109 protein-coding genes and 1 riboswitch (1 of these 110 cut by a window edge) are annotated in these 115,343 nt (G+C 50.4%); of the genes, 76 read left to right on the forward strand and 33 right to left on the reverse strand.

Annotated elements, in window-relative coordinates:
- The first annotated feature begins 11 nt into the window (after positions 1-11).
- A complete protein-coding gene (locus tag P9J64_01040) occupies positions 12-1,067 on the forward strand; it encodes a DUF4382 domain-containing protein (protein ID MDG5466901.1) in 1,056 nt (351 codons plus the stop codon).
- Positions 1,068-1,341: 274 nt separating this feature from the next.
- Here the strand turns inward: P9J64_01040 and P9J64_01045 are convergent, their stop codons facing one another.
- The 3 genes from P9J64_01045 to P9J64_01055 all read right to left on the reverse strand — a co-directional run bounded on the left by P9J64_01045 (position 1,342) and on the right by P9J64_01055 (position 4,636).
- Positions 1,342-2,130: a general secretion pathway protein GspB gene (locus tag P9J64_01045; GenBank protein MDG5466902.1), complete on the reverse strand. Its 789-nt coding sequence runs from the start codon at positions 2,128-2,130 to the stop codon at positions 1,342-1,344.
- Positions 2,130-3,824, reverse strand: coding sequence for an AAA family ATPase (locus P9J64_01050; protein MDG5466903.1), 1,695 nt, complete (start codon positions 3,822-3,824; stop codon positions 2,130-2,132). Before P9J64_01050 ends, P9J64_01045 begins: the two co-directional genes overlap by 1 nt.
- A gap of 209 nt (positions 3,825-4,033) precedes the next feature.
- Entirely contained in the window at positions 4,034-4,636 is a 603-nt protein-coding gene (locus tag P9J64_01055) for a Slp family lipoprotein (protein MDG5466904.1), read from the reverse strand.
- Between the two features lie 156 nt (positions 4,637-4,792).
- Here P9J64_01055 and P9J64_01060 point away from each other — a divergent pair, with 156 nt between their 5' ends.
- The 21 genes from P9J64_01060 to P9J64_01160 all read left to right on the forward strand — a co-directional run bounded on the left by P9J64_01060 (position 4,793) and on the right by P9J64_01160 (position 23,123).
- Positions 4,793-5,209 carry a DNA polymerase III subunit chi gene (locus P9J64_01060; protein MDG5466905.1) on the forward strand — a complete coding sequence of 139 codons (417 nt, stop codon included), beginning with the start codon at positions 4,793-4,795 and terminating at the stop codon, positions 5,207-5,209.
- Positions 5,190-5,957: a 16S rRNA (uracil(1498)-N(3))-methyltransferase gene (locus P9J64_01065; GenBank protein MDG5466906.1), complete on the forward strand. Its 768-nt coding sequence runs from the start codon at positions 5,190-5,192 to the stop codon at positions 5,955-5,957. The genes P9J64_01060 and P9J64_01065 overlap by 20 nt, the downstream gene beginning before the upstream one ends.
- 341 nt (positions 5,958-6,298) lie before the next feature.
- The gene (locus P9J64_01070) at positions 6,299-7,057 is read left to right on the forward strand and encodes an RNA methyltransferase (GenBank protein ID MDG5466907.1); all 759 of its coding nucleotides are present in this window, start codon (positions 6,299-6,301) and stop codon (positions 7,055-7,057) included.
- The gene (locus tag P9J64_01075; protein MDG5466908.1) at positions 7,044-7,421 is read left to right on the forward strand and encodes a hypothetical protein; all 378 of its coding nucleotides are present in this window, start codon (positions 7,044-7,046) and stop codon (positions 7,419-7,421) included. The genes P9J64_01070 and P9J64_01075 overlap by 14 nt, the downstream gene beginning before the upstream one ends.
- On the forward strand, positions 7,414-8,712 hold the full coding sequence (rlmD, locus tag P9J64_01080) for a 23S rRNA (uracil(1939)-C(5))-methyltransferase RlmD (GenBank protein ID MDG5466909.1): 1,299 nt from the start codon (positions 7,414-7,416) through the stop codon (positions 8,710-8,712). Before P9J64_01075 ends, rlmD begins: the two co-directional genes overlap by 8 nt.
- Before the next feature lie 140 nt (positions 8,713-8,852).
- The gene (rimP, locus tag P9J64_01085) at positions 8,853-9,338 is read left to right on the forward strand and encodes a ribosome maturation factor RimP (protein ID MDG5466910.1); all 486 of its coding nucleotides are present in this window, start codon (positions 8,853-8,855) and stop codon (positions 9,336-9,338) included.
- A gap of 72 nt (positions 9,339-9,410) precedes the next feature.
- Positions 9,411-10,736, forward strand: a complete 1,326-nt coding sequence (nusA, locus tag P9J64_01090; GenBank protein MDG5466911.1) for a transcription termination factor NusA — start codon at positions 9,411-9,413, stop codon at positions 10,734-10,736.
- 2 nt (positions 10,737-10,738) lie between these two features.
- A complete protein-coding gene (locus tag P9J64_01095; GenBank protein MDG5466912.1) occupies positions 10,739-11,335 on the forward strand; it encodes a DUF448 domain-containing protein in 597 nt (198 codons plus the stop codon).
- Positions 11,335-14,034, forward strand: a complete 2,700-nt coding sequence (gene infB / locus P9J64_01100; GenBank protein ID MDG5466913.1) for a translation initiation factor IF-2 — start codon at positions 11,335-11,337, stop codon at positions 14,032-14,034. The genes P9J64_01095 and infB overlap by 1 nt, the downstream gene beginning before the upstream one ends.
- Before the next feature lie 39 nt (positions 14,035-14,073).
- Positions 14,074-14,361: a DUF503 domain-containing protein gene (locus tag P9J64_01105; GenBank protein MDG5466914.1), complete on the forward strand. Its 288-nt coding sequence runs from the start codon at positions 14,074-14,076 to the stop codon at positions 14,359-14,361.
- A gap of 18 nt (positions 14,362-14,379) precedes the next feature.
- Positions 14,380-14,739, forward strand: coding sequence for a 30S ribosome-binding factor RbfA (rbfA, locus tag P9J64_01110; GenBank protein ID MDG5466915.1), 360 nt, complete (start codon positions 14,380-14,382; stop codon positions 14,737-14,739).
- The gene (locus P9J64_01115) at positions 14,732-15,691 is read left to right on the forward strand and encodes a bifunctional oligoribonuclease/PAP phosphatase NrnA (GenBank protein ID MDG5466916.1); all 960 of its coding nucleotides are present in this window, start codon (positions 14,732-14,734) and stop codon (positions 15,689-15,691) included. Before rbfA ends, P9J64_01115 begins: the two co-directional genes overlap by 8 nt.
- Entirely contained in the window at positions 15,688-16,608 is a 921-nt protein-coding gene (gene truB, locus P9J64_01120; protein ID MDG5466917.1) for a tRNA pseudouridine(55) synthase TruB, read from the forward strand. The genes P9J64_01115 and truB overlap by 4 nt, the downstream gene beginning before the upstream one ends.
- A gap of 103 nt (positions 16,609-16,711) precedes the next feature.
- Positions 16,712-16,978: a 30S ribosomal protein S15 gene (rpsO, locus tag P9J64_01125; protein MDG5466918.1), complete on the forward strand. Its 267-nt coding sequence runs from the start codon at positions 16,712-16,714 to the stop codon at positions 16,976-16,978.
- Positions 16,979-17,168: 190 nt separating this feature from the next.
- Positions 17,169-19,268: a polyribonucleotide nucleotidyltransferase gene (pnp, locus tag P9J64_01130; GenBank protein MDG5466919.1), complete on the forward strand. Its 2,100-nt coding sequence runs from the start codon at positions 17,169-17,171 to the stop codon at positions 19,266-19,268.
- A gap of 11 nt (positions 19,269-19,279) precedes the next feature.
- The gene (locus P9J64_01135) at positions 19,280-20,542 is read left to right on the forward strand and encodes a pitrilysin family protein (protein MDG5466920.1); all 1,263 of its coding nucleotides are present in this window, start codon (positions 19,280-19,282) and stop codon (positions 20,540-20,542) included.
- A 400-nt stretch (positions 20,543-20,942) separates the two neighbouring features.
- Complete coding sequence (dut, locus tag P9J64_01140) at positions 20,943-21,392, forward strand: dUTP diphosphatase (protein MDG5466921.1); 450 nt, start codon at positions 20,943-20,945, stop codon at positions 21,390-21,392.
- Positions 21,389-21,667: a DUF493 domain-containing protein gene (locus tag P9J64_01145; GenBank protein MDG5466922.1), complete on the forward strand. Its 279-nt coding sequence runs from the start codon at positions 21,389-21,391 to the stop codon at positions 21,665-21,667. Before dut ends, P9J64_01145 begins: the two co-directional genes overlap by 4 nt.
- Positions 21,668-21,706: 39 nt before the next feature.
- The gene (locus tag P9J64_01150; GenBank protein MDG5466923.1) at positions 21,707-22,321 is read left to right on the forward strand and encodes an L-threonylcarbamoyladenylate synthase; all 615 of its coding nucleotides are present in this window, start codon (positions 21,707-21,709) and stop codon (positions 22,319-22,321) included.
- Positions 22,318-22,725 (forward strand): PDZ domain-containing protein, encoded by a 408-nt coding sequence (locus P9J64_01155; protein MDG5466924.1) that lies wholly within the window; start codon positions 22,318-22,320, stop codon positions 22,723-22,725. Before P9J64_01150 ends, P9J64_01155 begins: the two co-directional genes overlap by 4 nt.
- A gap of 2 nt (positions 22,726-22,727) precedes the next feature.
- Entirely contained in the window at positions 22,728-23,123 is a 396-nt protein-coding gene (locus P9J64_01160) for a hypothetical protein (GenBank protein MDG5466925.1), read from the forward strand.
- A 129-nt stretch (positions 23,124-23,252) separates the two neighbouring features.
- Here P9J64_01160 and P9J64_01165 read toward each other — a convergent pair whose 3' ends face one another.
- The 3 genes from P9J64_01165 to P9J64_01175 all read right to left on the reverse strand — a co-directional run bounded on the left by P9J64_01165 (position 23,253) and on the right by P9J64_01175 (position 26,284).
- On the reverse strand, positions 23,253-24,794 hold the full coding sequence (locus tag P9J64_01165) for a tripartite tricarboxylate transporter permease (GenBank protein MDG5466926.1): 1,542 nt from the start codon (positions 24,792-24,794) through the stop codon (positions 23,253-23,255).
- Complete coding sequence (locus P9J64_01170; protein ID MDG5466927.1) at positions 24,794-25,273, reverse strand: tripartite tricarboxylate transporter TctB family protein; 480 nt, start codon at positions 25,271-25,273, stop codon at positions 24,794-24,796. Before P9J64_01170 ends, P9J64_01165 begins: the two co-directional genes overlap by 1 nt.
- Before the next feature lie 78 nt (positions 25,274-25,351).
- Positions 25,352-26,284, reverse strand: a complete 933-nt coding sequence (locus tag P9J64_01175; protein MDG5466928.1) for a tripartite tricarboxylate transporter substrate-binding protein — start codon at positions 26,282-26,284, stop codon at positions 25,352-25,354.
- Between the two features lie 283 nt (positions 26,285-26,567).
- Between P9J64_01175 and P9J64_01180 the strand changes: the two genes are divergently transcribed.
- Both P9J64_01180 and P9J64_01185 read left to right on the forward strand, forming a co-directional pair.
- Complete coding sequence (locus tag P9J64_01180) at positions 26,568-28,190, forward strand: sensor histidine kinase (GenBank protein ID MDG5466929.1); 1,623 nt, start codon at positions 26,568-26,570, stop codon at positions 28,188-28,190.
- 1 nt (position 28,191) lies between these two features.
- Positions 28,192-28,881 carry a response regulator gene (locus P9J64_01185; GenBank protein MDG5466930.1) on the forward strand — a complete coding sequence of 230 codons (690 nt, stop codon included), beginning with the start codon at positions 28,192-28,194 and terminating at the stop codon, positions 28,879-28,881.
- Between the two features lie 106 nt (positions 28,882-28,987).
- Here the strand turns inward: P9J64_01185 and P9J64_01190 are convergent, their stop codons facing one another.
- The gene (locus P9J64_01190) at positions 28,988-29,299 is read right to left on the reverse strand and encodes a cytochrome C (GenBank protein ID MDG5466931.1); all 312 of its coding nucleotides are present in this window, start codon (positions 29,297-29,299) and stop codon (positions 28,988-28,990) included.
- A gap of 126 nt (positions 29,300-29,425) precedes the next feature.
- On the opposite strand from P9J64_01190, the gene P9J64_01195 reads away from it, so the two are divergent.
- From P9J64_01195 to P9J64_01230, 8 genes are all read left to right on the forward strand, one after another.
- Positions 29,426-29,734, forward strand: coding sequence for a LapA family protein (locus P9J64_01195; protein MDG5466932.1), 309 nt, complete (start codon positions 29,426-29,428; stop codon positions 29,732-29,734).
- Complete coding sequence (locus P9J64_01200) at positions 29,718-30,146, forward strand: hypothetical protein (GenBank protein ID MDG5466933.1); 429 nt, start codon at positions 29,718-29,720, stop codon at positions 30,144-30,146. Before P9J64_01195 ends, P9J64_01200 begins: the two co-directional genes overlap by 17 nt.
- Before the next feature lie 426 nt (positions 30,147-30,572).
- Complete coding sequence (locus P9J64_01205; protein MDG5466934.1) at positions 30,573-31,076, forward strand: PaaI family thioesterase; 504 nt, start codon at positions 30,573-30,575, stop codon at positions 31,074-31,076.
- Positions 31,077-31,607: 531 nt separating this feature from the next.
- A riboswitch (cyclic di-GMP riboswitch) is annotated at positions 31,608-31,694 on the forward strand.
- On the forward strand, positions 31,694-32,593 hold the full coding sequence (locus P9J64_01210; GenBank protein ID MDG5466935.1) for a hypothetical protein: 900 nt from the start codon (positions 31,694-31,696) through the stop codon (positions 32,591-32,593). It overlaps the preceding riboswitch by 1 nt.
- 273 nt (positions 32,594-32,866) lie before the next feature.
- Positions 32,867-33,313 carry a peptidoglycan-binding domain-containing protein gene (locus P9J64_01215; protein ID MDG5466936.1) on the forward strand — a complete coding sequence of 149 codons (447 nt, stop codon included), beginning with the start codon at positions 32,867-32,869 and terminating at the stop codon, positions 33,311-33,313.
- Between the two features lie 244 nt (positions 33,314-33,557).
- Positions 33,558-33,965 (forward strand): PA2779 family protein, encoded by a 408-nt coding sequence (locus tag P9J64_01220; GenBank protein ID MDG5466937.1) that lies wholly within the window; start codon positions 33,558-33,560, stop codon positions 33,963-33,965.
- 145 nt (positions 33,966-34,110) lie between these two features.
- A complete protein-coding gene (locus P9J64_01225) occupies positions 34,111-34,941 on the forward strand; it encodes a PA2778 family cysteine peptidase (protein ID MDG5466938.1) in 831 nt (276 codons plus the stop codon).
- 162 nt (positions 34,942-35,103) lie between these two features.
- Positions 35,104-36,090, forward strand: coding sequence for a glucosaminidase domain-containing protein (locus tag P9J64_01230; GenBank protein MDG5466939.1), 987 nt, complete (start codon positions 35,104-35,106; stop codon positions 36,088-36,090).
- Positions 36,091-36,367: 277 nt separating this feature from the next.
- Here the strand turns inward: P9J64_01230 and P9J64_01235 are convergent, their stop codons facing one another.
- Positions 36,368-36,670 (reverse strand): PilZ domain-containing protein, encoded by a 303-nt coding sequence (locus P9J64_01235; GenBank protein ID MDG5466940.1) that lies wholly within the window; start codon positions 36,668-36,670, stop codon positions 36,368-36,370.
- A 456-nt stretch (positions 36,671-37,126) separates the two neighbouring features.
- On the reverse strand, positions 37,127-37,489 hold the full coding sequence (locus P9J64_01240; GenBank protein ID MDG5466941.1) for a response regulator: 363 nt from the start codon (positions 37,487-37,489) through the stop codon (positions 37,127-37,129).
- Positions 37,490-38,400: 911 nt separating this feature from the next.
- Between P9J64_01240 and P9J64_01245 the strand changes: the two genes are divergently transcribed.
- Positions 38,401-38,730, forward strand: a complete 330-nt coding sequence (locus tag P9J64_01245) for a cytochrome c (protein ID MDG5466942.1) — start codon at positions 38,401-38,403, stop codon at positions 38,728-38,730.
- A 228-nt stretch (positions 38,731-38,958) separates the two neighbouring features.
- Here the strand turns inward: P9J64_01245 and P9J64_01250 are convergent, their stop codons facing one another.
- Positions 38,959-39,612 (reverse strand): hypothetical protein, encoded by a 654-nt coding sequence (locus tag P9J64_01250; GenBank protein ID MDG5466943.1) that lies wholly within the window; start codon positions 39,610-39,612, stop codon positions 38,959-38,961.
- A gap of 180 nt (positions 39,613-39,792) precedes the next feature.
- Between P9J64_01250 and P9J64_01255 the strand changes: the two genes are divergently transcribed.
- The 5 genes from P9J64_01255 to P9J64_01275 all read left to right on the forward strand — a co-directional run bounded on the left by P9J64_01255 (position 39,793) and on the right by P9J64_01275 (position 48,105).
- Positions 39,793-41,607 (forward strand): autotransporter assembly complex protein TamA, encoded by a 1,815-nt coding sequence (locus P9J64_01255; protein MDG5466944.1) that lies wholly within the window; start codon positions 39,793-39,795, stop codon positions 41,605-41,607.
- Positions 41,604-45,521 carry a translocation/assembly module TamB domain-containing protein gene (locus tag P9J64_01260; GenBank protein MDG5466945.1) on the forward strand — a complete coding sequence of 1,306 codons (3,918 nt, stop codon included), beginning with the start codon at positions 41,604-41,606 and terminating at the stop codon, positions 45,519-45,521. Before P9J64_01255 ends, P9J64_01260 begins: the two co-directional genes overlap by 4 nt.
- A gap of 56 nt (positions 45,522-45,577) precedes the next feature.
- Positions 45,578-47,116 carry a M48 family metalloprotease gene (locus tag P9J64_01265; GenBank protein MDG5466946.1) on the forward strand — a complete coding sequence of 513 codons (1,539 nt, stop codon included), beginning with the start codon at positions 45,578-45,580 and terminating at the stop codon, positions 47,114-47,116.
- A 111-nt stretch (positions 47,117-47,227) separates the two neighbouring features.
- Complete coding sequence (locus P9J64_01270; protein ID MDG5466947.1) at positions 47,228-47,734, forward strand: DUF5706 domain-containing protein; 507 nt, start codon at positions 47,228-47,230, stop codon at positions 47,732-47,734.
- Between the two features lie 128 nt (positions 47,735-47,862).
- The gene (locus tag P9J64_01275; protein ID MDG5466948.1) at positions 47,863-48,105 is read left to right on the forward strand and encodes a hypothetical protein; all 243 of its coding nucleotides are present in this window, start codon (positions 47,863-47,865) and stop codon (positions 48,103-48,105) included.
- 130 nt (positions 48,106-48,235) lie between these two features.
- Here P9J64_01275 and P9J64_01280 read toward each other — a convergent pair whose 3' ends face one another.
- Positions 48,236-48,661, reverse strand: coding sequence for a hypothetical protein (locus P9J64_01280; GenBank protein MDG5466949.1), 426 nt, complete (start codon positions 48,659-48,661; stop codon positions 48,236-48,238).
- Positions 48,662-48,827: 166 nt separating this feature from the next.
- On the opposite strand from P9J64_01280, the gene P9J64_01285 reads away from it, so the two are divergent.
- The 19 genes from P9J64_01285 to P9J64_01375 all read left to right on the forward strand — a co-directional run bounded on the left by P9J64_01285 (position 48,828) and on the right by P9J64_01375 (position 71,149).
- Complete coding sequence (locus P9J64_01285) at positions 48,828-48,971, forward strand: hypothetical protein (GenBank protein MDG5466950.1); 144 nt, start codon at positions 48,828-48,830, stop codon at positions 48,969-48,971.
- Positions 48,972-49,237: 266 nt separating this feature from the next.
- Positions 49,238-49,504: an antitoxin gene (locus tag P9J64_01290; GenBank protein ID MDG5466951.1), complete on the forward strand. Its 267-nt coding sequence runs from the start codon at positions 49,238-49,240 to the stop codon at positions 49,502-49,504.
- 65 nt (positions 49,505-49,569) lie between these two features.
- Complete coding sequence (locus P9J64_01295; protein ID MDG5466952.1) at positions 49,570-50,274, forward strand: response regulator; 705 nt, start codon at positions 49,570-49,572, stop codon at positions 50,272-50,274.
- A gap of 2 nt (positions 50,275-50,276) precedes the next feature.
- Complete coding sequence (locus P9J64_01300; protein MDG5466953.1) at positions 50,277-50,819, forward strand: nitroreductase family protein; 543 nt, start codon at positions 50,277-50,279, stop codon at positions 50,817-50,819.
- Between the two features lie 150 nt (positions 50,820-50,969).
- A complete protein-coding gene (locus P9J64_01305) occupies positions 50,970-51,188 on the forward strand; it encodes a dodecin family protein (GenBank protein MDG5466954.1) in 219 nt (72 codons plus the stop codon).
- Between the two features lie 312 nt (positions 51,189-51,500).
- Positions 51,501-52,082 (forward strand): DUF882 domain-containing protein, encoded by a 582-nt coding sequence (locus tag P9J64_01310; protein MDG5466955.1) that lies wholly within the window; start codon positions 51,501-51,503, stop codon positions 52,080-52,082.
- Positions 52,083-52,377: 295 nt separating this feature from the next.
- Positions 52,378-53,055, forward strand: a complete 678-nt coding sequence (locus P9J64_01315) for a TetR/AcrR family transcriptional regulator (GenBank protein MDG5466956.1) — start codon at positions 52,378-52,380, stop codon at positions 53,053-53,055.
- Positions 53,056-53,108: 53 nt separating this feature from the next.
- Entirely contained in the window at positions 53,109-54,644 is a 1,536-nt protein-coding gene (locus tag P9J64_01320; GenBank protein ID MDG5466957.1) for a DUF1254 domain-containing protein, read from the forward strand.
- A gap of 53 nt (positions 54,645-54,697) precedes the next feature.
- Positions 54,698-55,735: a DUF1214 domain-containing protein gene (locus P9J64_01325; GenBank protein ID MDG5466958.1), complete on the forward strand. Its 1,038-nt coding sequence runs from the start codon at positions 54,698-54,700 to the stop codon at positions 55,733-55,735.
- A gap of 110 nt (positions 55,736-55,845) precedes the next feature.
- Positions 55,846-56,613: a hypothetical protein gene (locus P9J64_01330; GenBank protein ID MDG5466959.1), complete on the forward strand. Its 768-nt coding sequence runs from the start codon at positions 55,846-55,848 to the stop codon at positions 56,611-56,613.
- Positions 56,614-56,665: 52 nt separating this feature from the next.
- Positions 56,666-57,667, forward strand: a complete 1,002-nt coding sequence (locus P9J64_01335; GenBank protein ID MDG5466960.1) for a TIGR00341 family protein — start codon at positions 56,666-56,668, stop codon at positions 57,665-57,667.
- Between the two features lie 577 nt (positions 57,668-58,244).
- Entirely contained in the window at positions 58,245-60,332 is a 2,088-nt protein-coding gene (locus P9J64_01340; protein ID MDG5466961.1) for an alkyl sulfatase dimerization domain-containing protein, read from the forward strand.
- Positions 60,333-60,697: 365 nt separating this feature from the next.
- Complete coding sequence (locus P9J64_01345; GenBank protein MDG5466962.1) at positions 60,698-62,230, forward strand: arylsulfatase; 1,533 nt, start codon at positions 60,698-60,700, stop codon at positions 62,228-62,230.
- Between the two features lie 147 nt (positions 62,231-62,377).
- Complete coding sequence (locus P9J64_01350; protein MDG5466963.1) at positions 62,378-64,036, forward strand: alkaline phosphatase family protein; 1,659 nt, start codon at positions 62,378-62,380, stop codon at positions 64,034-64,036.
- 198 nt (positions 64,037-64,234) lie between these two features.
- Positions 64,235-65,509, forward strand: coding sequence for a cytochrome b N-terminal domain-containing protein (locus P9J64_01355; protein MDG5466964.1), 1,275 nt, complete (start codon positions 64,235-64,237; stop codon positions 65,507-65,509).
- A 180-nt stretch (positions 65,510-65,689) separates the two neighbouring features.
- Positions 65,690-66,115, forward strand: a complete 426-nt coding sequence (locus tag P9J64_01360; GenBank protein ID MDG5466965.1) for a Rieske (2Fe-2S) protein — start codon at positions 65,690-65,692, stop codon at positions 66,113-66,115.
- Positions 66,116-66,185: 70 nt separating this feature from the next.
- Entirely contained in the window at positions 66,186-68,462 is a 2,277-nt protein-coding gene (locus P9J64_01365; protein ID MDG5466966.1) for a tetratricopeptide repeat protein, read from the forward strand.
- A gap of 148 nt (positions 68,463-68,610) precedes the next feature.
- Positions 68,611-69,885, forward strand: coding sequence for an outer membrane protein transport protein (locus tag P9J64_01370; GenBank protein ID MDG5466967.1), 1,275 nt, complete (start codon positions 68,611-68,613; stop codon positions 69,883-69,885).
- Positions 69,886-70,255: 370 nt separating this feature from the next.
- Positions 70,256-71,149: a transporter gene (locus P9J64_01375; GenBank protein ID MDG5466968.1), complete on the forward strand. Its 894-nt coding sequence runs from the start codon at positions 70,256-70,258 to the stop codon at positions 71,147-71,149.
- Positions 71,150-71,962: 813 nt separating this feature from the next.
- Here P9J64_01375 and katG read toward each other — a convergent pair.
- Positions 71,963-74,158, reverse strand: a complete 2,196-nt coding sequence (gene katG, locus P9J64_01380; GenBank protein ID MDG5466969.1) for a catalase/peroxidase HPI — start codon at positions 74,156-74,158, stop codon at positions 71,963-71,965.
- Positions 74,159-74,454: 296 nt separating this feature from the next.
- On the opposite strand from katG, the gene P9J64_01385 reads away from it, so the two are divergent.
- From P9J64_01385 to P9J64_01395, 3 genes are all read left to right on the forward strand, one after another.
- Entirely contained in the window at positions 74,455-74,721 is a 267-nt protein-coding gene (locus tag P9J64_01385) for a hypothetical protein (GenBank protein MDG5466970.1), read from the forward strand.
- 128 nt (positions 74,722-74,849) lie between these two features.
- On the forward strand, positions 74,850-75,095 hold the full coding sequence (locus P9J64_01390) for a CDGSH iron-sulfur domain-containing protein (GenBank protein ID MDG5466971.1): 246 nt from the start codon (positions 74,850-74,852) through the stop codon (positions 75,093-75,095).
- A gap of 202 nt (positions 75,096-75,297) precedes the next feature.
- A complete protein-coding gene (locus tag P9J64_01395) occupies positions 75,298-75,966 on the forward strand; it encodes a metallophosphoesterase family protein (GenBank protein ID MDG5466972.1) in 669 nt (222 codons plus the stop codon).
- Positions 75,967-76,113: 147 nt separating this feature from the next.
- Here the strand turns inward: P9J64_01395 and P9J64_01400 are convergent, their stop codons facing one another.
- The 3 genes from P9J64_01400 to P9J64_01410 all read right to left on the reverse strand — a co-directional run bounded on the left by P9J64_01400 (position 76,114) and on the right by P9J64_01410 (position 79,350).
- Positions 76,114-76,797, reverse strand: a complete 684-nt coding sequence (locus tag P9J64_01400; GenBank protein ID MDG5466973.1) for a dimethylsulfonioproprionate lyase family protein — start codon at positions 76,795-76,797, stop codon at positions 76,114-76,116.
- Between the two features lie 266 nt (positions 76,798-77,063).
- On the reverse strand, positions 77,064-77,567 hold the full coding sequence (locus P9J64_01405) for a hypothetical protein (protein MDG5466974.1): 504 nt from the start codon (positions 77,565-77,567) through the stop codon (positions 77,064-77,066).
- A 928-nt stretch (positions 77,568-78,495) separates the two neighbouring features.
- The gene (locus tag P9J64_01410) at positions 78,496-79,350 is read right to left on the reverse strand and encodes a hypothetical protein (protein MDG5466975.1); all 855 of its coding nucleotides are present in this window, start codon (positions 79,348-79,350) and stop codon (positions 78,496-78,498) included.
- An 821-nt stretch (positions 79,351-80,171) separates the two neighbouring features.
- Between P9J64_01410 and P9J64_01415 the strand changes: the two genes are divergently transcribed.
- Entirely contained in the window at positions 80,172-80,981 is an 810-nt protein-coding gene (locus P9J64_01415) for a class I SAM-dependent methyltransferase (GenBank protein ID MDG5466976.1), read from the forward strand.
- 346 nt (positions 80,982-81,327) lie between these two features.
- Here the strand turns inward: P9J64_01415 and P9J64_01420 are convergent, their stop codons facing one another.
- The 7 genes from P9J64_01420 to hrpB form a co-directional block, all read right to left on the reverse strand.
- Positions 81,328-81,567: a hypothetical protein gene (locus P9J64_01420; GenBank protein MDG5466977.1), complete on the reverse strand. Its 240-nt coding sequence runs from the start codon at positions 81,565-81,567 to the stop codon at positions 81,328-81,330.
- An 845-nt stretch (positions 81,568-82,412) separates the two neighbouring features.
- The gene (locus tag P9J64_01425) at positions 82,413-83,165 is read right to left on the reverse strand and encodes an FRG domain-containing protein (protein ID MDG5466978.1); all 753 of its coding nucleotides are present in this window, start codon (positions 83,163-83,165) and stop codon (positions 82,413-82,415) included.
- An 827-nt stretch (positions 83,166-83,992) separates the two neighbouring features.
- On the reverse strand, positions 83,993-84,331 hold the full coding sequence (locus tag P9J64_01430; protein MDG5466979.1) for an RNA-binding protein: 339 nt from the start codon (positions 84,329-84,331) through the stop codon (positions 83,993-83,995).
- Positions 84,332-84,447: 116 nt separating this feature from the next.
- On the reverse strand, positions 84,448-84,807 hold the full coding sequence (locus P9J64_01435) for a YkgJ family cysteine cluster protein (GenBank protein MDG5466980.1): 360 nt from the start codon (positions 84,805-84,807) through the stop codon (positions 84,448-84,450).
- Positions 84,808-84,889: 82 nt separating this feature from the next.
- Positions 84,890-85,435, reverse strand: a complete 546-nt coding sequence (locus P9J64_01440) for a YaeQ family protein (protein ID MDG5466981.1) — start codon at positions 85,433-85,435, stop codon at positions 84,890-84,892.
- Positions 85,436-85,781: 346 nt separating this feature from the next.
- Complete coding sequence (locus P9J64_01445) at positions 85,782-87,416, reverse strand: ATP-binding cassette domain-containing protein (GenBank protein ID MDG5466982.1); 1,635 nt, start codon at positions 87,414-87,416, stop codon at positions 85,782-85,784.
- A 261-nt stretch (positions 87,417-87,677) separates the two neighbouring features.
- Positions 87,678-90,164, reverse strand: a complete 2,487-nt coding sequence (hrpB, locus tag P9J64_01450) for an ATP-dependent helicase HrpB (protein MDG5466983.1) — start codon at positions 90,162-90,164, stop codon at positions 87,678-87,680.
- A 342-nt stretch (positions 90,165-90,506) separates the two neighbouring features.
- Between hrpB and P9J64_01455 the strand changes: the two genes are divergently transcribed.
- The 10 genes from P9J64_01455 (at position 90,507) to rocF (ending at position 98,940) form a co-directional block, all read left to right on the forward strand.
- Positions 90,507-91,577, forward strand: a complete 1,071-nt coding sequence (locus P9J64_01455; protein ID MDG5466984.1) for an NADH-dependent flavin oxidoreductase — start codon at positions 90,507-90,509, stop codon at positions 91,575-91,577.
- A gap of 115 nt (positions 91,578-91,692) precedes the next feature.
- Entirely contained in the window at positions 91,693-92,148 is a 456-nt protein-coding gene (locus tag P9J64_01460) for a hypothetical protein (protein MDG5466985.1), read from the forward strand.
- Between the two features lie 76 nt (positions 92,149-92,224).
- The gene (locus P9J64_01465; protein ID MDG5466986.1) at positions 92,225-92,896 is read left to right on the forward strand and encodes a 3'-5' exonuclease; all 672 of its coding nucleotides are present in this window, start codon (positions 92,225-92,227) and stop codon (positions 92,894-92,896) included.
- A 486-nt stretch (positions 92,897-93,382) separates the two neighbouring features.
- Positions 93,383-93,838: a DUF4019 domain-containing protein gene (locus P9J64_01470; protein MDG5466987.1), complete on the forward strand. Its 456-nt coding sequence runs from the start codon at positions 93,383-93,385 to the stop codon at positions 93,836-93,838.
- Between the two features lie 157 nt (positions 93,839-93,995).
- Positions 93,996-94,622, forward strand: a complete 627-nt coding sequence (locus P9J64_01475; GenBank protein ID MDG5466988.1) for a 3'-5' exonuclease — start codon at positions 93,996-93,998, stop codon at positions 94,620-94,622.
- Between the two features lie 27 nt (positions 94,623-94,649).
- Positions 94,650-95,453, forward strand: a complete 804-nt coding sequence (locus P9J64_01480; GenBank protein ID MDG5466989.1) for a DUF1460 domain-containing protein — start codon at positions 94,650-94,652, stop codon at positions 95,451-95,453.
- Positions 95,450-96,352, forward strand: coding sequence for a DMT family transporter (locus tag P9J64_01485; GenBank protein MDG5466990.1), 903 nt, complete (start codon positions 95,450-95,452; stop codon positions 96,350-96,352). The genes P9J64_01480 and P9J64_01485 overlap by 4 nt, the downstream gene beginning before the upstream one ends.
- A 105-nt stretch (positions 96,353-96,457) precedes the next feature.
- Complete coding sequence (locus P9J64_01490; GenBank protein ID MDG5466991.1) at positions 96,458-96,829, forward strand: hypothetical protein; 372 nt, start codon at positions 96,458-96,460, stop codon at positions 96,827-96,829.
- Positions 96,830-96,939: 110 nt separating this feature from the next.
- The gene (locus P9J64_01495) at positions 96,940-98,031 is read left to right on the forward strand and encodes a hypothetical protein (GenBank protein MDG5466992.1); all 1,092 of its coding nucleotides are present in this window, start codon (positions 96,940-96,942) and stop codon (positions 98,029-98,031) included.
- Positions 98,032-98,049: 18 nt separating this feature from the next.
- Positions 98,050-98,940, forward strand: a complete 891-nt coding sequence (gene rocF / locus P9J64_01500; GenBank protein MDG5466993.1) for an arginase — start codon at positions 98,050-98,052, stop codon at positions 98,938-98,940.
- A 7-nt stretch (positions 98,941-98,947) separates the two neighbouring features.
- On the opposite strand, the gene P9J64_01505 is transcribed toward rocF, so the two are convergent.
- Positions 98,948-99,604 (reverse strand): hemolysin III family protein, encoded by a 657-nt coding sequence (locus P9J64_01505; GenBank protein ID MDG5466994.1) that lies wholly within the window; start codon positions 99,602-99,604, stop codon positions 98,948-98,950.
- A 276-nt stretch (positions 99,605-99,880) separates the two neighbouring features.
- Between P9J64_01505 and P9J64_01510 the strand changes: the two genes are divergently transcribed.
- Positions 99,881-100,837, forward strand: coding sequence for a DUF808 domain-containing protein (locus P9J64_01510; GenBank protein MDG5466995.1), 957 nt, complete (start codon positions 99,881-99,883; stop codon positions 100,835-100,837).
- 79 nt (positions 100,838-100,916) lie between these two features.
- On the opposite strand, the gene P9J64_01515 is transcribed toward P9J64_01510, so the two are convergent.
- From P9J64_01515 to P9J64_01525, 3 genes are all read right to left on the reverse strand, one after another.
- The gene (locus P9J64_01515) at positions 100,917-101,300 is read right to left on the reverse strand and encodes an acyl-CoA thioesterase (protein MDG5466996.1); all 384 of its coding nucleotides are present in this window, start codon (positions 101,298-101,300) and stop codon (positions 100,917-100,919) included.
- Positions 101,301-101,323: 23 nt separating this feature from the next.
- Complete coding sequence (locus P9J64_01520) at positions 101,324-101,737, reverse strand: response regulator (GenBank protein ID MDG5466997.1); 414 nt, start codon at positions 101,735-101,737, stop codon at positions 101,324-101,326.
- 78 nt (positions 101,738-101,815) lie between these two features.
- Positions 101,816-102,739 (reverse strand): LysR family transcriptional regulator, encoded by a 924-nt coding sequence (locus P9J64_01525; protein ID MDG5466998.1) that lies wholly within the window; start codon positions 102,737-102,739, stop codon positions 101,816-101,818.
- 101 nt (positions 102,740-102,840) lie between these two features.
- On the opposite strand from P9J64_01525, the gene P9J64_01530 reads away from it, so the two are divergent.
- The gene (locus P9J64_01530) at positions 102,841-104,292 is read left to right on the forward strand and encodes an MFS transporter (protein MDG5466999.1); all 1,452 of its coding nucleotides are present in this window, start codon (positions 102,841-102,843) and stop codon (positions 104,290-104,292) included.
- 17 nt (positions 104,293-104,309) lie between these two features.
- Here P9J64_01530 and P9J64_01535 read toward each other — a convergent pair whose 3' ends face one another.
- On the reverse strand, positions 104,310-104,705 hold the full coding sequence (locus P9J64_01535; protein ID MDG5467000.1) for a DUF393 domain-containing protein: 396 nt from the start codon (positions 104,703-104,705) through the stop codon (positions 104,310-104,312).
- Between the two features lie 179 nt (positions 104,706-104,884).
- Here P9J64_01535 and P9J64_01540 point away from each other — a divergent pair, with 179 nt between their 5' ends.
- Genes P9J64_01540 through P9J64_01550 form a run of 3 tightly spaced genes read left to right on the forward strand, consistent with a single transcriptional unit; the run spans position 104,885 to position 106,169 of the window.
- Positions 104,885-105,166 carry a hypothetical protein gene (locus P9J64_01540; protein MDG5467001.1) on the forward strand — a complete coding sequence of 94 codons (282 nt, stop codon included), beginning with the start codon at positions 104,885-104,887 and terminating at the stop codon, positions 105,164-105,166.
- A gap of 2 nt (positions 105,167-105,168) precedes the next feature.
- Positions 105,169-105,390 carry an Rdx family protein gene (locus P9J64_01545; GenBank protein ID MDG5467002.1) on the forward strand — a complete coding sequence of 74 codons (222 nt, stop codon included), beginning with the start codon at positions 105,169-105,171 and terminating at the stop codon, positions 105,388-105,390.
- Positions 105,391-105,404: 14 nt separating this feature from the next.
- Positions 105,405-106,169 carry an SDR family oxidoreductase gene (locus P9J64_01550; protein MDG5467003.1) on the forward strand — a complete coding sequence of 255 codons (765 nt, stop codon included), beginning with the start codon at positions 105,405-105,407 and terminating at the stop codon, positions 106,167-106,169.
- Between the two features lie 432 nt (positions 106,170-106,601).
- Here the strand turns inward: P9J64_01550 and P9J64_01555 are convergent, their stop codons facing one another.
- The 6 genes from P9J64_01555 to P9J64_01580 all read right to left on the reverse strand — a co-directional run.
- On the reverse strand, positions 106,602-107,402 hold the full coding sequence (locus tag P9J64_01555) for a transglutaminase family protein (GenBank protein MDG5467004.1): 801 nt from the start codon (positions 107,400-107,402) through the stop codon (positions 106,602-106,604).
- Between the two features lie 43 nt (positions 107,403-107,445).
- Positions 107,446-108,423 carry an alpha-E domain-containing protein gene (locus P9J64_01560; protein ID MDG5467005.1) on the reverse strand — a complete coding sequence of 326 codons (978 nt, stop codon included), beginning with the start codon at positions 108,421-108,423 and terminating at the stop codon, positions 107,446-107,448.
- A complete protein-coding gene (locus P9J64_01565; GenBank protein MDG5467006.1) occupies positions 108,423-109,907 on the reverse strand; it encodes a circularly permuted type 2 ATP-grasp protein in 1,485 nt (494 codons plus the stop codon). The genes P9J64_01560 and P9J64_01565 overlap by 1 nt, the downstream gene beginning before the upstream one ends.
- A 66-nt stretch (positions 109,908-109,973) precedes the next feature.
- Positions 109,974-110,897 (reverse strand): transglutaminase family protein, encoded by a 924-nt coding sequence (locus P9J64_01570; protein MDG5467007.1) that lies wholly within the window; start codon positions 110,895-110,897, stop codon positions 109,974-109,976.
- Complete coding sequence (locus P9J64_01575) at positions 110,894-113,461, reverse strand: circularly permuted type 2 ATP-grasp protein (GenBank protein ID MDG5467008.1); 2,568 nt, start codon at positions 113,459-113,461, stop codon at positions 110,894-110,896. Before P9J64_01575 ends, P9J64_01570 begins: the two co-directional genes overlap by 4 nt.
- Before the next feature lie 51 nt (positions 113,462-113,512).
- A protein-coding gene (locus P9J64_01580) for a transglutaminase family protein (GenBank protein ID MDG5467009.1) crosses the window boundary here: on the reverse strand, positions 113,513-115,343 show its 3' portion. The gene runs 1,496 nt beyond the window's last position; 1,831 of the gene's 3,327 nt are visible here — the last part of the coding sequence; its start codon lies off the right edge, out of view; it ends in the stop codon at positions 113,513-113,515.

Here is a 115,343-nt window from a genome sequence, read left to right on the forward strand (position 1 = left end):
GGGAGGTGGACATGAAGACCATTCATTTCAGATTGTTGTGTGGATTACTAGTCGCCGGGGTGCCTTTTCTGCTGCTGGCTGCATGTGGTGGCGGTGGTAGCGACGGCAGCAGCAGTTCCTCATCCGTAACCTCAACTTCAGGGACCGTAAGCATCGGACTTACAGACAACCAGGTCGGCTACAATGCCGTTGTGCTGACAATCAAGGAGGTCGGAATCGTCTCCAGTAACAATGCGAAAACCTATTACAACTCCACAGATTACAACTCCACGGTCCTGGGCGATCTTCCAGCAACAGTCAATGTCCTGGATTACCCGGGAGAGCAAACCTTTCACCTCGCTGATATCGAGGTTGACCTGCCTGAGAACGGCGACCAGGTCTGCTTCAAACAGATTCGTTTGGTCCTGGCGGCAGAAGGAGATCCGGACTGCAAAGAAGAGTTCTGTAACTACGTGGTTCTAATAGATGACCCGACCAAGCATGAGTTAAAAACACCGAGTGGACAACAATCAGGGGTCAAGATCCTGACGCCTAATGATTTTTGCATCGAAGAGGGCAACGACACGGCGAAGGTCACGATCGACTTTGATCCGGCCAAAGCCATCGTCGACAACCCCAACAAGTATATTCTTAAACCAACTGGCATCCGCATCATCGAGGGCAGCTGGAGCACAGCGCCTGTGAGTTTTATTGACGGTTTGGTCGCTGTTCCGACTTATAACTCAGCAGCAAGTTGCGACGAGCTTGAGACTGTGCCAGAAGTCACAGTGACCGCTTATGACCAGGGGACTACTGAACCAGCGAGTCAGACTGCGGCGCTGACAGAGGGGCCTGTGACCGGCGCAGACATATGTACCGAGTGGTGTGCGGAAGACCTCGATCCAGACAGCTGTGAGACCGCTTGTACTGGCGATCTGTTGTCGGAATGCTACTACAGCGGCAGCTTTAAACTGCTTCTGTCAGACATGGCGACATATGATCTGGAAGCAACCTGGGAAAACTTTAGTGCGGCATTGCCTACGGTAGAATATAACTCTACTGTATTTCTTGAGCTAACAGAGGATTAGTCGCTCATATTCGTGATGCTTAAAAAAACAGACGTTCTGCGGGTTTCTCGCCGCCAGCTGAGGGTCCAGTCCCCATAGCCACAAATCACAAAAACAAGCCCCGCTCATTTCAGGCGGGGCTTGTCAGTTCTTCAGGGCGTCAACAAATGCTCCAGCTCTTTTGTTTTGCTGGTGTGAATCACAGGATTCGATCCTGTCTTGTTCTGGATAGGCCCGAGGCAGCCGAATTGTTGCGTTCAGTTTGTCGACTTAATATTGTCGCCGCCAATCTTATCTATCGAGCACTGTGCAACTCGAAGATCTTCCCATTAAAACCAAGGATTACACCGGCTGGCGTGATTTCGACAAGCTCCAGTTCCCTGCTCACCCAATCCCCTTCACGCAGCAGGCGGTCGTTAATTCTCACAAGACTGCGGTCAGGGTCCTTGTTGTAAAAGTGCATACTCATATTGACCGGGGCTATTCGGTTACGCAATTCGTTGGACAAGTCGGAGTAGAGGGGTAAACGTGTTGAATCTGGATTAAATGATTCATTGTTGAGCTCTTGCGGTTCCGGTTGCGCTATCACAACGGTTTCAACAGGGGCTTCTATGGTCTGAATCTTTCTGTCCGCAGTAGAAAAAATCCTTCCTGAGAGAGGGGCTGATTGTGTGGTTGTCGGCGATCCAAGTGACCGTGGAACAGGGGCCGGTTCAACTGATATGGCTGGTTGAGGGACAGCACTTGTTGTTTCGGGGGCTGTCTTCGCGATCTCTGGTTGCAGGATTTCTGGCCTAGGGGGATTTATTGCCGTATCGGACGTCGCGACCTTCTGTGTATGGGCTGAGTTCGTCGACTGGATGACTTCCGAGGGTGACGTCTGCGATGTGTCTGTCTGAATATAATACCACCAGCCACTAAACATTATGAGAGACAGCAACCCGGACACCAGCCAGGGGAAAAGGCGGCTGCCATAAGGGCTTGCTTGCAGGGAGAGAATGCGTTTTTGCACTTTTTTTGATGGTGAGTTCTGCTGCTGTCGCTGCTGCTCAGATTTCTTAAGGGCTTCAAGGATAAAGGACATCAACTCTCTCCTTGCTGTGATAGTCGGGGCCCGGGGAGTTTGCTCGCGGTATTGAGATGAATCATCGACATCGGGCCGAGAACACCATCCGGAGTCAGTCCATTGCTGAATTGGAAGCGCTTGAAGGACCCGAGGAGTGTCCCTTCGAGGCGAACTTCATGGCCGGTGGCCTCATAGACCTCAAGTTGCTGAAGCGTCTCCGCCAACCAACTGACCGAGGCGCCTCTTTCGCCCGGCTGCAAAAGCTTTCGCTTAAACGGGGGTTGCTGCCAGAGCAAAAGATATTCTCCAAACCAGCGTGACGTGATTGCTGAAAGGGCCAGCTCGTGCTGAGTGTTGCCGGCAATGAAAAGTGCGCTGTCCTCATTCAACCCTGATATGACGACATGGAAAGGAGCACCCTCATCATTATAGAGCGTCAGAACCGCGGGGCGATTCATGTTACGTAAAGTCTCCAGGCTGTCCTTGCGTGCCAGGCAACCAAGATCATGTTCATTGGCATAGCTACAGTAATCGTGACGCTCAGCAGCTAAAGAGAGGCCCCACAAGCCTGCTAAGTCAGTAATCGCTTGTTCCTTGCTCTGGTCCGTGGCGAAATCCATTGGCCAGGTCATGGGGAGAGTCTCAACAGGACTGTCGATTGAATCCGAAGACGGCTCCGGAGAGCTTTCTGCGATAACTGCTGGCTGTGCTTGCAGCGGAGGGCTCGTCACGGGCGTAGCTGCAGGAGTGTCGGTGGCAGAGATTGGAGCGACTAATGTGGCAGAGGGCAGGTCGGTCTTGGCGAAAAGGGACCCCTTCAACGACCAGAAACCGAAGATGACCAGGACCAGCACAAAGGTGGCTAAACCCATGACCGGAGCCGTTATCCGATGTCTGCTTGGCTGAAGATCGCCGAGTACTTCACCGGCAGCCTGATTGAGAATCTTGCTGTCGACCTGTTGACATTCCAGCGCATAAGCCCCGAGCAGAGAACGGTCGCAGACCAGGTTGATCAGGCGCGGAATGCCGCCTGTGAGCTGCCAAATGGTTTTATTGAGGGTGTCGGGAAAGAGTGGTCGATTGCAGCCGGCAATATTCAGGCGATGTCGAATATAGGAACCGATCTCGCCGGCATCGAGCGGGCCCAGATGGCAGCGGGCGGTGACCCGCTGCGAGAGCTGACGCATTTCCTGGCGATTGAGGATCTGCAGCAGCTCAGGTTGGCCGAGCAGTACGATCTGCAGTAACTTGTAGCGGTTTGTCTCAAGGTTGGTCAGTAGTCGCAGTTGTTCGAGAACGTCGATGGAGAGGTTCTGAGCCTCGTCGATAATCAGGACGGTTTTGCGGCCGTGTGCATTGGCTTCGAGCAGGTAGCTGTTAAGCCGATCGACCAGCTGTTTGATGCTGCCCTGTTCCGGCCGGGTTATATGGAGTTCGTCACAGATGGTTTCAAGCAGTTCGATGACGCTGACTTTGGGATTGAGGACGTAGGCAATCACGACGTTCTCAGGCAGCTGCTCAAGGAGGCTTCGGCAGAGGGTCGTTTTGCCGGCCCCGACCTCTCCAGTCAGAAGGACGAAACCACCGTCACTCTTGACCCCGTATTTCAGGTGTGCAAAAGCCTCTCGATGATGCTCACTCATGTAAAGATAGAGTGGATCGGGCGCGATCGAGAAAGGGTTTTCATTGAGGCCAAAATATGACGTATACATAGGATCCCAGGCAAGGGTGACTATACATTCAAGTGTTTGACATTATAAAGCAATATGGACAAGTGTGCCAGCATTCGTTGGTCAGAAAAAAAACTAAATAACAGGCTCCGTAAAGCCAGTGCGGAGCTATGACAAATACCGTATTTGCAAAGGCTGGGGTTTTACTTTAACAGTCGACATCTTTCTGGAACGCTTCAGACAACGCCGTCTTATTTCCGAGATTGGTAGACGGAAGGGCTGTACCAGTACTGCGTATATGGATAGATGCTGTAACTCGAATCATAAGGGTTACGGTTCGAGTCCCCACGTCGGCCTACGTAATAAGGGTAGTCCGGACCATAAACACGGTGAATCCCGTAGCGGAACGGGCTCTCCCAGGGATAAATTTCATTGAGCTCCAAGACAGGGTAGGTATAATCGTGTTCATCTAAGAGGCGGGTTTCCTGACCGAGGACAACACCGGCCAGTGTGACCAGGACTCCGGGCTCGTAAATTGCCGGGTCAAGCGACTGTTTTGATTTAACCAGGAAACGACGGACGTCATCTCCAAGATAGGCAGGTTCCCCCCAGCGATTCAGCCGCCATTCGATAATTTCCAGTACGGTTCCCTCATCAATGTTTTCAGATGCAACGATGACCCCACCAAGCAGAAGCTGCTGGTCGAGGAAAGCTGATGGGTTCTCGCTGACCATTGCGAAGGTGGTTTGCGGAACAACCTGCTTTCGGGCTTCTTCTGAAATCGGGTGCATGCACGCCGTCAGCAACACGATTACGAAAAGTGTCTGAACTTTTAAATGTCGTGTGAGGGTCATTAAGTGTCCTCCGCGATTACAGTGCCTCTGCTAATTATTTTACCAGAAAAATTTGCTGATTGTAATGCGCACTGATCAATGACAGTTGTTGACCTTGAAAATAGGGATTTGCTAGAGTGCATCTCCATTTGCAAATGATTGCTCGGGAGCCTCAACTTGACCACCATCGAATTCATCAAACTGAACCGCCCTGAACGCGCCGCTGTCCTCTGTGAACTTGCAGAAGAGTTCTATCTTTCTGGGCAACGTGTGCTCGTTATGGTTAAGGACGATAACCAGGGGGTAACCCTGGATCGCTTTATGTGGACCTGGAAACAGGGAGCCTTCGTTCCGCATGTCTACGATAATGGCTCTGTTGACTGTCACGATGAAGCCGTGGTGATCGTTGCCGGGGAGGAGAACCCCAACGGCGCCGAGGTGCTTTTGATGGGGGCCAGCTGCAGCAATGAGTTCATTCGACTCTTCCGACACGCTATCGATTTCGCCGAAGCCTTTGATGAAGATAGACTTGAAATGTCGCGTGAACGTTTTAAAGGTTACCGGGAGAATGGTTTTGCCCCAGTCATGCGTTAATAATGGCGGCCAGGCTAGCCTGATCAGGCTGGACCATGTTCCGCAACTTGATCAAGAGGCGCCTCTTTCAGAAAAAGCGCTGCGAGCTCTGGGTCTCTGGCAGGCAAGTGCAGGTGAGGTTGTGACCGTCATCGATGAACAGATGACGTCATACCTTGCTCGCTTGACCAGCCTTGAGGGAGGCTCTGCCTCCTGCGTCCCTTTCCAGCGATTGCGCACACCGGTTGAAAGCCCTATCCAGATCGAAGTCTACCTGTCTTTGCCTGACGAAGAGGGTTTTGAGCAGCTCTTGCAAAGGCTGACCGAACTCGGTGTTAACCGGATCGTGTCAATTCAGTCTGAGTGCTCAGCGGCTCAGGAAGAGCGTGCCTCAAGGCAGGAGAAGTCACATGGCTGGGCGGAGGTGATCCGTAAGGCTTCTCGCCAATGCAGGCGAGCCATGCTCCCTGAGCTCCTTGAAGTTCATTCTTTTACCGAGGCGCTCAGTTGTGCCGCTACTAAAGAATTGAAGCTGATGCTCCATGAAGGTGACACCACCTGGTCTTTGACGGAAGGCTTCGGCTCCTTTAAACCGCAAAGTGTTGCTCTGCTGGTTGGCCCCGAAGGGGGCTTTTCTGCTGATGAGGTTGAGCAGGCCCAAGCTGAAGGGGTTTTACCGGTCAGCCTTGGCCCGCGGATCCTGCGCACCAAAACGGCAGCTGTTGTTGCTGCTGCGTTGGTGCAGAGTTACCTGGGTGACCTCAATTGAAGTCTGTATGTAAGCTTTGTTTAGAATTAAGTGGTCTCAAAAGCCAAACAAATGAAAAACATTTTAATGCATTAAAAACGGGCCTATAACCCAAACTAAGGGAATACGTCTTTTCACCAAAGCAGTAAGAGCTGAAATCAAAAGATCAACGCAAAGACGCTAAGAAAAGCCAAGAAAGACGCAAAGGATGACTATGTTTTTTTTGAAGAGGTTTTCTTTGCGGGCTTTCTCTGCCTCTTCGCGCGTTTGCGTTAAATGGTTTTAGGTGTTGGTACTGAGAATTACAATAATAGTGACACATACAACGGCCCAGTTTTCAATACTGGCAGCTAAGGCTTAAAATGAATTTAGATAATCTCAGTGTTGTCCTCGTGGAGTCACGCGGGGAACGAAATATAGGCTCTGTTGCGCGTGCCATGGCTAACTTTGGTGTCAGCGATCTGCGCCTGGTGGCGCCGGTGGTTGATCATCTTCATGACGAAGCCCGCAAAATGGCGGTTAAAGCGACGCCTCTGCTGGAACAGGCCACCGTTTATCCTGACCTGAAGTCGGCGCTTGACGACTGTCATTACGCTTATGCTACGACCCGGCGTTTTGGCAAGTACAGGGTTGACTTTCATCATCCCGATAGCGCAGCAAAAGAGTTGCTACCTTTGCTTGACGGAGGTCGGGTGGCTCTGGTTTTCGGTCGTGAAGATAAGGGCTTGAAGACGGAAGAGCTGGATCTCTGCCAGCGTCTGATTACGATTCCCACCTGCGGTACCATCGCATCGATGAACCTAGCCCAGTCTGTTGTGATCTGTCTCTATGAGCTGGGCAAACAGTATGGAGAAGCCTTGGGCAATGTCCAGGGTGAGAGGAAGCTTGCCAACATCGAGCAACTGGAAGTCCTCTTTGACCATATGCGCGAGACCTTGCTCAGAATCAAGTACCTGAATCCCCAGAACCCGGAGCATATCATGCGCTCTTACCGGCAGATGTTTGGCCGTGCTGCCCTCGATGAGCGCGAAGTCAGGATCCTGCGCGGGCTTATGAGTGAGATAGACATTGTCGAAGATGAACGGCAAGCGTTGCTCGGGAGCGTTGATGATAACGATTAGAGAGGAAAGGCTGGATAATGGCCTGAAGATTCTCTTTGATGATGAGAGCAATCGGTATTTTGGCGATTACCATCGCGTCTGTATTCAGATCACTCTCGTGTGCGCTCTTGACGTATTACCTGTGGCTAATAGCGATGACGAAGCTTTCCGCGATAGTGCCATCGCTAATTTGGGCAAGGAGTTGAAAGTCATTAAGCGTCTTGAGCGTATGGGCGTGCCTACCGCAGCTGTCGAAGGGGTGCGTCAATCGATGATTGAGGCTTTCATGGAAAACGCATCTCCCTATCTTAATCGTCCTGAATATCCACGTTCTCTTGTTGCTGCTGAGCTGAACAAGCGGCGCACCCATTCATTCTATGGCTGAAATTATCAGGAACCTTGAAATAACCTCTCTTGTCCATGGCGGACGGGGGATTGGTCGTCATGAGGGTAAGGCTGTGTTTGTTCCGCTCGTGGCCCCTGGTGATCGGATTGATTGCCGGGTCGTGAAATCCAAAAAACGCTTTGCCGAAGCCGAACTCATCGAAATTATTGTTCCGTCACCCTTCAGGCGTGAGCCACCCTGTGCTTTTTTCGGTGCTTGCGGCGGTTGTCAGTGGCAACACCTCCCTTATTCTGAACAGCTACGCTGGAAGGGGCAGAACTTTTCCGACCAGCTGGTTCGCAGCAAGATGGTTCAGGCGGATCGTATTAAACCGATTGTGGCTGCGCCGGACGAATGGTGTTACCGTAACCGGGTTCAGCTTAAGACCCACTTTTCTGCTGATGGTCTTGCCCTCGGTTTTTACCGCCATGGCTCGCATAGCGTCGTTGATATCGATCATTGTCGTCTGGTTTCTCCACCCCTGCAGAAAGTTTTGTCTCTTTTGCGCGAGAACTTGCAAGGGATGGACAACGCCGAGTCTGTGGAGCAGGTCGATCTCGCTTGCGGTGACGATGGCAACGTTCGTCTTCTCCTGTACGTCCGCCCACAAGGATATGAGTCCCTTCGTGGGCAGTTGCAGAGCTTTGCTGCGCGTTACTCTTTGAATGCCTGCATCAAAACCGTAGAACAGGGCTCAGTAGAGATCGTCCACGGTGAAGGAGAGTTGACAGTCACCATAGATCAGCCTGCTCTTGCACTCCGTTATGGGCCCGGCGGGTTTGTTCAGGTTAACTCGAGCCAGAATCGCGCTATGATCAGCAACATGCTTGAGCTTCTCGACCTCAAAGGCAACGAAAAGGTTTTTGACCTTTTCTGTGGTATGGGTAACTTCAGTCTGCCGCTTGCCCGCAGGGCTGGACATGTGGTCGGTATCGAAGATTATGCCCCTTCTATTGATATGGCGAGGCTTAACGCTGAGGCCAACCAGGTCAGGAACGTCGAGTTTTTTGCTGCTGATGCCTTGGCTATTATAGATCGCTTCAAAGGTGAGAATCTCGATCTGGTTGTTCTCGACCCCCCACGCACCGGTAACTACGAGGTGGTCAACCAGCTTTTGCAGCTTAAACCTGAAAGGGTCCTGTATGTGTCCTGCGACCCGGCGACTCTCGCTCGTGATCTGGTGCCGATGGTCAGCGGCGATTACGAGGTGATCTCCAGCCAGCCTTTCGACCTCTTTCCGCAAACCTGGCATATCGAAAGCATGACCTTGCTGCAGAAAGTGTCGCATTGAGTTTCTCGAAAGCCGTTTTGACAGCCAATGAATGACTTTTCCCTTGCATTGCCGGGGGAACTTTGATAGTAAACTCTCTATTAACTTTTCATACGAAAAGTGAGCTTCGCGGCTCGCTTTTTTTGTTTTGGTAAATAGCGATGCGAGAAGATAACCTGACACAAATTGAAACACTGGTCCTGCCGATTCTTGATGACCTCGGTTATGAACTGGTTGATCTTCAGTTACAACAAGATGGCAAACAGTTGGCTTTGCGGATCTTTGTTGACAAACCTGCTGGGATCACACTTGACGACTGTGTCGAAGTGAGCCGTGAGGTGAGTGCTATACTCGAAGTCGAAGACCCGATCAGGTCCGCTTATCGCCTTGAGGTGTCTTCACCTGGTCTGGATAGGCCTTTGAAAAAGGCTACCGATTTTAAACGTTTCGTGGGCAAGAAAGCCAGGCTGAAGAGCAAGAACCTGATTGACCCGGACCAGCGGGGTACAACCCGTAAGACTTTCGTCGGCACCTTGTTAGGTTTTGAAGATGACAATGTGCGACTCGAACTGACTGACAAGCTGGGCGGCGTGATTGCGATACCGCTGGCCGATCTTGATAAGGCAAATCTGGAAGAAGAGTTTTAGTAAAACGTATTACAAATACAGACTTCAACAGCAGCCACCACCGTGAAAGAGTGGGGTATGCAGGGGGAAGGGATGAATATCAACCTGAATCACATTATCGACCAGGTGGTCAAAGACAAAGGGATCGACCGCGCTGTGTTGGTTGAGGCTCTTGAGGCTGCCGTGCTTTCGGCAGCGAACAAGAAATATCGCAATACCCGCGATCTCGAGGCTCACTTTAACGATGAAATCGGTGAAGTCGAAGTCTTCGAGTTTGTCACTGTTGTTGAAGAAGTGGAAAACTCTTACCAGGAAATTGATCTTGGTGAGGCGCAAGAAATTGACCCTGATGTAGAAGTTGGTGACTCCCTCGGTATGAAGATGGATGCCAGCAGCTTTAGTCGTATTGCTGCACAGACTGCCAAACAAGTGATTATTCAGAAGGTTCGTGAAGCCGAGCGTGAAGGCGTCTTCAATGAATTCAAGGATCGTCTCGGCGAGTTGGTCAACGGTATCGTGCGTCGTTACGAGCGTGGTGACCTGATTATTGACCTTGGCCGTACCGAGGCCTTGTTGCCTCATCGTGAGCAGGTTCCTCGTGAGAATTATCGCCAGGGCGACCGTGTTCGCGCTTACATCTCTGATGTCCGCATGGCAACCAAGGGCCCGCAGATTATTCTTTCTCGGACCCATCCAGCCCTTTTGATTGAACTTTTCAAAATGGAGGTTCCGGAAGTTTCTGAAGGTATCGTTGAGATCAAGGCAGTTTCCCGAGAGCCGGGTAGCCGCGCCAAGATCGCCGTGCTTTCCAATGACCCGGACGTCGACCCGATCGGAGCTTGTGTTGGTATGCGTGGCGCGCGTGTCCAGAATGTCGTTTCCGAGTTACGCGGTGAAAAGATTGATATCATCAACTGGACGCCAGATATTGCACGTTTTGCCTGCGCTGCTCTCTCACCGGCAGAAGTGACCCGTGTTTACGTCGATAACGACGAAGAGTCGTTGGAGATGATTGTTCCTGATGATCAGCTCTCTCTGGCCATCGGCAAGAAAGGGCAGAATGTTCGTCTTGCCGCCAAGTTGACCGGCTGGAAAATTGATATCATGAGCGAAACCCGTGCAGCCGAAGCTGAGCTCGACGAGTTGACCGGTGGCGGCGGCAATAATGACGCCGCAGAGGAAGCAGAGGCTGCTGAACTTCTCAGTGCAATGACCGCCAAGGACGCCATTGCGTTCATTCAGACGGCAGAGTCAGCTGAGCAGTTGACCACCATGGCTGAAGGTGAAACACGCGTCACTGTGACCCGTGCTCTTGAGGCCAGAGTTGAAGAGCTGACTGCTGACGAGAACGCTGCTGACGAGAACGCTGCTGACGAGAACGCTGCTGACGAGAACGCTGCTGACGAGAAAGCGGAGTAAGAGTGACACAAGGCCGACGGCAACCGCAGCGAACATGTTTGGGCTGTCGCCAGGTTAAAGACCAGGCAGAGCTGATACGCTTCGTCTGCTCGCCGGAGGGTGAGGTGCTGGCGGACTTGAAAAGTCGCTTGCCGGGACGCGGCGCTTACCTTTGCAATTGCCGAAGCTGTATTGAGACGGCTGTGCAGAGAAAACAGTTTGACCGGGCTTTTCGCAAGAGTTGTCAGCCCATTGCCAGTGATAGCCTTATTGAGGCCGTCAGGCAGGAGCTCCTTGCTCATCTTGCCAGTCTCTTAGGCATGGCGAGAAAATCGGCGAAATTTGTAGCTGGCAGTAATGCCGTGCTAGACGCGTTGGGCCGCAGGAAACTATTGGCTGTTGTCATTCTGGCCAAAGACATCTCACCCCAAATTGGTGAGAAGGTCAGGCGCAAAGCTGAGCACCAAGATATAGTAACGACGAAATTATTCGACAAAGTAGAGCTTGGCCGCATACTCGGGCGTGCGGAAAGAAGTGTCGTGGGTTTGCCCGATGGAAAGTTGGCGGAAGCATTTCTTCATGATCTGTACCGTTATCAGGATATCTCAGGGGAAAGTTGATGGCTAAAATTCGTGTTTATGAATTGGCGACTAAATTGGGTCTGGACAACAAAGAGATTGTTGACAAACTTAATCAGGCCGGCATTGAGGTCAAGAACCATATGAGTGCACTGGAAGAAGAGGTGGCACTCAAGTTCGAGTCGTCTCAATCGCACCAGGCTGACGCAGCAACGGTAGACGAGACTGTCGAAGTCAAGGTTAAGGAAGAGCGTCTCGGCTCAGGTCTGATCCGTCGCCGTCGAAAGACTGTCGTCAAAGAAGAGCCGGTCGCTGAAGAGCCTGTGGTTGCAGCTGAAGTGCCTACTCCTGCTGTCGCATCTGAGCCAGAGGCTGAAGAGCCAGCTCCCTCTACAGAGGAAGTGGTCGCGCAGGAGGCTGATGCTCCTGTCGAAAAGGCCAAGGATGCCGATGAGTCTGCAGCGGTTGTTGAGGCTGCGGCTGAGGTCTCTGACGAGGCCCCCGTTGCAACAGAAGTTGTTGCAGCTGAAGCTGAAGAGAAGCCTGAGAAGGCAGCGGTCGCAAAGAAGAAGACCAAGAAAGATTCGAATTCCACTGCCAAGATCCTTGGCCGTGTTGAGCTACCGAAGCCTGCAGAAAGACCTCGCCGTCAGCCTGCTGCTGCCGATAAAGGCAAGAGACCTGCTCCGGGTTCTCGCCCGGATCGTCCGGCACGCCCGGCTCGGCCAGCGGCGCCAAGAGCCGCTGGTGCTCCTGGAGCTCCGATGGTCCCTGACGTCCCTTCAGAAAAAGAGGGCCGTTCGAAAAAGAAAAAGAAGGGCGGCCGTGAGGCTGCTGGTGCTCGTCCTGAGGCGGGCGGTCCACGTCGCAAGAGCAAAAGAGAGGTTTACGAGCCCGATCGCAACGAACGCTACCGTAAGGGCCGTAAAGCTAACCGACCTGCCAAAAAGACCGAAATCACGCAGTCGAAAGCGATCAAGCGTAAAATCAGGATTACCGACGTTATTACCATCGGTGAGCTGGCCAAGCGCATGGGTGTCAAAGCCAACGACCTGATCAAAGAGTTGATGCGTCAGGGTCAGATGGTGACCATCAACCATCCTCTCGATTTCGAGTCTGCTGCTATTCTGGCTTCGGAATTCGGCTACGAAGTCGAAAACGTCGCTTTCGATGAGGATACCATCCTCGCGCATTCGAGCCTCGATGAGACAGTCGATGACGATGAGAACCAGGAGCCTCGTCCTCCGGTCATTACCATCATGGGTCACGTCGACCACGGTAAAACGAGCCTGCTTGATGCTATTCGCGAAGCCAAGGTGACCGAAGGTGAGGCCGGCGGCATCACCCAGCATATCGGTGCCTACGATGTTGATCTTGATGGTCGCAAAATGACATTTCTTGATACTCCTGGTCACGAAGCGTTTACTTCGATGCGCGCCCGTGGCGCAGAAATCACTGATATCGTGGTTCTCGTTGTTGCTGCTGATGATGGTGCCATGCCGCAGACCAAGGAGGCGATCAACCACTCCAAGGCTGCCGGAGTACCCATCATTGTTGCTGTCAATAAAATTGACAAGCCGGGAGCCAACCCTGACAAGGTCATGCAGGAACTTTCCGAGCTCGAGCTTCTTCCCGAAGATTGGGGCGGTGAGACGATCTATGTCAATGTCTCTGCCAAGGAGCACACCAATATCGATAAACTTCTGGAGATGATCTTGCTCCAGGCTGAAGTTCTTGAATTGAAAGCCAATCCGAACAAACGTGCCCAAGGCGCTGTTGTTGAGGCCCGCCTTGATAAAGGCCGCGGACCTGTCACTACGGTTCTGGTTCAAAAGGGGACCTTAAAGGTTGGCGACCCAATCGTTGCCGGTCTGCATTATGGTCGTGTCAGGTCAATGACCAACGACCGTGGCATGGCTGTTGAAGCTGCTGGCCCGTCGTTCCCGGTCGAGGTGACTGGTCTGACCGGAGTGCCGGAAGCTGGTGAATCCTTCCATGCGGTTGAAGACGAAAAAACGGCCAAAGATGTTGCCCAGCATCGTCATCATAAAATTCGTGAGGCCGAACTTGCCAGAAGCAGCAAGGTCTCTCTGGAAGAACTCTATGCCCGGATCCAGGAAGGCGACGTCAAAGAGCTCAAGGTTATTGTTAAGGCCGACGTTCAGGGCTCTGCCGAGGCTGTCTCAGGCACCTTGACGAAGCTTTCTACCGATGCCTGCCGCCTGATCGTTATTCACTCCGGTGTTGGTGGTATTACGGAAACAGACATCAGCCTGGCTTCAGCTTCAGATGCGATCGTTCTTGGCTTTAATGTTCGTCCGGCGCCTAAGGCAAGTGCCCTGGCCGAGCTTGAAGGTGTTGATATCCGTCTCTACAACGTTATCTACGACGCAGTTAATGACATCAAGGACGCCATGGAAGGTCTGCTCGCGCCGACCCTCAAGGAAGTTGATCTCGGTCGTGCAGAAGTCCGCGAGGCTTTCAATGTCACCAAGGTTGGTACCGTTGCCGGTTGCTATGTTGTCTCCGGCAAGATCTTGCGAAACGCCCACGCCCGCCTGTTGCGCGACGATGTCGTGATCTGGACCGGCAAGCTTTCTTCGCTGCGGCGCTTCAAGGATGATGTCAAGGAAGTCAATAACAACTACGAATGTGGTATCGGCCTCGAGAATTACAATGACGTCAAGCCCGGCGATATCATCGAAGCTTACGAGATCAAGGAGTTCAAAACAGCCCTCTAAAGGTCGTTGCAGCCTGTTGGCTGGGCCATGTGAGTTTATATGGTGATCGGTGTTCTGCAGTTGGACCTGCGCCTGCATGGACCGCAGAGTCTTAAACAGAAGCGTGGTGTGATCCAGAAAGTCCTGGCTCGTTGTCGTAATCGATTTCCGGCAAGTTGCGCAGAAGTAGGGCACCAGGAGCTGTGGCAAAGGGCTTTGTTAGGTTTTGCGGTTGTCAGTTCTTCAGAGCATGTTGTCGCGCCGATCTTAACGCGTATAGAATGTGAAGTGCTTGCATCGGGTGAACTGGACTTGGTCAACGCTGAAACAGAATTCATCCACTATTGATAAACGTAAGGTAAAAACGTGTCATCACAACGTGCACAACGGGTGGCTGAGACCATCCATAAAGAGATATCAAGCATGCTGATCAAGGGTCTCAAGGATCCTCGCATCGGCTTCGTAACGATTACTTCTGTAGATGTAACCTCTGATCTACGTCAGGCCCGAGTTTACTACACCCTGATGGGCAGTCAGGACGATCGCGCTGAAACTCATGCCGGTCTCGTTAGTTGTTCTTCATATATCCGCCAGCAACTAGGTCGCCTGTTGCGCCTGCGTTTCGTTCCTGAGATCCACTTCGAATATGATGCCTCCTTTGATTACGGCCAGAAAATCGAAAAACTCTTAAGTGATATCAAGACAGACGAACCACAAGATGATTGAACCGCTTCTGCAACTCATTGAACGTAGCCAGACTTTTTTTGTCGCCGCCCATGAGGGCCCGGATGGAGATGCGATCGGTTCAACTCTGGCTCTTACCAATGCTTTGCGTGAAATGGGCAAGGATGTCGTTGCCTATAATCGTGATCGTGCGCCCCTTGAGTTTGAATTTCTGCCAGGTTATGAAACCGTTGTAAACCAGATTGACGATTCTCAGATATTCGACGTCGGCTTTGTCCTCGATTCCGGTGACCTGGAACGAGCCGGAGGCTGGATTCGCGAACGTTGTCAAAAGCTGGTTAATATCGATCATCATCCCTATTCGGAAAATTTTGGCGACATCTACTACGTCGATACGCAAGCCTGCGCGACCGGTGTTTTAATCTATCGTCTTCTGCAAGCCGCAGGTCATCCGATCTCTAAGGATGTCGCGACCTGTATTTATACGTCAATCCTCTCCGATTCAGGCTCCTTTCGCTACTCCAATGCAAATCCTGAAGCTTTTCAGGTTGCCGGAGAGATGGTCGGTCTCGGCGTAGATCCATGGTCGATTGCCTCAGGTCTATACGAAAGCCAGGAGTTTGTTCGCCTGCGCCTGCTGGCTCTCGCTTTGCCGACACTGCGTGTTTCTGAGTGCGGCCTCTACGCGTCGATAGCCGTCTCTCTTGAGATGTATGAGCAGGCCGACGCTAATTCAGAAGCAACCGATCGCTTTATTAATTACCCTCGCTCAATCAGAGGGGTTGAAGTCGCCATCTTCTTCCGTCAAACCAACGCTCACAGCTTCAAGGTCGGTTTCCGCTCCAAGGGGAATGTCGATGTTGGCGCCCTGGCCAGAGCCATGAACGGAGGAGGGCATCACAATGCCGCTGGTGCAACCGTCGACGGTACTCTCGATAGCGTCCAGGGCTGGGTTTTTGATCGTGTCTCCGAGTTGCTCGCCGAACTGCCATGAATGGTATCCTCATCATTGATAAACCACAGGACGTGACCTCTTTCGATATGGTTCGCCAGGCTCGACGTTGGTGCAAGACTCGCCGGGTCGGTCACGCCGGGACATTGGATCCCCTGGCTACCGGTGTCCTGCCGATCGCTGTTGGTTGGGCCACGCGCCTTGTCGAATATATGATGGCTGGCGAGAAGACCTATCAGGCGACCATGAAACTTGGTGCTACGACTGACACTCAGGATTCGGAAGGCCAGTCCCTCGAAACGAAAGAGTGGCAACATGTGGATCGCGAGGCTTTCGATGCTGCCCTTAGCGGTTTTGTCGGCCCGATCCAACAGTTGCCGCCGATGTTTTCAGCGCTCAAGAAGGATGGCCAACCTCTTTACAAGTTGGCCCGTCAGGGGATCGAAGTAGAACGCCAGCCGCGCTCGATAACCATTGAAAGCCTTGTGGTAGACGAATTTGCCCCTCCTTATGTCACCTTTACTGTCCGTTGCAGTAAAGGCACTTACGTCAGAACACTCTGTCACGATATCGGCCAGAAATTAAATTGCGGTGCTCATATGACAGCCTTGCGTCGCCTTGCTTGCGGCCAGTTTGATGTGAAGGTCAGCTACACTCCTGACGAAATCCAGGAACTGGTAGAGCAGGGGAAGCCACTGCCGCTATTATCGCCTGCCGATGCCCTGGCTGACTGGCCCACACTTTCCGTCACCGGGCCATTGCTCGACAGGTTGCAGGATGGTGTGGCTCCGAGTATGGCGGATTTCAATGTGTCCGGACTTAACGCCGGAGACAGGGTTCGTTTTCTGTCTGATGGCAGATTGGTTGCTATCGCTAATTTTGCTCCTGGTGGTCATGGTAAAAGACCAGGAGATTTTGAGCTTTCCAAGGTTTTCCCCTTGCCTGTTGCTAGCGGATAAATGCTTTACACGGCATGGCTTTTGTGGTAGATAATGCTTCTTTAAGGTAGCTAACTGCCGATAATGACAATAACTCATAGACAAAGATCAAGGAGGTGGCGCCGTGCTGGCCACAGAACGTAAACAAGAAATCATTGAGAAATTCAAGACCCATGAGGGTGACACCGGTTCTCCAGAAGTTCAGATTGCACTGCTTTCGGAGCGTATCACCTATTTAACGGATCATTTCCGTACCCACAAAAAGGATCACCACTCTCGTCGTGGTCTGCTCAAAATCGTCGGCCAGCGTCGTCGTTTGCTCGATTATCTGAAAAGCAAGAGCGTTGAGCGTTACAGCACGGTAATTAAAGAGTTGGGTATTCGTCGCTAAAATCGGGCAGCAAGATTCTGTTTTTATAGAGTCTGCTGCCTTTAGTTTGTAAGTGTCATGGCCGGGAGGTTGTCCGGAGAGAGGTTCTGAGCAAGTGTGCTTCAGGAGCTGTCTCAGGCCATCCTCCTCTGCCATTTTAGGAAGCAGTAATTATTGGTGACCGGAAGGCCGGTCAGAAAGAGGTAAAAAAATGGCTTATCAAAAAGTCGAAATTGAGTTCAACGGTCAACCGTTGACAATGGAAACGGGCAAGATGGCCCGTCAGGCTGACGGCGCTGTCGTCATTACTTATGGCGAGACCAAGGTGCTTTGTACCGTCGTCTCGGCAAGAAAAATGCGTGCAGGGCAGGATTTCTTCCCCCTGACCGTAAACTACCAGGAAAAGTTCTATGCCGGCGGGAAAATCCCCGGATCCTTCTTCCGTCGTGAGCGTGGCACCACCGAGCGCGAGACCTTGATCTGTCGTCTGATCGACCGTCCGATGCGTCCGCTATTCCCTAAAGGTTACATGTTTGAAACCCAACTCATGCCCACCGTCATTTCAGCGGACATGGTCAACGATCCTGACACGATCGCCATGGTTGCAGCTTCAGCAGCCGTTGCTATTTCGGACATTCCTTTCGAAGGGCCGATCGCAGCCGTTCGTGTTGGCCGGGTTGACGGCAAGCTGATTGCCAACCCGACACTCGAGCAGATGGCACAGAGCGATGTCGAAATCGTTGTCTCCGGTTCGAAAGACGCCGTGATGATGGTTGAAGGCGAGTCGGACTTCCTCTCTGAATCAGAAATGCTTGATGCAATCTTCTTCGGCCATGAGTCGTTGCAGCCCCTGATCGATGCGCAAACCGAGCTGGCCAAACTGGTTGGTCTCGAGAAGCGTGAGTTCATCGTTGCTGAAACCGACGCGGCCCTTGAAGCCAAGGTTGTTGAGTTGGCTGAAGCCAACATCAAGGTTGCTGCCAAGATTCAAACCAAGCAAGAGCGTTATGCTGCTCTTGGCGACAATCGTACCGCAGTCAAGGAAGCCCTTGCTGAAGAGTTTGAAGGTCGTGAAGAAGAGATCAGCGCCATCCTCGGCTCAGTTGAGAAGCGTGTTGTCCGTCAAATGGTTGCTAAAGATCGCGTCCGCATCGACGGTCGTGACATGAGCACCATTCGCCCCATCTCCTGCGAGACAGGCGTTCTGCCACGTTCCCACGGTAGCGCACTCTTCACCCGCGGTGAGACTCAGGCCCTGGTTGCTGCGACTCTCGGCACCAAGGTTGACGAGCAACGTATGGACAATGTCCAGGGCATGGAGTTCAAGAAGTTTATGCTGCACTACAACTTCCCTCCATTCTGTGTTGGCGAAACCAGCATGCGTCTCTTCCCCGGCCGTCGTGAGATTGGCCACGGTATGCTTGCAGAGCGCAGCGCTGCTCAGATCCTGCCCAAGCATGAAGACTTCCCTTACACGATTCGTATCGTCTCTGACGTTCTCGAGTCGAACGGTTCTTCTTCCATGGCTTCTGTCTGTGGTGCCTCCCTGGCGTTGATGGACGCCGGCGTGCCGGTTAAGGAAGCTATCGCCGGTATCGCTATGGGCCTGATCAAGGAAGGCGACGACGTTGCGATCCTTTCCGACATCCTCGGTGACGAAGATCACCTCGGCGACATGGACTTCAAGGTTACCGGTTCCGCTGCAGGCATTACAGCTTTGCAGATGGACATCAAGATCTCCGGCGTCACCAAGGAGATCATGACCCAGGCGCTGGATCAAGCTAAAGAAGGTCGTATTCACATCCTTGGCGAAATGGCTAAAGCGATCGACGCTCCTCGCGACGATCTCTCCAAGTACGCGCCGCGTATTACCAGCATCCGCGTCAAGACCGACCAGGTCCGTACCGTTATCGGTGCTGGCGGCAAGAATGTCCGCGGTGTTATCGAAGCCACAGGCTGCGCGATCGATATCCAGGACGACGGCACCATCCATATCGCTTCTTCGGACGGCGAGGCCGCCAAGTTGGCGATCAAGATGATCCGTGACCTGATCCAGGAAGCTGAAGTCGGTAAGCTCTACGAGGGCACCGTCCGCAAGATCATGGAATTCGGCGCCTTTGTGGAAATCTTCCCGGGAACCGATGGTCTCGTTCACATCTCTGAGCTTGATAAAGAGCGTGTCCGTGCGGTCACCGATGTCCTGAGCGAAGGGGACAAGGTCCTGGTTAAGTGCATTGGTATTGACAAGCAGGGCAAGATCAAGCTGTCCCGCAAAGAAGCTCTCGGTCAGAAAATGCCTGAAGGCGAGTAAATGCTAAATATATGATTCAACGTACCACCCTCAATAATGGCATCCGGGTGCTTTCCGAGAAAGTGCCCGGGTGCCATTCTGTTTCACTCGGTGTCTGGGTGAACAATGGCTCACGCCATGAACCCGCCGAAATCAGCGGCATCTCCCACTTTATAGAACATATGCTTTTCAAGGGCACAGACCGGCGCAGTGCGCAGGCTATCGCCCGAGAAGTCGATTCAGTCGGCGGACTCCTCAACGGCTTTACCAGTCGTGAATTCAGCTGTTATTTCGTTAAAATCCTCGCTGAGAAGATGCCGATGGCGGTTGATCTGCTCGGTGACCTGATCTGCAATTCCAAATTCGATCTCGACGATATTGAAAAAGAACGTCGCGTTATTCTTCAGGAAATCGCCATGATTGACGACAGCCCTGAAGAATCGATCCACGACCAGTTCACCAGCAACTTCTGGTCTGGCCACTCTCTGGGCCGGCCCGTGATAGGCACGCCAGAGATTGTTGGTGACATTGACCGCCAGCAGATGCTCGACTTTATGGGGCAAAGATATGTCGGTAAGAATATCTGTGTCGTGGCTGCCGGAAACCTCGATCACGAAGAACTTGTTGCCCTTGTTGAACACTCTCTCAAAAATGTCCCTGAAAAAGGTGTTCAACAGAAATCTGCTGTCCCGGTTGTTAGCCGCCGGATAGAGGTTGTGAACCGTGACCTTGAGCAGACCCACATTTGTCTGGGAGTTGAAGGCCTGCCACAAAATCATGAGGACCGGTACGGAACCTACCTGCTCAACACCATCCTAGGCGGCAATATGAGCTCACGGCTATTTCAAAAGGTTCGTGAAGAGCTTGGTCTTGCCTATTCGGTTTACAGTTATCATCACAATCATTCCGATAGCGGCGCATTTATCGTCTATGCCGGGACCTCAGCAGAGGGCGCTCCACAGGTGACACGTACCATCCTCGATGAACTGACGCGTCTGCGCCATGAGGCGGTCGGATATGATGAATTGCAAAGTGCCAAAGATTATCTGAAGGGCGGCATGCTGCTCTCTATGGAGAGCATGGACAATCGCATGACCCGCTTAGCCAAGAATGAGCTTTTTTTGCGTAATGTCGGCATCAGCATTGAGGAAAGTGAAGCGATGATTGATGCTGTCACTGTTGACCTGGTCCAGTATTTGGCCGAAACTCTTTTTGTAAACGACACGCTTAACCTGCAGGTAACCGGAAGGGTTAAGCGTTCTGATTTCCCTGATATCGACCTACAGATAGGGTAGGGCAGCTTTAAGGGTGTAAGATGTAAGCTGTAAGCTGAGAACTGAGAACTGAGAGCTGAGAGCTGAGAGCTGAGAGTTGAGAGTTGAGAGCTATTGGGCCTTATCCTTTTTTTATGTGGTTATCTACTTCACTCAACTAACTTATCGAGGTTAGCAGGCAACCATTTTATCCTTACAAATCAAGAGGTTTTAAGATCAAAAGAAATATTAATAACAGGGATAGGCAGGATAAAAAGGATAAAGTCAAAATCTTCGGAGTGTGGAGAAACCACTAATGTTTGTTTCTTATGGTTTTATCCTATACATCCTGTATATCCCTGTTCAAAAAAAGTTTAAGACCCTATGGCTATTTGTGGAGCGAAGTAGATAACCAGATTTTTTAAATGCATTTGAGGGGCTTATGATTCAAGTCAAAGTCAAAAAACTACATCCAGCCGCAATAATCCCAGGCTACATGACCGAGCATGCCGCAGGTATGGACCTGTGCACTGTGATTGAGTCTCCGTTATCCCTTGCCCCCGGTGAGCGCACTCTTTTGCCAACCGGGCTGGCTATGGAGATCCCTCCCGGCTTTGAAGGCCAGGTTCGTCCACGATCCGGATTGGCCCTGAAAAAGGGTATTGCTCTCGTTAATTCGCCCGGCACCATCGACGCGGATTACCGCGGTGAAATTGGTATTATTATCATCAACCATGGCTCAGAACCGGTTGAGTTTCAACCCGGTGACCGTGTCGCACAGTTGATTATCGCTCCGGTTACCCAGGCGGCCCTCGTTGAAGCCTCTGAGTTGAATGATTCAACGCGTAACTCAGGCGGGTTCGGACATACGGGAGTCAACGGCAAGTCATGATTCCCTCTGATTCTTCACAGGAGCTGATTAAGTTCCCCTGTCACTTTGAGTTCAAGGCGTTTGGCCCCGGTGGAGAGGGCAGCTCTTTCTTTAGCCAGGTAGAATCTGCTGTCGCCAAGGTTGTTCAGGTCTCCCGACAGGCCATGAAGACACGTCCAAGCTCTGCAGGTAAGTACCAATGCGTCAGCGTCCTGGTGACCTTGCAGAATCGCACACAGATGGAAGAAGTTTACGCTCAACTGCGGAAAATTGATGGTTTGAAATATTTGTTGTAGTCTGTTTCCGTTGTACTGCCACTCAATGAGGAGAGGGTTATGCTACTTCATGTCAATCCCGACAATCCCCAGGGACGCCTTATCGATCGTATTGTTGAAACCCTGAAGCAGGGTGGGCTGATTGCTTACCCAACAGATACGACCTACGGTATCGGCTGCAATATCTTCAATAGCCGCGGTATCAAGAACATTTACAAGATCAAGCAGCGAGAATCTCGCAAACCATTCTCATTTATCTGCGCTGACCTCTCAGACGCAGCCAATTATGCTCACGTCAGTAATTTTGCTTTCAAGATTATGAAGCGTCACCTGCCGGGTCCCTATACTTTCGTACTGGAGGCAACCCGCATCGTCCCCGATAGTCTGACGACCCGTCAGAAGACCGTCGGTATCCGTATTCCTGACGATGAGATCGCGATGGCGATCGTGCGCGAGCTCGGTCACCCCCTGGTTACGACCAGCGCGAACCTTACCGGAGAAACACCCTTGCACGACCCGCAAGAGATCGATACGATCATGGGTAAACAGCTGGATATCGTTATTGACGGTGGCATACGATATGGCGACCCTTCAACTGTTATCAGCTTGATTGGCGACCGTATCGAAGTCTTACGCGAAGGCTGCGGTGATATCTCCTGGATAGACCAACTATGAACCCTTTTGTTGCCTTCTTGCTGCTGGGATTGTTTCTCCTGGTGCCAGTCACGAGTGTCTCTGCGGAAGAGCAGAGGTTTGGTGGCGTCGGCCTGCAAGTTGTCCCGACTATCACAGGTGAGCTTGTGGTGCTGAATGTTCTTGAGGAGACGCCTGCGTCAGAAAAAGGTGTCTTGCCAGGTGACCTGATATTTCAGGTTGATGATTTTCCTTTGCAGGGAAGTGACTTTGGTGTGGTTGTTTCGGAGCACCTTTGGGGGCCGGTCGACAGCCAGGTTGAAATCTTCTATCGCCGTCCTGGTATCGCCGGTGTCAGCCGGGTCGTACTCAAACGTTCTTCCCTTGATCCACGTCTAACCGTTACGCCGGCCGCGCAAAACGGTTCAATGAAAAGCGCAGAATAATCATGACAATGCAGAAAGAGATCACAGTTGTGCTTTACGGTTGTCATCTTACCAACAATGAGTGGTCACCAGACGTTGATTTTGGCGCAATTGATGGGTTTGTTGAGAAACTTAGTACTGACCTATCAACCCTCGGAATTACAGTCAGTTACCGTGAAGAACTTGACACTCTACTTGAAGTTAAGGGCTACGGTGACATGTTGAATCTTATCCGCCTGCGTTCCCCCAAAGACAGCATCGGCAACCTTTGCCTCGGACACATTATCGGCCAGAGTAATGATTGTGATTTCTTCGAAGATATCCGTCGTGGTGTCTCCCGAATTGCCTTTGCCCCCGAGATGATTGAACCGGAAGGAAGCAACAAGGTGGTTTGCCACAACTGCGGGTGTGGATGTTGATTTAAATGGCAAGTAGGACAGACGAGGTTCAATCGGAGAGCAAGCTCCGGCTGAAACTTTTTTAGTGGTGCAACTATGGCCGCCTTTCACAAGGCGGCCATTTTTATAGTCTTTTCTATGTAATTTCAGCTAGCTTTCTGAAAGGGTCTTATTCGTGTTGTTGCGCCTGGAGGCGATAAACGAACGTAGCATCGGGAAAAACAGAATAAACAGGGTGGCCAGGTTGATTCCGAGAGTCAGTGGCCGTTCCCACATAAAACTGATCGACTCATCGTAGATTAACAGTGCACGGCGCAGGTTGTCTTCCATCAATCCGCCGAGGATAAAGCCGAGTAACAGCGGAGCCATCGGGAAATTCATCAGGCGCAAAGCCATGGCAGCAACGCAGAAGAGAACCATCATCAGAATGTCAAAATCGTTGAAGGTGACCAGGTAGACTCCCATCAGAGAGAAGAACAGGATCATCGGTACCATCAGGTTGCGCGGGATGGCCAGGAGCCTTGCAAAGTAGGGGATCAGCGGCAGGTTGAGAATCAACAGAAAGATGTTGCCCAGGTACATCGACATGATGACACCCCAGAAAACCTCGGGGCTTTCGGTAAACATGCGCGGGCCCGGCTCAATGCCGTAGGCGATCAGCGCGCCGAGCATGACCGCGGTGGTTCCTGAACCGGGAATGCCGAGGCAGAGCAGTGGGACAAAGGATCCGGAGCTGGCGGCATTATTGCCTGCTTCAGGTGCTGCCAGACCGATCAAGCTGCCCTTCCCGAAGTTCTCCCGGTCCGCCGGCTTTGCGATGTTTCGCTCCATGCCGTAGGCCATGAAGGAGCCCAGTGTTGCTCCTGCGCCGGGCAGAACACCAATGATAAAGCCGAGTAGTGAGGAGCGGCCAATGGTCGGTGCGATTTGTTTGAACTCCTTTTTGGTTACTTTCAGACTCTTGAAACCGATCATTTTCGGCTTGAGACTGTCCGACGACTCATCTCGTTTGAGGACAATCGATAGTGCTTCGGTCAGAGCAAAGGTCGCCATCGCCAGCAACAGGAATTCGATACCGTCAAGCAGCTCCAGTGAACCGAAAGTGAAACGCTGCACCCCTGAAGTCTGGTCGGTGCCGACCGTAGCCAGCATCAGGCCCAGGACAACCATTAAGAGCGCTTTTAAGACACCTCCTCGACCTGCAAACGCCGATACCGCTGTAAGGCCAAGAATCATCAGCGCAAAGTAGTCCGCCGATTGGAAGCTAGTCGCTACGCTGGCCAGCATCGGCGCAAAAAACATCAGCATGATGACCGAGATGGTTCCTCCGGAGAAAGATGCATAAGCAGCTATCGCCAATGCCTTGCCCGGGTAGCCCTGGCGCGCCAAAGGGTAGCCGTCGAGCGCTGTGGCTACTGTCGCAGCCTCACCTGGAGCATTGATCAGGATTGACGAGGTCGAACCACCAAAAATGGCTCCATAGTAGACACCGGCCAACAGTACCATCCCGGTAGAGGGCTCTAATCCGTAGGTCACGGGAATCATCAGTGCGACCGCAGTGATGGGTCCCAAACCCGGCAACATGCCAATCAGGCTGCCCATAAAGCAACCAAACAGGACCATGCCAATATTCATCGGGATCATCGTGGTGCTGATCCCGGTAAGCATGCCGTTAATCATTCCATCCCACATTATAAAACCCCCAAGGTGTAGAAGAGTTCACCCGGTGCAATGTAAACACCGAGCAGGGACGACATGACGAACCAGAGCAGGATGACCAGTGGTATTGAGGCCAGCAGCATTCTTTTGATCCGACGTTCGCCAAGAATGTAGAAACCGCACAATAAAAAGAGTATCGAGGAGATGATAAACCCGAGCCACTTCATAAGCATTCCGTAGAAGATCATTCCAATGACCAGCAGAATTGCTGTTTTCCAATCCATGCCACGGGTCTCCTCTTTGAGGGAGCGCTTGCCAGCAGGGTCAGCTGTCGGCATCACCAGAATCAGCAACGCAATAATCATCCCCAACACCGCCAGCGCGTAGGGCATGGTTCGCGAGGTGAAGAATTCGTTCTGGGCCATGAAGCTTAAGGGTATTTTGAGTGCAAGCGACCCGTAGGCCATTGAGAAGAGCAGCATAACCAGCGCTCCTACCTTTTCCCGTGCCATGAAAAAACCTTTCTTGCTGTGACCCTTGGCCTCCCCCTGTCACGGGGAGGCCAACAGTCTCTGTCGTAGGCGTTTTTTTTATTGAATAAAGCCAAGCTCGCGCATCATTTCGCCGATCGCTTTTTCCTGGCCTTCGAGGAAGGAGGTAAACTCGGCACCTGGCTTATAAAGATCCTGCCAACCGCGCTTGTTGCGGATATCTTCCCACTCAGGGGTAGCGTACATCTTCTTCAGTACGTCGCGATAGGTTTGAGCCTTGGCTTCCGGAAGGCCCGGAGCGCCGAAGAACCCACGCCAGTTGGCGAAGGTTACATCGACACCTGATTCTTTAACGGTTGGAACGTCGGGGGCCTGGGAGAGACGCTCATCAGAGGTCACAGCGAGAATGCGTACTTGACCCTGATTGGCAAGGCCAAGAGCTTCACCGAAACCGGTCGAAAGAACCTGGGTGTCACCGGAAAGGAGGCCAGCCATAGCTTTGCCACCAGCATCGTAAGGAACGTAGACCAGTTTTAAAGGATCGGCGCCGGCGCCCTTGACGATCATTGCCGGTACCAAGTGGTCCATACTGCCTTTAACCGAACCACCGGCCATTTTGACTGAGCGTGGGTCTTTTTTGAAGTCGGCAAGAACTTGCTCAAGTGTCTGATATTTGGAATCCTTCGCAACCACCAATGCCGCATAGTCAGCAATGACTGAAGAAATCGGAGTCAGGTCACGGAACGATTGCGGAAACACTCCTGTCAACGAACGGATAATAATAGGCGTCGAGTTGACCAGCATTGTGCCTTGCTGCCTCTCTGCTGTACTGATCAGGTGATTCAGGGCTTTACCGCCACCACCACCTGACATGTTTTCAAACGAGGCTTGCTTCACTAATCCGGAATCGAGCAACGCCTTGCCGACGCCACGGGCTGTGCCATCCCAGCCACCACCGGCCCCGCCAGGGATCAGGAAGTGAAGTTCTTCAACTTCGGCAGCAGCAAAGCTGGTGTTTACAGGTAGCCCCATGCAGACCACTGCCAGCAGAATCAGTGATCGTCCAATCCATCGTTTTTTCATTGTCATCTCCTTAAATTAATCAAGGGGCGGCATCATTGCCGAAAGGGTTTAAGTGAGTAATTGTTTTAGGACAGGTTTTTTACCTGACGTATACGTATTTTAGCAACTGCTAGAACACTGTAAAGAATTGCACCATAATGATTTTTTGATGCATAAAAACCATTTTGGCTATTCTGTTCACACAGTTTTCAGGTTATGATTTAATTTAATCTTTTCAGATGGATAGAGATCTATGAGCTTCAATCCAGGCGCCCTGATATCACGCTCCTTACCAACCAGTCTCAAAGCTCAGATGATCTGCTTGGTGTTTCTGTTAGTCTTTTCTCTCACCCTGATCGCCGGTGGTTTGTATACCGCGATGATAAGCGAAGTCCTCGAGGATCAGATTGGCAAGAGGGCATTACAGGTTTCACGTACCGTGGCACAATTGCCCATGGTCAAACATCAGATTGTCAAGCCTCGACCTGAAGGAAAGCTGCAGGCACTTGCTGAACAGATTCGTGAGGAAGTTGGTGCTGAATTCATCGTTATCGGCAACCGCGACGGCATTCGTTTCTCCCACCCGAAACCAGATAGACTTGGTAAAAAAATGGTCGGCGGTGACAATGCTCCGGCTCTTGAGCGTGGTGAATCCTATGTTTCACGAGCCGTGGGAACTCTCGGTCCGTCTATCCGGGGTAAAGTGCCGATCTTTGATGAGAGTGGAGGCATTGTCGGAGTCGTCTCTGTAGGCTATCTTCAGGAAAATGTGCGTGTCATCATCCATGACCATCAACTTAAAGTGGGGGTACTTGTCGGTGTCCTGGTTGTCTTCGGGATTCTTGGTGCCGTCAGCATCTCTAACCGTTTCAAGCGCGCGATATTTGACCTGGAGCCTGAGCAGATTGCCCGCCTGTTAACCGAACGTGAAACGATTATTGATTCGATCCGCGAGGGAGTTGTCGCCATTGATCGTCATGCAAAGGTCACCGTGGTCAATCGGCAAGCTATTGTCATCCTTGGCAAAGATTCGGAGTCGCAAATTATTGGCCAACCAATCAAAGACGTCCTTCCGGGAGCAAAATTGAGCCGTATCCTCTCCGGAGGAGAGCAGAGACATGATCAGGAACTTGAAGTGAATGGAACCATCATGCTCATTAACACGGTACCGATGATTGAGCAGGATACAATTATCGGTGCTGTCGCCAGTTTTCGGCGCCGGGACGAACTTGACATACTCGCTAAGCAGTTCTCTCAAGTCAAAGAATACTCCGAAATGTTACGAGCCCAGACCCATGAATACTCAAACAAACTCCACACTATTGCCGGGTTGATTCAGATCGACCATGATAAAGAGGCTCTGGAGTTGATCAGCCAGGAAACCGCGGGTTACCAAGGGTTGATTGCATTTCTCGCTAAGGCTGTACCCTTTCCGGTCCTGGCTGCTTTTATCCTCGGCAAGTACAACCACGCTCAAGAACTGCGCATCGAGTTCGAGATCGACCCCGACAGCCAGCTTAAAGACGTGCCGTCTGAACTCAGCCGTGAAAAACTCGTAACCATCCTTGGCAACTTGCTCGACAATGCTTTTGACGCTGCTCTTCAGGGTGAGCATCAAGCAAAAGTCAAGCTGTCTATGACCGATGTCAGCAACGATCTGGTTTTCGAAGTCGAAGATTCAGGTGCAGGGGTGCCCGCAGAGAAAAGTGAACAGATCTTCGAAAGGGGCTTCACGACCAAGCAAAACGACCGTGGCCATGGACTCTACCTGGCGAGGAAAGCTCTCAGGGATCTTGGCGGTCAAATCACCCTGAGTGACAGTGATCTTGGCGGGGCTCTTTTCTCCGTATTCATCCCGAAACAAAGGAGGTTCTGAGATGGATTTCAGCGTGTTGATAGTTGAGGATGATCCTAAAATTGCGGAGATCCATCGACACTTTACCGAAAAAGTTGGCGGTTTCACCGTCGTTGGCCTTGCAGACAGCCTGGTAGATGCAGAAAAGATGTGTGAACTTTTCGAACCAGACCTGGTCTTGCTTGACCTGTATTTTCCCGATGGGCTAGGGACTGAGATACTCTGGCGAATTCGCGCCAGTCGTCAGGCCACTGATGTCATCCTGATCACGGCAGCAAAGGAGTTGGAACCATTGCAAGAGGCCATGCGCGGCGGGGTGTTTGACTACATTCTCAAGCCAGTCATGTTCTCCCGCTTCAAGGAGGCCCTTGAGAGTTTTCGTGAACATCGTCGGAGCTTACAAACCGAGACCAGGCTCGACCAGAAGGATATTGACCGCCTCCTGCACCCCTACAAAGACAGTCAGCCTGGAGAACCAGCTCTGCCAAAGGGAATAGATGCATTTACATTGAATAAGGTTCAGGGAGTTTTCGAAAACCCGCACCCTGACGGTTTCAGTGCAGAGGAAGTCGGAGCCAAGATCGGAACCAGCCGCACGACCGCTCGTCGCTATCTCGAATATCTCACAGTCAATGGCCAGCTGACTGCAGAGTTGATTTACGGTGCCGTCGGTCGTCCTGAGCGTAGATATTTTGTCCGCCGCGTGTCTTAACGACTTACCTTGAACCACGAAGATAGAAGGGGACAGAAATCAATCTGTCCCCTTCGGGTTTTGTTTGTCTGGTTTATCACGTCCATCTCCCCGCGCTACGTGGCTGTTATCTCTTTTGAAACTTCCTCACGTATGCAAGCAACGCCACCATCTCCTGGGATTCCACAGAGATGAGTTTGCCGCCTAGAGCGTCACGAAGACAGGCGTTGATAATATCCTTAAGTTCTTCGTCGTTAAAATCTCCGATCATATCCAGGCCTTTGCCTTGAGAATGACAGGTTTGGCAGCTTTTCCCTTTGCTACCGAGTTCCGTAGATTCGAAAAGGGTTTTCCCCAGGCTTAAAGAGGGCGCCTCGTTTGCCTGGCCCTGAACAGCAAGCAAGAAGAACAGACTGAAGAAAAGGATCGATTTATTCATGACGCTCTCCCTTAAACCGTGTAAAATGAATGCGTTGCATAAACTGTCAATAGATTAGCGCGAATCCTGTTATTGGCAAGTTTCCCCAGAGTTTATTTGCATACGCACATTATTAGAGGTCGGCCTATGAAAGTCAAACTTGTCATCAGTATCATTCTTATCTCTATTATGGTTCTTTTTGTTTATCTGAATACTGGTCTGGTCTCGATAAATTACCTGGCAGGGTCGGTTGATGTCTCTCTCGCTCTCCTGGTTCTTTTTGCTTTTTCTGCAGGTCTAGCCATCGGCTGGCTGCTGAATAGTTACCTGCGTTTTTCCCGCAATCGCAAGAAATCGAAAGAAGAGGCCAGTCAACAAGCTGAACAGCCCATAACTGAGAGAGAGTCAGCAACATCCACCTCTGGAGAAATAAAATCAGATGCGCAGCAAGATTAATCCAATAGAGCAGCTTGTTAAGGATGCCATCAACAATGGTAAACCACTTACCGTTAAAGAGATCAAAGCTCTGCGTGCGGAAAGTCAAAAAACGTCAAGGATCTTCAAGGGCATTTTCTGGGGCGGTATTCTGATATTCAACCTGGCGCTCTGGGTGCCTTTGCCGATTCAGATCAATCAGACTCTCCTCTATCTGATCGCTTTTATTGCATTGGTGGTCGCACTTGCTGTGCCACTGCCAGGGCTCAGAAAGCATCAGGCGAGTCTTGAACTGCTTAAGGTGAACAAGCAGGGCCTTAAAAAGAAAACCGCCAGTGAGGCGGGCAGGGAGTATATCGATCAGGTCAAGCAGCAGGACAGGCCATTTATAAATGCCGAGTTTGAGCTCCTGGACGGCAGCAAGTGGACCTAGCAGCCTGTCAGACAATCAATAAGCTGGCTGCAAATTCGTTTGTTTGGCCCATATTTCAGCTCCTTTTCGACCAATAGCTACGGCTATTACTCTCAAATGAGCTAAAATCTGATCTCAAACGACCAAATTTTCGCTTCAGCCCTGATTGTCCGACAGACTGCTAGAAGGCGAATAGCGCTCAGTTCTGGCTGCTAGATACATGTTCGTAAAATCTTGTTCATGGAGGAGGTTGGGGGACATGAAGAAGCGTTATGTTGCACTTGCAGTGGTTGCCGGGCTTGGTCTTGCGGCCATTTTCTTTTTGTTCACTCTCGATCTGTCCTCCTTTTGGGACGGGGTCTGTGAAGCCTTTACCTGAAAGCCAAGATAACAAGACGGGTTCCGTCTTATCTGGATTGAAACTTATTTATTGTCATCGGGGACCCTATGAACCACAAAATTGTACATAGCCAGAATATATCCAAGAATTGCCTCGTCTGCGGCGTTGATAATGCTTTTGGCCTTAAAACCCGCTTTTACGAGACAGAGGGCAATGAGCTCATCGCCGTGTTTACCCCGCTCAATGAGCATCAGAGCTATCCCAATGTGATGCATGGTGGTATCTCTGCGACAATCCTCGATGAAGTTATCGGCCGTGCAATCATGATGACAACAGACAGCAACACTTTTGGTGTGACTGTCAATCTCAACGTTCGCTATAAAAAACCGGTTCCTCTTGGTTCAGAGTTGAAGGCGGTCAGCCGCATTAGCAAGGATCGTGGGCGTATTTTTGAGGGGACGGGAGAGCTTTACCTGCCTGATGGTGAGATCGCGGTGGAGGCAGAAGGCAAGTATATGAAGCGCCGTCTCGATCAAATTACGACAGAAGATTTTACTGCTAACGAGTGGTTTGTCGCAGAGGGTGATTTGCCGGAAGAGATAACTTTTTGAGGGTCAGTAAGAATTACGTAAATCTGTTAATCTGAATAGCCGTCTTATTGAACGCTATCAATCGGAAGCCGAGGAAACCTCTTTTAGACCCTGTTCCTTAGCGATAAGACATTTTTTTTGTTGCTAAAGCATGCAAAGATTGAGCGAGATGTTAAAGTGAAATTAGGGTGAACAAATAACTGTTTGCCTCCTGAATAGAATTGCCCCGTAGACCTCTTCCCCCTCCTTAGGCTATGGGGCTTTTTTCTTAGATGCCAAAACATACGGGACGAAAACAGGCTTCTTGTTGATACAGGTATTTAGGAAGCTATTTGTTTTACAAAATCATGGCCACCAGGGTTCGATCCTTGGCGGCCATTTCTTATTGGTTAGAAGCCTCAGCGAAAATTTCTCACAAGTACTCTTAATGACACGGATATTTCAGTAAGTACTTGAAAAATAGACGTATTATCTTTGTTAGGCATTGACAGGACAACTATGTCTGTGGCAGGTTAAACATAAGTTGCACGCCATAAACAAACCTTCGGGCTTGTCTGAAAAAGGCAAATCCATCGAAAGATGGAGACGCAAAATTACCGGTCTACAGGGCTTCGGTCCCAGGATGGCGGAATTACCAGATGCGCGAAAAAACTCTATCACCCCTCTCTACAGAACCTGATCGGTTCTTCTTTCCACATTCAATCCTCTGCCGCATGGTGGTGCTGTTGGCTCTGGTTCTGCCCTGTTTGCTGTGGGGAACGAATCTGCGGGCCGAGTCGATTACCGATTTGCCCTCTGAATTCGGTACAGTTGTCTACCAGACGCAAGGCAGTGCCCCCGCGCAATTGTTCATCATCGCCAACAGTCATCGCAGCATGATCAGCGGTGCCAACGGTGACGCCACACTGCAGGCACAGGTTCAGACCTTCCAGATTTGTGAATGGCTGATCCGTCGTCGGCCTGTTGCCATGTTGCTTCCTGAAGGATTTTTCGGTAACCGCCCCGCCACTAATCCGGCTGCAGGCCCCGACGAGTGGCTCGATAGCGCGACGCTGACACGATGGTTGGCTGATACTTCGAGCTTCGTTAATGCTGAACTTCTGCTTCATCAACAATATGGCATCAACCTCAAGCAGGTTGAAGACCGTGTGCTTTATCAAAAGGTACGTGATGCCATCCTTACCAGTCAGGTCGACGACACCCAGCAGGGGTTGATCCTCGACGGTCAGATTGAATCTCTGCAGAAACGCCGTTCAGCCGCGATTCTGCAAAGAGCGAAGGCTCTATCGCAGTCTAACAGCCAGAACAGTGATGTGCCGCAGAGCTCTATTCTGACCATTGGCCTGGCCCATCTCTATGACATTCTGGAAGTTATCGAATCAGACGAAATTCAAACCCCGGCTAATGACATAGCTGGAGTAAACCTTTCGTATGTTCCGGTATCGTCGACTTCTGACAAGCGTTCTGTCGGCATTACCGTCATCGTCCCTCAAAGCCTCCTCGAAAGCCTGCCTCTGGTATCTGACAATCGCACCTGATTTGCGATTTGTATCTCCTGTTGAGCCGGGGTCCTTGCCGTACCAGAAAGCGTCTGCACCCTCACAGTTTGTTCCAAAACACTTCAAACTTAAAAATCCCTTTCTTGCAACTTTGTGCTAATTGACACTGGTTTTACCTCTGATAATCCTTGTACGCAGGGCATAAGATCGAGCAAAAGTTGTTTTTACCAAAGCTCCAAGCTGTTGCCCTGGGCATGGGGCTCATTGCTTGTCATCTCTTAAATAGAGAGTTGACAAACTGAAGGGAGAAGAATGATGAAACGAACTATCTACACCACAGCCATGGTCTCCATTGCGGGCCTGCTGCTTGCGGGTTTGGCTATGGGCAGCGGAATGGACGCAAAAGATGCCGGGAGTTCGGCTGTCGAGGGCCACATGGAAGGCACGGCCATGGAGGCGACAACCCAAGAAATGGCTGCTCAACCCCTTAATGTGGATCAGGTTAGAGAGTTACAGAAGTTACTCAATGACCAGGGTTACATCGTCGGAGAACCTGACGGCATGATCGGGTCGAGTACCACCGAAGCGATCCGGCAGTTCCAGATCGATAACCAGCTGACCAGCAGCGGGACTCCTGATCCTGAAACGCTGCGGCTCCTGTCACCAGACGTCGAGAAGCAAGAGTTCTTCGGTCTTGCACCTGAATATGGTGAGCAGGAAGGGATGATGGAAGAGGCGCCCAAGAAGTTGGATTACTAAACTCAGCCATATCAGAGACATTTAGGAAGCTGATTAATAAACAAAGCTAAGGCCACCTGGAACAATTCTGGGTGGCCGTTTTCTTTTATGTCAGGATCAGCGAGGATATTGTCTGTTCTTTGAAGAGAATTACTGAAATTCAACAATCTGGAGACTTGACATTGTAAAGTTACCGTTTGGTTGTATTATTTAAAATTGGAAATGTACAGTTTGAATTTAAACTCAATTGAAAAGGAGGAAGTTTATGCTAAAGAAACTCATGCGTCCGGTAAGTCTTCTTTTGGTTGTTTCATTCTGTTTACTTAACTTTAATGTCCCCAATGCACAGGCGAAGATGGTCGGTACGGATGCCATGATCGCAGAGCAGCAGGCATTAGACCAACAGGCTCAGGTTGCTGACTTCATGGCACGAGAAGATGTAAAGCAGATAATGACTGAGTATGGGGTTGATCCTGTCGAAGCCCAACAGAGGGTTGACAGCCTTTCGGATGAAGAATTAGCTAGCCTGGCTAGTTCCATAGATCAATTGCCTGCTGGTGCCGGTGGTGTTGGCGCAGTCGTCGGTGCGGTAGTATTAATCTTCCTGGTCTTACTTATTACTGACCTTGTCGGTTTAACACATGTTTTTCCTTTCGTTAACCACTCACGGTAAGTGTAAACAGGGTATGCCTTTGAATCAGGTCGGCAATCGGTTGATTGCCGGCCTGTTGTTTTTGGCTCTGTGTAGTGTGCTTACAGGATGTAGCCTTACCCCGCCGGGTTACTTGTCCGAGCGTTCTGGAAGACCAACGAAGGCCATGGTTGAAGATGTGCCTTTTTTTGCTCAGGATGATTTGCAGTGCGGTCCGGCAGCTCTTGCGATGGTTTTAAACTGGAGCGGGGTTACTGTTAAGCCATCCGAGCTATCTTCCGAGGTCTATACTCCCGGTCTCAAAGGCAGCCTACAGAACTCCCTGATTGGATCAGCCCGCAGGCATGGTCGGGTTGCATACCCCATTGAAGGCATTGACGCACTGATAACCGAGATATCGGCCGGCCATCCAGTTATTGTTCTGGTCAATCTCGGTTTATCCTGGTATCCACAATGGCACTATGCCGTTGTCATTGGCTATGATCAAGAGAAGGAAGAGGTTCTGCTCCATTCAGGTCCTACGGCCAGGGAAGTCATTAGTTTTTGGACCTTCAATAATATCTGGAAGCGTAGTGACTACTGGGGGCTTTTGGTCCAACCTCCAACCCGACTACCAGCGATTGCCGAAGAAGATAAGTGGCTTAGTGCCGTCTCGGGGTTAGAGAAGGCAGGGCAGTGGCAGACTGCCGCAACCGGTTATATGACAGCTTTGGAAAGATGGAATAAAAGTTTCATCGCCTGGATGGGCCTTGGTAATAGCAAATACAATTTGCATGAATTCGACTCCTCTGCGAATGCTTTCTATCAAGCGATACAGCTTCAACCTGAAAATGGTTTAGCCTATAACAATTTAGCTTATGTCTTGGCGGAACAGGGTAAACGGAATGAAGCCTTGAGCGCTGCACAGCGTGCTGTAGATCTTAGTGGCCCATTTCAAGATACATTTCGCCAAACATTAGATGAAATCGAGGGGATGAAAACGAAAAAAGAGGAATAGCAGAAAATCCATCTTAAACCTTGTAAAATAGAAAGGCCATCTGGAGATGATCCAAGTGGCCGTTCTTAAGCTAAGAGCATAACTTCTGTTTGAGATAGCATAAGCCCAACTTTGCCAGCATAAGTTATCATCACAAGAGCACAGCATAAGGATGGTTCATTTATGAAGGTCTCAACAGTGCGTTTGACGGTGACAATATTCGTAGTGATCGGCCTCCTTGGATTCCAGATTGCCTGCGATAGCGCAGAACAGAAGGTCGCTCCTCCTTCCGGAGTCTCCTCAGATCGCCCGTTTGAGCGCTTCGAGTTCGATTCTGGAGCGCAGCTTGAACAGCTCATTAATGACCTCAACTACACGCCGGAGACGTGGCAAGCGGGCATTCGTGAAGTGCCCAGACTATACATCACCAACATCCCCCCTCGCTGGCGTGACAAGACCTCCAAAGAGCTTGACGTGTTGACCAAGAAACGAGTATTTTTCCGGCTTCTCGGGCCCCTGGTTTTGCACTCCAATGAACTCATTCAGGCCGACCGGGACCGTGTCCTGTTAATCATCAAAGCGCTACAAGGAGGTGATGAGGTCAGCTCCGAGGATCAGACCTTCTTGCGCGAGACAGCGGCTGCCTACAAAGTGATCGAGGGCGACGCTGATTTTGCTGATCGCGTATTACAAGACAAGCTACTTCGTCGTGTCGACACATTACCACCGTCTCTAGTGCTAGCCCAGGCTGCAGAAGAGAGCGGCTGGGGCACCTCCCGTTTCGCAGCTGCGGGGAATGCATTGTTTGGTATGTGGACCTGGGATGATAAGGGCGTCACGCCCTTACAGCAGCGTTCTGAACTCGGAAACTACAAGATCGCCTCATATGATACACCGCTGGAGTCAGTTGTCGCCTACATGCATAACTTAAACACTCACCAAGCCTATAAAGGGCTGCGGGCACGGCGAGCTGAGCTTCGTAAAACGGGAAAAAAAGTGACTGGATGGGAGCTTGCAAACACGCTAACTAAATACTCCGAACGTGGCCAGGCATATGTCGACTCACTTCACTCACTGATGAATGTGAATAAGCTTCAGCCAACGGATGATGCCTACCTCGGCGACGGGCCGACGATTCTTCTCATCCCTGTCGGGGAAGGTGCCAATTAAGTTGCTTGCCTCTGGGGCCAGGCGTTGTGGCTGTAGAAAGACCCCAATCATATAAATCACGACTTCTGGGAGGGAAATCGGCTTATTCTTGAGAGGTTAATACACAAAACTATGGCCACCAGGGCTCGATCCTTGGTGGCCTTTTATTGTTTATCAGGATCAGTAGTAATTCTGCTTTTGGCCCAATCCGTCTTAATACTTCAAAACGATGCGAGATAAATAGTAAAGCCCCAACCGGGGGTGGCTGGAGCTTGGTGGTAGAGCTTAAAGACTTTGACTAAGACGGGGTAGACACAAAAGAGCAACCCATAACCTGATCTTTTTGCCAAACCGGTTTGACGACTTCCTTGGTGAGGGGAAATGGGATAGCCTCTACAGAGTAACCGAGGACTTTGAGTAGACTCTTCTCAGAACAGAGATCGAGTTCTTTGGGATGAATGTTCAGTTCGAGCCGAACCCCACCTTCGCTTATATCAATAATCTGCGCACTAAAAGTCTTTTTGGTGCCTAGCATTTGAAGCATGCAAGCACCTTCTTTGATTTTGTACCTTTCAAACTTTCGGGTCTTGTCGGTACTCATTTTCTTGTGCGTCCCAACGCGATAGCCATTGGGAGCAAGGTCCTCAGGGGCTTCTCTACAAAAATCAATACTGCATTGTAAGCGTCGACAAAGTGTATGCAAAGTCCCTTCACAATAACTTTCCACAAGCAAACGAGATTGTCTATCGCTCGACTTGTATCGATAAGTTTTGTAATAGCTACAGTCTTTAGAATGTTCGCAGGACATAACACCTCTTAAAATAAAATTAAGCTTTTGGAAATTTAAGCTATTCAAACGCCTTTGTGAAGTAAAAATCATTTAATTATCTATAGTTAACTCTCCAGGAGTGTATCCACTCCCTAGTCACTAAAAGCCAATAACAAGTTTCTCCATTTTTGAGAATGATAATCTAGACACGCCCCTGAGAAGTTTCGGAGAAGAAACCCTGCCTCGGTGCACATTAATGAAACACTCCTTGAACACTCAAATTGTCACTTAGCAGGCCAGAACCTTCTTCGTATTGTATATCAGGCTTGCTTGGTGGACGGGTTTAACAAGGTAGTCAATGGCACCGTGTCTCTTCGCCTCAACCAGTGACTTCAGGCGAGGACTGCCTGTGATGATTACAATTCTGCAATCTGGCTGAAGAACTTTGAGGCTCAGAATTGCTTCAATACCATTCTCAGTGCCAAATCCTATGTCCAGGAAAAGTAAATCAAAAGACTCTTGCTGCATTTGCTTGATACAAGAGGTTAATGAGTCTGCTGTTTCAACGTGATACCCCTCTCCTTGTAAAAACTCAGAGAAGGTGAATCGAATACATTCTTCGTCATCAGCAACCAGGATATTTTTTTTCATTGATACTCACTCTTCAATTAGTCGGAAGTTCTATAGTTCGCGTTACAGGCAGAATAGATAGAGCAATGCTCGTGCCAGTGAAAAAAGTTGCGCAGATGAGTGAGCGTGGATCTTTGAAAAAGGTAGTCTTACCGATGCTTTAACTGGTTCCCTGTTGATAAAATGTAAAATTGATTTTGAAATTCGTTGTGTGTCAGTAGTGTCTGTATGTCACAGATTGGGAAAGACCTTGGCACAGCTATGGCCACCGGGGTCCGATCCTTGGTGGCCTGTTGTGCTTGTGGTGCGCGTTTGCACAGTTCATTTTCGCTCTACTGCGATGAGCATTTTACGGGATCACACGTATATTTCTCTTGAAAGAACCGATACATTGACAACAATCAAAGACTTGCTGTGGCAGGCGGGTCTGAGACAAGCTTCTTCAAAACCTCCTAAAAATATAAAACTTGCCCCACCGCTCTCTACCTCCTGGGCTGTGGGGCTATTTTTTTGGTATGGTGAAGTACTCATATCATCTAGTCGGAGGGGACTAGAACATGAATGAAAAAATAGAGATTTTAGTGCTGATTGTTATGTATGGGTTTATGTTTTTTGCGGGCATAAAACTTCTATTATTTATGTTCAAAAAATAGAGAGCAGGGCATTGATTCTCATCCTCCCCACGGATGTCTCTCAGAAGTCACGACTTCTAAGACGAAATTCATCTTCTGATTTATAGAGTCATATAGGAAGTTATTTAATCCTCAAAAATATGGCCGCCCTGGTAACAGGCGGCCTTTTTTATTTTCGGGTTTCCTTGAGATATAATTGCTGCCAAGTTTTAGGCTAAGCACATGAAATTATTTTGTTTTGTGCATAATCTGGATTGTTGTTAAAACGTAATTCAACTTTTGTTTTGTGGGGGGGGCTAGGTGGATCGTTTATTTCTTTTGAGTATCGTTCTTTGTAGCGGATTGGTAGTACTTATTTCATGTGCCCCCAAACCCTCCAACGACATCATTGCACCTAATCAAAAAACTAAAAATGGCATATCTCTTTATGAAGAGTATTGCGCCAGTTGTCACAGACTCTTCGCCAAAACGACCAAACCACAACGTCGCATTGGTCGTCTGCGTTCATCAATTGAGCACTTTCCCGCCATGAATAATCTGGATTTTCTGAGTGATGTGCAACTTGAGGCCATTGCCTCTGCATTAGCTACGATCTCTACAGAATATGCGTCCAATAAAAACAAACGCTAGACATCAGAAGAGACAAGCTGACTTATATAGCACTCAAGGGACTATTCCTGTAAACCACGATTTAGAAAAAATGATTGTCTTGCGTATAGGCTTACTATAAGTCTTGTTGCAACTCATTCTGGCATTACCTGGGGATATTTAGTATTCGGCGGGCGCGGAACAAAATCAGGCAATGTCTGTCAGACCAAGTTTAGATTACTCCATTTAACTTTTGTCTCTGTAGCTCACTCAATGCAGCGCCCGGCCACATCCTTGTAATATCTTCCCATCCAAAACGACCTTAGCTTTGCTGGAAAATTCCTCTCCGCTCATCGAATCAAGGCATGACTCTCCAGAAATAATCAAACTCAGCTCATGGCCGGATTCTTTGGACTGATATCTTGTAATCCTGCTGTTCTTGTCAATCTCAGCTTTTGGTAATCTAAACTCATGCCGTGTTGAACCGTAATCGGTGATCAGAATGATGCTCTTCTGGCTGCGAACTTCCAAGTGCCAGCCTGGTTCATTGCCAACCGCTCGGTAATCAGCCCCGTTGAGCTTGGCGTGCTCCCAGATAGCCCGGCGTCGATCGTTTTTGCAGCCGAGATGTTTTACGCCAGAATTCTCAAGTGAAGCCTCCTGCCCATCTATTTGAAAGTGCGTCTGATCGTTACGGTAAGAACCTGGTTCGGTATATGGTAACTGCACTGTCCCTGAGGGAAGGAACAACCACGCCTCTGTGTTGTCGGTTCGAGCGACAAACTCAAGGGTATCACTACAGGCGAAAACAAATGTTTGCCCAGTTGTTTGAAAAGAAGAGGCAGTTGGTACCTTTGAGGGGGCTGTTGCACAAGCACCTAAGAGTAACAATAATAGTAAGCTTGGTCTTTTCAGGGTTGGCATTTTCAATCGTTTCCTTACCTGCACAAAAGGGCCCTTTCCCGGAGCCGCTGTTTATAAGAAAATCAATAAGTTCTGGTTCTATTTTCTTGGAATTCTGGCTGATAAGGTTAGAATGTCAAGTGATGTTCATTGTATCAACTGTAACCTCTGAAAATGACCACCTTTATCGGATCCCCTTGTATGCGTTTGCCGCAAATTAACGAGACATATACCTCCCTCTCTTCGTTGTCACTGAGGTGGAGTTGTCTTCTGATTTTACTCTTTATCACGACAATGCTTTTTGTCTCGCCGGTTTTCGCTGCGCCAGCAAGCGTAGAAATCCAGGTCGTTGGTGTAAAAGGAGCACTGAAGGATAACGTTGTTGCCGCTCTAGCCCTTCCTTCAGGAATCGTGCGTGGGGGAAAAGTCTATCAGCGTTGGCTCCTTCGTTTTGTTGATCAGGTTCCTGAGCTGGTTGAAACAGCACTTCAGCCTTTCGGTTATTACCACAGCGACATCAAAGTCGAGTTGAAGGAGCAGGGTGACTCTTACCTTGTCAATGTGGAGATAAAAACAACAGCGCCCGTAAGAGTTCGATCCCTTGACCTGTGGTTGGTTGGCGCTGGAGTCGAGGAGAAGGAACTGCAGAAAGAAAAGCGTTTATTTCCTCAGCAGTCGGGAGACGTCTTACACCATGAAACTTATGAAGACGGTAAAAAAGCCCTCCGCCAGAAAGCGATCGACCTGGGCTACCTGAAAGCAACCTACAAAAAGAGCCGGGTTACTGTGCATGCCGAAGAAGGGGCCGCCGATATTGAGATGACCCTCGACACCGGGCCGCTCTATAAGTTCGGTCCAGTCACCATTGAAGGCGGCCTTGATCGTTTCGATGAAGACTTTCTGCGTCGCTTTCTCTCCTTCAAAACGGGTGATACCTTCTCACATAAGGAGCTGCATCGCACCCGTCTCAACTTCTACCAGTCCAGTCGTTTTAAAGAAGTCGCCATGGAACCACTGCTCAATCAGGTCGAAGACCTCGCGGTCCCTATCCATGTGACCTTGGTTACTGGCAAACAACAGCATTGGCGCACGGGCATTGGTTACGGAACCAACACTGGCGCCCGGGTTTCACTCAACTATGAAAACACCCAGGTGAGTGAGTTGCCTCATGTCTATAACTTCGACGTCCTTGCCTCGGAAAAAGGCCAGTCTCTTGAGACCCGCTATACAATCCCTCTCTCCGGACATGTCGAGAACAAGTTGATAGGCAAGTTGGGCTATATCCGCGAAGATCTAAGCGCCTACGAAACAGAGATTTACTACGCTGAGATGGAGGTGAAACACGGCTTTGATAATGACAAAATCGGCTCTGCTTTTCTGCGCTACTCATTTGAGGAGAGTGATGTCGGCACCGATGACAATCAATCAAAGCTACTGATCCCTGGCCTGCGCTTTTCCCATCGTTCTTACGATGATCTGATCAATCCCAAGAAGGGTTACCAGCTTCGATACGAAGCACGCGGCAGTTACGATGGGCCTCTGTCTGATATAACCTTTGGCCAGGTGATCGCTGCCGGCAGCTTTATGTGGCCTCTCGGTAAACGATTGACCCTGCATAGCCGTGCAGAAGCAGCGACCACCTTCTATAAAGATGATTTCACCGAGCTTCCAGCGTCCCTGCGTTTCTTTGTCGGCGGCAATAACAGTGTTCGTGGCTATAATTATAAGTCTCGTGGTCCGGAAGATGAAAATGGAGATGTTATCGGTGGGGACTCGCTTCTGGTCGGAAGCCTGGAGTGCGAGTATGCTTTGACTGATGATTGGGGACTGGCGGTTTTCTATGATGTCGGCAGCGCTTTTGATGTCAGCGATAAAGATCCTGAGTTTGTCAGCGGCGCGGGGGTCGGTGTGCGTCGTTACACTTTGATCGGTCCGATCAAAATTGACCTGGCAACGCGCGTCAGTGAGTCCGGGAACAAAGTGACCCTCCATCTGAGTGTAGGTTTCGATATATGAGACGCTGGATTCTTGCCATATCTGTGCTGAGCCTCTTTTCTGGCCTGGCCTTGACTGCTTTCACCGGATGGTTGCTCAGCACAACGGCTGGAGCGGTCTGGCTGCTTGATACAGTTGCATCTGCCGCAGGAGCAGAGGTGACAAGCGATCGTGTCGAAGGCCGTCTGGCTGATGAGCTAATGATTGACACCCTTGTCTTTGCCTGGCCGGACACCCAGATAGAGGTTCACAAAATCAAGCTCGATTGGGACCCTCTCAGCGTCTTGGGGACGTCTCTGCAGATCCATCTTCTTGAAGTCGATCATTTTATCATTCGTGATTCCAGCCCAGAAAACATAGCGGACTCAAAGGACCAGGGCAGTGAAGGGGAACAGAGTGCCATCGACTTCTCCGTTGATGACCTCAGGTTCTTACCGGCCTGGCTGGTCCTGGAGATAGAAGAACTTCGCTTTGAAAATTTTATCCTTGAGGATTCGACGGGAGCAGTGACCATCTTCGACTCCATTTCCGGGGCATTTGTCGCCTCTCGGCAGCAGATTGTTTCTTCTGCGTTCAGCTACCTTTCACCCTTCGTTGATTTTAAAGGTCACTTTGACTGGGATCTTGAAACACCTCACCTGGAGATGATTGCGGACGTTCATCTGCCGGCAGAACTGGTCGATCACCAGATGTTCAAAGATATCGATGTTCCGGTTGATTTCCCGGGCGTCCTTTCGCTCGACGGCGACTGGAATGATTTCTCAGGGCCGGTCAGCTTTGGAACAGAGACAGAAGATTTTTCGAAAGTTTGGTTGGCGGCTGATGCACAAGGTTCCTGGCAGGGCATCAACTTTGATAATCTGCATGGCCATTACCTGGGAGGCCAGCTTGCAGGCGAGTTGGACCTCTGGTGGATTGATTCCTACCGTATTCACGGCAAGATTCTCGGTACCGGCCTGAACCCCGGCATTTTCCTGAATGATCTGCAGGGGCTCGCTACTCTGGATATCGCGGGTGAGCTTTTTGTTCCTTATGATGAAACACCTCTTACTGCCAGCATCAGTGCCAAGGTTGTTAATGGCCAACTGCGTGGCACAAACGTTTCCGGAGGTCTGGCGCTTGATTGGCAACACGGTGATTTGTATGAGATTGCCATCGATTTAAGTAGCGAGGACTCACGTCTGTTCATGCAGGGTAAACCTGCAGAACGTCTTGATATTGATGCGTCCACAAACGACCTGAGCTCGATCTACGCGGGCCTCACCGGGAGCTTGAACAGCTCGGGTTGGCTACGTTGGTCGGAGGGTTATCTGACCGGGGAGCTAAGTGGAGCAGGTTCTGATATCGCCTGGCATGAGGCTTCGTTAGAGAGCTTCACTTATCAGGGCCGCCACCTGGCAAAACAATCACCGATAGAACTCGTTATTGATGGCGAAGATTTACATCATGAGTTCATGCAGGTTGAGCAGCTGCATGCAGAAGTGTCCGGCTCTTTGCAAGCACACGATCTTTTACTCGCGATCAATGACCAGACAGCCAGGCTGAAGGCCAATTTGACAGGCAAGTACCTCGATGAGGCATGGAGAGGGCAACTCCTGACATTGACAGGTGAATCCTCTCGGCTCGGTTCCTGGTCTCTTAAGGAGCCATCAAACCTGGCATGGAGCGATGAAAGTTTCACCCTTGAGAATTTCGTTCTTGAGGGTTCAAGCGGTGGCTCTTTAGCGCTGGCAATCACAGACCTGGGTGCCTCCAGGGACTCAAGCTTGTCCCTCGACTGGTCCGACGTACGCCATGATTGGCTTGAATACCTGTATCCTCCCTTTCCTGTCTCCGGCAAAAGTTCGGGACAGTTCGTCATGAAGACAGTCGATCAAAAACCGGTCTCATTAATGGCGCAGCTGTCGGGAAATCTCAGCCTGCAAAATGATTACTCTCCCCTCGAGATTCCTTCTGTCACCCTCAACCTGGAATGGATTGATACGGGCCTTGGTCTTTATCTTTTAGCCAAGACAGAGGCAGGTGAACACATTGAACTCAACGTGGCCTCCACGCAACCACCAAGCTTAGAGGAGCTGCCTGAACAACTCTCTTTGGCGATGAATTGGCAAGATATTGACCTGAACCGTCTAAGCCCACTTCGCGAAGGGTTGCAAGTTCAGGGAAGCAGCCTCGGGCGTGCCGATTTTGAAATTCTTGACGGGGCACTGCAGCAGGCCAAAGCTGACTTCACAGCAGAGGCAAATATGCAGCTGGGAACAAAGGTTTTCGGTTTCAGTGCTCTGAATGCCGCTCTGTTCTGGGAAGAAAACAACTTTCACTCAGAGGCACAGGTCAAAGGGGTTCATGATGGCCTGTTGTCTGTAAAGATGACTTCGTCAGCAGACCCGGCTTACCGCTGGCCGGTCTCAGGCGACGTTGAGCTGTCGCTTGACAATTTCGACCTGCGCTCCTTAACGCCTTTCCTGACCGATAAGGTTGATCTTGTCGGCTTGATTCGTGGCAGCTCCAGTGGCTATTGGCGTGAGAATGGCGACATTGCCTTCCGGGGGGAGTTCGGTGCCGTTGATGACACGATAGCCTGGAAGCTTCAAGACGGTCAGGTGGCTGGTGCTTTTCAAGGTGCTGAAGTGGATTGGAATTGGCAGGGCAGTCACCTGGAGGGACAACTGGCGTTGCAACTGGAGTCAGGGGGCGATTTGCACGGCCGTTGGCAGCTTCCCTTCTCAGCCCATTGGCCATTCGATTTTAAAACCGACGGGCCGATCACGGCTGACCTTAAAGGTGGCGCGCAACTCTCCGAAATCATTCCATTCTTTGCTTCTGGTGTGCTCCAGGATGTGCGGGGAGAGGTTACCAGTGATCTGCGTATCTCCGGCTCCTTAACCTCTCCACAGTTTTCGGGAACCCTGGAGGTGTCAGACGCAGGCGCTTATCTGCCATTTACTGGAGCCACCATAGATGATCTGTTGTTGCACATATCTTTACAAGATGATGAAATTCATCTCGACAAGCTGCTTTTAAAAGCTGGAGAGGGGGAGCTGCTTGGCTCAGGTCTCGTAAAATTTGATCAATGGAAGCTCAAAGATTACAGCTTTGAGGTGTCGGGAGAGCGTCTGCATCTCTATAATTTCCCTGAATTACAACTTTTCGCCAGCCCTGATTTGAGATTCAGTGGAGATTTATCACGTTCGGAGGTAAAGGGCAGTATCCTGATTCCTGAGATGAATCTGATTGATAAGTCAACCGGGGAGCATTCCGTCCCCAGTGATGACGTCGTCATCTCAGGACAAGAAACTGATGAACGTAAGAAATTACAGTTCGATACGGATATCCAGGTGATTGTTGAGCTTGGTGAGAATGTGAAGGTCAAGACCGAAGGGGTGGAAACAAGGCTTGAGGGTGGTGTCACAATTACCAGGGACGAGAAGCGACATCTGGCAGGTTGGGGCGAGATTCGCCTGGTCGGCGGCACTTACAAGGCTTACGGGACAAGCCTGGCGATCAAGCAAGGGGTGATGAGCTATTCTGGCGATCCTCTCGTTAATCCCAAGCTACGGGTCTTCGCTGCGAGAGATGTTGGCAGGGTCCAGGCCGGAGTCCATATTACGGGTACTGCACAAAACCCGGTTGTGTCCCTGGCTTCAAATCCTGCTATGCCAGAAAGAGATATCCTCGGCTATCTCTTCATGGGCAGGCCTATCAGCAGAGATAGCGAGGAAGGTGATGCCCTGGCTATCGGCGCTGGAGCTCTTATCCCCAACTACGGTGGGGCCTTTGCCGATTATGGTATTGTCGAATTAGATCTCGATGGTTTACTGAATGATAATGGCGGGGTTCGTTTCCGCAAGCGTCTGTCCGAATCCTGGGAAATCAGTTCGACCTTGGGCACCGAAAGCGGTATTGATCTGTTTTACATCCTTGACTTTGATTGATACCAGGGAAACTCTGTTGAGGTATGATGTCAAATTAATAAGCAAAGGATCCAGTCATGCTTGCAAAACTTCTCCCTTATCTCTTGCTGCTCTCCATCATCACGTCTGGTTGCGCCATTAATCCGGTCACCGGGGAGAAAGAATTCAACTTTGTCTCCCAGGACACTGAACTGAAGATTGGCGCTGAACAGTACGCACCGAGTCGTCAGATGCAGGGTGGTGATTATTTGACCGACCCTCAGATCACGGCATACGTGAGCAGCGTCGGCAACCGGATTGCCGCATTCAGTGATCGAAAACTTCCTTACGAATTCAAAGTTATCAACGATTCTACGCCCAACGCCTGGGCCTTGCCGGGTGGCAAGATCGCGATCAATCGTGGTTTGCTCGTTGAACTGCAAAGTGAAGCCGAGTTAGCCGCTGTGCTCAGTCATGAGATTGTGCACGCAGCCGCTCGCCACAGCGCCGAGGGGATGGAGCGGGGCATGCTGATGCAAGGCGCTGTGATGGCTGCCGGGTTGGCTGTTGGCGGAACTGGTTATGCAGATTATGTCGTTGGTGGGGCTGGTCTTGCCGCCAACTTGATTAACCAGAAGTATGGCCGGGAGGCCGAGAGCGAATCTGATTATTACGGGATGAAATACATGGTTCGCGCCGGGTATGATCCGACGGCTGCCGTCACCTTACAGGAAACTTTTGTCCGGTTGGCCGAGGGTAAAAACAGTAGCTGGTTGGAGGGCTTGTTCTCCAGCCATCCTCCTTCACGGGCGCGTGTGGAGGCTAACCGCAGGACACTGAAAGAATTTCCACCCGGTGGTGAGGTTGGGCGGGAGCGCTATCGGGCCAAGATTGCTTCCCTGCTCAAGAATAAAGCGGCTTACGATCATCTTGATGCCGGCCGTAAGGCCCTCAAGGCCGGCAAGACCGACACTGCCCTGTCTGACGCAGAAAAAGCCCTTGAAATGGAGCCTCGCGAGCCTCTGTTCCATTCTTTACGTGGTGATGTTCGCTTTAAACAGAACCGCTACCAGGATGCTGTGATCAATTATGATCGTGCGTTGCAGCTTAATAATGATTTCTTCCTCTTCTATCTGCAGCGGGGTTTGGCCAACGAGAAGCTGGGCTATGGTGACAAGGCCTACAATGACCTCGAACAGAGCGTGAAGCGCTTGCCAACCGCTCCCGCGATGAAGGCCCTGGGCGACATTTCACAAGCCAGAGGCAATCACCAGGAAGCAAAGGCCTTTTATCGCAACGCTGCGGGCTCAAAAACTCCAGACGGAAAGGAGGCTCTGGCCTCTCTGATCCGTCTGGACCTGCAGGACAACCCGCAAAATTACCTCCCTGTGCGTTTCGGCCTTGACAGTCAGAAATACCTAGTCGCCCAGGTTGATAACTCCACGAATGAAACCGTTACCGATGTTATTGTCAGCATTGAGTTTATTGATGCCAGAGGTCGTCGGCAGCAAGCGCAATACAAAGTCAGTGGACACATTGGCCCGGGCAAAAAGGCTATGGTCAGCACCGGGATTGGTCCTGATCCCAAGATCTCAAATGTTAAGGGAGGCGTGGTTAAGGCACGTCTGGGTCCTTAACGTTAGGTTTTTAATCTCATGACGGGGATCAGTTTTCTCGCCTCAAAAAAACTCTCTCTGTAGGGTTCTTTGGCTCAGCTTTCATTGTTATTGTTTTTAAGGAGTTCAAGAATGGAGCAACCTGTTACAGAAGAAGCTGTCTTGCCACGCCTGATGGCCAGCAATGCCTTACGCGCCAACCTGTCTAAGCATATGACCTTGAATCAGATGGCTGATCAAAAGGCCTCGATGATTATGACGGCAGCGTCCTTGATGTTGACGATATCGGTGACTCAGTACGACAAACTCGGTTTGCAGATTTTTGCAATCCTGATGGCGACAGGGGGGATGGCGATCCTTTTTTCCATCTTTGCCATTATCCCCGTTTTACATGTTAAAGGTGTTCTCAACCTTTTTTATTTCAGGTCTTTTGAGCAAGTCAGTGAAGAAGAGTTCAAAACTGCTTTTAAAGAAACGCTGGCTGACAAGGACAAACTCTACGATGCGTACCTTCGAGAGATTTATTATCTCGGTAAGCATCGATTGACCCGGAAATATTTCTGGATTCGCAACGGATTGTGGTCACTCCTGACCGGTTTGGTTGTTGCCGCACTCTTAACCTGTTTGCGATTTTTCTAGATAATTAATGGTTGTGGAAAAAATCTTAACAATCTCGGTAAGTTGTTGAAAAACAGTCTTTTTCTGCTTGCGCTGCAGGTAAAAGATGATAGTAGTTAAGTATATATAGAACTATGCGGAGGTGTGCCATGTCTGAACATGCATTTCTTAGCAAAACGGAGCGCCCATACATCGATGTTATCCTGAAAGACGGCACATATCACCATTTCACTCCCCGTGTGCTTAACGTTCTTCTGGAGAGTCATCGTGTCCATAAGTTCAAGAGGTCAGAAGGTTGGGCCACCGTTGGAGTTGATCCGGTTAGAACCAAGAAAATGGCGCCTGTTAACGGGCGTTTCAGTGGACCTGACCGCAGGATGACGACTCATTAGGGTTCTGCGTTATTCTTTTCTTATCTCTGTTCGTTGACCTGCATTGACCGGTGCGGGTTTTTTTGTGTTTTTTATTCGGAGTTCTTTTCTTGAGTGTTCTTTGCTTCATCCCCAAACAGCTGATAGCTGCTCACTCTTCACTTTTGTCAGCCTTCGGCCGATATTCCCAACCTCGATCAGACATACACTTTTCCAGAATATCATCCAGGTACTCGGGGTGGTAGTCGAGCTCTCCCGGGTAGCCGGTGTATTCGGTGGGGACATCATGAATCGGCTCTGAGTTGATGTTGATCGTAGACGTGGGGTTACGGTCAGGTCGCCAGGTACCCATCTCGTTCTCTGCCATAAAATCATCTTGTGTCTGACTGTCTTTGAGGTATGGTTCTCCTGTTGGTGTTCCTGGCTTGTATTGTCGGGCAGCATAAGCCCGGCATTCTTCGAGATCCACACTTGACTCTTCCCGGGATGGTTCACGCTTGTCCTGCCAGGTGTAGGGTGTCTGTGAGGCACAACTGAAGAGGCCGATCGAGGTTAGCAAGAGCAGGTACTTAATCATGGAATCATCCTTTCGTTGAAAATGGCGAGATTGAATTACACCTGGTTCTTTAATGGTGAGATTCTATCATGGCCTTGCTCTTGAGCAAATGGCATAGCGCTTGCTAATTAACTAAAGTCAGGGGCAAGAAAAGATTTGCAGGCATAACCATATTCTGGAGGCCTTTATGAAGCTCATCAGTATTGACACTTCAAAATGCGAGCGAGAAGAGAAAGAAGTCGTTGAGGGGTTTTGTCTTTCTTATGACATGATGAAAGGGGTCTGCTTGGAGACAATGGAAGCCTGTGATGCAATACCTGAAAGTGACTAATAAACAGGACCTTAATAGTGCCTTTTGATACTGCATTGTGAGGCTCTTTGGTTCGTTCCTATTGAATTGTATCACTCTTGATAACTATTTGATTGCGGCCTCATAATGGAATGCTTTTTGGAGTTCTTTTCTACGGCTTTTCCTGTTAATCTCTCTAGCCGATCAAACAAATTGTGTCTTAAAGACAGTGCAAAAAATGCATTGTTAGTCAAGGCAAAGGATAACTTACAGCTCTCGGATCACTGCTCCGGAAGGCCCTTAGGCTTATGATGCGCTATCGCGATATCTATATGAAAACGATCGACAAGTGGGGGGAAGAAGCCCAATACGATCAGATGATCGAAGAGTGTGCGGAACTGATTGCCACTCTACAGCATTTTGCCCGGGGCAAGGTGGAGAAGAATGTGGTCGTTGATGAACTCGCTGATGTGTTCCTCATGGTTGGTCAGTTGACCTATATGTTCGGCGAGGATGATTTACATGCAGCGGTTGAAACTAAAATTGCCAAGTTAAAACTTCTTCTCGAAGAGTAAAAACTGTTTTTTGTTGCTCCTAATGATTTTGTGAATTTGCTTATTTCTACCTGGAGGTAGCTAGGATGACCCAGAACAACCTGAAGATTCTTCTGGTTGATGATGTCGATTTTTTTCGAGATGTGATGTGCGACTATTTCAAGCGTACACCGGCGACTATCATTACGGCCTCAGATGGCGAAGAAGCGATTAATGTCGCTATGCGTGAGTGGCCTGACCTTATTTATATGGACGTCGGTATGCCTGGAATGAGCGGCATTGACGTTTGTAAGAAATTTAAAGCTCATCCGCAGCTGAAGAAGATCCCGGTCCTGTTGGTTTTCACCCCTGATCGTGATGCAACGATAAAAGAAGTTGAAGCCTCCGGTTGTGATGGTTACCTGGCCAAGCCGTTTGGCCGTGAAGAATTTCTTAACCTTGGTCATCGTCACCTCTTCAACATCGAACGTCGTGAACGTCGCGTTCCTTGCCAGATGACGGTTGATTTTGAAATCAACGGTACGGCCTACCAGGCGCGCGGTGTCGATATCAGTCTGCATGGTCTCTATGTGGAGTTTCGCGACGAAATCCCACCAAACAAACGTGTGAAAGCCTCCTTTTTGCTGCCAACGATAAGCTCTAAAAAGATTGAAGTCTCAGGGCGGATAGCTTGGGTGAACCAGGGTTTCCCCCGGCAGAACATGGGCCTGGCACAAGGTTTTGGTATCGAATTCCATTCAATCGATATGGCTTCGGTAGATATTGTCAAAGCCTATCTGGATAAGAACTGATTATGACAACCACTCTCCTTGATTTACTCAGAAAACGTCGCAGTATTCGCCAGTTCACAAAACAGGCGATAGAGCCTGAAAAGATTGATGCGCTCATCGAAGCCGCTGTTCGCACACCGACGTCACGAGGCAACAACCCCTGGGAATTTATCGTCGTCACCGACCCAGGGATGCTGGAGCGACTCGGTCAGGCCAAAGCTCATGGTTCCGGATTTGTTGCAAATGCCACTTTGGCGATTGTTTTTGCTGCTGATACGACGAAGAGTGATGTCTGGACAGAAGACTGCTCCATCGCTGCCATGATGGTGCAAATGGCCGCCGAAGATCTTGGCCTCGGCAGTTGCTGGGCTCAAATCCGTTTACGCCCCCATAATGAACAATGCAGCGCTGAAGACTACATCAAAGAGCTGTTGGCACTCCCTGCGTCCCACGCTGTTGAATGTATCGTCGGCATAGGCTATTCAGCTGAAGAGAAACCTGGTCATGCAGTAGAATCACTCCCTTTTGATCAGGTCCATCGTGAAAAGTACGGCCGTAAAGAGTAGGGGAGAGTAACAAGCCCTTGTTCAGAAGTGAAAACATACATTCTCTCCAGTTCATCCAAACCCTCTAGCTCGCCTTTCTCTTGCTCTCTGTTAATATTAATTCTGTAACGATACAGTTACATTATTGTTAGCACTCAACGGAGGCCTTCTATGACGTACGGCGAATCGCGAATTTATAAAAAAGTGGAAATCATCGGTACCTCGAGTGAAAGCGTTGAAGGCGCAATTCAGGGAGCCGTCGACCGTGCCAAGGAGTCTTTGGAAAAACTCTCCTGGTTCGAAGTTCAGGAAGTTCGTGGTCACATCGATGACGACGGCAAAGTTTCTGAGTATCAGGTTGTCTTGAAAATTGCTTTTGAACTCTCCTGATTGAGACTTTATCGTTAGCAAACAATAACTTGCACCGCTGATCAAGTCTGTGATATGACACTGCCGGGTGACACATTTGTGTTACCCGGCAGTGTGTTTTAACGAAGCCTCCACACCTCCCATGCCTGTTGATGTTTTATTTGCAGGCCATTTCGTTTATATAAGCTGCCGTATTTGTTGGTTTATCATGGGTTTTCACGTCTAAAGATTCTGCTGTATTAATTTTAATCGAGTGTTTGGAACAGCCCTTGCTATGTATGAATACGAAACCAACGTATCTATACATCTTTAACTTCAAGGTTGACGCGTATCATGCAGCAAGACGAACAACTTATTGAAAAGTTACCAGACCTGAATCGCCGCCAGATCCTCAAGGCAGGTGTTTTAGGTTCCTTCTTTTGTTTATTCCCTATGCAGGCTTTAGCAAAGTTTTCTTTAACTGGCGTACAAGAACGAAGCCTGAGCCTACTTAATACACATACTGGCGAACGCCTGAAAGAGGTTGTCTATTGGGAACAGGGCAACTACGTCCTCGATGCACTTGAACACTTGAATCATGTTCTGCGTGATCATCGCACTAACGAAGTCCATCCGATTGACCCGATGACTCTCGACCTGATGGCTGCGATCTCTCGAAAAGTAGAGGCAAAGCGGCCTTTCGAGATTATCTCCGGTTACCGTTCACCGCAAACCAACAAAGCCCTTAACAAACAATCGCGCGGTGTCGCCAAGAACAGCTATCATATGCAGGGCAAAGCGATTGATTTACGTCTGCCAGGAGTTCCACTCAAAGCCGTTCGCAAGGCAGCTCTTGAACTTAGAATGGGCGGGGTAGGGTATTACGCGAAATCAGATTTTGTCCATATTGACTCTGGCAAGGTACGTAGCTGGTAAAAGAGTTTATGTTTGTAGTAGAAACACGGAATAAATGGGAATAAGCTAAATAAATGGGAAGTTTTTGCAAGCAATAATATATTCTGAATAAAAAGCTTATACGAAGGCCCTCCAATTGGAGGGCCTTTTTTTAGTTTTGAAGACATACCGTCTTGAAATATAGAAATCACATGATATTAGTTAAATCTGACACTGTGTCAGTTTTGTGATGGTCGACATGTTAAATCAGGGTTTAACGAGTTGAAAACACTGATTCAATGATGTTTCTCAACACGAATATCTAAAGGTGTGAGTGATGCCAGTCAGTAAGCAACTATCGTCTCCTCTTCACTTGAGTCCTAAACCTTCTCTCAGGGTAACTAAATCCGAGCGCACACGTACTGCAATCCTCAATGCGGCATTGGATTTTGTCTGGGTGCACCCGTTTCACGAAATGACCGTCAGCTCATTGATGGACTCAACAGGAGTGAGCCGTGCGACATTTTACCAGTATTTCAGTGACCTGCATGAATTGATGGAGACCTTGCTGGACTTTCTGCAAGAAGAAATTTTTGTTGCTGCCGCGCCTTGGATTAGCGGAACCGGCGATCCTGTCTCTTTGATGTATGAGGCCCTGGATGGGTTGGTTCGTGTCTGTTATGAACGAGGCCCATTGTTGAAAGCAATATTTGATTCGGCTACTGCCGACAAACGTTTTGAAAACGCCTGGGAAAAGTTTTTAGGTGGGTTCGATGATGCCGGTTGTGCTCGAATTAAAGCAGATCAGGAGCAGGGCCTGATTCCGGACTTTGACCCTTACAGTGTCATGTTTGCGCTCAATCGACTTGATGCTTATACGCTTATCAGTGCGTTTGGACAGCACCCAAGGAAAGAGCCCGAACCAATCCGTGAAGCACTGGCTCGAATTTGGGCTTCTTCGCTTTATGGTGCCGAATATATCGGGACCGGATCCTCGACTCTCAACCGAACATAAGCAATCAGAGCAAAGTAAAATTAATTGTTTAACTTATACGAGGAGAACGTCTAATGAAGAAAGTATGCATCAAAGTCTACTTGAGCATTGCAGTAACGTTTCTCATTACACAGTTTATGTGCTTACCGATTGGAGCACAGGTCAGCAAGGAAGTTCTGGATTCAATTTCGACTCCAGATCAGGTAGAGACGTCGATCGGCACTCTAAAGTTTCTTGATGGGGCGCCCTATCCCGAAACGGCTGACAAAGTTTATGACTACCTAGACACGATGCGCGGTGTGGATGCTTTTCTAAAAGGCATGCCCGGCGCATCCTTACAGGCACTGATTCATGGCAATCACGAGTTAGGTGCAACGGCGTCTCACCAGGTGATGATCATGGATAAACTGATGGATTCCACATCACTCTTTCTGACTGGAAACACGTCCACAATGTATGTCTTACCCACGCTTAACCTGAAACGCGATGGCGCAACTGTGCTCGAAGCGCCGCCGGGCATGCTGGGCGCCTTTAATGATGCATGGTTCCGTTACATGCAGGACATTGGTCCTGCCGGGCCCGACAAGGGCAAGGGCGGCAAATACCTGGTGCTTCCGCCCGATTATGAGGGCGAAATTCCCGAGGGTTATTTCGTTGTCCCATCCAAGACATACAACGTATGGGTTTTCATGCGTGCCTCTATAGCCAAGGGACTGGAGCCGGCGGCTAAGAATGTGGAACAGAACCTGCTGATTTACCCCCTGTCGAAAAAAGAAAATCCCCCCGAAATGGAGTTCATCAGCGGTTCATTTGTTTCGTTCAACACGATTCACGCGAATAACTACTTGTTTTATGAGCACCTCAACGAGTGGATCCAGGAAGAGCATCTCGACATGCTGGACCCGGAAACACGCGGCCTGTTTGCCTCGATCGGTATTGAAAAAGGTAAGCCTTTCAAGCCTGATGAACGCATGAAGAACATACTCACAGATGCAGTGAAGATCGCCAACGCCACCGCCCGTTCCATCGTGTGGCACCCTCGTACCGATGGAACCATGAAGGGTATAAGGATTTATCCTGATACGGACAGTGCCTGGCTGATGGGTTGGGTGGACAAGAATGTTTTTTTTAACGGCAAAGATGGCAAAACCATGAATTCTGACGCTCGCGTGATGTTCCATTACCCCTATACCGCTGTGACTCCGGCCATGGCGGTCAGCAAAGCCGGGGTAGGTTCGGACTACGGAATTGCTTACGTCGATTCAAACAAGATGCCTTTTGATGGCAGTAAAACGTACAAGCTGAATCTGCCCGCAAATCCTCCGGCCAAGGCGTTTTGGGCGCTGACGATGTATGACAACCAAACCCGCTCGCAACTTCAAACCAGCCAGAAGTTCCCAACCGTCGGCAGCCAGACCAAAGGTCTCAGGCAAAACGAGGACGGCTCGTACGATATCTACTTTTCGCCGGAGCCACCGAAAGGTTTTGAGAACAACTGGCTTGCAACCGTGCCGGGGAAAGGCTGGTTTGTCGCGTTGCGGATGTACGGACCGCTTGAGCCCTGGATTGAGAAAACCTGGCGCCCTGGTGAAATCGAATTGGTGAAATAGTTGAGAATTGAACAACACCTGATAGCGAAAAGTCATACACAGGAGAATCAGATATGAGAGCACAATCCAGATTACAGCGATCCCTCCAGGCATTCTTATTAGGGTCGTGCCTTTCAATTTTTGCCCTGACATCGGCGTATGCTGAGGATGCACCCAACGTCACCGCCGACAACTACGTCCGTGCCGAGTCGGACTTTCAGATGAAAGGCTACATCGAGAGCTTCGACAATTTCGGGAAGTTCCATCACAACCGGAAGCCCTATGATGTGGACAACCAGATTACCATTCGGGGCAACCGGGACACGCTCTACTCGTTCGGCGTATGGGATCTGAGGTCTCCGGTCACGATCACAATGCCGGAGACCAAGGGGCGCTACCAGTCCTTGATGATCGTGAGTCAGGATCATTCGATCTGGGGGCTCTACGGCCCCAAAACCGGCACCCTGACAGAAGAAAAGGTCGGAACGCGATATGTGCTCCTGACCATTCGAACCTTTGCGGATCCGAATGACGAGGAAGACATGAAGGAGGCGTATCGACTTCAGGAAGCCGTAGTCGTCGAGCAGGCGGATCTTGGAGAGTTCGAGGTGCCCGACTGGAAGAAGGACGAGGTGGAGAAGATGCGGGAGACGATCAACGTGGTCGCCTCCACCGTCACGGATTCCGGAAAGCTGTTCGGCAAGAAGGAAGATCTGGATCCGGTCTACTGGATGCTGGGTGCCGCCCTTGGTTGGGGCGGACTGCCGGCAGAAGCCGCCAGCTACGTGAACGTTGTCCCGGAGAAAAACGACGGGAAGACCGCCTACACCCTTACCGCGAAGGACGTGCCGGTGGACGCCTTCTGGTCCGTGACCCTCTACGACGACAAGGGATTGATGCCGGTCAACGAGTACAACGCCTACTCCTTCAACAATGTCACGGCCAAGAAGGACAAAGACGGCAGCATCACCATTCGCTTCGGCGGTGATCCCAAGGCGGACAACTTCCTGCCGATCGTGCCAGGCTGGAATTACATCGTCAGGTTATATAAGCCGAAGAAGGAAATCCTGGATGGAAGTTGGACATTCCCGGAGCCGAAAGCCGTTAAATAGAGTTTGTACGTGGGACTGTTTAAATCAACGCGTCCGCTCGCGGGCGACTTCGAAAAGACTTTACAAACGATTTCTATTTGGCTTCGTGGAAAGCCTGGAGGTACTGATTTGTGATTTACCATTTACAACGTTTAGCTTTTAGTCTTGCCATAGCTCTCTGTTGTTCCTTGGCGTTAACAACTCCCGTCATTGCTGAAACACAGGTCAGCGACGAGAACTGGGAGTTTGGCGGAGCTGCTTATCTTTGGGCTGCAGGGGTAGAAGGGACGGATTCGGCTGGAGATGAGATCGATGTTTCATTCTCTGACATCGTGAAGGATCTTGATGGTGGCCTCATGGGCATCATCTCCGCCCGTAAAGGCAAGTGGACGCTGCTTGCAGATATCATCTACCTGAGCATTAATCAAGAAACCAGTTCAACTGCGAATATTATCGGAGTCCCGGAAAAGGTTGATGTTGATGTGAAGCTGGAGGGTTTCGTCTCGACTTTGCTTGCCGCCTATCGTGTCCAGGAGAGTGACATGACCAGTGTCGACCTTCTGGTTGGTGCTCGCTACTTTAGAGTGGATGTCGATTTAGATGTTGATGTTGGGGCAAGTAAGACCAAAGCTTCAGATTCCGGGGATGTTCTGGACGGCATCATTGGTGCCCAGGTGTTATTAAACCTCAGTGACAAGTGGTATCTCTCCTGCTATGCAGACGTAGGGACCGGAGACAGCAAGCGGACCTGGCAGGTATGGCCCGGTTTCGGTTATCGGCTTGAAAAGGTTGATGTGGTTGCGGGTTACCGCCACCTTGAGTGGGAGAGTGATGATGGTGACACTATCGACGACATAAACTTCAGCGGCCCTATGCTTGGTTTCAAGACACAATTTTAACAATTGATAATCAATCATTTTTACAAATTGCTTTCACAGGACAGGCTTTTCAATGGCTTTGAGACTCGCCCACATTTACCTGCCCAAAGACAGTTCCGGACTTTTGGATGACCTGACAGAAAAGTTCAATATCATCGAGCATTACGAACTGGAAGAGAAAAACTGGAACGAGGTCAAACTTCTTCTCGATGCAGAGATGTCTGAACCGGTATTGGATTACATGGAAAATCGATTTGGTCAACAACCAGGTTTTCGGGTGATCGTTACGCCGGTGGAAGCCGTTATTCCCCGTCTGGAAGTGGAAGAGAAGGCTGAGACAGTCGAAGACAGCCAAAAGAGCGAGAATGAAGCAAAGAGAATCCACCGTGAAGAATTGTACGAGGATATCAACAATGTTTCTTCTGTTGGTCGCACATTTATACTGCTGGTGATTCTGTCCGCCTGTGTTGCGGCGATCGGCCTTTTGCGAGCCAACGTTGCCATTATCATCGGCGCTATGGTCATTGCGCCACTGTTGGGCCCGAATATGGGCATTGCGCTTGCCGCAACCCTCGGTGATTCGGCTTTGGCGAAACGATCCTTTAAGACAGTGTCTGTCGGGATTGGCGTTGCGTTGATCATCGCAGTTGCCTTGGGATGGTTTGCTCAGGTTGACGTAACAAATCCAGAAATAGCCGGCCGCTTACAGGTGAGTTACGCAGATTTTGTTCTCGCACTTGCATCGGGGGCTGCTGGTGCGCTCTCTTTTACCTCAGGAGTACCGGGAAGCCTCATCGGTGTCATGGTGGCCGTTGCCTTGCTGCCCCCCTTGATGGTCTTCGGACTGCTCATAGGAGACGGCCAGTTTCATCAAAGTTATCAAGCCTTCCTGTTGCTCATGACCAACGTGGTCTGCGTTAACATTTCTGGCGTGGCGATGTTTCTCTTTCAGGGAGTTCGGCCCAACAGGTGGTGGGAGGCAAAAAAAGCTAAAAAACAAACACGGATCGCTATTGCGGTCTGGTTTTTTTTATTGGCCATGCTCGCCATTTTGATTCAACTTGACTTTAGATAAGCTGGAGCCTTGAATTGAGAGAGTCAGGTGTCCGGTCGGGATCGAACTGGTGGGACAGTAAAGGGCTGAGTGCTGATTTTATTTATAACCAAAATCGCTCAAGGAAATTCCCATTTATTCAGCCTGAAATGCGGAACATTCCCATTTTTTAGAGGGTCTTTTGCCAGAATCAATAAATGGGAAAATAGGGTAGGTCGCTGAAATCGTAAGATTTCCATTTCCCAACTATTCGAGGTCCTACAATTTGGTTGTAGAAACACGGAATAAATGTGATTACGCCACATATATAAGAACACTCCCTATGCGATAATTTAGTGAGAATAATCGATACTTAAAAAGCCCTCCAAACTGGAGAGCTTTTTTTGTGCTCGAGTTGTATGTTGATTGAATGGGAATAAGTTCTAATCCATTCAAATGCTCACAGGATCGTATAGCCCTCCTTTTATAGCATTCAATATTTTTTTTGGGGGGGGGGGAACTTTTAATTTTATCTGTTATAAATTACGAATACCTTACCAAGTTAGTAAGTTATTTGGCGCTCATAAACATTCGATCCAACATTTAAGGGAGATTTTACATGTCTTGTTTTAAAGCAATCAGTCTTTTGGTCTCCATGCTTGCATTGTCGATAACTTGTTTTGCTGCTGGTGGCGGTGAGATTGTCAAGGCTGACCCCGACAAACACTTTGACCCCAAGGGCAAGCTGCCCTCGGAGTTTACTGTCGAGTTCCAGAATGGGCAGAGAAAATCCCTGCCTTTTGAAGATAAGCGTGATTTCGATGAAGCCAAACAGGGCTTTATCGCGGCCCCAGAGTACAAGCAGATCATGGCCGATGCCGGTCACGTCGCGTGGGACATGGGCAGCTACGAATTCCTCTTGACCGATAAGGAATACGACACTATCCATCCCTCGCTTCAACGTCAGGCCGTACTTAACATGGCTTATGGCCTGTACGAAGTACTGCCCGAAAAGATCTACCAGGTGCGCGGTTACGACCTCGCCAACATCACCTTCGTTAAGGGCGACACTGGCTGGATCATTTTCGACCCGCTCACGGCCAAAGAGACTGCTGCTGCTGCCCTGAAGTTCATCAACGAAAAACTCGGTGAGCGGCCTGTGGTCGCGGTCGTCTATTCCCACTCTCATGCCGATCACTTCGGAGGCGTCCGGGGTGTGGCTGACCAGGCGGACGTAATGAGCGGCAAAATCAAGATCATCGCTCCGGTAGGGTTCATGGATCACGCTGTGGCCGAGAATGTTTATGCCGGCAACGCTATGACGCGACGCCTTTTCTATCAGTACGGTGTGCTTTTGCCGCGTAGCCCGTTCGGCCATGTCGATCAGTCGATCGGCAAGAATACGGCAGCCGGCAACCTGGGCCTGATTCCACCAACCGTTATAGTCGAGGATGATTTCGAGGAGATGACAGTTGATGGTGTCAAGATGGTCTTCCAGAACACCCCGGGGACTGAAGCACCCGCGGAGATGAACACTTACTTCCCGGAGTGGAAAGCCTTCTGGGCCGCGGAAAACATCACAGGGACAGTGCATAACATCTACACCCTGCGCGGTGCTCTGGTACGAGACGCCCTCGCATGGTCAAAGGGAATCAACGCAGCTCTCTATCATTTCGGCAAGGACGCCGAAGTTATGTTCGCTTCGCACAGCTGGCCCCGTTGGGGTAATGAGCGTATTCAGGAAGTCATGCGTTCCCAGCGAGACATCTACGCCAATCTGAATAACGAAGTGCTGCATCTTGCCAATTCGGGTGTTACGGTCAATGAAATTCACAACGTCTATAGCCCACCGAAGAGCTTGCAGAATCAATGGTCCGCCCACAGCTACCATGGCTCTGAAGAACACAACAGCCGCGCAGTAGTTAATCGTTACCTGGGCTATTGGGATGCCAACCCGGCGACCCTGATACCACTCTCTCCGCGCGATTCTGCTCCACTCTATGTGGAGATGATGGGTGGCGCCGAGCCGATTATCAAAAAGGGCAAGGAGCTCTATAGCGAAGGTAAGTATCGTCACGCTATGGAGATCCTCAATAAACTGGTTTTTGCCGAACCTGAGAATCAGGTCGCCAAAGATCTTTTGGCGGATGTTTACGAGCAAATTGGCTATCAGAAAGAAAGCCCGAGTGTGCGCAACAGCTTCCTGGCCGGTGCTTATGAGTTGCGTAACGGCATCCCCTCCGGAGCCTCACCCAAGACCAGTGGCCCTGACATGATCAGCGCCATGTCGACCGAGCTGTGGCTTGACTTTCTCGCGATTCGTCTCGACAGTAAAAAGGCGGATGGGAAGGAGTTCGTCATCAATCTTGTGACACCTGATAATGGCGAAAAGTTCGTAGTTGAGCTGAGTAATGCCACCTTGACCAACATCGTTGGTTTCCAGGCTGAAGATGCGGACCTGACGGTCACTATCGACCGTGCCGATCTCGAGAAAACCATGATGGGCGTCGTCAGCATGGATGAGCAGATCACATCCGGCAAAGCCAAACTGGTCGGCGACCCTAAGCCAATCGATCAGCTGAAGTCTATGCTTGTTCAGTTCGACATAGGTTTCGAGATTCTGCCAGGCACGGGCGCCAAGGACCTGACTCCGGAGAAAGGTGCGTTTGCCCATGAGCCGCCTGCGATTGATGCTCTTACAGATTGATGAGTGGTTACAACTGACGATCAAAATGGCGAGCGGAGTATTAACTCTGCTCGTCGTTTTTTTTACCAACGCTTGCTAAATCTTTAAGACCTTTTATTGTTAAACATTAACCATTTGTCATGCTTGTGGGCAACTATTAAGAGGCGGTGTCTCAGCACCAATCCGATGTGGGATTTAAGAGAACACCATGAAACACAAGAAGAAAAGAACTTTAGCTCATTAATTAAGAGGGGTAACCACCGTTTGTCACTTTTCTGGGACATTTAGAATGGCGGAAAACATTACACCCTGTGACGAACCCATAACGAAAGGAGAGTGTCATGAGGCTGAACAGATTGTATTTCGCGAGTTTTGCTCTAGTTGCTATGACGGTATTTATACCACCAGCTGCAACCCACGTGCAGGCAGCAGAGAAGAAGCCCAATATCCTCGTGATATGGGGTGATGACGTCGGTCAAAGTAATATCAGCGCCTACACCAGGGGGTTGGTCGGTTATAAAACCCCTAACATTGACCGGATTGCCAATGAAGGCATCCTTTTTACTGATTATTATGGCGAGCAATCCTGTACCGCTGGTCGCTCATCTTTTATCATGGGTCAGAGCGTTTTCCGCACCGGCCTGTCTAAGGTCGGACTGCCGGGCGCCAAGGAAGGGATGCAGGTTGAAGATCCGAGCATTGCCGTGCTGTTAAAGGACCAGGGGTATACCACAGGACAATTCGGCAAAAACCACCTCGGTGACCGTGACGAGCACCTGCCGACCAACCATGGTTTCGATGAGTTTTACGGCAACCTGTACCACTTGAATGCAGAAGAAGAGCCGGAAAATGAGGATTACTTCAAGAATCCCGAATTGAAGAAAAAGTTCGGCCCGCGCGGCGTGATTCACTCCTGGGCCGAGGCTGACGGGACACAGAAGATTGAAGATACTGGCCCGCTGACCAAAAAACGAATGGAAACCGTCGATGACGATACGTCTGATGTCGCTATCGCATTCATCAAGAAGGCTCACGAGGAAGGAACACCCTGGTTTGTCTGGTGGAGCGGAACGCGCATGCATTTCCGCACCCATGTCAAGGAGGAATTGCGAGGCATAAGCGGTCAGGACGAGTATGCCGATGGCATGATTGAGCATGACATGCATATCGGCAAATTCCTGAAAGCTCTCGATGAGTTGGGGATAGCAGACAACACCATCGTGCACTATTCGACTGATAACGGTCCACACTACAACACCTGGCCCGATGCTGCCGCTACACCCTTTCGAGGCGAAAAGAACACCAACTGGGAAGGTGGCTGGCGTGTCCCGGCGGCCGTTCGCTGGCCTGGCGTGATCATGCCCGGTTCGGTCAGTAACGGTGTCGTGCATCACATGGATTGGTTGCCGACCTTCGTCGCTGCCGCTGGCAAGAAAGATATCAAGGAAGATTTGCTGGACGGATACACCTCAAAGGCCCTTTCGCGTGATTACAAGATTCATTTGGATGGCTATGACCTCACGGAGCACTTGAAAAACCCGGACGAGGTCGAAAGCCCGCGCAAGGAGATCTTCTATTTCTCTGACGACGGCGATTTGACGGCGTTGCGTTATAGCGACTGGAAGATCATCTTCATGGAGCAGAAGGCCACTGGCACCTTCCGTGTTTGGATGGAGCCTTTCGTCCCGATGCGAGTTCCTATGATTGAAAACCTCCGGCGTGATCCCTATGAGAGAGCATCAATAACCTCGAACACTTATTTTGATTGGATGCTTGATCGAGCCTTTCTGCTGGTGCCTGCACAGGCCTACGTAGGGAATTTCTTGAAGACATTCAAGGATTATCCGCCACGTCAGAAAGCGGCCAGTTTTAGTCTCGACAAGGTTATGGAACAGATGCAACAGCCTGCCTCGCACTGAGGTTATACTCATCTCAAGGGGCGCACCGTGAATGGTGCGCCCCTTTCTAAATGCTTTTAGTTTGAAGCTACGGATAATTAGTAAAGGTTTTACGTTATGAAATCAGCTAAGTTGAAGGTTATGTTTGGTCTTTTAATGTGTTTTTTCATGCTGACTGTGTCTGTTGTACAGGCGAGTTCTGCTCCAAAATTGGTATTACAGATCACCATTGATGCCCTGCGAGGCGATCTACCGACCCGTTACTATGACCGCCTGGGTGAAAACGGTTTCCGCTACCTCTGGGAGAAGGGGACCGTCTATAAGGATGCTCATCATGCTCACGCCAACACCGAGACCATCGTCGGTCATGCAACCCTGGCGACCGGAGCGCACCCTGCCACACACGGTATGATCGGCAACGTCTGGTTTGACCGCACCGAAAACCGGACCATGTATAACATCGAGGATGACCGTTATAAGCTGCTGACGGTCGGCGCTGGTGTCGACCAGGATGCCGAGATCGATTCGACCCAGAAGGCGGCCAAGAGCGACGGTCGCTCGCCGTCAGCGATCATGGTAACAACAACCGGCGATGAACTGGCGCTCAATACCGCCGGGCGTGCCAAGGTTTTTGCCGTGTCGGTCAAGGATCGCGGCGCCGTGTCGATGGCCGGACATGCCGGCAAAGCCTTCTGGTTCTCCAAGGCCAGTGGCGAATTCGTGACCAGCAATTACTACTACGACGCTTACCCCGAATGGGTCAACGAGTGGAACGCGCGCAAGCTCTCCTCAGCCTATTCCGGCAAAGCCTGGGAGCTGTTGCATGATCAGGGCAGTTACCTGTTCGGCGATGCCGATGACAAGGCTTGGGAAACCGACCTGGCCGGCTTCGGCAGGACTTTCCCGCACCCCTACGGAGAAGCGGACGGCAAATACTACACAACCCTGTTGACGCTGAGCCCAGCCGGGGATGAGTTGACCCTGTCTTTTGCCAAGGAATTGATCAGCAAGGAGCAGTTGGGCCAGGATGATATCCCCGATTTTCTCGGCGTCAGTTTCTCTTCCACCGATTATGTAGGTCACATTTTCGGTCCGTCCAGCCTGGAAACAGAAGATAACCTCTTGCGCCTCGATCGGTCGCTTGCCGATCTGCTGGCCTTCATTGACAAGCAGGTTGGTCTCGACAACACGCTGATCGTCCTTTCTGCTGACCACGGCGGCCCGGAGGTTCCTGGCTACCTGAATGAATTCGGCATTGACGCTGGCTATTCTGACCCTGAAAAATGGGACAAGCAGCCGGCTCTGGCGGTTTTAAAAAATGAGTTCGGTGTCGATAAGGAGCTGATTTCCGGCTACAATCACCCTTATGTCTACCTCAATCAAGAGGTGATCCAGCAACGTGAGCTGGATCCTCGCGAGGTTGAGCAGGCGATCGCTGCAGAACTGCTGCAATTCGAGGGAATTGCCCAGGCCGTCGGCAGCACTGCATTGCGTGAGGGAAACCTGCCGGATACCACGCTGAACCAGGCAATCCTCAAGAACTTCAACCCGAACCGTTCCGGTGACATCTATGTGGTCTTTAAACCGCATTGGTTTATTAATGATTTTGACGGCCTGAGTGTGGCCGCGACCCATGGTTCACCCTGGAAGTATGATACCTACGTACCGATTGTTTTTGTCGGAGCGAATATCCCTGCGCAGCATATTGAACGCCGGGTGCTGACCGTTGATGTTGCGCCAACTCTGACAGCGCTTCTCGGTATCAAGCCGCCTTCGGGAGCGGCGGGCGTTCCTTTGGTTGAAGTCTTTGGCGGGCAAGAACGATAAGGCCCTTTCTTTTCGGATTGGGGGCACTTACATGAGACTCTTCAGTGTGAGTGCCTCCTCAGTGAAGAACAGAAGAGGCCTGCTCTGATCATCCCAGCTTTAAGTTTTATTTAACCTGTCTTTATGCTAAAGTCCGACCTAAGTTACTAATCACATTGAAGTTAGCGTAACCAAGTACCTCGGGACGATTAATTTCTCATGAAGCAATCCAGGCGGTCGATCACCGATCTTATCCTGCACCTGCATCCGCACACCGTGCCCCGGGAAACGCTACGAGTTTCTCTGAGCTGGGGATTGGGCGGGATGGCCGCGGTGCTGGTCGGCCTGTTGTTTCTGACTGGCATCCTGCAACTCTTCGTTTACCAATCGTCTGTTCATCAAGCCTATGCCTCTGTTCTGATCCTGACCCGGGAGGTGCCCTTCGGCTTGTGGGTCCGCAATATTCATCACTGGAGTGCCAACCTGCTGGTTGTTGCTGCCGTGCTGCACCTGCTGCGGGTAGCTTTGACCGGCGCGTTCGGGCAGGGCAGGCGCCTCAACTGGGTCGTCGGCCTGTTCCTGCTTTTCCTGCTGCTCTCTGCTAACTTCACCGGCTATCTGCTGCCCTGGGACCAGCTTGCTTACTGGGCAGTTACCATCTGCACCAGCATGCTCGGCTACATTCCGATCTGCGGGCCCTGGCTACTGGAACTCTTCCGCGGCGGTTCAGAAATCGGTGGCCCGACCTTGGCCAATTTCTTTGTCCTGCATGTCGCCTTCATCCCCGGCAGCCTGTTTGTCCTGATGCTCTGGCACTTCTGGTTGGTTCGCCGGGCCGGCGGCCTGGTGCAGGTTAAAAAGGACGAACAGGTTCCAGTCGACCGTGTGCCGACCGTCCCCGACCTGGTGGTACGTGAAGCGGCCTTCGGTCTGTTGCTGATCGCTTTTGTGCTGATTCTGGCGATTGTCTGGGACGCTCCCTTGCTGGAGCAGGCCAACCCGGGCATGAGCCCCAACCCGGCCAAAGCCCCCTGGTATTTCCTCGGCTTCCAGGAGCTGCTGCTGCACCTGCACCCGGTCTTCGCCACCCTTGTCTGGCCGCTGATGGGTGCTCTGGCTTTTCTGTGTGTCCCATTCTGGGCCGACAGCTCTCTACCGACTGGAGTCTGGTTCGGATCAGCGCGTGGGCGGACTTTGGCGGTCTGGACTTCAGCGGTTGGCGCGGGGGCAACCCTGGCCCTTGTCTTGACAGACAACCTGTTGCTGCAGTCGGCCGCGCCGGTGTCCAATACCCTGATGACTCGTGGCCTGCTGCCGACGGGTTTGTTGATTGCCCTGTTGGCAGGCCTTTATTTTTTGCTGGTCAGGAAACTGAAATACACGCGTGCCGAGACCGTGATGGCCGGCATCATCCTGACGTTGGTTGTATTGACGGCCTGCACGATTATCGGCGTCTGGTTTCGTGGTCCGGAGATGCATTTGAGTTGGCCATAGGGCCGTGACGCGGAACGCGGTACGAGGGACGTAAAAATCTATGATCTAGAACTGCGTGCATGGCTTTTATCTGCGGCTAAGAATAAGGTTTTAAAGATGGTTGAAAACCAAAATAAAGAAACGACAGAAAATCCTGACCGCCGTCGGTTCCTGAACCAAGTCTGGGCGTTTTTTGGTCTCGTGGCTGCAGCCGAATTCGGCTGGCTGGGTCTGTCGTTCATGAACTCACGCAAGGAGCGCAATCGTCCGGCCAAGACGGAGAGTATTGTCACTGCCGGGTCAGTCGAACGGTTCACGCCGGGCACAGTGACCGCTGTTCCTGTTGGTCAGTTCTACTTGGCTTGTTTAGGTGATGGTAGTTTCCTCGCTTTATCGCGAACCTGCACTCATCTTGGCTGTTCGGTGCCTTGGGACGAAGAGAAGAACAAGTTTGTCTGCCCGTGCCATGGCTCCACGTTCAGCCTGACCGGTGAAGTGCTGACGGCACCTGCTCCGCGGCCACTGGATACTTATCCGGTGCGGATTGAGAACGGGATTGTGAAGGTTGATACTTCTGTCACGCAGAAACGTGAGAGGTTTGAACCGGCACAGGCGACACGGATTTGACCTCGGGACGAGGGACGCGAAAGTCTAGGGGACTGTCCCTTGGTGGACTGTCCCCGGATTATCAAAACAGATGAAGCAATCATCTACTGACATAAATCGCTGGGAACGGATCGCATTGGCTGCGGCCATTGTCATCCTATTGTCTCCAGCACTCTACCTGCTCAAGGCGCAGACTGTTGAACCTCTTCCTGCTGCCGGGCCTGTGGAGTTTGTTGGTAGTGAGAAGTGCAAGAAATGTCATGAAACCGCCTATAACAAGTGGAAGGGTTCTCATCATGATCTGGCCATGGACGTGGCCAATGACACGACGGTGCTGGGCGACTTTAATGATGTCAGTTATACCGACCCATACAACAAGGTCACCTCTCGCTTCTATCGCAAAGGCGATAAATACTTTGTGCAGACCGAGGGGCCGGATGGACAGCCCGGCGAATTTGAGATCACGTACACCTTTGGTTTTTATCCTTTGCAGCAGTACCTGGTGCCGTTTCCTGATGGACGGCTGCAATGTCTGAACATCGCCTGGGATATCGAGAAGAAGGTCTGGTACCGCTTGCCGCCATACGAAGTGGAAGGACCGGATGACTGGCTGCACTGGACCAGAGGAGGGCAGACTTGGAACGTTATGTGTGCCGAGTGCCACTCAACCCGGCTGAACAAGGGTTTTGAACCTGATACCGGGACCTATCAAACCACCTGGTTCGAGATCGATGTTGGTTGTGAAGCTTGCCACGGTCCAGGATCGAAACATCTGGCCTGGGCGGACAAGCCTGCATTCGCAAGGGCAAAAACTGCGAACTATGATCTTGAAATCCACACCAACAGTCTTGAGACCACAGAACAGATTAAGCTCTGCGCACCCTGTCATTCCCGGCGTTTTCAGCTTGGTGATAACCAGCATGTCGAGGGTGAGTTGCTCGATGTCATGGTACCGCAACTTCTAAACGAAGGGCTCTACTATCCTGACGGCCAGATCCTCGACGAGGTCTATGTCTATGGATCCTTTGTGCAGAGCAAGATGTACCAGCACGGCGTGCGCTGCAGCGATTGTCACGACGTCCACAGCCTCAAGCGCCACAAGGAGAAGAATGACCTTTGCACCCAGTGTCATCGCGCAGAAACTTATGACAGCAAGGAACATCACTTCCACAAAAAAGTTCACAATGGCCAGCCGAGTGAAGGTCACCTCTGCGTCAAGTGCCATATGCCGGGTCGCATCTACATGGGAGCCGACTATCGACCCGACCACAGCCTGCGCATTCCCCGTCCTGATCTGAGCGCCGAGCTCGGTACCCCGAATGCCTGCTCGGCAATAGGCTGCCATGCTGACAAGCCGTTGTCGTGGAATGTCGAGCATTACACCAAGTGGTACGGGGAGACCCGCAAGCCGCATTACGGCACCATCATCGCCGCTGGTCGCGCTCGTCAACCAGAGGCCGAGGTCGACCTGATCCGCTTAGCTGAAGACCCGTTGGTGCCGACTATTGCCCGTGCGACCGGACTGGAACTATTGCGTTCTTATCCCAGCCCTGCCAGTCAGGCGACTTTAGCCAAGGCACTAGAGGATGATGACGCGCTGTTACGCTATACAGCGATTCGCAGCCTGGAATATTTTGATGCTGAAACCCGGCTGAAACGGATCGCACCGAAACTCTATGATCCGGTCAAGGCGGTGCGTATGGAAGCTGCCATGATGTTGTCGGTTCTGCCGGAAGAGCGGTTGCGAGAGGATGATCGGGAAGCGTTTCGCCAGGGGCTTGCGGAATATCGTGAAGCAATGCTCTATAACGCCGATCTCGCCGCCCAGCGCTACAATATCGGCAACCTGGCTGCTAATCTCGGTGACGAGAACCAGGCTGTTGCAGCCTACCTCAAGGCCATTGCCATCGACGACCAGTTCTACCCGGCCATGGTCAACCTGGCCATGCTGTACAACCGGCAGGGCAATAATGCTGAAGCCGAGAAATTGTTGCGGGATGTGGTCGATCAGTATCCACAGCTTTACGAAACCGCTTATTCTCTCGGTTTGCTGCTCGCCGAGATGCAGCGCTACGTGGAGGCCGAAAAATACCTGCATCAGGCTGCTGCCGGGATGCCTGACTACGGCCGCATCCATTATAACCATGGCCAGGTTTTGCTGGTACTGAACCGGGAAGAGCAGGCCGAAAGTTCATTGCGCAAGGCACTGTCGGTTGAACCGCTGAACCTGGACTACTTTGTCGTATTGGCCAATCATTACCTCAAGTCCGGGCGCCCCGCGCTGGCGAAAAAGCTTGCTGAAAACACCATTCAGCAATTCCCCGATCATGCCGCGGCACGCAGCTTGTTGCAGCAACTGGGTCAATAACATTTCAACACTTTTGAGATGAAAACCGTTTTTTTCTTGTTAGAGTTAAGCGTGAAGCCATAGAACCTACAAACACCTTAATGCTGTCCGTGAGTTAATGCTAAGTATGATGTGTTTCTCGATTCCCTTTCAAAAGAGGTCAATAATCATGAGTTCCTATCGTGTTGTTCTGTTCGCTGTATTGACGATCTGCTTGTTGCCCTTTTCAACCCAAGCCGCCGGACTCTGGCTCTACGAGCAGGCAGCACCGGATATGGGTCTCGCTGCAGCCGGTCGCGCTGCTCTGGCCCAGGATGCATCGACGGTGGCCTATAACCCCGCTGGGATGACCCTTTTGGATCGCGATCAGCTCGAAGGCGGTCTGCTTGGCATATTTGTGACCGCCAAGTTCGATTCAGACTCCACCACTTTTAGTGGAGGTGATGGCGGCGATGCCGGAGGCTTTGTGCCAGCGGGAAGTTTTTCCTACGTGTACGGACTCTCTGATGACCTTAAACTCGGTGTGGCAATGGGCTCCAATTTCGGTCTGGGGCTTGATTACGGCTCACAATGGTCTGGCCGCTACTACGTTCAGGAAGGGGAAATAGTCGTCATGGGGGTTAATCCGAATGTCGGCTACCGGGTCAACGATTGGCTCTCGGTCGGCGCCGGTTTCAGCATCCTGTATGGCGAGTTGAACCAAAAAGTTGCGGTCAACAATCCTTTGAACAACCCTGACGGCCAACTGAAGCTCGATGCGGACGACTTGGGTTATGGCTATAATTTGGGTGTTCTGGTTGAACCTTCGCCAAAGACCCGCCTGGGGTTGACCTATCGATCCAAGATTGATCTTGAATTTGACGATGCGGTCAGCGCCCGGAACCTATCGCCCGCGCTGTCGACGATTATTGACCTGGCTCTCGGTTCAAACCGGAAAGTTGATATGGAGCTAACCGTGCCTCAGGCCGTGATGTTCAGCATCTTCAACCAATTGAACGACCAGTGGGCGATCATGGGCAACGTTGGTTGGCAGGACCAGTCGGATTTTGGCAAGACCGGCATCAGCCTGGCATCGTCCGCCGGCTCAAACTCGGTGACAGCAGATCGTAATTTCCATGACACATGGCATTATGCTTTCGGCACCCAATATCGGTTCGCACCGCAGTGGTTGCTCTCGGCCGGAGTTGCTTATGACGATTCACCCGTTGATGATGAAGATCGCACCCCGGATATGCCGCTTGACCGCCAGATTCGATACGCTACGGGCTTACAGTACGACCTGAGTGAAGATGTGACTATCGGTGCGGCCTACACATTCCTTGATACTGGCGACGCGAAGATCGAAATTGACGGTGCAGACAATCCTTTGCGCGGTGAGTTAGTCGGTGATTACAGCTCCAACTACGTGAACTTTTTCAATGTGAACGTAGTTTACCGGTTCTGATCTGCAATCTGCCCAGTGATCTCAGCGAAGACATGCCTGTTGGCTATGTCTTCCAGTTCCTGGATGCGCAGTGTTTCCATTTGTTCAGTGAGTAATGCGGGAAAAGAGGAGGGGTGTAATCCTTTTGGATCACGCCCTTACTTTTGTGGTGCCTCGAATTAGCAAGAACTGTTCAGACCAGTCTGTTTTGGTTTCTCTGTTCATCTGGCAATGTCTCTTTAAATAAACACCGTTAGTGCTAAACTACTGAAAGTCATCGAAGTATTTATGTGAGTGAACACTTATTCTGCTTGTTGAGGCCGGGATAAAATTGCCATACTTTAATATGTACTTATCGCCTTTTTTTAATGTCATTAGCCTGCTCAGGTTTATGATTGTTCTGTCTTTGTTGTTTTTTTATCAGACTTCTTTTGCTGAGGAGCTGGAACCCCGCCGTTGGAGCCATCTGCCGATCAATACGAACTTTATCGGTGGCGGCTATGCCTACACCGAGGCGGATATTGGTTTCGACCCTGTCCTCAAGATTGAAGATGCCGACGTCGAACTGCACACCTGGGTCGCGAAGTATATTCGGACCTTCTCATTATTGGATAAGACGGCTAGGGTCAGCCTTTTACAGGCCTATCAGGAGGGTCGCTGGTCCGGATTGGTTAATGGCACACCCACATCGATCAGGCGGAGTGGTTGGAGCGATACGATACTGCGCTTTGCAATCAATCTCTATGGCGCACCACCACTTCAGGGCAAGGAGTACGCAGCCTACCGAGCCGCCGCAGAGGTTGAGACCCTGGTCAGTGCCGGTCTGGGAGTGCAGTTGCCGACCGGTGACTACATGAATGACAAACTGATCAATCTCGGTACCAACCGTTTTACCTTTCGGCCACAGTTCGGGGTGACGCATAAGCGCGGCAAATGGTCGACGGAAGTCACCGGCATTGTTGCTCTGTATACCGATAATGATGATTTCTTTAACGGCAACAAGCTTGAGCAGGAGCCTCTCTATATCGTTCACGGGCACCTCATTTACGATTTCCGTCCTGGAGTCTGGGCAGGTCTGAGTGCCGGGTATAATTATGGTGGCAAGTCTACTGTAGAAGGCGATAAAAAGGATGATCTCAAGCAGAATCTGGGCTGGGCCTTAAGCTTCGGCTTTCCTCTGTCTCGTCACCTGGGTGTCAAGGTGGCTTACGCCGGCACCCGCACGCAGGAAAAAACCGGAATCGACTCAGATACTTTCGCTGTCGGACTCTCTGCGTTCTGGTAGATTTTGGTTCAAGGTTTTTTACCTGTTTAACTGGTTAAGCTTTTCTGTGTTTTCTTCGGTAGTCTCAGCCCAACAGATTATTAATCTGTTGGGCTGTTTGTTTACATGTTTTTGACTTTGATCTTGATTGCCGTCTTCCCGTCGAGTGCTGCCGAACAGAATGAAATTAATCCGATAAACGAAGAAAAACTGTCTGAGCGATAGCGAGTTTTTTTCTTCGCGGATTGATTTTATGGCGTGAGGGTATCCGTGATTGCCGAAGGCAATTATGGACAAACGGAGGGCGTGTTTCTTTGCTTACTTTCTTTCGCACGTGCAAAGAAAGTGAGGCGCCTGCCGGGCGCGACCGGCACCAGTTATGAATAAAGATGAACACGTCGCTTTCGACCTTATCCGTATTTACATGGAGAGGGTCCACGACTTTTTAATCCATGTCTATCTGAGCAAAAAGTCAAAAAACAAAACCCAGGGGTTGCGCCCCCTGCCGGCGCCTTACTCTTTTTGCTCGCACAAAATGAGTAAGCAGAAAAATGCGCCCCAATGCCTTGCCCGCTGCGCGGGAAACCGATGTCGAAAAGATGAACGTCGGCAGTGCGAAAACTCGGCTGACGCCTCAAACAGTTCGCCCTGCTGATCGCCGTTAATCCATTCGTCATCGGCTGCGGCAACAGGGGTAAAAAACCAGGCAAAACATACAAAGACACAAACTAAGAACACAATAAACAGCCCAACAGATTAATAATCTGTTGGGCTGCCTTCATATTTGCTGTGCAGGGTCCATTTCAGAAGTTCTCTAAAATGTTTTTGTTGCGCTCAGGCGATATCAAATCGGTCAAGATTCATGACCTTGACCCAAGCGGCTACAAAGTCGCGCAGGAACAGTTCCTGGGAGTCCTCACAACCATAGACTTCCGCGACGGCCCTGAGTTGGGAGTTTGAACCGAAGATCAGGTCGATACGGGTTCCGGTCCATTTGAGTTCGCCCGTCGCGCGATCACGCCCCTCAAAGACGTCGTCGGCTTCCGATGTTGCCTTCCAGGTGGTGCCCATGTCGAGCAGATTGACGAAAAAGTCATTGGTCAACGTCTCTGGCCGCTTGGTGAAGACGCCGTGTTGAGTTTGGTCGAAGTTGGCGTTCAAAACGCGCATACCGCCAACCAGAACTGTCATCTCGGGAGCGGTCAACGTCATTAGTTGTGCCCGGTCGAGGAGAAGCTCCTCTGCTGATACAGAGAATTTGGCTTTGAGGTAGTTACGGAAGCCATCCGCCGCCGGTTCGAGTGCGCCGAATGATCCCACATCGGTTTGTTCCTGAGAGGCATCCGTGCGGCCCGGTGTGAAGGGAACCGACAGATCATGACCGGCATTCTTCACGGCCTGCTCGACGGCTGCGCATCCGCCCAGAACAATCAAGTCGGCGAGAGAAACCCGCTTGCCACCAGACTGCGCGTTGTTGAACTCTTTTTGGATGTCCTCAAGGGTTTTCAATACAGTTGCCAGTTGAGCCGGCTGGTTAACTTCCCAGTCTTTTTGCGGGGCGAGTCGGATGCGCGCCCCGTTGGCCCCACCGCGCTTGTCGGAACCGCGGAAGGTGGATGCCGACGCCCAGGCGGTGGAGACCAGTTGGGAGACAGACAGTCCCGCAGCAAGAATCTTGCTCTTAAGCGAAGAGATGTCTTGCTCGTTTATCAATTCGTGCGTGACCGCGGGGACGGGGTCTTGCCACAAAAGCTCTTCTTCCGGCACGTCCGCGCCGAGATAGCGAGAGCGGGGACCCATGTCCCGGTGGGTCAGCTTAAACCAGGCGCGGGCGAAGGCGTCCGCGAACTCCTCGGGATTATCGTGGTATCGACGCGAAATCGGCTCATATCTCGGGTCAAAGCGAAGAGAGAGGTCGGCTGTGGTCATCATCGGTCGGTGCTTCTTCGACGGGTCGTGGGCGTCAACCACCATGTCCTCATCGTCCACGTCTTTGGCCAGCCACTGGTTTGCGCCCGCTGGGCTCTTGAGCAACTCCCATTCGTATTTGAACAAGACCTTTAGATAGCCCATGTCCCACTTGATCGGGTTCGGTTTCCAGGCGCCCTCGATGCCACTGCTGATGGTATCGGCGCCTTTGCCGCTGCCGAAACTGCTCTTCCAGCCGAGGCCCTGTTCCTCGATGCCGGCAGCTTCAGGGTCGGGTCCGACATGAGCGGCATCACCGGCACCATGGCATTTGCCGAAGGTGTGTCCTCCTGCGATGAGGGCGACGGTCTCTTCATCGTTCATCGCCATGCGCGCAAAAGTCTCGCGCACGTCGCGGCCCGATGCGACCGGGTCAGGCTCTCCGTTCGGTCCTTCAGGGTTTACGTAGATCAAGCCCATCTGCACGGCTGCGAGTGGATTGTCGAGTTCACGGTCGCCTTTATAGCGCGTGTCTCCAAGCCACTCGTCTTCAGAACCCCAGTAGATGTCTTCTTCCGGCTCCCAGATGTCCTCGCGCCCGCCAGCGAAGCCGAAGGTCTTAAAGCCCATCGACTCCAGTGCACAGTTGCCTGCAAGGATCAACAGGTCGGCCCAGGAGATTTTCTTGCCGTATTTCTGCTTGATCGGCCAGAGCAGCCGGCGCGCCTTATCAAGGTTGACGTTGTCCGGCCAGCTGTTGAGCGGCGCAAAACGTTGCGAACCAGATGAGGCGCCGCCGCGGCCATCGCCGGTGCGGTAGGTGCCTGCACTGTGCCATGCCATCCGGATCATGAGCCCGCCATAGTGACCGTAGTCGGCTGGCCACCACTCCTGGGAGTCCGTCATCAGTTCAACGATATCCTTCTTCAGGGCATCAAGGTCGAGGCTCTTGAACTCCTCAGCGTAGTTGAACGCCTCGCCCATTGGGTTGGACAGGGGAGAGTGCTGGTGCAGGATATTCAGGTTCAACTGGTTCGGCCACCAGTCTCGGTTCGAGGTGCCACCGCCGGCGACCTTTTTACTTGTTCTGCCTGTAACCGGGCATTTGCTCTCGTTACTCATAAATTTACCTCCTCATTTATCGTCAGTGTCTTCATGCAGTCTGATAAGTGTCTTCTGACGGCTCTTTTTATCGAATGTCTCGACAGGGTCTAATATCAATGTGAGACTTGTTGATTCGTTAAAAGGAAACCCTTCGTCCTATATCTTTCAGAGTATTCGTAATAATTGTTGCAGAAGCTGGAATTAACGAATAACCTTAGCCGCATTATCATGTTCTATGATATCGCGGTTTTTATCTCGCGCAATTCTACTAACAGCATTTACTCTCATGCCTGTCTGCCCAGTATGGAAAAAGAATGAGTAAACAGAAGAAACTAAAAAAGAAATCCTCTGGCAATAAGCCGCAAGCTCAAAGTCGACCAACTCCCCAAAAAAAAGACAGTGTTTTTACGGAAGCGTGGGAGAATATGAGTGAGGACTTTGGCAAGTTCATGCCTGCTTTCCTGCAAAAAGGACTCAAGGGCGGTAAACGCAAAGTCTGGGTTATGGTTGCAATGACTTTTGTCGAGCTTGTGGTTCTTGGTGTGGTTGGTAAATTTATTTATGATTGGTTTGTTGAGTAATGGCGCGTGGAACGCGGTATGAGGGTCGTGGTTTAAATCAAAAAGCAAGCAACCAGAGAGCGCATGAATATTAATTGCCCATGAAGGTGTTTGCCGCCTTCCTCCTACCGATCTTTTAAGGAGTTTTTATGAAAAACGATGATGCTGGAATGCCGATCGGCATAACGCTCGAACCTGGGACTTACTATCGGTGTAAATGTGGAAAGTCTCAGAACCAGCCATTTTGTGATGAATCTCACAGTGGCAGCGAAAGTTCTCCCGTGGAATTTAAAGTCAAGCGTCGTCAGAAAGTGTTTCTCTGTGGTTGCGGCCTGACCGGTGATGAGCCTTATTGTGATGGCAGCTGCGGTGTCTCACTGCCCGGGCGAGAGTAATCCGCATCAATATCGTTCCGTTTCTTGATATCTTGCCTCTATCTGGAGTGAATTGCTAGCTCACTCCAGGAGGCATGATCCCCCTTTCATCTCCTGCGGTTTTTTCCTTTCGCGAATAGCTGTCCCTTCTCAAACCTGCACCCTGAAATTTAAATAGTATAATGTCACCGTAACGAAACGATTTGTACGGGCAGGGTGGGGTATGAAAATTGGTCTGATTAGTGATGTTCACGCAACGTTGCAGCCCTTACGGGAGGCTCTTGCCCTCTTCGAGGATGAAGGTGTTGAGACGATCTTGTGTGCTGGGGATGTTGCCGGTTATGGAAAACAACTGGACGAGACTGTTCAGATTTTGATCGACAGTCGCTGTCGCGTTGTTATGGGCAACCATGATCTCTGGTGGCTTGAACGTTCCGGGTTTGACCATGAAGGTGTTGCTGCCTCGTATCTAGGCAACCTGCCTGCAGTGATTGAGTTCAAGGCCGCAGGAAAGATGATTTACATGGTCCACGCCAGCCCGCCGGACTCTTTGATGGATGGCATCAAGCTGTTGGATGAAAAGGCCGCTCTTATCCAGCAGGAAAGACACTCCTGGTCATGTTGCCTCAGAAATTTCCACTGTGACGTCCTTGTTGTCGGTCATACGCATCAAGTCTTTGCGGAACAGCTCGGCAACCCTCTGGTCATCAACCCGGGCAGTACATTGTTCAATCACACTTGTGCGATTTTGACTTTACCTGAGATGAGGGTTCAGGTTTTCCCCTTAAGTGGTAAAAACCCGGTCTTGAGCTGGAACTGGGGGATGGAGGCTGCTGCATGGGTTAAGGCTAATCCCGTAGCAAACGCAAAGGCCCGAAAACGCAAAGCCTGATGCTTATGTTCGTGACCTTTGCCAGTAACGAAAAGGTCCTCTCAGCGTCTTCGCGTCTCTAGTGTTAAATAGCTTCCCCTTAAATGAAAGGCTCTGTTAGCGTTCTGTGTTGATATTTGGTGCATCAAGTATCCATAAGGTGAAGGTTTATTTTGACCTCTGCCGAATGAATGCCATTTTTGGGTTGGCCAACTTTTCAGGTGAACCAACCCAGGCATAAGCAAGAAGAGAAGGTTCAAGATCACTGGTCGTTATCCGATGAGGGTGCTCAGGAGGATTGAGAATCAGAGAACCAGGAGCATAGACTCCAACATCATTTTCTGCAATGGCGCCGCTCAAGCAGAAATATGATTCACTTATCCCTTGATGATTATGTGTGGGATAGGTTGTCCCCGGCGCAAACAACACCAACCCAAGAATCAGTTCTTCCGATACGATTGGACCTTTGGGGCTCATAAATTCAGAGAAAGCATACTTATCGCTCAATCCAGGTGGCATCTTTTCGTAACCGAACTCCCAATAGAGTTGGTCGCGAATACGTTCAATCACCCGGGCAAGTGGGGCCGTAGAATAAGACAGCCCGCTATCGAGCGCCCTTGATAAATGTGCACAGACAGGTTTTTCCGATGCTTGAATCTGTTTCATAGGCGGGTCATTGTTCAGCAGCCGCGACAATCGATGACGAACTTCTTTTTGGTGTGAACGAATATGCGAGCTGCCACCGGCAGAGCTGAAACGGTAGAGATTGTAGACTTCGCGTAGCAGATATTGCCAGTCAGGGAAGTGTCTCAACCGGTAGGGGTAGGACGTGTCATCCAAGCAGTCAACCATTGCATCCACTTTCTCGATTATGGTGTAAACGGTTTAGCTTAAAAACGTGCACTACGTAATATACACTATTTTTATAAACCAGCCAGATCCTGCGGTCAAACTCCAGTCATTCTGCGGGCTCCCTGTTTCGGAGTAAATTCGTTTCAGAAGTACTTACCTATAAGAAAATGGTCACCCAGAGTTGCTCCAAGTGGCCATCATTTTGTCGTCTTGACTGGAGACCACATAAGAGAAAGCCCCCGGATCCAATGTTGAGGGCTTTCGATTTATATCGTTGGGCATTCATTCCCAAAACTGGTCATTTCCTCTGATCCGGTCATTTCCTCTGATCCGGTCATTTCCTCTGATCCGGTCATTTCCTCTATACCGGTCATTTTCTCTGAACCGGTCATCTTCTCTGAACCGGTCATCTTCTCTGAACCGGTCATCTTCTCTGAACCGGTCATCTTCTCTGAACCGGTCATTTTCTCTGTATCGATCATCTTTTCTGAACCGGTCATTTTCTCTGTATCGTTCATTTCCTCTGAACTGGTCATCTTCTCTGTATCGATCATCTTCTCTGTATCGATCATCTTCACTGTATCGATCATCTTCACTGTATCGATCATCGTCTCTGTATCGATCATCGTCTCTGTATCGATCATCTTCACTGTATCGATCATCTTCACTGTATCGATCATCTTCACTGTATCGATCATCTTCACTGTATCGATCATCTTCACTGTATCGATCATCTTCACTAATCCGTCCATGATTGTAATTTTCATCATCGTAGGATTTAGTGCGATAATCATCAGCAAAGACTACTTGAAATAATCCCAACAGAAAGCAAGCAACAAGAATATAGATGTTCTTCATTTGTCTCTCCCATCTCTTTGTTTCATAAGCCATAATTTGTTGAAGATTATCACAACTTAAACAACTCAAATATATTTAGCTCTGTTAGCGTTCCGACGAAGCTAATAGATAACATATGTTTTTTTTGAATTTAGTTAACTACATAAGGTGTGGAAGGCTGAGATCCCAAGAAATCATCCTCCAGAATTTTGAGCTCTGATAATGGAGTCATCGTGCCAGTTTTTAGGTTGCCTGAAATTCAAGAATTGCATAGACCGGGATATAGGAATTATGGTTTACATTTCTTGCATGGGCGATAGCCGATCTCGATAGCATCCTCACGAGTCTCGAAGATCTCTACACAGCTTTCACAGTTAAAGTCCCGGCAATCTGCATTATGGAAGGTTTTGCTTTTAACGTCGCCGTGGTATGACTCAGCAGCTACAGCAAAGCTGACAAATAGTAGAGCGAAGATAACGGCAAAAACACAAATTTGGTGCAAATAATGGCAACTTTTGTTCATGATTTCTCCCCCCAGGAGGTCAAAGAAAATCACACAAAATAAGTTTTTTCCAATTTTACCTGATAATTAGTTGAGGTCAAAGATGGGGGGCTAAGAAGTTGTTACGAAAAAGTCAGACTGATCAAGATAAGGCAATGTTGCCAGCGCCCTCAATACCTTGACAAGAATAAAAGGCTACCCGTTTCCAGGTGGCCGTAGTTTTATGGTTTATAGATCTTTTTAAATACCACTAGCAAATTGAATTCGCGACTATCAATAAGAAGGCTATTTGCATCTCAGAAGTCGTGACTTGAAAGAAAAAGCTGCTTCAGCCTAAGGGGTGAAGGTGGGCAAAGCCTTTACTTGGACTGATTGTAATGAATCAAAGTGTCGGGGCCAAAGGAGAGAGATCCTATAATGATTTCGTAGTCAGCAAGGTTTTGCGCGAAAGTCGATTCGTCGGATGATAGTGATATTGATGTGATACACGTATCATCTTCACCACAATTGCTAAAGAAAACTCTCTGAATCTCTTTCACAGCTAAATCATTAACTGGTGGTGTGCCTGGGGCATTCACATACGCCGCTCTTCCACCGGCCCAGAGTCCCTTGTTCTTGAGCCTTTTATAAGTTGATGCGTTTATATTCAGGACATTGCAAAAGTTGTTGCAGTTTTTAATATCGATCGGGTCATAGTCTACATCAATGATCATTTCGTATCTTGGGTCGTTTAGCTTTGTGTTGGTTTGGTCGGCCTCATATTCGTAACTTTTGTCGTGAAAATATTCATAGACCGAATTACTTGATGATCCACGAAGTTTCGCATTAAGGTATTTAGACTTCACGGAATCATAAAAACTAAGGAAAAGAAGTTTTTTATAATAATCGTCTGTTTCCATAAAAGTTCTGTCGGTCGAGACAAGGATCATTCCCCCTGTTCTATTTATGAAAACCCCTTTAATTTTTGAAATGTTATATACCGAAGAGGACTCAGATATTGATTGTGGAATTTCATCTATCTCGTGCAAACCGAGAGGAACTTTAAAAGAAAATTCATTTTCAGGGTCTATGTAATGCCTGCTCGTGACAATAGGCTGAGCAACCGGAGCACATGCACAGAGGATAAACAGAAAAATCAAGAAGAAATATAGATTGTTGACCAACACAAAGCCAACATAAGCACTAGTATTGTCCTGCATTTTGATTCTTTCCATCCCCCATGGAAACCATCAAATATGATGTAAAAACTTTATCCCCCCAATAGATAAAGTCAAACGATAGCTTTTTATTTGCCTTCGTACATCGATTTGATTGTTCAAGATTGACCGTAACGTTTAATTCTCACTAACCTGACAAAAAGAAAATTGTCACTCGGAATCGATCCAGGTGGCCATTACTTTGTTATCTTAATTTTAGCTATCAACAAGAAGCCGTTTTTAATCTCAGAAGTCGTGATTTAATAGAATAAATCTACGGGATCTTTGGCCCATCAATCGTGACGATATAGTCTCTGTTGCATGATCGGCATGTAGCTATGACGAAATTTTTGAGACGATAATCGGAACCTACAAAATAGTTCAGAGATATGTCATTTTGGTGTTTGCAGTTTTCACAAGTTGAAGTTACCGATCCGACATCTAACATGTTTCTTCTCCTTTTGAGAGTACGATCTGACAGTAGCAAATAGGTGCTCAAAAAAACCTCACAAATGGCTGATTGTTAAGGAGAAATAATAGTTTTTTAATTTAATGTACTAACACCTACTGACAATCATGGCCACCAAGGATCGAACCCTGGTGGCCATGATTTTGTGGACTATTTAGTTTCCTGAATACCTCTATCAATAAGAGCCGTTTTTCGTCTCCGAAGTTGTGATTTATTGCCCCTGTATCTAGTAACTTTGGGACGATTCAAACCGCTACTTTGCAAGCGCCAGCTCCAAAAAGCCAAGGAACTGCTATAATTGACTGTCTACACCGGCCGGCGACCATTTGACATCAAGTCGAATGGACCGGCCGCCTGGCAAAGGCTCTATATGAACCGTCTGCAGCTCATGGAGATCGAAGACCAATCCTGGTGCCCCGCAGCCCTGCGTAACGGGACGACTGATTTCCTGCAGACGGTGATGGCCTTGGCTGATCCCTATGCGCCAGTGCGGCCTTTGCTGCTTGAGGCCCTCAAGCGCTGTGGCACGCGGCGGATCATTGATCTCTGCTCAGGTGGCAGTGGCCCCTGGCAACGCTTTTTCCCGTCGCTCCAGCAGGCTTTGGGGCTACCGCTGCAGCTTTCGTTGACGGACCTGTACCCTAATCCCCATGCGGGCATGGAGCTCCAGCGGCAGTATCCGCAACAGGTCGGCTGGTGGCCCGAACCGGTCGATGCACAAAGGCCACCGGAACAACTGCGGGGGTTTTACACGCTCTTTACCTCGGGGCACCATTTCAGTCCTGAGGCGCTGGGACGCATCCTGCGGCAGGCTGTGGAGAAAGGGCAGGGGATTGCACTGTTTGAATTGAGCCACAGGTCGTTTCTGGCTCTGTTTCTGGTGTTGCTGACGCCCCTGGCCGTGTTGCTGGTGATCCCGTTCTGCCGGCCTGTTCGCCTGTCATGCCTGTTCTGGGTCTACCTGGTTCCGCTGGTACCGTTGCTGGCTCTGTTTGACGGAATTGTTTCCTGTCTTCGCACCTACAAGCCCGAAGAACTGCGCGGCATTGTCGCTCGTCTTGGGGAGAGTGGCTACAATTGGCAGATCGGCGAACAGCCCTCCGACCGCGGGCTGCCCCCGCTCACCTACCTGATCGGCATTCCCCGCAGCGACCAACCAACCGAAAGGCCTGGTTCATAACCCAGATCCGGCTTCATCAGCGCGAAACAATCGTCCCCGCCCACGGCTATCCACAGTCCTTTCCTCCAGGATGTTTCCAATTGGCCTGTATCCTGAGTTGCCTGACAAACAGTCATGACCACCCCGACAGATTCAGGAGGCCTGTAATGTAAGAAAGCCTTCGATCCGGAGATTGAAGGCTTTCGTGTTTTATAAATGGTGATAATTAGGAAAGACTCCCCGTTGTCCAGAAGTCGTATTGCTAACCATTCATCCCTTCAACACAGAAGTCACGAAACACAAGTGACTCTGGAACCAGCTATCAGCCGTTCATGATGAATGGTTTTGTGCTTGATGTGTCAGTGGCTCAGTTGATAGCCCGCCGTTCATGACCGTTGAACAGGTGTGAGGCCTCACGTCTTGACTTGACTCGAATCGGATCTACTCCAACCGCGACCCAACCAGATTCTCTTCTGAATTTTATCACGCGATTGTTTTCGAGGAGGACGTCGAGAACTTGTGGAGTAAAATGGTGATGAGTGCCATCGCTCATGATGACTTCGATAGGATTCTGTCCCGCTCTTCTTAGGCCTCTTCGCTCAGGCATATACGCCTCCTTGAAAAAAGGTCATTGCAGACTTCTAACCGAAACAAGGGAAAAACTTGAAGTGGATTGTATCTAAAATCAACTTACATATCTCAAGCTATCAGAAGCGCATATAGATGAAAACATCTTTTTTCATTTATGATGTGCCGGCTGTCCTGGGAGAGATTCTTCCAAAGTGACTGATAAGAAAAAAGCCCCGTAACAAGGAGGGGAGTTACGGGGCAATAGGGTTTAATCAGGCAGGCAGTAAACGCCTACCTGTTCGTATTATACTAGAATGCTCATAAGGTGGTCAACTAGAGGTCAAATGCCTGAGTGATAGAGTTCGATAAGAAGCTGATTTTGCCTCAGAAGTCGTGATTTCTAGGAGACCCTGTATATAACAACAGTCGTAGACGCTAGAAATATCCAGTGCAGGTAATCAACCCTATTCCTCTTCCTTTTTGGCAATCGCATATAATACAGGAGGGCAAATGGCGGACAACACAAAAACAGGAGCGCCTCAAAGCCTTTTGCTCTGGAATCATCCCTTGCCATGATCGCCATCCAGACATGGGTGAAAATCATAACCACTCCAGCCATTAAAGTCATTGGATCTTCAACCATGTGAAGGCACTCTGAAGGAAATATTGGTCATAGACAAAATCATTTTAGTCCTAAAAACTCCACCGCTGACACACTTTAAAATTCTCAGAAATCCTCTCACATTGATTTGATGCAGTCAAACTAACAGAAATGCGAAAATCTTGCTGACACGGAGGGTGTGAGTTATGAGAAAGATGTTCCTGCAACCTCAACAGCAAGTTTTGGCGGTGCTTGGTTAGACTCGTTTATGGTAATTCAGCTCATCTTCTTCGCGGTGGCCAAATGCCCTTAAGTTCGTCAGCCAAGTGATCCAAGTCAGGAAAGATGTCGCCCTTCCTGAAGCCGCAGACATCAATCGCATGGGCCATGGAGCGAACGGCATCAGAGGGAATACACATCGCAGTAAGAAACTTATTGTACGTCTCATGCGTGTCGAGAGGACCATCGAAAGAGTGAATCGTAAAGCACGCCTGCTGGACGGACATACGCATGTCGGTTTCAGCAGCCATGACAGAAAGAACCTTCTGGTTTTCAGAAGACTTGTCCGTGAATGCGGCAGCAACCATTCCGTGACACATCTTCGCGTCGAGTGATGGTGTGATGGCTTTGCCTGTCTCGTGTTCGTTAAGCGCATGTGGATCAAGGATCCATATCACGGCATCCTCAGCGGAGACATGGGGATTATATATGTAGTCCTCCAGGGCGAAGTAGAGAGCAACCAGCGGGGATCGCGACCAATCGAGCAATCGTGTGGGAAGCCGGTAATGTTGCATCAGGCTCAACCACGATGCTACATCGTCATAACGGGGTACGCCAGAATGCTTCGTGCCTGCTCGTGCACAAAATCGATTTGTGAAGTTGCGTTCATCGTCATGGTCGTAGTCCCGCCAGATAGCTGGTTGGACATGCCATTTGCTCGAGCGATGGCCTCGGAACCAGAGGATACGCCTCTGTTCTCCTGTGAGTTCTGCCACCTCATCGATCAGTTTCCCCAGGGTTCGTATACCACTCATGGAGGCCTCCACGTTCAAGAGCTATCCTGTGAAATTGGTTTATCAAAGATATTGAACCTGAAGAGCGTTCAATGAGACGGTTGTCTTCATCTTGGGAATCGTAAATCTGAGGGTTTTGTTTGGACAATCTCTTGTTCTACAGATTGTGACACGAATTACATAAGGCACTTCCTCGATTGTCAATTACAAGAATTTGACCGTCATGTGGATCCAAGCCGTGACAGGTAGCACAAGTTATTTTACCTTCCACCAAAACTAGCTCTGGTGGAAGAAAAGACGCCCTGCGAAACTTCTCGCCAGCTTCAATATCGTCTTCATAAGGTCTGCCTGTGATATGCCCACCATGAAATCTATTTTTCGGTTCATCTATATCCTCGTGGCAGGACAAGCATTCAGACGAAAGCTGGTCAAGCTCAAGAGCGGCAGGCCTGGCTTCAGCTTCAGCCTCCAAAGCGAATACGCCGACAGAAGATATTAGTATCAGAAGCAGAATAATGGATCGAACCGCAAACATATTACCCCCCAACTTACTACTCTTTTGAAAATGATAGCGCAACTCGTCAAGATGTCATCATTTGGTAAACTTTTTAAGAAAACTAAACGAAAAGAAATGGCCACCCAGATTTGACCCAGGTGGCCATGATTTTGTGTGTTAGAGGTCTTATTTAATGTCTCTGTCAATAAAAATGTTGCAAAGAGAAATATTAGAACTGGACCTCCGAGGGGGCGAAATTTCCATGATCAAGTCAATCAACTCAGAACGCGAACAGAGCCAAATGAAAAGGGCGCTTTCCGTTAAGGAGCGCCCTTTTCATTGCCAGTGCAATCTATTTGCGACGTTTGGGTGGGCGACGTGATCTTTGTGGTTTTTTAGTCGCCGGTTTTGTCGCCGGGGTCGCAGTTCTTCTTGGCAAAGCTTCGGTAACACTGATGATGCGTTTATGCAGGGAGACGCCGTCGATTGTGTTGATGGCGTCTTTTGCTTCTGCTGCTGTTGTCATGTGGACAAAGGCACAGCCTTTGAATAATCCTGACTTCTCATCGGTGACCATATGAATGGAACGGACCTTGCCGCAGAGGGAAAAGAGTTTGTGTAAATCCTCTTCCTCTGCTTCGAAGGGAATGTCTGCTACGTACAGGTCTTTGCTGGTCAAAGGCTTTTTCATGCGTTTATAGCTCCAGTGGGGCAGTTGTCAGTAATCAGTAATCAGTAATCAGTAATCAGTAATCAGTAATCAGTGAACAGTGAACAGTGAACAGTGAACAGTGAACAGTGAACAGGTTAGGTTTTATCTTTTACAAATGCTTTGCACCCCGTTGACTCGGCGTGGCTCTGATGCTCTGGGTAGGCCCGGCAATGGTCGGGTTTTACCTCTTCTATACCACACAGATGGCCTTTTTGATCGAGTCGGTCGATAAGCCAGGGGCAACGTTCGACATCGTCTCCTGATTCAGGGTCCACCCAGGCCGTGTGAAGTTTGTTCGTTGGTCCCAAATCGAGGGTCTTGACCCAGGCCAGGATGTCATCGCGACCAGACTGGCGCCAACGCTCCAGGTCTTCATCACTGACGCAACCATTGTATGCGTCGATGAGAGTAAGGCAACATTGACCGCAGCAGCGGCAGTTGAAGGTTGAGTCCATAGCTTTCCTGAGCATGAGAGGCGTGTTTAACCAGTATAGAACCACAGCCTTGTAATGCAAAAATAAAGCTGTGGGCTCTTTCTCATCCTTGAGTTTTACGTACCAGGGGGGTCACGGTAAGGGTCTGATCCTCACAACTCAACCAGATTTCGCCATCCTGAAGCGTGCATTGCAGTTGCATAGTTCGCGTCGCCAGGTTTGCCAACTCACTGCAGTTTGCTTCGGGAATTTCTATAACGGTCAAATTGTTAAAACGTTGTAGCTTGGGCGCGTTGTTCTGCCACCACAGGTCTGCGTTGCGGCCCCCATAGATATACAGGCAAACATGCATGGCACGACTGCAGGCTTTGCGCACGCGTTTTTCGTCGGGCAGGCCGACATCTATCCATAATTCAATCTCATCACTCAGGCTTTTCTGCCAGAGGGCCGGCTCGTCATCGACACATAAGCCCTTGGTGAAGCTCAGGTGTTCATCAGCATGCAGGGCAAAGGCCAGCAATCGCACCATCATGCGCTCGTCGGTTTCAGACGGGTGCCTGGCCAGGGTCAGCTGATGGTCGGCATAGTAGTGCCGGTTCATGTCTGATACCTGGAGATTTGCTTTGAAGATGGTGGCGCTTAGAGCCATTAAGGATCCTTTTGAGGGTAAACTTGAGAGAGGTTTTTCAGGCTACAATAAGAGTAACTAAAGCTTTAACAAAGATAAGCTAAGAGCTTATGAATGAAGGTGAAAATCTTTCTGGTTTTCTAATTCACTCCAGTAGCTATTGTCAGGACTAATAATTCTCTTTGCTACCCGTTCGATTCTCTCACTAGAGACACAGAGGGCACAAAGCACACCTGATTGTTTTTTAGAATTCTCTGTGTCATCTGTGTCTCTGTAGCCAAAGGTTGTCTCTCACTATGGCCTCAGGCACCGACTTCTGGCTGCGTTCAATAATGATCGTCTCGGGTCTGTTTTTATGAAAATCATTTTAAAGCTTCAGGTCCGCTTCACCATTACACATCTGCTCGCGTAGAGCGTTGATGTCGGTATTTTCGAGATATTCTTCAAAGCCCATAACACGATCGATAACGCCGCCCGGGGTGAATTCAACGATCCGGTTGGCAATTGTTGAGACGAACTTATGGTCATGGGATGTGAAAAGGATCACTTCGGAGAAGTTGATCAGGCTGTTGTTAAGAGCGGTAATGGATTCCAGGTCGAGGTGGTTGGTCGGCTCGTCGAACATGAGCACGTTGGCATTGCTCAGCATCATCCTGGAGAGCATGCAACGCACCTTTTCTCCACCGCTGAGAACGCTGGTCTTTTTGGTCGCTTCATCTCCGGAGAAGAGCATGCGGCCGAGAAAACCCCGTGCGAAGCTCTCTCCCTCGTGTGGAGGGTACTGGCAAAGCCATTCGATCAGGTTTAAGTCGTTTTTAAAGTAAGAACTGTTCTCTTTAGGAAAATAAGAGTTGGTAATCGTTACGCCCCAGCGGAAGCTGCCGCTGTCGGGTTTGATCTCCTCGGCAAGAATTTGCAAAAGCGTGGTTTTTGCGACGCTGTTGACGCCGACGAAAGCGATCTTGTCATTTTTGTTGACGATCAGGTCCAGGTTGTCGATAACTTTGACGCCATCAACGCTTTTACTCAGCCCTTTGATCTCCAGGATGATGTCACCACAGGGTCGTTCGGGTTTAAAAACAACAAAGGGGTACTTACGTGAGGAGGTGGGCAGCGCTTCGATGTCAATCTTGTCGAGCAGCTTTTTCCGCGAAGTGGCCTGCTTGGCCTTGGAGGCGTTGGAGCTGAAACGGGCGATAAAGTCTTTAAGCTCACTGGCCTTGTCGCTGGCTTTTTTGTTCGCGTCTTGCTTTTGTTTAAGAACCAACTGACTCGCTTCGTACCAGAAGTCGTAGTTGCCGACATAGGTGCGAATCGTACCGAAGTCAATGTCAGAGATATGGGTACATGCCTGGTTCAGGAAGTGCCGATCGTGGGAAACGACGATGACAGTATTCTGAAAGCGGCCGAGAAACTCTTCCAGCCATTTGATCGATTTGAGGTCGAGGTTGTTGGTCGGCTCATCGAGCAACAGAACGTCGGGGTTGCCAAACAGTGCCTGGGCCAGAAGAACGCGAACCTTTTCACCGCCTTCGAGTTCTTTCATCTTCTTGTGGCGCAGTTCCTCTGGGATACCCAGGCCGTTGAGTAACACGGCGGCCTCAGATTCTACCTCGTAGCCGTTCATGTCGGAAAACTCAGCTTCCAGTTCACCTGAACGGACGCCGTCCTCCTCGGTGAACTCGCCTTTGGAGTAGATCGCTTCACGCTCGGTCATAACGGAGTAAAGTCGTTCGTGGCCCATGACCACCGTGTTAAAGACGGTCTCTTCGTCAAAGGCGAATTGATCCTGACGCAAAACAGCCAGGCGCAAGCCTTTGCCGATGCTGACTTCACCTTTGTCGGCGTCTATATCTCCTGCAAGGATCTTGAGAAAAGTCGATTTGCCGGCGCCGTTGGCACCGATCAGGCCGTAACAGTTGCCTGGAGTAAATTTGATATTAACGTTCTTGAAAATGGTCCGTTTGCCGTAGGCCAAACAGATATTTGAAGCACTGATCATGGGGTCTATTGTTCCTCGAAATAAGCGGAGTAGAAAAAATAAAAAACCACAGGGGCACAACCCCGTGGTTTAGCGCTGCAAATCTATATCACTCTTCCTGTGGACAGGCAATGCTTTTCAGACTTTTCTGTTATAGAATCAGAACTTAATGATGGAGAGGGGGTCGGGGTTCGAGGTTCGGGGTTAAGGGTTAAGGGTTAAGGGTTAAGGGTTAAGGGCTCGCCAGTCCCCAGCCTCCAGCCTCCAGCCTCCAGAGATAAATCACCGCCCCCTGGTTCTCTTTGTCGCCACCGCCTCCCAGGGGTTGTCCGGCCATGGGTGTTTGGGATACCGACCTTTCATCTCTTTTTTGACCTCGGGGTAAACGGTGTCCCAGAAACTTTTCAGGTCTTGTGTCACTGCTAAAGGTCGACCCGCCGGAGAGAGCAGGTGGATGACGACCGGGATACGATCTTCTGCAAGCCTGGGGGTTGCAGCGAGCCCGAACAGCTCCTGAAGTTTGACGGCCAGAACCGGCAACTCTCCTGTCTTGTAATCAATCCTGATTTTTGATCCGCTCGGAACCGCAAGTTTCTCAGGAGCCATTCGGTCGAGCTTCTGCAATTTCTGCCAACCGATCCTGGCTTTCAAGGCTGCTGCGAGATCGATGCGTTTCAGGCTGTTTCGATGGCTCACCCCCGGAAGGAAGGGCGTGAGCCAAGCCTCAAGGGTTGCGCTTAACGTTTGATCTGACCAATCGTCCCAATATTCCCCTGGCAGCTGTTGGTGCAGAAAGGCGGCTCGTGCCTGCAGTTGTCGCGTAGCACGTGTCCAGGGGAGGATTTCGAGCCCCTGGCGCCGTATTAAATCGCAGATGGCGGGGATGGTGTCGTCCGTGGTTGCTGTTGCAGGGCGCTCTTGCAGAAGGATTGCTCCCAACCTGCGGACCTCACGTACGAGCACGCGGTTAGCCTGGTCATCCCAGCCGGCCTCGCGTTGCCATTCAAGCTGATCTCCGAACAACTCTTCAATCGTGTTGTAATCCAGGGCACTGGCCAGGCTGATCTCTTCTTCACTATTATTTCGACTCACTAGTTCCGTTGCGACCAGCCATTCAGAGTCACGCACCACAGACGCGTTCGCCAGCGTGACGCCCTGGCCATTACTTAGCAGGAAACGGTCGCTGCCAGATTTTCGTCTGAGCGCTATCCTGTCCGGGTAGGCGCTGGCCAGAAGCCTGCCGATCTCCTCTGTGTCATAACTTCGATCGTTGCCTGCTTTGGTCAACTTCCTCCAGTAGCTTGCAGCTCTTCTAACAGCGGCCGTTCTCGGGGAACGGTCTCGTCGTAGAATTTCAAGGCGTTCAATCAGGTCACTTGCGCTGGTTGTGGTCGCTGCGTGCCGTGAATTGTGCATGAGATCACGCTCTGAAAGAATGGCGACCAGGTCACTGGCAAGGCCGTGACAGTTCATATCAACACCCGTGACCAGCAGTCGAGCCAGGCGAGGGTGGGTCGGGTACCGTGACATCCTTTGCCCCAGGGGCGTTAATCTGAAATCGTCATCCACCGCCCCAAGGGTTGACAGCAGTTTTCGGGCTGCAGCCAGGTGCCCGGTCGGGGGTTGGTCCAGCCACTTCAGTTCTGCGACTTCGTGAGCCCCCCACTGAGCGAGCTCCATGGCCAGCGAAGCCAGGTCTGCCTGGCGAATTTCAGGAGGAGCGAAGGGCAGCAGGGTGCCGTGGGTGCCCTCTGACCAGAGCCGAAAACATCTGCCTGGTTTCAGCCGGCCGGCGCGACCGGCGCGTTGTTCTGCGCTGGCACGGGAAATACGCACTGTTTCCAGTCGGGTCATGCCTCGTGCTGCGTCGAAGCGAGGTCGACGCTCCCAGCCGCAGTCGACGATGCTTTCGATTCCTTCGATCGTCAAACTGGTCTCGGCAATATTGGTGGCCAAGACGACGCGACGCCGTTTGCCGGGAAGAATGGCTGCTTCCTGGTCAACGAAGGGGAGCCCTCCATAGAGTGGGCGTAAATCTATTTTCGTGGATAGCTCTTTGAGTTGTTCGTGACAGCGTCTGATCTCGCCGGTTCCGGGGAGGAAAGCAAGGATATCACCGGTCGTCTCTTGCAGCGCATGACGAACGCCAAGGCAGGTGCTTTCGGCAATCCTGTGACGCTCCATATCGCTGAGATGATCGACAGCAACCGGAAAGGATCTGCCTTTGGCTGTGATGATCGGGCAATCGTCCAGCATTTGTGACAGGGGATCAGCATCGAGCGTTGCAGACATGACCAGTATGCGTAAATCTTCCCGCAAGCATTGCTGAGCTTCGCGGCAGAAGGCCAGGGCCGTGTCGGCTTGCATGCTACGTTCATGGAACTCATCGAAGATCACCAGCCCGACACCTTTCAGCTCGGGATCGCTCTGCAGACGTCGAATCAAGAGTCCTTCGGTGATCACTTCCAGGCGGGTTTGAGCGCTGACTTTGCGTTCGTAACGAATCGCGTAGCCAACCTTGTCACCGACCGGTTCATTGCGTAGGGACGCCATGTAACGAGCTGCATTGGTTGCGGCCAGCCGGCGTGGTTCGAGCATTAAGATTGATTGACCCTTCAGCCAGGCCTTATCGAGTAACGCCGTCGGCACACGGGTGGTTTTCCCTGACCCTGGGGGGGCTTGAAGGACGGCTGTTCCTCTTGTGCTCAAGGCGTCGCTGAGTTCGTCCAGTATGGTTTCGACGGGGAGTTGTGTGGAAGGTTTGTGCATGAGAGCTATTTTGCCACAAAACCGGATTATTGTGTCTCTTAAGTTAAACTTTGTAGCGTTGTAAATATACTGATTATGGTGGAGAAACAGGAATATCAGCCAGCCAAAAGAAAAATCTGTCCTACGCCCGTTCGCTATACTCACTTGAGACGTAGATACTGCAGAGTCAGGGTTTTCATCTCCCCATGACTTTCTCTGCGGTCTCTGCGCCTCTGCGTGAATCCAGTTATGTGCCCTTCCTGTTTCATGATTTTCCCTGCCAGAGCTTTTATATGCCAGACTATCCGCTATAGTTTAATCGGCCAATATAGATGATTAAACTTATCAACGAAGGGAAACTCTATGTCTAGCGATCTTCTTTTTTCTCCATTTCAGTTGAAAAGCTTTACCCTGCGCAACCGCCTCGGTGTCGCACCCATGACCCGCATGTCTTCGCCGGGAGACAGCATCCCACGCCAGGATGTCTTTGATTTTCTGGTTCGTCGGGCGGAAAAGGGCGCATCGATTGTTTATACAGAGGCAATCGTCACCGATTACGAGAGCAGTCAGGGGTACCCCCGACAATCAAGGATGGTTACCCAGAAACAGATTGATGCCTGGAGTTCTGTTGTCGAGGACATACGTGACCATGGCGGCATCTCTATTATGCAGATGTTCCACTGTGGCCGCATGGCTTGGCCTGAGGTCAATCCTGCCGAACGCTCGATTGCTCCGAGCCGTATTGCTCCCAAACAGCTTAATCCGATGACCGGGAAAGCCTACCCCTTGCCTGAAGAGATGAGTCAGTTTGATATCGATCATGTCATTAACGGTTTTGTTGAAACGGCCAAAGGGGCCGTATTGGCAGGTTTTGATGGTGTCGAGATTCATGGTGCGCATGGTTACCTGATCAACCAGTTTCTCTCGAGCTATTCAAATCAACGTGATGACAGCTATGGGGGTTCTGTGGAGAACCGCTTTCGTTTAGCCCGTGAAGTGATTGACGCTGTCGCTCTGGTCATGCCGGAAGATCGCCTTTTGACTTTCCGTGTTTCCAACTGGGGGATCGCTGATATGGAGGTTTCTCTTTTCGACAGCGCTGAGGACTGGCAGGAGATGATCGGTTTGTTGGTCAGAACTCCCATCGACGCCATCTCTTTGTCCACTTACAACTTCAAAGACAAGGCCTTTGGGACGGATCAGACCATGTCGCAATTGACCCGGGAAGTGACTCCCTTGCCACTCATGATTTGCGGGCAGATTTACGATCGAAAAAGCGCTGAGGAGGCCCTTGAATTTGCTGATATCGCTTTGAGCAGCAAATCAATTCTGCTTAACCCCGACTGGGTCTCTGACGTGCGTGATGGCAAAGAACTTCCTCTTCATAAATCGGAAGAAGCTGGTGTCGCTTATACTGACGAGCCCTTGCCCTGACATTTTTTTATCTCGAGGTGGCTTTACGAAGAGGGCAAAGAAAACTGCGATTCTGTATTGATCGTTTTCTTCTGATTCTGTTGCTCTTATAAACAGTCTCCGTTAATATCCAGTGATGAACAAAGTGAAACCAGAAAACTGGACGCCGGCCATTTTAAGTTCTCTCGTCTCTGATGTGGTTGCTGCTGTTGAAAATGGTGAGATAGATTCGGCATTCGATAACATCGAAATGACGGGCGGCTGTTTGTCGCGAAGCAAAAACACCAAAAATTTCACCAAGAATTACCTTATGGCTTGTATCCAGGCGGGTGTCCAGGGTGTTTCTGAAGCAGGCAAAGATACCGCCCTTGGCGTGGTGAATGCTTTCAGGCTAATGAATTCAGAGGCGCCTTTGGATGAGCTCCCGGAAAATTACAAAGTCGTTGCCATTAAACTCCCCCACACAAATGGCAATCCTGACGTTGAGATCTATATCAAGGAAGGCGACAGGGTCCTTTATGGTGAGAAGGTCTTGCCGCGCGGCATCCTGACTGAAAATTTTTTGAATATAACGGGTGCCAGCCTTTTGTAAGAGCTCGTCGTTTGCCACTTTAACTGATTGCAGGCTGTTGTCCTGTTAACTTCCATTCCCAGAGGTTTCTGCAAAGATGTCCGAACAGAAGTTGATCTTTATCGATGTTGAGACGACCGGTGTGAATCCGGAACGTAATGGCCTGACCCAGATCTCCGGTTGCGTGCAAATCGGTGACGAAGTCAAAGAGTCTTTCGATTATTTTGTGCGCCCGTATCCTCAGGATGCAATCGAAATGGCGGCCCTGGAAGTGACCGGCATGGACCGAAGACAGTTCCTGCCACCCGATCATCCTGATCACCTTGCGGTCCCCGGCCAGCTGTTTGAGGACCCCAAAGATATTTATGTGCGTCTTTCGACGATGTTTTCAAAATACGCCAGTCAGTATGACAAGTCTGACAAGTTTCAGTTTGTCGGTTACAACGCCCATAGCTTTGATATGCCTTTTATGAGGCGTTTCTGGGAGAAGAATGGTGACCGTTTCTTTGGTAGCTGGTTCTGGTATCCCTGTCTTGACGTTATGCTGGTTTGGGCGCAGATTCTACAGGAGACGCGTGCCGATCTGAGCAACTTCAAGTTGGCGACGGTTGCAAAGCATTGCGGTATTGATGTTGATGACAGCCGTTTGCACGATTCTCAGTACGATATTGAGCTGACCCGTGAGCTCTGGTTGGCTGCGCGACAGATCGTTGATCGGGGGAATAAGGATCAGCCTGCATGGAAGCAGGGTGAGCTTTTTGATTTTTGATAGCCTACGCTTCCCCCCTTAGCCCGAGGCCCTTGTGGACCTCTCCAGCAGTGCTTGCTTCACGTTCGGTATAGTTTATCTTCTTGCTGCTAAAAAGAAGAGTCGAGAGGCCCCCTGAACCGGGCCGGATTCCATTCTCTTCCGTAATTAAAAGCCACTGAAACCAGGCAAAAGAATATGCTCTCCGCTAGGAGAAGGCTTTTTTGCATACTTTTGCTGCCGGGCAAAAGTATGGCGTCTGGCGGTACGCGAACCGCCGGTTCTGGTTTAGTTTTGTGAGCCACCAATATCGAACCATGCTTCTGTTCTAAAACCACCCCTAATGTTTTACTTCGCGAAACCAGCTAACCCCATACAGTAAAGAGGTTTTATCAAATTACGTTTTTTCTTGAAATCTGCACCACCCCGGTTGCCCCATCGGCTTGACCAGCTTAGAATTAATACAAACACAACGCTTCTTCCTCTTGATTGTTACAGGAGGCTGACATGATCAATGTTAAAGCAATTTCCCAGCACGCGCAGATTCATCTGTGCCTGCTCTTTACAAGCATTCTCTTGATTGTGATGCCGGTTTTAAATAAAACTCCGAGTCAGCATGTTGCTGAGAAGTCAGTGTTGGCTGCTGCAGAGTTTCTCTTTCTGGTTGATACGGAAGAGTACGCAGAAAGCTGGGAGGTCTCATCAGCAGTTTTACAGAAAATGCTGACTCAGCAGGCGTGGAGTGAGAAAATCTCAGAGTTGCGTACTTTTCTCGGCCCTATTATTGAAAGGGTGCAGCAGAACATCGCTTATACTGACGATGCCAGTGATGTGCCTTCGGGTGAGTACGTGGTGATGACTTTTGTCTCAAAGTTTGAGCTGAGAGAACGGGTCACTGAAACCATTACACTTCTACTCGGCGATGATAATCGCTGGCAGGTGGTTGGCTATTTTCTCCGCTAGTTTATGGCCTCCTTGTGCCAACTGGTGGTCGTACAGCGACATTAAAGGTTTTCCCCCCTGTTTTTCAAGCGGGTCAGGGACTTGTTTGTCAGCCTCGATGTCGCATTGTTCGTCATAAATTCTTGCCAAATAAACCACAGCCCTCTATAACTCTTTTATGCAATCAACCCACCAGGAAACTATCGTTGTTCTTGACTTTGAAACCACTGGAATCTCTCCCGATTACGGTGACCGAGCGATAGAAATCGGTGCCGTAAAGATCAGGGGAGGGCAGATTCTGGAACGCTTTCAAAGCTTGATGAATCCCGGCGTTCGCGTGAGTCAATTTATTGAAAATTACACCGGGATTACCAACCAGATGGTGCAGGCTGCGCCCGATGCTGCCGAGGTTATGCGGGCGTTTGCCGATTTTATCGGCGATAAGCCGCTGGTTGCTCACAACGCTTCTTTTGACAGGCGATTCCTGAACACGGAGTTTGCCCTTATCGGGCAAGGTTCCAGGGATAACTTTGGTTGTTCCATGCTGATTTCTCGCAGGGTTTATCCCGATGCACCTAACCACAAGTTGGAAACCCTGGTGCGCTACAAGGATCTGCAGACTGATGGCACCTTTCACAGGGCATTGGCTGATGCTGAGATGACTGCATATCTCTGGATGAGTATGTCTGAGGACTTGCGTTCCTTGTATGGATTTGATCAGGTGCCCTTTGTTTTGATGCGCGATTTGGCAAAGGTTCCCAAGGCACAGGTGGGCGCTTATCTTCTGAGGCTTTTGAACGCCTAAGTTGTTTTTTTAATTTCTGGAGTTGAGATGTTTCTCTTTTTGTTTAAGAAGGTTAAGGTCTCTCTCTTAATGTTGTGTGTCACCTTGTCTTTTGCCTTGGCTTCTTATGCCGAGGTTGTCAAACTGGGCTCCTGGAACGAATCCACCCTCGCGCAAATCATTTTTTCTTCGCAGCAGACAGATAGGCCTGGCGACGTTATCGTTGCACTCTCCGGTCATTTCAAAGACTCCCCGTATGCTGAGAATACCTTGTTGGGCGGTCCCAACGACCCTGAAGAGTTTGTTCTTAACCTCTCTGAATTCGATTGCTTCACCTTTCTTGACGTCGTTGAGTCTTTACGTCGTTCTTCGAACTACGAAGAATTTGCCGACAACCTAAAAGCTGTTCGCTACTTTGATGGCACGGTGTCCTACGAAAAACGCAGACATTTTTTTAGCGATTGGGTTGTCGGTGATGCTCTGATTGAGGATGTTACTGTCTTGGTTGCTAAAGGGCAAGCTGTGTCCGTTAATAAACGCCTCAATCAAAAAGACGATGGCTCTCTCTGGTTGGCTGGTCTTGACGTTGTGCCACGGCAGGTTGACTACCTCCCGACCTTGAGCGTCGATAAGGAGGTCCTTTCTCTGCTGCATTCCGGAGACTATATTGGCATATACAGCCCCCTTGGTGGTCTTGATGTCAGCCATACCGGGATCATCGTCAAGGGTGAGGGACGAACCTTCATCCGTCATGCCTCTTCACGCAGTGAAACAGGCCGGGTGGTTGACGAAGACTTACTTCAATACCTGCAGGGTAAGCCTGGCCTGATTGTGTACCGCGTTAAGCCATGACACGGATCAAAGACCGTCCATACCTGCTTTTAACACTGGCCGTCCTCTTCTGGGCCGGGAACTTTATCCTGGGAAGAGCCTTTCATACGGAGATCCCGCCCATCGCACTGGCTTTCTGGCGCTGGGTTGGTGCCGCAATACTTGTCACCTGGCCAGCGCTGCCTCATTTACGGCGTGATCGTCAAGCTTTGCTCAATGCATGGCCTGCTGTCCTTCTTCTTTCTCTCCTTGGCATAGCTGCTTTCAACACACTCGCATACAGCGGTCTGCAATACACCCAGGCCATCAATGCTTTTCTGCTGCAATCAATGATGCCGGTCCTGATTGTGCTCTTTTCCTTTTTGATTTTCCGCGAGAAGGTTACGCGCCTGCAAAGTCTTGGTATCCTGGTTTCGCTCTGTGGGGCCGTATTGATCACCGCACGTGGCGATTTTGAAAGACTGCAATCTTTATCTTTTAATCGTGGCGACCTTTTGGTCTTTGCCGCAATTGCATGCTATGCAGGCTATTCGGTCATGTTGCGTAAACGGCCACATGCGCATCCCCTGGCTTTTATTGCGACGACCTTCTGGCTTGGCTCTATTTTTCTTGTTCCCCTCTACCTCTGGGAGGCCTTAACCGTATCCAGTATGGAGCTCAACCCATCAACACTGTTGGTGCTCGCTTACGTCATGGTTTTTCCTTCAATCGTTTCTTACCTTTGCTTCAATCGTGGGGTTGAACTGGTCGGGGCCAATCGTGCTGGCCTCTTTATCCATCTGATGCCCGTGTTCGGCGGGTTGATGGCTGTTGTTTTTCTCGGTGAAGCCTTCGGCTGGTATCACGGGGTCGGAGTTGTTCTGATTGGACTGGGTATCTACCTGGCAACTCGCAAGAAAGCCTCTGGCGTCGCCAATTAACGCAGTAGCAGAGAGAAAACCAATGCATTCTGGCTTTGAAACTTGTATAAATATGGAATCTTTTTCTGCGATTAATTTATCCACCTTTAAATAGCAAGGGTTCTTATGAAGAAACACGATACGATTTTGATGTATGGCTTATCCGGGATCAGCATCCTCAGCTCTTTCCTCTTCATCATGTATGGCATGAACATCATCCTGTCTGACACAGCTGCTCACGGTTTGATGGTGTTTGCCTATGTTACGACAGCCTATGGCCTCGCCAATGTGACTATTCTAAGCCTTGCGTGGAGTACCCGGGAGAAATGGGCCAGCACAGCGAACAAGTTTATCGCTCTTTGCTACCTGGGTGTCTTCGTCATGGATATGCTCAATAAAGGCATGAAGAGTCACCTCGGCGCTGTCGGTATCCTGGTTGTCGCAGTCATCCTGCTTGCAAACTGGTTCGCAGTCACAAAAGTCATTGAACGTGACTGAGTGCGGGCTGTTTTATCTGTCTTCTCGTTAGCGTCCCGCTTGACATTCCCTGTTCGCTTGAGAATATGAAGTAAAGCTCGTTTTATGCTTTCTCTAAGGAGATTCCTGTTATGTCCGTTATTCCTGGTTACAATCCTCCTGATTTTACCGCGCCACACCTGGTTAACGCTCCTGTTGTTTCGGTTGAGGTTGTGCCGGCTGACGGAGTCGTGCCTAGAAATTTTCATGGCACGTCAAATCATCCTGAGTATGTTCACCTGGGTGACGGGCACTGGGTGCTTGCTCCGGAAAGCCGAATGGATGCGGTGATGGTTCTGGATGGGATGTCTGTCGATGTCGTCGAGGCTCGTCGGGTTCGCAAGGGCGATCAGGTGGTCGTTGGACGGACTGAACATGGAGAAGAGGGCATTTACGTTCATGTTGAGGGTTTTCAGCCCCCAGCTAAAGAAAGTGCAGATAAGTTCACCTTTCGTACCCGCGGCACACGAGAGACGCCTTTCTCCCGCCATTATGACAACCTGTACGACGTCCTTCGTCATGACCGTGACCATGGTCACATCGTCTGGGTCCTCGGACCTGCTGTTGCATTCGACAAGGACAGCCGTGATGCCATGCAGGGCCTCGTCGAAAATGGTTACTGTCACGGACTCCTGGCGGGCAACGCTCTGGCCACTCACGACCTCGAGGCGGCTTTTTTTCAGACCGGACTGGGGCAGGACATTTATTCCCAAACGCTGAGGCCTCTTGGTCATTACAACCATCTCGATATCATCAATGAAGTGCGCAGTCGTGGTTCGATTCCCAAAACCATTGAAGACCTGGGCTTAAAAGACGGCATCATCTATGCTTGTGAAAAGCATGATGTGCCTTATGTGTTGGCAGGCTCCATTCGCGATGATGGCCCTCTCCCTGAGGTGATCTCAGACGTTTACAAGGCACAGGACGCCATGCGTGAGCACGCCCGAAAAGCGACCACGGTGGTCGCTCTCGCGACGCAACTTCATTCGATCGCTTTCGGTAATATGGTTCCAAGTTACCGTGTCGCTGAAGATGGTCATGTGCGCCCGGTGTTCTTCTATATCGTTGATATGTCGGAGTTCAGTGCCGATAAACTGGCAAACCGCGGCTCTGCGCAGGCCGTTGCAATATTGACCAATGCGCAGGATTTCATGGTCAACCTGTGGAACAATCTTAAAGAGTGAAGCAGGTGGGGTGAGCTTATGAAAAAGGCCGTGCAGATTATTGGTGTTCCCGTCGATCTGGGCCAGTCGCATCGCGGTGTCGATATGGGGCCTGGAGCTTTACGCTACGCTGGGCTCGCTGCCCGACTGGAAAAGCTTGGTTACGAAGTCCACGACTCGGGCAACCTCAAGGTCCCGGTTCGTGAATCACTCAATCACGAACGTCAGAGCAACTATCTCCCCTCTATGCGACAAATTTGCGAGGAGGCCTGTGCCGCAGGCCAGCAGGCTGTTGCCAATGGTTATATTCCTATCTTTCTTGGTGGAGACCATTCAATCGCGGTTGGTACCATCTCCGGTGTTACACAGGAGGAACCCTGCGGTGTCCTCTGGGTTGACGCTCATGGCGACTTCAACACCATGGCGACCTCAAGCTCTGGCAACATCCATGGCATGTCCCTGGCGTTATTGTTTGGTCATGGTTACCCGGATCTTGTCGATATCGGTCGGCCTGGTGCGAGCCTCTTGGCGGAAGATGTTGTCATGATCGGTGTTCGCGACCTTGATGCAAAAGAGCGTGATAATCTGCGTGAGAGCGGCATTACTGTCTATACGATGCGAGATATTGATGAACGGGGCATGTGGAAAGTTGCCGGTGAAGCTCTTGAACGCTTGAGCCACCGCAAGCGTTTGCATGTCAGCCTGGACATTGACGCGCTGGACCCACAGGCGTCACCCGGCGCCGGAACCCTGGTGCCCGGAGGTTTGACCTATCGCGAGGCCCAACTGTTGATGGAGCTGGTGGCAGACACCCGACGCCTGAGTTCTCTCGACATCGTCGAGATTAACCCTATTCTTGACACCCACAACAAAACAGCTATTTGTGCAGTTGAATTGACGGCCTCCCTCTTTGGTAAGCAGATTATCTGATCTGTTTTTACGCCAGAGGAATGACGTAGAAAAGCACCGCGAAGAAGTGCAGGATGCTGCCCAGCAAGACAAAGCCGTGCCAGATGGCATGATGGTAACGCAAACTTTTCCAGAGATAGAAAATCACTCCAGATGTGTAAGCCAATCCACCTGATAAAAGTAAGATCAGCCCCCCTGTGGCAACGGAGTCGAGCATCGGCTTGATTGCGATGACAACCACCCAGCCCATGCCGATATAGAGCGACAGGGAGATGCCCTGCCAGCGCCGCAAGAGCGACACCTGGAAAAGTACGCCTAGCAAGGCCAGTGACCAGACGATACCGAAGAGAGACCAGCCCCAAACTCCACGCAGGTTGACAAGCATGAAGGGTGTATAGGTTCCCGCGATCAGTAGGAATATGGCGGAATGGTCGAGAACTCGCATGATGCTTTTTGCACGGGGAATCTGGATGCTGTGATAAAGGGTGGAGAATGCGTACTGTAGAATTAAGGTCGTCGCAAAGATAGTGCAACTGACCAGGTGCCAGGTGTTGCCAAATCGACTGGCGAAGTTAATGAGTACGGCCATGCCAGTAATCGCAAGCAGTAGCCCGAAACCATGGGTAATACTATTGGCTATCTCTTCACCAACGCTGTAGCGAGGGATGTCTTGTTCGGTTCGCATTATTCGTCTCCACTATCTTTGCGGGCACAATGCTGATCCTATGGTTTTTATTATGCCTTGAACCCAACAGGCAGAAGGTAAAACTTTTGTAACGACAATTAACGTGGTGACGGTTTGTATTGTCATTGAACCATTAAGACAATTTACCAAATAAATTCATGTTGTTTTAACTTTCCGTGGTAATTTTGTCTGAGCTTTTCACTGCGCTACCGTGACTCTGCATTGAATGTTTTTTTCCAAGTTTTTTATCAGTATGCCTATTGAGGAGAATGACTTTTGGCAGGAACCAGTTTACTCACCCTGATAGATGATATCGCGAGCCTTCTTGATGACATCGCCCTGATGACCAAGGTTGCGGCCAAAAAAACCGCTGGAGTGCTTGGTGATGATCTGGCGCTGAACGCGGAGCAGGTGAGCGGAGTTCGTGCCGAGCGCGAGCTTCCTGTTGTGTGGGCTGTTGCAAAAGGGTCGTTTAAGAACAAGCTGATTCTCGTTCCCGCAGCCCTTTTGCTGAGCGTATTCATGTCATGGGTTATCACCCCGTTGCTGATGCTCGGGGGAGCTTTTTTGTGCTTTGAAGGTTTTGAGAAGGTTGCCCATAGTCTTTTGCACCGCAAGGAGGAGAAGGGGCAGAGGAGGGCTGAGAGAATTAAGGTCTTGGCCGATCCAAAGGCGGATGTGGTCGGGCTTGAACGCAAAAAAATCAAAGGTGCTATCAGAACAGATTTCATCCTCTCAACTGAGATTATTGTTATAGTTCTCGGAACTGTTCAGGACTCTCCCATGGTAATTCAGATCGCCGTGGTCTCAGGAATGGCCCTGCTTATAACAGTCGGTGTCTATTCGCTTGTTGCGGGCATCGTCAAGATTGATGATGTTGGTCTGTATCTTGTCAAGGTCCCTGAGCCTGACGCATGGGGAAGGGTGCGCCGAAAGATCGGCGCTGGTCTGTTAAGTCTTGCTCCACTGTTGATGAAAACCCTCTCGGTTGTAGGTACGGCCGCGATGTTCCTGGTTGGCGGCGGTATCTTGATGCATGGACTTCCCGGCACGCATGAACTAACGCACCATTTGGTGGGGCCATTTCGGAGCATCCCCTTCGTTGGAGATGTCGCATCTGCAATGATGCCGACCCTCATGAACGCTATTGTCGGTGTCCTCGCCGGTGGCCTTTTGGTGGGTATGGCAACGATGGGAAAAAGTTTCCTCGTAAAGCTGAAAGTGACCTCCTAGCCTTTTTTTAATGATATCGAGTGGTGTTTTTTTGAAATTGCTGTTGTGGATTGATGCTGACACCAGCCCCTAGCCCCAGTCACTCCTCCTCAGACCTTAACTTATCTTTCTTGGGGAGAGGGCGCTTGTTCCCATCGCTGTCGACCTGCGCGAAGGTGATGGTGGTTGAGAAGACGTCGGTCTCTGATGAGGAGCCCGGAGCATCAGCGAAGACATCGACGGTGTACTGGACGGATGACTGGCCGCGTTTAATCGGTTGGATGTTAAAGCGCAGGATCGAGCCGTTGGCTACCGGCCTGCGGAAGCTGATCTGGTCCATGCCGACCGTGACGAGAGGGCAGCCAGGGAAATCGAGGGAGGCGACCAGCCAGGCGTATTCATCAACCCACTGTAAGAGTGCTCCGCCAAAAAGAAATCCGTAGTGGTTGAGATGTTCCTGACGGACAATTGCGTAGTTGTTCATAGGTTACTTTCGATGCGGTGGGGCTATTCGGAAAATGCTTCGATCCGGGCTTGGCATTGTTCGATCCATTCGAACATCTCTTTCATCTCAAATGGCTTGCGCATGTAATGAATTCCCAACTCATTTAACTCATTCATGTAGTGAATTGTCAGGTAGCCGCTGATAATGGCAACGTTGCCCTTGGCAAGAGGCCAGCAGCCAGAAGCCTTGAGTTTTTTACAGAACTCGATCCCTTCAATTTTTGGCATTACGATATCCGCAATCAGGACGTCGGCACAGGGCTCGCCCTCTGGGCAGGGGCAGTTCAGTTGGTTGAAATATTTAAACTCAGTCGGGTCTGCGAGAGCTGTCACTTCATGCCCTTTACTCTCGAGTGCAGTTTTAAGCATGTTGCGGATGTTCTCATCATCATCAAAAACCAGAATCTTTAATTTCATTTCGTCCCTCGTAATATCAGATTGCTTGAAGCGAAGCACTATTCTACCATAAAATATCAGGTGTGGAAGTTGTAGAGTTCAGACCCAACACTTATCCGTCAGACTGCCATCTGTTAACGTTGTTGGTTTTCTCCACATGTATTTTATGACTTCGCGTACGTCTTTGATGCTTTTTTCTTCTCCGCGGCCTGCCATCCATCCGAGACAAAGGGGAATCTCTCCCCAACCATTACTCCAGATCGAGACCTGTCCATTCTCTGCCAGAGCGCGGGCTTCGTCGTCGCGCATGATGGCGACACCCTGTCCGGCAGCGACAAGTTCACGCACGATCTGCTCGTCGACAGCGGTGACCGATTGGTTGGGCAGGGTGCGATAATCCTGGATCTTGTCCTGCAGGAGCTTGAAAAAGGGGAAGTTGTTATCAACCCAGATCCAGGGTAGTTCTGCAACCTCTGGCCAATCCAGATCTTTTCCTTCCCGGTTGAACTTGTTGGGGATGACGACACATGTTCGTACCTGCTTGATTATAAGCGAATCAATGTCTGTGTTCTGGTTCTCACCATAGAAAAACCCGAGATCGATTTGACCGTGGCGTAGCTTCTGTGGAGTGTCTGCTGACTGGCAGAGATGAAAGATGACGTTTGTGTCCTTGTGCAGCAAATTCAGACGCTGATTCGTGGCGCTGATCCTGAGAAAGCCAGGATCAGTGTTAAGACCGATTGAGATGGTAGCCGTGATGCCGCGAGACATCGCCTCTGCTCGTTGCTGTAACTGGCCAGCAGCTTCGAGAACGTCCTGGGCATGAGTCATCAGGATGCGACCCTGGTCTGTAAGCGCCATCCCCCTTGACGTTCTCGAGAAGAGGGGAACTCCGAGCTCCTCTTCGAGCAGCTTGATCTGGCTGGAGAGTGCAGACTGGCTCAAGTGCAGAGTCTCAGCAGCACGGGTCAGGTTCTTTTCGTGGGCGATGGTCAAGAAGGACTTCAATTGGTAAAGCTCCATAAAAACTCCTTCGTTCGATTTTATCGAACGCTAACCTCTGAAAGTTCTATTGGATCTTCAGGATATTATCAAGTAATAAAGCACAAACAGAGCTTTGTTGGTTGCGTTTCTATTTCCTTTTCAAGTTCGATATTATTTATAATGCTGATGACATTCTGGTCAGCATGTTTTTCGTGGAGCCGCCGTTTATGAGTCATGAAGTCGAAAGCTGTCAACAAACGACAAGAGGCTGGGCGTCCGTTGTCCTTCGCCCGGCGGACTTCCTGCCGTCATCTCTGACGAATGCCTTGTCGTATCGCTGGCTGGTTTTTGCAGTGCTCGCCTGTGGTTATGTCCTGGTGTATTTCCATCGCCTTTGCCCGGCGGTCGTTGCTGTCGATATGATGAGTGATCTGCAAACGGGCGGCGCTTTACTTGGCTTGTTGGGTTCCGCCTATTTTTACCCTTACGCCCTTATGCAGATACCCGCAGGTTTGCTTGCTGATTCCTGGGGCGCAAGACGCACGGTCACTCTGTTTACCCTGATTGCCTTTGTGGGCGCTCTGATCATCGGATTGGCACCAAATGTCACTGTCGCTATTGTTGGCCGTATTCTTGTTGGTTTAGGTGTTTCCATGCTCTTTGTGCCGACGATGAAGATCCTTACAGAGTGGTTCCGGCCTCATGAATTCGCAAGAATGACCGGCATTCTCTTGGCTATGGGCGGGCTTGGCTCTCTCGTGTCAGCGACGCCCCTGGCCCTTTTGACCGGATGGTTCGGCTGGCGCATGGCTTTTGTTGCTGTCGCCGGTTTAACTTTGCTGCTGTCTTTGTGCGTCTGGATGGTTGTCCGTGATCGTCCCGCCGATATGGGCTGGTCGATTCCCGGCAAGGCAAAGGTTGGGTCCATGGTTGATATTAGTCTTGCGAATGGTGTTAAACAGGTCTTGGCTAGTGGAAACTTCTGGTTGCTGGCAGGGTGGTTCTTTTTTCAGTCAGCGGTCTTCTTCTCGTTTGCAGGGCTGTGGGGCGGACCTTATCTTAACCATGTGTACAGCCTTGACCGTGTCGGAGCGGGGCAGATCCTCTCGATGCTGGCCGTTGGCCTGATCGTTGGAAGCCCAATGCAGACATGGTTCTCGAATAGAGTCTGCAAAGGACGCAAACCTGTCTTGATTCTTTCAAGCGTTGTTACCAGTGGCATCACTGGCCTGTTGGTGTTTTCAACAGCAGGTCTCTCACTCAATACTTTGTCGCTGATCTGTTTCCTGATGGGTATGTTTACCAGCGCCTCCGTGGTGATTGGTTTCTCTGCGACGAAAGAGCTTTTCCCTGTGCAGATTGCCGGCACATCGATCGGCTTGATCAATCTCTTTCCGTTTGCCGGCGGAGCAGTTTTCCAGCCTGTGCTTGGCTGGATTCTGCAAAGCCACGAAGTCTCTGAGAATGTATACTCCGTCGCTGGCTATCAATCGGCCTTTGTCGTATTGCTCTGCTGTGGACTCACTGCGCTTTGCTGCGCAGGAATCATGAGAGAAACGATGAAGAACGGTCACCTGGTGTACGGTCACTAACCCTCGATACCGAAAGATTAATGCTTGTTGAAAATCTGGCAACTGGTTGCACGGCTTGAGGGTAACAGGTGCCGATACCTTGCAAAGACCGCGTATCCGGCGCGAGCAGTGTGGTTGATGCCAGGTAAGCCTACGAATGAAGACAGCAGCGGGTATAGGGGTGAAGGGAGGGCCTCCCAGAGACGCCTGAAAGCTTCAACCCCGGAATAATAATGACCATCTGCATCACGTGCCTGCAGCTTCTCCTGAAATTCATCTATTGTTTTGCCGAAAGCCTCGGCGTCGAAATCAGCACTCGCAATATTAACGAACTTGACACGTTGGTCTGCGATCGAACGATAGTAACGGATCTCGGTGCTGCAGACTCCGCAGGCCCCATCGTAAAAGAGTGTCAGTGGATAGTTGATCTTCATAGCCTGGTCCTCATCGTGTTCAAGAAGGGTGTGTTCATCAGATATTATAACTGAATTGGATTTTGCGTGCTTGTTCTCACCGGAGGACTGAGCTGTTTCAAGAGTTTTCTTTTCACTTTGACCTTTCGCCTTTCTTTCTGCATGCTATAAATACACTGTATGACAGATGAAAGAGGGCCATGGATCTTATCAGTCGATTGAATGCCGCAACCTTGATTGCCCAGCAGGAAGATGATCTTCCCGATTTTCTGGCCGTGCGTGTTTATGCTATTGCTGAACAGTTGTCGGGGAGCCCTGTCTTTCAAGTCGAGATAGAAGAATTAATAGAACAACTGTCTCTCTACGACACCTATGGCCAGACCGGTTATATCGGTATGGGCGTCAACAATTACATCCTTGAAGGCACGATCTTACGTATTGAAAAGAAGTTGTCCAATTGTGCCCAAGGGGCAAGGGAGTGAGTATGAAAGCGAGTATTGAATATTGCACGATGTGAGGTTATGAAGTGCGTGCTGTCAGTTTGGCGGCATTACTGAAGAAACATTGCGGCAATGATGTTGAATTGATCCCGTCGACCGGTGGCGTCTTTGAAGTTGTGGTTGATGGTGTGCTTGTCTATTCAAAAAAAGAGACCGGAGAGTTTCCCGATGAACAACAGCTGGTGAAACAACTGGTTAACTCATAATTGAAAGGTGGGTCATGTCTGAAAAAACGGTTTTGATTACCGGCGCCTCTGCCGGTTTCGGCGAAGCCTGTGCCCGGATTTTTGCTGCTGAAGGAGCTCGCCTTATTCTGACTGCACGACGGTCTGAGAGGCTCGCGGCTTTACGTGATGAGCTAAAAGAGAGTGCTGCCGGGGTTCATATTGTTCAACTGGATGTGCGTGACCGAGCCGGTGTCGAAGGGCTGGTTGAGTCTCTCCCGGAAGATTTTCAGGCGATCGATGTGCTGGTTAACAACGCTGGCCTGGCGTTAGGCCTTGAACCCGCTCACCAGGTTGATATGGAAGACTGGGAAATCATGGTTGATACCAATATCAAAGGCCTGATGTACTGCACCCGCGCGATTCTGCCCGGCATGGTGGAACGGAACCGGGGTCATATCGTCAATATCAGCTCTACGGCAGGCTCTTGGCCCTATCCTGGCGGGAATGCTTACGGGGGCACCAAAGCCTTTGTGACTCAGTTTTCCCGTAACCTGAGAGCCGATTTGGCTGGTAAGAAAGTCAGGGTAACGTGTATTCAGCCCGGTATGGCGGAAACCGAATTCTCCAATGTTCGTTTTAAAGGGGATGATGATAAGGCGGATCAATTTTATAAAGGAACAGATCCTTTGACTGCTCTTGATATTGCTGAGACTGTGGCTTGGGTGGTTGGTCGGCCGGCTCACGTAAATATCAATTCACTTGAAATTATGCCTGTGAGTCAATCCTGGGGGGCGATGACGATTCATCGTGAGGACTAGGATAGTCACCAATGCGATCAGCACGTTTGTCAGGGCCGACCCCGTACAGGGCTGGCCCTTTTTATTTTATCTGGTTACCCACTTCACTCCAGTAGCTATTGTCAGGATTAATAATCCTTTTTACCACCCGTTCGTTTCTCTCACTAGAGGCACAGAGGGCACAGAGCACACCTGATGGTTCTTTAAATGTCTCTGTGTTCTCAGTGTCTCTGCGGTCAAAGGTTTTCTTCGAATGGTCCGCACTCGAGCGAAGTGGATAGCAGAATCTTTTAAGCAGTCTCGAAATGCAGGGGCAACAAGAAATTCCCAAACTGGCAAAATGCATACTTCCAAACAATGCCATAAGAAAATAGTAAACCGGATGGCTGGATTCGAACCAGTGTCCCCCTGCTCCCGAAGAGGGTAAAGCGTTAATCGTATAAGGAACAGCCATCAGTCCGGTGCGCCGGGGAGCAACTCAACGCAAACCTCTAAACTGGTCAAGATCTCTCCAGCCCCAAACTGATGGAATATCGACACATCTGCCGCATCACGACCATAGGCGATAGCGATCCTCCCACCTTTCATCTGGTTTTGTGTGGGGTCGAAGGTATACCAGCGCCCGCCAACATAAGCCTCGAACCATGCGTGCAGGTCCATAGGATACAGACCATAAAGGTAACCAACAACCAGCCGGGCAGGGATGCTGATGCTACGGCAGAGCGCCACGCCAATATGAGCAAGATCACGGCATACGCCTTCACCACGCATATTGACCTCAGTGGCGGAGACAGGAAAAGGACTCGATCCGGGTGTGTACCGGATGGAGTTTCGCACCCAACGGTCGATGCTCGCGACTTGATCGTAACCGGGTTGCTCTCCGGCTACGATGTCCCGCGCGAGATCACCAAAGCGGTCCGATTCGCAATACCGACTGGGAAGTAAATAGGCAAGGACTGATTCGGGAAGGTTCTGAATCTCAACGAAATAAGCTCCCGGAGCCATGTCGAACTCATCTGCAGTCATGACTTCAGCCGAGGTGTGAATGGAAAAGGCCCCTTCCGGTGCGACCAGGCGCTGGCAGAGGTTGCCATAGCCATCCGTATATTCCACAACGGCAACGTGAGGAGAGAGTGTGTAAGACTCACGTGCAACCCATTGATGCGAACCGCTGCGAGGACGTAACATCAAGACCAAAGGCGTACATGCATCCATGTGAAAATTGATATCACATGTCGCTTTAATCCATGTCATAGGTCGAAATCCTGATGCTGATCATTGTCAGTCATACGAAACATCATTCCAAAGTTCTTGATTCAGTCGTGGTATCGGCAATCTGCGGGCTGAAGAACTCTGCTTGCACCGCTGCGCCAAGAGCGTTGATCCGAGTCTGTGTACTGTCGAGATATTCGTGTAATCCGTGCTCAAAAATATCTTCCAGGGAAGCAAAATTAAACTCAGAGAGCAACTTGCCAAGCTGTTGTTCCGCTTTGTTGGCAAAGGTCCCTCGCTGACTTCCGGTGATGTTGTTCATCGAAATCATCGCTGTCACAATACAGAAGTGAACAGCCCGGGGGAAGTGTTTGTCCAGCATGAGAAAATCAACGATCTTTTCAGGGTCAATCCGGCCGTGCCGCTTGCGGTACATCTCAAAAGCGCTGGCCGACCTCAATAATGCACCCCAGAGGATATTGTCGTAAGAGCTCCCGATATAATCGACGGATGGCAGCAGGATGAAATATTTGACGTCGAGTATCCGGGAGGTCTTGTCGGCTCTTTCCAACATGCGACCAAGACGGCCAAAATGCCAGCCTTCACCATGGTTCATGGTTGAATCAGTGGTGCCGCTGAAGGTATGGCTGGCATTCATGATATCAACAAAAAACTGGTGTGGCAGGTCCATCGACACTTCCTGGGCTGCGGTGTTGATCATCAGGTAAAAAGTGTTGAGATGCTCCCACATCTCTGAACTGATGTACTCGCGAACTGAACGGGCGTTTTCCCGGGCCGAGCGGACGCAGGAATAAATCGAGTTGGGGTTGTTGCGATCGAAAACCAGAAATTCTATGGCGTTTTCCCGGTTGGCTTCACCATAGAGCTTTTGGAACAGTTCGTGGTCTCCAGTGGTATTGATTAATGGTTGCCATTGATGACTGGCGCTGTCGGGAATATCAAGGGTCATGTGGTAGTTGGCATCAATAAAACGGGCAACATTCTCAGCACGTTCAATATAGCGATTCAACCAGTAGATAGAGTTGGCGACACGACTCAGCATTATAATCCCTCCTCTTCTTTCAGGGCAGATTCAGGAGAGGGGCCACCTTCAGCATTAAGAACCCAGGTGTCCTTACTCCCGCCCCCCTGCGAGGAGTTGACGACCAAAGAGCCTTTCTTCAATGCGACCCTGGTCAACCCACCGGGCAGAACGTAGGTGCTTTTTGCACCGAAGAGGATATAGGGACGGAGATCGACGTGACGCCCCTCGAAGTGATCATCTACTAATACTGGAACTCGAGATAAGGCAAGAGTCGGCTGGGCAATATAGGTGCGTGGACTGGCTTTGATCCGCCGGGCAAATTCTTCCCGTTCGGCTTTTGAAGCGTGCGGTCCAATCAGCATGCCGTAGCCGCCCGATTCGTTGACCGCTTTGACCACCAGCTTGTCCAGATTCTCGAGAACGTATTTGCGGTCGTCATCACGCCAGCAGGCGTAGGTGGGAACATTGTTGATGATCGGATCTTCGCCGAGGTAATAGCGGATAATCTCCGGGACATAGGCATAGACAGCCTTGTCATCGGCAACACCGGTGCCCGGTGCGTTGGCCAACGCGACTTTCCCTTTACTGTAGGCTTTCATCAATCCCGGGACTCCGAGCATGGAGTCGGCACGGAACGCTTTCGGATCCATGAAATCATCATCGATTCTCCGGTAGATGACATCGACCCGCTCAAGGCCCTTGGTCGTGCGCATCATCACTTCGCCGCGATGGACGACCAAATCGCCACCTTCGACCAAGGGCACACCCATTTGCTGGGCAAGAAAGCTGTGCTCAAAATAGGCTGAATTGTAAATTCCCGGGGTCCAGACAACGGCGACCGGCGATCGAACTCCCGGCGGAGCCATTTCCTGCAACATTTCCAGGAGTCGGCTGGGATAATCGGTCACCGGTTGGACACTGCAGGCATCAAATACCATCGGAAAGGTTCGCTTCATGAGCAGCCGATTTTCCAGTACGTAAGAAACACCTGACGGGCATCTCAGGTTATCTTCCAGGACGAAAAATTCACCAGACCCGTCTCTGACCAGATCAGTCCCGGTGATATGGCACCAGATGCCGCAGGGGGGTTCCAGGCCGATACAGGGTTTGCGGAAGCCATCCGCGGAGAAAATCAGTTCTGCAGGGACGATGCCGTCCTTTATGATTTTCTGATCATTGTAAACATCATGGATAAAACTGTTGAGGGCGGTGATCCGCTGTGTCAGCCCTCGCTCAAGAACGTCCCACTCTTTGGCCTGAACAATACGAGGCACAATATCGAAAGGGAAAATCTTTTCAGTTTGTGCTTCACTACCATACACATTAAAGGTGATTCCGAGGTTCAGGAGCGCAATTTCAGCCGCTTTCTGGCGCCTTTGCAGTTCCGACTCCGGTAAAGCATTAACCCTCTGGATCAGAAGGTCAGCGCCTGGACGCGGCTTACCTTGTGAGTCAAAGACTTCATCGTAGAAACCCTCTGTATCATAACCATCAAATCTCATCTGAGGCTCCTTGCTGAAAAATGTCTGTCAATCCCGCTTGAGATCAGGAACAAAATCGATGTGCGGTCAGGCCTTTTGTGACTGACTTTGCGATTGGTCATTGAGGAGGTTATCAGGAATTCTGGCAACGTCCACCGAAACGACCACTTTATGTTTTCCGCCGCCCAGAGCAACTCCCCTTAAGGGGGATACATCTGCAAAATCGCGTCCCCAGGCGACGGTAATATGCTGCTCACCGGGGATCTTATTGTTGGTCGGGTCAAAGTCGATCCAGCTGGCATCCGCAGCGTAAACGGAAAACCAAGCGTGCGAGGCATCAGCGCCAATCAATCGTGCCTGGCCCGGTGGTGGCGCGGTTTCAATGTAACCGCTGACGTAACGAGCCGCCAGGCCGATTGAGCGCAGACAAGCAACGCCAATATGGGCAAAATCCTGACAGACCCCACTACGGGTCACCATGATCTCAGAAAGTGGTGTGTCGATCGTTGTACTCTCCTGGTCGTAGGTGAAATCACTATAAATTCGCTGCATCAGGTCCGCTGCAGCCTCACCGATTGGGCGGCCCTCAGGGAAAGATGTCTTGGCATATGCCTCAAGCGCCTGAGATTTTTGAGCCAAAGGCGAATCATACAGAAAAGGCAAAGCCTCTAGCGTTAGCGGGCTTCTATCGCTGGCCAGGTGTTTTCGTACTGACTCCCAGGACCGTTGATTCGCCGCTACGAAAAGGTTGGGATCTGCAGAGACCGAGACCTCACTGGCCGCCGTTACGTTCAACCCGTCATGGGGGTGTTGGATAGCAAAGTGGCTGACACGATTGCCAAAGGCGTCTATCCGCTCGCGTAGGTCGGAGGGGTAAGGTTCAATCCGCAGCTCACTCGTCAGGCATTTCTGTCTTAAGGTATCACGAGGCAATAAGCAGGCTTCATTGCGACACAGGGCAACCGGTGTGCTGTAGTTGTATTGAGTCGAGTGGGTTACGCGGTATTTCATGACTTTTTCCAGTGCGCAACGGCACCCAGTCGCTGCGGCGCTAGGGTTGGGCTGAAATAAAGTTGCGTCAAGGCCTCAGAAAGTTTTTCAAGCCGCTCTTTTTGTACTGTCAGGAGCTCCTCTAACAACGGATGACAGTTGTCGCTTATTGACAACTGGGCCAGTTGTTTAAGGTCCGCACTGCTGAGCTCTGCACAGGCCTCGCTGATCAGTCGTCCATCTTCTCTTGTCTGTGCTGTTGGCTGATCCTGCGGCAGCTCTGCAATCATTCTCTGCAGTTGATGCAGTTGATAGGCAAGTGCCCTGGGATAGTTTTTATCCGTTAATAACAATTCCAGAATTGACGGAAGTTGTATGAATGAACGGTAACGTCGTCTATAGGTAATAAGGCTGTTGCTGGTAGATAGAACGGTTGCAAACATCTGTGCTTCCATAGAGGGCTTGTAATAAGGAACCAGCGTTGCCCGTAACAGGGCAATCAGATTGAGGGCGCGTTCGAGGCTCCGCCCGATTTTCAGAAGCAACCAATCGGTTTCCCGCGCCATGTTGTCATTATTCAGACCACTGAATGCGGAGAGTTGCAGAAGCAACTGATTGATGCTGTCATGTAAGCGGCCGCTGCCAATGAGGGAGATCGATACTTTTGGGTTCCAGTTCTGCTGAATATTGTCGACAATTCGCCATGCGTCTACGGGGAGGGTGTCCCTGATGATATAGGCAGAATAGCCAAAACTCCGTAACAACGAGCGCAGGCTTCCCGGTCTATCGGTATCGCTGGTCAAAGACATGAGCTCAGCGCGAGGGTCCGCCAGCTTTTCTACGGCACCTTCGCCTATAAATCCAGGATAGGTCGATGTGACACGAGTTAATGCCTGTAATAAATGTTCCAGGCTCAGGCGATCATCAGGGTCACGAAATTCATTGTATTCAATGAGGTTTGTAAGGATCGATCGAAGCAGGAGGGCGGTTGCTTCGGCGCGTTCGGCATAACGACCCGTCCAGAACAGATTCTCAGCGGCACGGCTCGGCAGCGAGCCTAACAAAGGTTCAATGAGACGATCTGGAGGAGCTTGCTGCCAGAGGTTTACCTGCTTGGCCGGTTCCGTGGTCAGAACCCATGTGTCTTTGCTGTACCCGCCTTCCTTCGATGTGAGTAAGCCGCCTTCGTTATCGTTAATTCTGGTCAAGCCCCCGGACATGGCAACATAGGATTGATCCTTTGCTGTCAGGAAGGTGCTTAAAATGAAGGGTCGATGTTCTATCGTGTCGGTCACAAACGTAGGCACGGTTGCCAGGTTGGCAGGTTCCTGACCAACATAAAGATGCGGGTTGGCGAGAATCCTCTCACGGCAGGCACTGAGTTGGGATTCGCTGAGTTGTCCCGGTATCATTTCAGGGAGGCCCGGGAGTGGATGGATTGGTTTTATAACCAGCTTGTTCAGATTCTGCAGCACGAATTCGCGCTCACGCGGTTGTCCACACCACCAGGTGGCAACGGACGGCAGGCGCAATTCTTCGCCCAATAAATGACGTGAAATTCCTGGTAAGAAAGCCATCATAGCCGGGTTCTGCAACACGCTGCTGCCAACAGCATTAGACGTTGTGACGTTGCCACGCCGGACGGCTTCCAGCAGTCCTGGAATGCCAAACAAGGAGGATCCACGAAGCTCGAGGGGATCGCAAAGCGTCTCTTCGAGCCGATTTAGTATGACATCAACCTGGCGCAGCCCGCCGACTGATTTGAGCCAGACACAGCCGTCACGAACAACCAGGTCCCCACCCTGGACCAGGGTATAACCAAGATAGGAAGCGAGATAAGCATGTTCAAAATAAAGGGCATGCTCCGGGCCGGGAGTCAGTACTACGATGCGTGGTTCGGTTTGATTGTTCCTCGCCAGAAGTGTCAGCCTGTTCCGTAAGGCGCGAAAAAACATGGCCAGGCGGTGGACCTGAAAATCCTGATATAGCCTTGGAAAACTACGCGTCATGACGACACGATTTTCTAACGCGTATCCGGAGCCAAAGGGAGGGGTGGAATAATCATCAAGAACCCAGAATCGGCCATCTTTCGCTCTTGCAATATTTGCAGAATAAAAGTTCAGGTGTCTTCCACCTGGAGGCAGAAGCCCAACGCAAGGCCAGAGAAAACCTTTGTGAGTAAAGGCCGCCTCCGGAGGCAGTAAGCCATCTTGAATCAGCTTCCGCGGTCCGTAAATGTCGGCAAGAATCAGGTTGAGCAATTCTGCACGCTGCACCAATCCCTGCTCAACCAGAGACCATTCCTCGCTTTCAATAACCAATGGAATTGGGTCGAACTGCCAGTCACGTGATGTGTCTGCGGGGCCAAAAAGATTATGGGTTGCGCCATTTTCACGTAAAAGCCGTTGAGCTTCTTTGCGGCGTTTTGCCAATCTTTTGTTTCCCAGCTTCTCCAGCGTCTGCAAGAGGATCTTCTCATGCGGGAGGTGTTTCTCACCCCCGACACCAAGTTCATTGTATTTGCCCAACTCTCTCTCATAAGACTGGGGGCCGGATTTTTTGCGCCTATCTGTTTCTATCGTCACGTTTATTGTCTCTCTCAGCCAGATCAAGATCTTCGAGCCAGGTAGAAATTGTTATTTCGGCGCTGCGCAACGCAAATCGAGGGTGTAGGGAAATTCGTTGCTCGGCTCTTCCAAAGGAGGAGCCATCTGCCCCGGAGGATGCCCGTGCGGGAAGAATTCGCCGAGGTTGACAAAGTCTGCCTGCGGCTGAATCGGGCCAGGCGTGTGTTCAGTGACCGTAAACAAAGCCCCCCGTCGCGACTCTGCGGTAATGGCATTGACTGGGAAATCATCATAATTTCGCCCACCAGGATGGGCAACATGATAAGTACAGCCGCCGATAGAGCGTCCCGTCCAGCTGTCAATAACATCAAACACCAGCGGTGAATGCGGCTTGATGGTCGGGTGTAGTGCCGAAGGCGGTTGCCAGGCACGATAGCGGACACCAACGACGAACTCGTCCTTACGGCCGGTCTTGCGTAGAGGCAATCGACGGCCATTGCAGGTAATGACATGACGTCCTTCCGTCAGGCCAGTGGCGTGTACCTGTAACCGTTCCACCGAGGAGTCGACAAAACGTGCTGTTCCCTGGCTGGAGACTTCTTCACCCAAAACATGCCAGGGTTCGATGGCAAAGCGCAATTCCAGCTCAATATCGTCAATTTGCACGGTTCCGTAACGGGGGAAGCGGAACTCAAAGAAGGGGTCGAGCCAGTCGAGCTGGAAGGGGTATCCGGCTTTCTGCAAGTCTGCAACGACCTCTTTCATGTCCTGACGCGCGTAGTATGGCAGCAAGAAACGGTCATGAAGTTCGGTCCCCCAGCGAACCAGGTCCTGCTTGTAGGGCTGTTTCCAGAACCAGGCGAGCAGGGTCCGCAGTAACAGGTTCTGCACCAGGCTCATTCGAGCATGGGGTGGCATCTCGAAGGCTCTCAGCTCAAGTATCCCAAGGCGACCTGTGGCACTGTCGGGTGAGAAGAGCTTATCGATACAAAACTCGGCACGATGAGTATTACCGGTGACATCGATCAACAGGTTTCGCAGCAGGCGATCGACCAGCCAGGGCTCGGCAACTTCTCCGTCTGGCATCTGTTGAAAGGCGATTTCAAGTTCGTAAAGAGAGTCGTTACGGGCCTCATCGATCCGTGGTGCTTGACTGGTCGGGCCGACAAACATTCCGGAAAAGAGGTAGGAGAGTCCGGGGTGGTGCTGCCAATAAGTAATCAGGCTGCGCAATAAGTCGGGCCGCCGCAACATCGGACTGTCGGCAGGCGTTTCTCCGCCCAGGGTAATGTGGTTGCCACCACCGGTGCCCGTGTGACGACCGTCCTGCATGAACTTTTCCGTGCCGAGACGACACTGTCGGGCTTCTTCGTAGAGCCTGGTGGTGTTCTCAACCAGCTCAGGCCAGCTTTTGGCTGGATGGATGTTGACTTCGATGACACCGGGGTCGGGTGTGACGGCCAGGCGCTCCAGCCGGTAATCGCGGGCTGGCTCGTAGCCTTCAATGACCACCGGCAATTTGAGCTCTGCAGCCGTTTTTTCAACCGCGGCAATCAAATGGAGATACTGCTCCAGGGTGCTCAACGGTGGCATGAAAATGTGTAAACGGCCATCCCGAGATTCAACACAAAGCGCGGTGTGTGATACCTCGACCTCAGCGGATGTCTCCTCTTCAGTGCTTGCGCTCTCGACAGCTTTGTCGTGGTAGTCCTCAAGCTCCGGAAGTTCCTCAAACGGGTCTCGCTCATAAAAAGGCTCGCGCTTCTCAGGAGCAACCCAGGGGAGCGAGTCGAGAGGAAGGCGCATCCCCATGGCAGAATCGCCTGGGATCAGAAACATCTGCTCACGTCTGAAATTCCAGGGGCTGCTTTGCCAGGAGTTTATATTCTCGTTCCATTTT

The organism is Deltaproteobacteria bacterium IMCC39524, assembly GCA_029667085.1.
Lineage (GTDB): Bacteria > Desulfobacterota > Desulfuromonadia > Desulfuromonadales > BM103 > M0040.

Bases quoted from the DNA above. Each gene is read 5' to 3' on its own strand.
- P9J64_01040 (MDG5466901.1), top strand. From the start codon at position 12: ATGAAGACCATTCATTTCAGATTGTTGTGTGGATTACTAGTCGCCGGG.
- P9J64_01045 (MDG5466902.1), bottom strand. From the start codon at position 2,130: ATGTCCTTTATCCTTGAAGCCCTTAAGAAATCTGAGCAGCAGCGACAG.
- P9J64_01050 (MDG5466903.1), bottom strand. From the start codon at position 3,824: ATGTATACGTCATATTTTGGCCTCAATGAAAACCCTTTCTCGATCGCG.
- P9J64_01055 (MDG5466904.1), bottom strand. From the start codon at position 4,636: ATGACCCTCACACGACATTTAAAAGTTCAGACACTTTTCGTAATCGTG.
- P9J64_01070 (MDG5466907.1), top strand. From the start codon at position 6,299: ATGAATTTAGATAATCTCAGTGTTGTCCTCGTGGAGTCACGCGGGGAA.
- P9J64_01075 (MDG5466908.1), top strand. From the start codon at position 7,044: ATGATAACGATTAGAGAGGAAAGGCTGGATAATGGCCTGAAGATTCTC.
- rlmD (MDG5466909.1), top strand. From the start codon at position 7,414: ATGGCTGAAATTATCAGGAACCTTGAAATAACCTCTCTTGTCCATGGC.
- rimP (MDG5466910.1), top strand. From the start codon at position 8,853: ATGCGAGAAGATAACCTGACACAAATTGAAACACTGGTCCTGCCGATT.
- nusA (MDG5466911.1), top strand. From the start codon at position 9,411: ATGAATATCAACCTGAATCACATTATCGACCAGGTGGTCAAAGACAAA.
- infB (MDG5466913.1), top strand. From the start codon at position 11,335: ATGGCTAAAATTCGTGTTTATGAATTGGCGACTAAATTGGGTCTGGAC.
- P9J64_01105 (MDG5466914.1), top strand. From the start codon at position 14,074: ATGGTGATCGGTGTTCTGCAGTTGGACCTGCGCCTGCATGGACCGCAG.
- P9J64_01115 (MDG5466916.1), top strand. From the start codon at position 14,732: ATGATTGAACCGCTTCTGCAACTCATTGAACGTAGCCAGACTTTTTTT.
- truB (MDG5466917.1), top strand. From the start codon at position 15,688: ATGAATGGTATCCTCATCATTGATAAACCACAGGACGTGACCTCTTTC.
- pnp (MDG5466919.1), top strand. From the start codon at position 17,169: ATGGCTTATCAAAAAGTCGAAATTGAGTTCAACGGTCAACCGTTGACA.
- P9J64_01135 (MDG5466920.1), top strand. From the start codon at position 19,280: ATGATTCAACGTACCACCCTCAATAATGGCATCCGGGTGCTTTCCGAG.
- dut (MDG5466921.1), top strand. From the start codon at position 20,943: ATGATTCAAGTCAAAGTCAAAAAACTACATCCAGCCGCAATAATCCCA.
- P9J64_01145 (MDG5466922.1), top strand. From the start codon at position 21,389: ATGATTCCCTCTGATTCTTCACAGGAGCTGATTAAGTTCCCCTGTCAC.
- P9J64_01150 (MDG5466923.1), top strand. From the start codon at position 21,707: ATGCTACTTCATGTCAATCCCGACAATCCCCAGGGACGCCTTATCGAT.
- P9J64_01155 (MDG5466924.1), top strand. From the start codon at position 22,318: ATGAACCCTTTTGTTGCCTTCTTGCTGCTGGGATTGTTTCTCCTGGTG.
- P9J64_01160 (MDG5466925.1), top strand. From the start codon at position 22,728: ATGACAATGCAGAAAGAGATCACAGTTGTGCTTTACGGTTGTCATCTT.
- P9J64_01165 (MDG5466926.1), bottom strand. From the start codon at position 24,794: ATGTGGGATGGAATGATTAACGGCATGCTTACCGGGATCAGCACCACG.
- P9J64_01170 (MDG5466927.1), bottom strand. From the start codon at position 25,273: ATGGCACGGGAAAAGGTAGGAGCGCTGGTTATGCTGCTCTTCTCAATG.
- P9J64_01175 (MDG5466928.1), bottom strand. From the start codon at position 26,284: ATGGGGCTACCTGTAAACACCAGCTTTGCTGCTGCCGAAGTTGAAGAA.
- P9J64_01180 (MDG5466929.1), top strand. From the start codon at position 26,568: ATGAGCTTCAATCCAGGCGCCCTGATATCACGCTCCTTACCAACCAGT.
- P9J64_01185 (MDG5466930.1), top strand. From the start codon at position 28,192: ATGGATTTCAGCGTGTTGATAGTTGAGGATGATCCTAAAATTGCGGAG.
- P9J64_01190 (MDG5466931.1), bottom strand. From the start codon at position 29,299: ATGAATAAATCGATCCTTTTCTTCAGTCTGTTCTTCTTGCTTGCTGTT.
- P9J64_01195 (MDG5466932.1), top strand. From the start codon at position 29,426: ATGAAAGTCAAACTTGTCATCAGTATCATTCTTATCTCTATTATGGTT.
- P9J64_01200 (MDG5466933.1), top strand. From the start codon at position 29,718: ATGCGCAGCAAGATTAATCCAATAGAGCAGCTTGTTAAGGATGCCATC.
- P9J64_01205 (MDG5466934.1), top strand. From the start codon at position 30,573: ATGAACCACAAAATTGTACATAGCCAGAATATATCCAAGAATTGCCTC.
- P9J64_01210 (MDG5466935.1), top strand. From the start codon at position 31,694: ATGCGCGAAAAAACTCTATCACCCCTCTCTACAGAACCTGATCGGTTC.
- P9J64_01215 (MDG5466936.1), top strand. From the start codon at position 32,867: ATGATGAAACGAACTATCTACACCACAGCCATGGTCTCCATTGCGGGC.
- P9J64_01220 (MDG5466937.1), top strand. From the start codon at position 33,558: ATGCTAAAGAAACTCATGCGTCCGGTAAGTCTTCTTTTGGTTGTTTCA.
- P9J64_01225 (MDG5466938.1), top strand. From the start codon at position 34,111: ATGGTTGAAGATGTGCCTTTTTTTGCTCAGGATGATTTGCAGTGCGGT.
- P9J64_01230 (MDG5466939.1), top strand. From the start codon at position 35,104: ATGAAGGTCTCAACAGTGCGTTTGACGGTGACAATATTCGTAGTGATC.
- P9J64_01235 (MDG5466940.1), bottom strand. From the start codon at position 36,670: ATGAGTACCGACAAGACCCGAAAGTTTGAAAGGTACAAAATCAAAGAA.
- P9J64_01240 (MDG5466941.1), bottom strand. From the start codon at position 37,489: ATGAAAAAAAATATCCTGGTTGCTGATGACGAAGAATGTATTCGATTC.
- P9J64_01250 (MDG5466943.1), bottom strand. From the start codon at position 39,612: ATGCCAACCCTGAAAAGACCAAGCTTACTATTATTGTTACTCTTAGGT.
- P9J64_01255 (MDG5466944.1), top strand. From the start codon at position 39,793: ATGCGTTTGCCGCAAATTAACGAGACATATACCTCCCTCTCTTCGTTG.
- P9J64_01260 (MDG5466945.1), top strand. From the start codon at position 41,604: ATGAGACGCTGGATTCTTGCCATATCTGTGCTGAGCCTCTTTTCTGGC.
- P9J64_01265 (MDG5466946.1), top strand. From the start codon at position 45,578: ATGCTTGCAAAACTTCTCCCTTATCTCTTGCTGCTCTCCATCATCACG.
- P9J64_01270 (MDG5466947.1), top strand. From the start codon at position 47,228: ATGGAGCAACCTGTTACAGAAGAAGCTGTCTTGCCACGCCTGATGGCC.
- P9J64_01275 (MDG5466948.1), top strand. From the start codon at position 47,863: ATGTCTGAACATGCATTTCTTAGCAAAACGGAGCGCCCATACATCGAT.
- P9J64_01280 (MDG5466949.1), bottom strand. From the start codon at position 48,661: ATGATTAAGTACCTGCTCTTGCTAACCTCGATCGGCCTCTTCAGTTGT.
- P9J64_01285 (MDG5466950.1), top strand. From the start codon at position 48,828: ATGAAGCTCATCAGTATTGACACTTCAAAATGCGAGCGAGAAGAGAAA.
- P9J64_01290 (MDG5466951.1), top strand. From the start codon at position 49,238: ATGATGCGCTATCGCGATATCTATATGAAAACGATCGACAAGTGGGGG.
- P9J64_01295 (MDG5466952.1), top strand. From the start codon at position 49,570: ATGACCCAGAACAACCTGAAGATTCTTCTGGTTGATGATGTCGATTTT.
- P9J64_01300 (MDG5466953.1), top strand. From the start codon at position 50,277: ATGACAACCACTCTCCTTGATTTACTCAGAAAACGTCGCAGTATTCGC.
- P9J64_01305 (MDG5466954.1), top strand. From the start codon at position 50,970: ATGACGTACGGCGAATCGCGAATTTATAAAAAAGTGGAAATCATCGGT.
- P9J64_01310 (MDG5466955.1), top strand. From the start codon at position 51,501: ATGCAGCAAGACGAACAACTTATTGAAAAGTTACCAGACCTGAATCGC.
- P9J64_01315 (MDG5466956.1), top strand. From the start codon at position 52,378: ATGCCAGTCAGTAAGCAACTATCGTCTCCTCTTCACTTGAGTCCTAAA.
- P9J64_01320 (MDG5466957.1), top strand. From the start codon at position 53,109: ATGAAGAAAGTATGCATCAAAGTCTACTTGAGCATTGCAGTAACGTTT.
- P9J64_01325 (MDG5466958.1), top strand. From the start codon at position 54,698: ATGAGAGCACAATCCAGATTACAGCGATCCCTCCAGGCATTCTTATTA.
- P9J64_01335 (MDG5466960.1), top strand. From the start codon at position 56,666: ATGGCTTTGAGACTCGCCCACATTTACCTGCCCAAAGACAGTTCCGGA.
- P9J64_01340 (MDG5466961.1), top strand. From the start codon at position 58,245: ATGTCTTGTTTTAAAGCAATCAGTCTTTTGGTCTCCATGCTTGCATTG.
- P9J64_01345 (MDG5466962.1), top strand. From the start codon at position 60,698: ATGACGGTATTTATACCACCAGCTGCAACCCACGTGCAGGCAGCAGAG.
- P9J64_01350 (MDG5466963.1), top strand. From the start codon at position 62,378: ATGCTGACTGTGTCTGTTGTACAGGCGAGTTCTGCTCCAAAATTGGTA.
- P9J64_01355 (MDG5466964.1), top strand. From the start codon at position 64,235: ATGAAGCAATCCAGGCGGTCGATCACCGATCTTATCCTGCACCTGCAT.
- P9J64_01365 (MDG5466966.1), top strand. From the start codon at position 66,186: ATGAAGCAATCATCTACTGACATAAATCGCTGGGAACGGATCGCATTG.
- P9J64_01370 (MDG5466967.1), top strand. From the start codon at position 68,611: ATGAGTTCCTATCGTGTTGTTCTGTTCGCTGTATTGACGATCTGCTTG.
- P9J64_01375 (MDG5466968.1), top strand. From the start codon at position 70,256: ATGATTGTTCTGTCTTTGTTGTTTTTTTATCAGACTTCTTTTGCTGAG.
- katG (MDG5466969.1), bottom strand. From the start codon at position 74,158: ATGAGTAACGAGAGCAAATGCCCGGTTACAGGCAGAACAAGTAAAAAG.
- P9J64_01385 (MDG5466970.1), top strand. From the start codon at position 74,455: ATGAGTAAACAGAAGAAACTAAAAAAGAAATCCTCTGGCAATAAGCCG.
- P9J64_01390 (MDG5466971.1), top strand. From the start codon at position 74,850: ATGAAAAACGATGATGCTGGAATGCCGATCGGCATAACGCTCGAACCT.
- P9J64_01395 (MDG5466972.1), top strand. From the start codon at position 75,298: ATGAAAATTGGTCTGATTAGTGATGTTCACGCAACGTTGCAGCCCTTA.
- P9J64_01400 (MDG5466973.1), bottom strand. From the start codon at position 76,797: ATGGTTGACTGCTTGGATGACACGTCCTACCCCTACCGGTTGAGACAC.
- P9J64_01405 (MDG5466974.1), bottom strand. From the start codon at position 77,567: ATGATGAAAATTACAATCATGGACGGATTAGTGAAGATGATCGATACA.
- P9J64_01410 (MDG5466975.1), bottom strand. From the start codon at position 79,350: ATGGAAAGAATCAAAATGCAGGACAATACTAGTGCTTATGTTGGCTTT.
- P9J64_01415 (MDG5466976.1), top strand. From the start codon at position 80,172: ATGAACCGTCTGCAGCTCATGGAGATCGAAGACCAATCCTGGTGCCCC.
- P9J64_01420 (MDG5466977.1), bottom strand. From the start codon at position 81,567: ATGCCTGAGCGAAGAGGCCTAAGAAGAGCGGGACAGAATCCTATCGAA.
- P9J64_01425 (MDG5466978.1), bottom strand. From the start codon at position 83,165: ATGAGTGGTATACGAACCCTGGGGAAACTGATCGATGAGGTGGCAGAA.
- P9J64_01430 (MDG5466979.1), bottom strand. From the start codon at position 84,331: ATGAAAAAGCCTTTGACCAGCAAAGACCTGTACGTAGCAGACATTCCC.
- P9J64_01435 (MDG5466980.1), bottom strand. From the start codon at position 84,807: ATGGACTCAACCTTCAACTGCCGCTGCTGCGGTCAATGTTGCCTTACT.
- P9J64_01440 (MDG5466981.1), bottom strand. From the start codon at position 85,435: ATGGCTCTAAGCGCCACCATCTTCAAAGCAAATCTCCAGGTATCAGAC.
- P9J64_01445 (MDG5466982.1), bottom strand. From the start codon at position 87,416: ATGATCAGTGCTTCAAATATCTGTTTGGCCTACGGCAAACGGACCATT.
- hrpB (MDG5466983.1), bottom strand. From the start codon at position 90,164: ATGCACAAACCTTCCACACAACTCCCCGTCGAAACCATACTGGACGAA.
- P9J64_01455 (MDG5466984.1), top strand. From the start codon at position 90,507: ATGTCTAGCGATCTTCTTTTTTCTCCATTTCAGTTGAAAAGCTTTACC.
- P9J64_01460 (MDG5466985.1), top strand. From the start codon at position 91,693: ATGAACAAAGTGAAACCAGAAAACTGGACGCCGGCCATTTTAAGTTCT.
- P9J64_01465 (MDG5466986.1), top strand. From the start codon at position 92,225: ATGTCCGAACAGAAGTTGATCTTTATCGATGTTGAGACGACCGGTGTG.
- P9J64_01470 (MDG5466987.1), top strand. From the start codon at position 93,383: ATGATCAATGTTAAAGCAATTTCCCAGCACGCGCAGATTCATCTGTGC.
- P9J64_01475 (MDG5466988.1), top strand. From the start codon at position 93,996: ATGCAATCAACCCACCAGGAAACTATCGTTGTTCTTGACTTTGAAACC.
- P9J64_01480 (MDG5466989.1), top strand. From the start codon at position 94,650: ATGTTTCTCTTTTTGTTTAAGAAGGTTAAGGTCTCTCTCTTAATGTTG.
- P9J64_01485 (MDG5466990.1), top strand. From the start codon at position 95,450: ATGACACGGATCAAAGACCGTCCATACCTGCTTTTAACACTGGCCGTC.
- P9J64_01490 (MDG5466991.1), top strand. From the start codon at position 96,458: ATGAAGAAACACGATACGATTTTGATGTATGGCTTATCCGGGATCAGC.
- P9J64_01495 (MDG5466992.1), top strand. From the start codon at position 96,940: ATGTCCGTTATTCCTGGTTACAATCCTCCTGATTTTACCGCGCCACAC.
- rocF (MDG5466993.1), top strand. From the start codon at position 98,050: ATGAAAAAGGCCGTGCAGATTATTGGTGTTCCCGTCGATCTGGGCCAG.
- P9J64_01505 (MDG5466994.1), bottom strand. From the start codon at position 99,604: ATGCGAACCGAACAAGACATCCCTCGCTACAGCGTTGGTGAAGAGATA.
- P9J64_01515 (MDG5466996.1), bottom strand. From the start codon at position 101,300: ATGAACAACTACGCAATTGTCCGTCAGGAACATCTCAACCACTACGGA.
- P9J64_01520 (MDG5466997.1), bottom strand. From the start codon at position 101,737: ATGAAATTAAAGATTCTGGTTTTTGATGATGATGAGAACATCCGCAAC.
- P9J64_01525 (MDG5466998.1), bottom strand. From the start codon at position 102,739: ATGGAGCTTTACCAATTGAAGTCCTTCTTGACCATCGCCCACGAAAAG.
- P9J64_01535 (MDG5467000.1), bottom strand. From the start codon at position 104,705: ATGAAGATCAACTATCCACTGACACTCTTTTACGATGGGGCCTGCGGA.
- P9J64_01540 (MDG5467001.1), top strand. From the start codon at position 104,885: ATGGATCTTATCAGTCGATTGAATGCCGCAACCTTGATTGCCCAGCAG.
- P9J64_01550 (MDG5467003.1), top strand. From the start codon at position 105,405: ATGTCTGAAAAAACGGTTTTGATTACCGGCGCCTCTGCCGGTTTCGGC.
- P9J64_01555 (MDG5467004.1), bottom strand. From the start codon at position 107,402: ATGACATGGATTAAAGCGACATGTGATATCAATTTTCACATGGATGCA.
- P9J64_01560 (MDG5467005.1), bottom strand. From the start codon at position 108,423: ATGCTGAGTCGTGTCGCCAACTCTATCTACTGGTTGAATCGCTATATT.
- P9J64_01565 (MDG5467006.1), bottom strand. From the start codon at position 109,907: ATGAGATTTGATGGTTATGATACAGAGGGTTTCTACGATGAAGTCTTT.
- P9J64_01570 (MDG5467007.1), bottom strand. From the start codon at position 110,897: ATGAAATACCGCGTAACCCACTCGACTCAATACAACTACAGCACACCG.